This window comes from Nonomuraea sp. NPDC049504, from assembly GCF_040676845.1.
GTDB lineage: Bacteria > Actinomycetota > Actinomycetes > Streptosporangiales > Streptosporangiaceae > Nonomuraea > Nonomuraea salmonea.
The window spans coordinates 55,671-140,772 of record NZ_JBFAPT010000017.1 but is presented as its reverse complement, the minus strand read 5'-3'; the positions used below and the strand labels follow the sequence as shown (position 1 = coordinate 140,772).

At 72.0% G+C, this 85,102-nt stretch carries 68 protein-coding genes (1 of these 68 running past the window's edge); 34 read left to right on the top strand and 34 right to left on the bottom strand.

Annotated features, from left to right (window positions below):
• Positions 1 to 30: 30 nt before the first annotated feature.
• The 6 genes from AB0K28_RS29995 to AB0K28_RS29970 form a co-directional block, all read right to left on the bottom strand.
• Positions 31 to 978 (bottom strand): DNA polymerase ligase N-terminal domain-containing protein, encoded by a 948-nt coding sequence (locus AB0K28_RS29995; RefSeq protein ID WP_364376657.1) that lies wholly within the window; start codon positions 976 to 978, stop codon positions 31 to 33.
• Positions 979 to 1,033: 55 nt separating this feature from the next.
• The gene (locus AB0K28_RS29990; RefSeq protein ID WP_364376654.1) at positions 1,034 to 1,714 is read right to left on the bottom strand and encodes a FadR/GntR family transcriptional regulator; all 681 of its coding nucleotides are present in this window, start codon (positions 1,712 to 1,714) and stop codon (positions 1,034 to 1,036) included.
• A 25-nt stretch (positions 1,715 to 1,739) separates the two neighbouring features.
• A complete protein-coding gene (locus AB0K28_RS29985) occupies positions 1,740 to 2,774 on the bottom strand; it encodes an MBL fold metallo-hydrolase (RefSeq protein WP_364376651.1) in 1,035 nt (344 codons plus the stop codon).
• Between the two features lie 61 nt (positions 2,775 to 2,835).
• On the bottom strand, positions 2,836 to 3,951 hold the full coding sequence (locus AB0K28_RS29980) for a steroid 3-ketoacyl-CoA thiolase (protein ID WP_364376648.1): 1,116 nt from the start codon (positions 3,949 to 3,951) through the stop codon (positions 2,836 to 2,838).
• A 42-nt stretch (positions 3,952 to 3,993) separates the two neighbouring features.
• The gene (locus AB0K28_RS29975; RefSeq protein WP_364376645.1) at positions 3,994 to 4,983 is read right to left on the bottom strand and encodes a sigma-70 family RNA polymerase sigma factor; all 990 of its coding nucleotides are present in this window, start codon (positions 4,981 to 4,983) and stop codon (positions 3,994 to 3,996) included.
• 61 nt (positions 4,984 to 5,044) lie between these two features.
• Positions 5,045 to 5,641 (bottom strand): TetR family transcriptional regulator, encoded by a 597-nt coding sequence (locus AB0K28_RS29970; protein ID WP_364376837.1) that lies wholly within the window; start codon positions 5,639 to 5,641, stop codon positions 5,045 to 5,047.
• A 241-nt stretch (positions 5,642 to 5,882) separates the two neighbouring features.
• On the opposite strand from AB0K28_RS29970, the gene AB0K28_RS29965 reads away from it, so the two are divergent.
• Genes AB0K28_RS29965 through AB0K28_RS29940 form a run of 6 tightly spaced genes read left to right on the top strand, consistent with a single transcriptional unit; the run spans position 5,883 to position 12,156 of the window.
• A complete protein-coding gene (locus AB0K28_RS29965) occupies positions 5,883 to 7,559 on the top strand; it encodes an AMP-binding protein (protein ID WP_364376642.1) in 1,677 nt (558 codons plus the stop codon).
• A 2-nt stretch (positions 7,560 to 7,561) separates the two neighbouring features.
• Complete coding sequence (locus AB0K28_RS29960; RefSeq protein WP_364376639.1) at positions 7,562 to 8,563, top strand: acyl-CoA dehydrogenase family protein; 1,002 nt, start codon at positions 7,562 to 7,564, stop codon at positions 8,561 to 8,563.
• The gene (locus AB0K28_RS29955) at positions 8,563 to 9,717 is read left to right on the top strand and encodes an acyl-CoA dehydrogenase family protein (RefSeq protein WP_364376636.1); all 1,155 of its coding nucleotides are present in this window, start codon (positions 8,563 to 8,565) and stop codon (positions 9,715 to 9,717) included. The genes AB0K28_RS29960 and AB0K28_RS29955 overlap by 1 nt, the downstream gene beginning before the upstream one ends.
• Entirely contained in the window at positions 9,714 to 10,619 is a 906-nt protein-coding gene (locus AB0K28_RS29950) for an OB-fold domain-containing protein (protein ID WP_364376633.1), read from the top strand. Before AB0K28_RS29955 ends, AB0K28_RS29950 begins: the two co-directional genes overlap by 4 nt.
• Positions 10,616 to 11,002, top strand: a complete 387-nt coding sequence (locus AB0K28_RS29945) for a MaoC/PaaZ C-terminal domain-containing protein (RefSeq protein WP_364376630.1) — start codon at positions 10,616 to 10,618, stop codon at positions 11,000 to 11,002. The genes AB0K28_RS29950 and AB0K28_RS29945 overlap by 4 nt, the downstream gene beginning before the upstream one ends.
• Entirely contained in the window at positions 10,999 to 12,156 is a 1,158-nt protein-coding gene (locus AB0K28_RS29940) for a lipid-transfer protein (RefSeq protein WP_364376627.1), read from the top strand. Before AB0K28_RS29945 ends, AB0K28_RS29940 begins: the two co-directional genes overlap by 4 nt.
• A gap of 24 nt (positions 12,157 to 12,180) precedes the next feature.
• Here the strand turns inward: AB0K28_RS29940 and AB0K28_RS29935 are convergent, their stop codons facing one another.
• Positions 12,181 to 14,013, bottom strand: a complete 1,833-nt coding sequence (locus AB0K28_RS29935) for a hypothetical protein (protein WP_364376624.1) — start codon at positions 14,011 to 14,013, stop codon at positions 12,181 to 12,183.
• Positions 14,014 to 14,326: 313 nt separating this feature from the next.
• On the opposite strand from AB0K28_RS29935, the gene AB0K28_RS29930 reads away from it, so the two are divergent.
• The 5 genes from AB0K28_RS29930 (at position 14,327) to AB0K28_RS29910 (ending at position 18,268) form a co-directional block, all read left to right on the top strand.
• Entirely contained in the window at positions 14,327 to 15,385 is a 1,059-nt protein-coding gene (locus AB0K28_RS29930) for an ATP-binding cassette domain-containing protein (protein ID WP_345389380.1), read from the top strand.
• A complete protein-coding gene (locus AB0K28_RS29925; protein ID WP_345389378.1) occupies positions 15,378 to 16,058 on the top strand; it encodes an ABC transporter permease subunit in 681 nt (226 codons plus the stop codon). Before AB0K28_RS29930 ends, AB0K28_RS29925 begins: the two co-directional genes overlap by 8 nt.
• Positions 16,055 to 16,747: an ABC transporter permease gene (locus tag AB0K28_RS29920; protein WP_364376620.1), complete on the top strand. Its 693-nt coding sequence runs from the start codon at positions 16,055 to 16,057 to the stop codon at positions 16,745 to 16,747. Before AB0K28_RS29925 ends, AB0K28_RS29920 begins: the two co-directional genes overlap by 4 nt.
• Positions 16,748 to 16,785: 38 nt before the next feature.
• Positions 16,786 to 17,712, top strand: coding sequence for an ABC transporter substrate-binding protein (locus AB0K28_RS29915; protein WP_364376617.1), 927 nt, complete (start codon positions 16,786 to 16,788; stop codon positions 17,710 to 17,712).
• 97 nt (positions 17,713 to 17,809) lie between these two features.
• A complete protein-coding gene (locus AB0K28_RS29910; protein ID WP_345409381.1) occupies positions 17,810 to 18,268 on the top strand; it encodes a flavin reductase family protein in 459 nt (152 codons plus the stop codon).
• Between the two features lie 22 nt (positions 18,269 to 18,290).
• Here the strand turns inward: AB0K28_RS29910 and sppA are convergent, their stop codons facing one another.
• On the bottom strand, positions 18,291 to 19,988 hold the full coding sequence (gene sppA / locus AB0K28_RS29905) for a signal peptide peptidase SppA (RefSeq protein WP_364376614.1): 1,698 nt from the start codon (positions 19,986 to 19,988) through the stop codon (positions 18,291 to 18,293).
• A 61-nt stretch (positions 19,989 to 20,049) separates the two neighbouring features.
• Positions 20,050 to 21,033: an NAD(P)-dependent alcohol dehydrogenase gene (locus AB0K28_RS29900; RefSeq protein ID WP_364376611.1), complete on the bottom strand. Its 984-nt coding sequence runs from the start codon at positions 21,031 to 21,033 to the stop codon at positions 20,050 to 20,052.
• Positions 21,034 to 21,222: 189 nt separating this feature from the next.
• Between AB0K28_RS29900 and AB0K28_RS29895 the strand changes: the two genes are divergently transcribed.
• The gene (locus AB0K28_RS29895; RefSeq protein WP_345389372.1) at positions 21,223 to 21,912 is read left to right on the top strand and encodes a DUF2306 domain-containing protein; all 690 of its coding nucleotides are present in this window, start codon (positions 21,223 to 21,225) and stop codon (positions 21,910 to 21,912) included.
• On the opposite strand, the gene AB0K28_RS29890 is transcribed toward AB0K28_RS29895, so the two are convergent.
• From AB0K28_RS29890 to AB0K28_RS29865, 6 genes are all read right to left on the bottom strand, one after another.
• On the bottom strand, positions 21,802 to 22,464 hold the full coding sequence (locus AB0K28_RS29890) for a response regulator transcription factor (RefSeq protein WP_345389370.1): 663 nt from the start codon (positions 22,462 to 22,464) through the stop codon (positions 21,802 to 21,804). The two genes, AB0K28_RS29895 and AB0K28_RS29890, sit on opposite strands and share 111 nt — an antisense overlap.
• Positions 22,461 to 23,660, bottom strand: coding sequence for a histidine kinase (locus AB0K28_RS29885; protein WP_364376607.1), 1,200 nt, complete (start codon positions 23,658 to 23,660; stop codon positions 22,461 to 22,463). Before AB0K28_RS29885 ends, AB0K28_RS29890 begins: the two co-directional genes overlap by 4 nt.
• Positions 23,661 to 23,771: 111 nt before the next feature.
• Complete coding sequence (locus AB0K28_RS29880) at positions 23,772 to 25,163, bottom strand: S8 family serine peptidase (RefSeq protein ID WP_364376604.1); 1,392 nt, start codon at positions 25,161 to 25,163, stop codon at positions 23,772 to 23,774.
• Between the two features lie 194 nt (positions 25,164 to 25,357).
• On the bottom strand, positions 25,358 to 27,370 hold the full coding sequence (locus AB0K28_RS29875; RefSeq protein ID WP_364376601.1) for a S8 family serine peptidase: 2,013 nt from the start codon (positions 27,368 to 27,370) through the stop codon (positions 25,358 to 25,360).
• 99 nt (positions 27,371 to 27,469) lie between these two features.
• Positions 27,470 to 29,632, bottom strand: coding sequence for a 1,4-alpha-glucan branching protein GlgB (glgB, locus tag AB0K28_RS29870; RefSeq protein ID WP_364376598.1), 2,163 nt, complete (start codon positions 29,630 to 29,632; stop codon positions 27,470 to 27,472).
• 105 nt (positions 29,633 to 29,737) lie between these two features.
• A complete protein-coding gene (locus tag AB0K28_RS29865) occupies positions 29,738 to 32,902 on the bottom strand; it encodes a BTAD domain-containing putative transcriptional regulator (RefSeq protein WP_364376595.1) in 3,165 nt (1,054 codons plus the stop codon).
• Between the two features lie 96 nt (positions 32,903 to 32,998).
• Between AB0K28_RS29865 and AB0K28_RS29860 the strand changes: the two genes are divergently transcribed.
• Positions 32,999 to 33,859, top strand: a complete 861-nt coding sequence (locus AB0K28_RS29860; RefSeq protein ID WP_364376592.1) for an NAD(P)-binding domain-containing protein — start codon at positions 32,999 to 33,001, stop codon at positions 33,857 to 33,859.
• A gap of 71 nt (positions 33,860 to 33,930) precedes the next feature.
• Here the strand turns inward: AB0K28_RS29860 and AB0K28_RS29855 are convergent, their stop codons facing one another.
• The 3 genes from AB0K28_RS29855 to AB0K28_RS29845 form a co-directional block, all read right to left on the bottom strand.
• Positions 33,931 to 35,262 carry an aminoglycoside phosphotransferase gene (locus AB0K28_RS29855; protein ID WP_364376589.1) on the bottom strand — a complete coding sequence of 444 codons (1,332 nt, stop codon included), beginning with the start codon at positions 35,260 to 35,262 and terminating at the stop codon, positions 33,931 to 33,933.
• A 3-nt stretch (positions 35,263 to 35,265) separates the two neighbouring features.
• The gene (gene treS, locus AB0K28_RS29850; RefSeq protein ID WP_364376586.1) at positions 35,266 to 36,966 is read right to left on the bottom strand and encodes a maltose alpha-D-glucosyltransferase; all 1,701 of its coding nucleotides are present in this window, start codon (positions 36,964 to 36,966) and stop codon (positions 35,266 to 35,268) included.
• 73 nt (positions 36,967 to 37,039) lie between these two features.
• Complete coding sequence (locus AB0K28_RS29845; RefSeq protein ID WP_364376583.1) at positions 37,040 to 39,118, bottom strand: alpha-1,4-glucan--maltose-1-phosphate maltosyltransferase; 2,079 nt, start codon at positions 39,116 to 39,118, stop codon at positions 37,040 to 37,042.
• Positions 39,119 to 39,362: 244 nt separating this feature from the next.
• Here AB0K28_RS29845 and glgP point away from each other — a divergent pair, with 244 nt between their 5' ends.
• A complete protein-coding gene (gene glgP / locus AB0K28_RS29840; RefSeq protein WP_364376580.1) occupies positions 39,363 to 41,945 on the top strand; it encodes an alpha-glucan family phosphorylase in 2,583 nt (860 codons plus the stop codon).
• Between the two features lie 48 nt (positions 41,946 to 41,993).
• Positions 41,994 to 42,890, top strand: coding sequence for a MurR/RpiR family transcriptional regulator (locus AB0K28_RS29835; protein ID WP_355414562.1), 897 nt, complete (start codon positions 41,994 to 41,996; stop codon positions 42,888 to 42,890).
• Here AB0K28_RS29835 and AB0K28_RS29830 read toward each other — a convergent pair.
• The 8 genes from AB0K28_RS29830 to AB0K28_RS29795 form a co-directional block, all read right to left on the bottom strand.
• The gene (locus tag AB0K28_RS29830; protein ID WP_364376577.1) at positions 42,853 to 44,769 is read right to left on the bottom strand and encodes an N-acetylmuramoyl-L-alanine amidase; all 1,917 of its coding nucleotides are present in this window, start codon (positions 44,767 to 44,769) and stop codon (positions 42,853 to 42,855) included. The two genes, AB0K28_RS29835 and AB0K28_RS29830, sit on opposite strands and share 38 nt — an antisense overlap.
• Positions 44,770 to 44,857: 88 nt before the next feature.
• Positions 44,858 to 46,669, bottom strand: coding sequence for an ABC transporter ATP-binding protein (locus tag AB0K28_RS29825; RefSeq protein WP_364376574.1), 1,812 nt, complete (start codon positions 46,667 to 46,669; stop codon positions 44,858 to 44,860).
• Entirely contained in the window at positions 46,666 to 48,435 is a 1,770-nt protein-coding gene (locus AB0K28_RS29820; RefSeq protein ID WP_364376571.1) for an ABC transporter ATP-binding protein, read from the bottom strand. The genes AB0K28_RS29825 and AB0K28_RS29820 overlap by 4 nt, the downstream gene beginning before the upstream one ends.
• 44 nt (positions 48,436 to 48,479) lie before the next feature.
• Positions 48,480 to 49,457 (bottom strand): zinc-binding dehydrogenase, encoded by a 978-nt coding sequence (locus AB0K28_RS29815; protein ID WP_364376568.1) that lies wholly within the window; start codon positions 49,455 to 49,457, stop codon positions 48,480 to 48,482.
• 105 nt (positions 49,458 to 49,562) lie between these two features.
• The gene (locus AB0K28_RS29810) at positions 49,563 to 50,705 is read right to left on the bottom strand and encodes an XRE family transcriptional regulator (protein WP_364376565.1); all 1,143 of its coding nucleotides are present in this window, start codon (positions 50,703 to 50,705) and stop codon (positions 49,563 to 49,565) included.
• The gene (locus AB0K28_RS29805; RefSeq protein WP_364376562.1) at positions 50,698 to 51,432 is read right to left on the bottom strand and encodes a hypothetical protein; all 735 of its coding nucleotides are present in this window, start codon (positions 51,430 to 51,432) and stop codon (positions 50,698 to 50,700) included. Before AB0K28_RS29805 ends, AB0K28_RS29810 begins: the two co-directional genes overlap by 8 nt.
• A 153-nt stretch (positions 51,433 to 51,585) precedes the next feature.
• Positions 51,586 to 53,601 (bottom strand): CehA/McbA family metallohydrolase, encoded by a 2,016-nt coding sequence (locus tag AB0K28_RS29800; RefSeq protein WP_364376559.1) that lies wholly within the window; start codon positions 53,599 to 53,601, stop codon positions 51,586 to 51,588.
• A 77-nt stretch (positions 53,602 to 53,678) separates the two neighbouring features.
• Entirely contained in the window at positions 53,679 to 53,963 is a 285-nt protein-coding gene (locus AB0K28_RS29795) for a Fe-S cluster assembly protein HesB (RefSeq protein WP_345389333.1), read from the bottom strand.
• Positions 53,964 to 54,056: 93 nt separating this feature from the next.
• Here AB0K28_RS29795 and AB0K28_RS29790 point away from each other — a divergent pair, with 93 nt between their 5' ends.
• The 12 genes from AB0K28_RS29790 (at position 54,057) to AB0K28_RS29735 (ending at position 67,405) form a co-directional block, all read left to right on the top strand.
• On the top strand, positions 54,057 to 54,713 hold the full coding sequence (locus tag AB0K28_RS29790; RefSeq protein ID WP_364376556.1) for an endonuclease: 657 nt from the start codon (positions 54,057 to 54,059) through the stop codon (positions 54,711 to 54,713).
• Positions 54,714 to 54,737: 24 nt separating this feature from the next.
• Positions 54,738 to 55,511, top strand: coding sequence for an enoyl-CoA hydratase-related protein (locus tag AB0K28_RS29785; RefSeq protein ID WP_345389329.1), 774 nt, complete (start codon positions 54,738 to 54,740; stop codon positions 55,509 to 55,511).
• Positions 55,512 to 55,587: 76 nt separating this feature from the next.
• Positions 55,588 to 55,929, top strand: coding sequence for a hypothetical protein (locus tag AB0K28_RS29780; protein ID WP_345389327.1), 342 nt, complete (start codon positions 55,588 to 55,590; stop codon positions 55,927 to 55,929).
• A complete protein-coding gene (locus tag AB0K28_RS29775; RefSeq protein WP_364376552.1) occupies positions 55,920 to 57,140 on the top strand; it encodes a DUF6395 domain-containing protein in 1,221 nt (406 codons plus the stop codon). The genes AB0K28_RS29780 and AB0K28_RS29775 overlap by 10 nt, the downstream gene beginning before the upstream one ends.
• Positions 57,137 to 57,979, top strand: a complete 843-nt coding sequence (locus tag AB0K28_RS29770) for a M55 family metallopeptidase (RefSeq protein WP_364376549.1) — start codon at positions 57,137 to 57,139, stop codon at positions 57,977 to 57,979. The genes AB0K28_RS29775 and AB0K28_RS29770 overlap by 4 nt, the downstream gene beginning before the upstream one ends.
• The gene (locus AB0K28_RS29765; protein WP_364376546.1) at positions 57,972 to 59,531 is read left to right on the top strand and encodes a flavin monoamine oxidase family protein; all 1,560 of its coding nucleotides are present in this window, start codon (positions 57,972 to 57,974) and stop codon (positions 59,529 to 59,531) included. The genes AB0K28_RS29770 and AB0K28_RS29765 overlap by 8 nt, the downstream gene beginning before the upstream one ends.
• Positions 59,532 to 59,594: 63 nt before the next feature.
• Positions 59,595 to 60,107: a YbaK/EbsC family protein gene (locus tag AB0K28_RS29760; RefSeq protein WP_364376543.1), complete on the top strand. Its 513-nt coding sequence runs from the start codon at positions 59,595 to 59,597 to the stop codon at positions 60,105 to 60,107.
• A gap of 133 nt (positions 60,108 to 60,240) precedes the next feature.
• Entirely contained in the window at positions 60,241 to 62,379 is a 2,139-nt protein-coding gene (locus AB0K28_RS29755; RefSeq protein ID WP_364376540.1) for a protein kinase, read from the top strand.
• Positions 62,380 to 62,395: 16 nt separating this feature from the next.
• Positions 62,396 to 64,177: a serine/threonine-protein kinase gene (locus AB0K28_RS29750; protein ID WP_364376537.1), complete on the top strand. Its 1,782-nt coding sequence runs from the start codon at positions 62,396 to 62,398 to the stop codon at positions 64,175 to 64,177.
• Between the two features lie 35 nt (positions 64,178 to 64,212).
• On the top strand, positions 64,213 to 65,433 hold the full coding sequence (locus tag AB0K28_RS29745; RefSeq protein WP_364376534.1) for a serine/threonine-protein kinase: 1,221 nt from the start codon (positions 64,213 to 64,215) through the stop codon (positions 65,431 to 65,433).
• 219 nt (positions 65,434 to 65,652) lie between these two features.
• The gene (locus AB0K28_RS29740) at positions 65,653 to 66,432 is read left to right on the top strand and encodes an electron transfer flavoprotein subunit beta/FixA family protein (RefSeq protein WP_345389311.1); all 780 of its coding nucleotides are present in this window, start codon (positions 65,653 to 65,655) and stop codon (positions 66,430 to 66,432) included.
• 19 nt (positions 66,433 to 66,451) lie between these two features.
• Positions 66,452 to 67,405: an electron transfer flavoprotein subunit alpha/FixB family protein gene (locus AB0K28_RS29735; RefSeq protein WP_364376531.1), complete on the top strand. Its 954-nt coding sequence runs from the start codon at positions 66,452 to 66,454 to the stop codon at positions 67,403 to 67,405.
• A 340-nt stretch (positions 67,406 to 67,745) separates the two neighbouring features.
• Here the strand turns inward: AB0K28_RS29735 and AB0K28_RS29730 are convergent, their stop codons facing one another.
• From AB0K28_RS29730 to AB0K28_RS29705, 6 genes are all read right to left on the bottom strand, one after another.
• Complete coding sequence (locus AB0K28_RS29730; RefSeq protein ID WP_364376528.1) at positions 67,746 to 69,200, bottom strand: HAMP domain-containing sensor histidine kinase; 1,455 nt, start codon at positions 69,198 to 69,200, stop codon at positions 67,746 to 67,748.
• Positions 69,197 to 69,889: a response regulator transcription factor gene (locus tag AB0K28_RS29725; protein WP_345389305.1), complete on the bottom strand. Its 693-nt coding sequence runs from the start codon at positions 69,887 to 69,889 to the stop codon at positions 69,197 to 69,199. Before AB0K28_RS29725 ends, AB0K28_RS29730 begins: the two co-directional genes overlap by 4 nt.
• 28 nt (positions 69,890 to 69,917) lie before the next feature.
• A complete protein-coding gene (locus AB0K28_RS29720; protein ID WP_364376525.1) occupies positions 69,918 to 70,682 on the bottom strand; it encodes a hypothetical protein in 765 nt (254 codons plus the stop codon).
• Complete coding sequence (locus AB0K28_RS29715) at positions 70,679 to 71,578, bottom strand: ATP-binding cassette domain-containing protein (protein WP_364376522.1); 900 nt, start codon at positions 71,576 to 71,578, stop codon at positions 70,679 to 70,681. The genes AB0K28_RS29720 and AB0K28_RS29715 overlap by 4 nt, the downstream gene beginning before the upstream one ends.
• Positions 71,579 to 71,698: 120 nt before the next feature.
• Positions 71,699 to 72,898 (bottom strand): MFS transporter, encoded by a 1,200-nt coding sequence (locus AB0K28_RS29710; protein WP_364376519.1) that lies wholly within the window; start codon positions 72,896 to 72,898, stop codon positions 71,699 to 71,701.
• 169 nt (positions 72,899 to 73,067) lie between these two features.
• A complete protein-coding gene (locus AB0K28_RS29705) occupies positions 73,068 to 73,577 on the bottom strand; it encodes a TetR/AcrR family transcriptional regulator (RefSeq protein WP_345389297.1) in 510 nt (169 codons plus the stop codon).
• Positions 73,578 to 73,630: 53 nt separating this feature from the next.
• On the opposite strand from AB0K28_RS29705, the gene AB0K28_RS29700 reads away from it, so the two are divergent.
• Positions 73,631 to 74,794, top strand: a complete 1,164-nt coding sequence (locus AB0K28_RS29700; protein ID WP_364376516.1) for a cysteine desulfurase family protein — start codon at positions 73,631 to 73,633, stop codon at positions 74,792 to 74,794.
• Between the two features lie 147 nt (positions 74,795 to 74,941).
• Here the strand turns inward: AB0K28_RS29700 and AB0K28_RS29695 are convergent, their stop codons facing one another.
• On the bottom strand, positions 74,942 to 76,012 hold the full coding sequence (locus AB0K28_RS29695; protein WP_364376513.1) for a DUF695 domain-containing protein: 1,071 nt from the start codon (positions 76,010 to 76,012) through the stop codon (positions 74,942 to 74,944).
• A gap of 66 nt (positions 76,013 to 76,078) precedes the next feature.
• Here AB0K28_RS29695 and mnmA point away from each other — a divergent pair, with 66 nt between their 5' ends.
• A complete protein-coding gene (gene mnmA, locus AB0K28_RS29690; RefSeq protein WP_345389291.1) occupies positions 76,079 to 77,137 on the top strand; it encodes a tRNA 2-thiouridine(34) synthase MnmA in 1,059 nt (352 codons plus the stop codon).
• On the opposite strand, the gene AB0K28_RS29685 is transcribed toward mnmA, so the two are convergent.
• Positions 77,130 to 77,762 (bottom strand): MBL fold metallo-hydrolase, encoded by a 633-nt coding sequence (locus AB0K28_RS29685; RefSeq protein WP_345389289.1) that lies wholly within the window; start codon positions 77,760 to 77,762, stop codon positions 77,130 to 77,132. The two genes, mnmA and AB0K28_RS29685, sit on opposite strands and share 8 nt — an antisense overlap.
• Before the next feature lie 24 nt (positions 77,763 to 77,786).
• On the opposite strand from AB0K28_RS29685, the gene AB0K28_RS29680 reads away from it, so the two are divergent.
• From AB0K28_RS29680 to gatA, 5 genes are all read left to right on the top strand, one after another.
• Positions 77,787 to 78,788, top strand: coding sequence for a methionine synthase (locus AB0K28_RS29680; protein ID WP_364376508.1), 1,002 nt, complete (start codon positions 77,787 to 77,789; stop codon positions 78,786 to 78,788).
• A gap of 65 nt (positions 78,789 to 78,853) precedes the next feature.
• A complete protein-coding gene (gene ligA, locus AB0K28_RS29675; protein ID WP_364376505.1) occupies positions 78,854 to 81,043 on the top strand; it encodes an NAD-dependent DNA ligase LigA in 2,190 nt (729 codons plus the stop codon).
• A gap of 487 nt (positions 81,044 to 81,530) precedes the next feature.
• Positions 81,531 to 83,594 carry an EAL domain-containing protein gene (locus AB0K28_RS29670; protein WP_364376502.1) on the top strand — a complete coding sequence of 688 codons (2,064 nt, stop codon included), beginning with the start codon at positions 81,531 to 81,533 and terminating at the stop codon, positions 83,592 to 83,594.
• A gap of 87 nt (positions 83,595 to 83,681) precedes the next feature.
• Positions 83,682 to 83,981 carry an Asp-tRNA(Asn)/Glu-tRNA(Gln) amidotransferase subunit GatC gene (gatC, locus tag AB0K28_RS29665; protein ID WP_101787882.1) on the top strand — a complete coding sequence of 100 codons (300 nt, stop codon included), beginning with the start codon at positions 83,682 to 83,684 and terminating at the stop codon, positions 83,979 to 83,981.
• Positions 83,978 to 85,102 carry the 5' portion of an Asp-tRNA(Asn)/Glu-tRNA(Gln) amidotransferase subunit GatA gene (gene gatA, locus AB0K28_RS29660; protein WP_345389279.1) on the top strand. It continues 369 nt past the right edge of the window, so only the first 1,125 of its 1,494 coding nucleotides appear in the window; its start codon is at positions 83,978 to 83,980; the stop codon falls past the right edge of the window. Before gatC ends, gatA begins: the two co-directional genes overlap by 4 nt.

Below are 85,102 nucleotides of genomic sequence, written 5' to 3'. Positions count from 1 at the left end.
TTCCGGCCAGGGCAAGGCGCGGGCTCTCGGTCAGGACTTCAGGAAGAGCCAGTGTTTCGACGGGCCCGGTTCGTACGGGGAGTCGAGGCGTTTGGCCACCACGCCTGGCAGGCCCTGGTCGCGGGCGGCCTGGCGGACCGGGGCCAGGTCGCCGGGCCACGATGGGGCGGTCTGCCAGTGGGCGCCGGTCAGATCGAGCGCCTCCAAAGCGGCGCGCCGCACGGTGTAGGGCTCGCCGGTGAGCGTGTGGCCGTCGTCGTACAGGAGGTCGTAGAAGACGAGCAGCTCCGCGCCGCCGAGCGTGACCAGCTCGCCGTCCAGCACCGCCGTGCGGCTGCCGAACGACTCGGCCAGCCCCCGCAGCCAGGGGTGCTCGCCGGCCGCCTCGGTACGCCCGCCGTCGATCGGCACGAGCAGCCGCCGCCCGCCCCAGGCGAACTCGAAGGCGTACGCCGAGACGTCCCTGGGCGGCCGGGAACGCGGGGTCGGCTCCATGGGGGCGAGGCCGGGGAACGGGTCGCGGACGGCCGAGCCCATCCGGTGGATCATCCAGTTCTTGCCCCGGGTACGGAACAGCACGAACCGGCCGGAGGCCCGCTCGCCGTTCAGCACGACCTTGACCTCGCGGTCCGACCACTTCTCGGTCTCGTACGTGCCGGTGTCCCAGACGGTCATGGAGCCGCCGCCGTACTCGCCCTTGGGGATCTCGCCGTGGAAGGTGAGGTACTCCATGGGATGGTCCTCGGTGTGCACGGCGAGATGGTTGGTGTCCGGGTCGGCGGGCAGCCCCTTGGGCACCGCCCACGAGACGAGCACGCCGTCGCGTTCGAGCCGCAGGTCCCAGTGCAGGGACCGGGCGTGGTGCTCCTGGATGACGAACGCGTTGCCGCCGGGGGTGCCGGAGGGGGCATCGGGGATGGGCTCAGGCGTGCGGCCGGGGGCGCGTTTGCTCCGATACTGCGTCAGTTTGTCGGGCACAGAACCGGTACTACCCGCTGCCACGCAGCCTGATCGCGGCTAATCCTCCGATGTGTCAGTCCATGTCCAGAGCTCGCCGCAGCCACGCCTCGACCCCCGCGACGTGCACGGTCGCCCACGAGCGTGCCACGTCGGCCTGACGGGAGGCGATGGCCTCGTAGATCGCGCTGTGCTGCTCGCGGGTCTTGTCCATCGCGCCCTCCTGGGTGAGGCCGCGCCAGATCCTGGCCCGGGTGGTCGGCCCCGACAGGCTCTCGATGAACGAGCACAGCACGCTGTTGCCCGAGCCCTGCGCGATGCGGTGGTGGAACTCGAGGTCGTTGGCCACCAGCTCCTCGACCGTCGGCCGCTCGGGCAGCTTGTCGAGGATCACCCGCAGCTCCGCGACGTCGGCGTCGGTCATCTGTTCTGCGGCCATCGCGGTGGCGGCCGGCTCGAGGATGCGCCGGACCTCGAAGAACTGCAGCACGGTGTCGTCGCGGTGCAGGTCGAGCACGAACGACATGGTGTCGAGCAGCAGCCGCGGCTCGAGGCTGGTGACGTACGTGCCGTCGCCCTGGCGTACGTCGAGGACGTTGATGAGCGACAGCGCCCTGACGGCCTCGCGCAGCGAGTTGCGTGAGAGGCCGAGCCGTTCGGCCAGGTCGGCCTCCTTGGGCAGGCGGTCTCCTGGCGCCAGCTCGCCGGAGACGATCATCTGCTTGATCTTGTCGATGGCCGCGTCGGTGACCGCCACGCTCTTCTCCCTAGACATCGGATGTCTAGGAGTCTAGAGCCTGGAAGCGGACCGGATCGACCCCCGCGTGGCGACGAACCTGACCGCGCGCCTCCAGCGTACGCAGATGGGCCGCGGCCTCACCGGCCGCCATGCCCCTCAGGACCGGGGGCAGTTCGTCCCACGGCCGCTTCCACGTCATCATCGCGGCGACCTCCCAGATGGTCAGCGGCTGCGCCTGCCTGGCCAGGAGGGCGCGCAGCCGTTCGAGTTTCTCCTCGTGATGGTGGCGGATCTCGGCAGCACGCGCCGCAACATCCGGAAATATCCACTCATGGGCGGGGAGAGCGTCGAGTGGGCCACTGGCCGCCGAGAGATCGCCGATCCGGTCCAGCGAGTTCAGGAAGTCGCTGAGCGGATCGACGTCGTCGCGATCGTACGGATAGATCCCGACGTGCGGGGTGATGTCGGGCAGGACGTGGTCACCGGTGAACAGCCGGTCCGCGTCCTCCAGATGCAGGCAGATGTGTCCTGGTGTGTGGCCGGGCGTGTGGAACGCCCGCAGCTTGCGGCCCGGCAGGTCCACCAGGTCGCCGTCCCGCAGCTCGCGGTCGGGCAGGGCGGGCGGCGCGGGCCTGGTGCCCATGACCTGCCGGGCCTCGCCGGGGTCGGCTCCCGCGCGGCGCAGCATGTCGCTCTGGAAGTCGTCGTGCTCGCCGGCCGCGTACTCGGTCATGAGCCTGACCAGCGCCGCGTCGTCCTCATGCATGGCGATCCAGCCGCCGGACGCCTCGCGCACCTGCCCGGCGAGCCCGGCGTGGTCGGGATGGAAATGGGTGACGACCACCCCGCTCACCGTGCTCACGTCGATGCCGAGCGCGGCCAGGCCGCCGGTGAGCGCGTCCCACGCGTCGGGGTGGTTCCAGCCGGCGTCGATCAGCACCGGGCCCCTGGGCGACTCGACCGCGTAGACGAGCGTGTAGCCGAGCGGGTTGCCGGGAATCGGCACCGGCACGCTCCACACGCCGCCGCCGAGATCCTGCGGACGCTGCTCAGCGTACGGTCTGCGCCTGGTCTTCATGTGCCCCCGATTCGTGGTGGTTCGTGGGTAAGAGCGCCTGCTGCGAGGCCCGGATACCCGTTCAGCCGATGCGTTCCAGGATGGTGGCGGTGGCCAGCGCGCCGCCCGCGCACATCGAGACGAGTGCGGTGCTGGAATCGGAGCGTTCGAGCTCGTGCAGCGCCGTGGTGATGAGCCGGGCGCCCGTCGCGCCCACGGGGTGGCCGAGCGCGATCGCGCCGCCGTTGACGTTGACCCGGTCGAAGTCGGGCTCGTGCACGCTCGCCCACGACAGCACAACCGACGCGAACGCCTCGTTCACCTCGAACCTGTCGATGTCGCCGGTCGTCATCCCGGCCGACGCGAGCGCCTTGGCCGTCGCCGCCACCGGCCCGTCGAGGTGGAAGTACGGCTCCGCCCCCACCAGCGCCTGCGCCAGGATACGGGCCCTGGGCTGCAGGCCGTGCCGCCGCGCCGCCGTCTCGCTCATCACCAGCACGGCCGCCGCGCCGTCGGAGATCTGCGAGGACGTGCCGGCCGTGTGCAGGCCGCCCTCCACCACCGGCCTCAGCGCGGCCAGCCCCTCGACGGTGGTCTCGCGCAGGCCCTGGTCCCTGCGGACGTCGCCGACCGGCACGATCTCCCGCTCGAACCGCCCGTCGGCCCACGCCTTGGCCGCCAGCCGCTGCGAACGCGCCCCGAACCAGTCGAGCCGCTCACGCGTCAGCCCGCGCCTTTCGGCGATGCGCTCGGCCGCCGTGAACTGGTCGGGCAGGTCGATGGTCCAGTCGTCGGGGCGCGGCTTGGCGGGGCGCACGTTGCTGCCCAGCGGCGCCCGGCTCATGACCTCGACGCCGCAGCCGACGCCCGCCTCGATCACGCCCGCGCCGATCAGCGCCGCCGCGAGGTGCACCGCCTGCTGCGACGAGCCGCACTGGGCGTCGACGGTGGTGACACCCGTCTGGTACGGCAGCCCGGCATAGAGCCAGGCGTGCCGCCCGACGTGGCCGCCCTGCTCGCCCGCCTGCGTCACGCAGCCGGTGAACACCTGCTCGACGATCGCCGGGTCGATGCCCGCCCGATCGACGAGCCCGTTCAGCGCCGTGGCCAGAACCTGTTGCGGTTTCAGCTCCGCCAGCCAGCCGGCCCGCTTGCCGATCGGTGTGCGTACGGCCTCGACGATCACGGGTGTGCCCATAGCCGCCTCCAGAATTAAGCTCTGGCGCGACTGTAACTGGTTCTACTTGGTTGCGGAACCCTCCCACTTCGGCGGCAGGCCGAACGTCTCGAACAGCTGCTCCTCGAAGAACATGCCGACGTGGCTGACCCGGTCGCCCGACAAGGTGAGCACCATGATGGCGAACTGGCCGTAGACGCCGTCCTTGCGGTGATAGACGGCGAACGCCGGCTGGCCGTTCGCCGCGACCGGGACCAGCCGCAGATCACCCGCGCGCTCTGCCGGGCACTGCGTCCTGGTGAGCTCGGCGATCGACTCGGGCCCTTGGTACCAGCCGGTGAACGGCGGCATCTCCCACACCGCGTCCTCGGTGAACAGGTGGACCAGGCCGTCGACGTCGTAGTTCTCGAACGCGGCGACGTAGCGGTCGAGCAGGTCGCGCTGCTCGGACGTCAGCGGCTCGACCGGGTCGTCGATGCTCGGCGCCACCTCGTCGAGCTGGGCGCGGGCCCGCTGCAGCAGGCTGTTGACCGCCGCCGTCGAGACCCCGACCGCCTCGGCCACCTCGGCGGCCTTCCACCTGAGCACGTCGCGCAGGACCAGCACCGCGCGCTGGCGGGGCGGGAGGTGCTGCAGCGCGGCGATCAGCGCGAGCCTGATGCTCTCGCGCGAGGTCACGATCGCGGCCGGGTCGTCGGCGCCGGCGCCCGTCAGGGCGTCGGGCGCGGGCTCCAGCCAGGGCACCTCGTCGTCGCGGGCGAGCGGCGCGGCGGCCTCTTGGCTGGGAGCGCCGAGCCCGGTCGGCAGGGGGCGCCTGGAACGGCTGTCGAGCGCCGTCAGGCACGTGGTGGTCGCGATGCGGTAGAGCCACGTGCGCAGGGACGAACGCCCCTCGAAGCCCTCGTACGCCTTCCACGCGCGCAGGTAGGTCTCCTGCACGAGATCTTCGGCGTCGTGCACCGAACCCATCATGCGATAGCAGTGCGCGAGCAGCTCGCGCCGCATGGGATCAGCCTGGCGGAGGAAGTCCTCGCTCGTCGGCTTGTCGGTCATACCCCCTTGTATAGCCCCCGCCACCGACAGAATCCCGCGAACACCTTTCCGGGGGTGCGGGTCAGATGTCGGCGAGGAGGCGGGTGGCGGCCGTTTCGATGCGGCGTTGGATCTGGTCGTACGTGCGGCGGCCGCGCAGCATCTCCAGCAGTTCCTGGACCCAGACGCTGGCCAGGGAGCCGGCCAGGTCGATCTGTTCCTCGCTCGCCTCCTGCAGGGTCAGGCCGTCGGCGGAGACGCGCAGCAGCAGGCCGGTCATGCGGTCGCCGAAGGGGGTCTGGACCTCGGCCATGATGAGGGAGCGGATGAGCGCGTCGGCCAGCTCGGGCTCGCGCATGAGCCCCCTGGTGGCCCGCATCAGCACGTCGACCGCGCGGCTGGCGGGGGTCGCGGCACCCGGCGGGCGCCGCTCGATGCTGCTCTCCAGCAGGTCGATCTCCTCGCCGACGACGGCGACGACGAGGTCCATCTTGGACGGAAAGTAGCGATAGAGCGTGCCAAGCGCCACGCCCGCGCGCTCGGCCACCGTCCGCATCTGCATGGCCTCGACACCGCCGCGTGAGGCCAGCGCCGCCGCGGCCTGGACGATGCGCTTGCGGCGTTGGTGCTGGCTGCGGGTGCGGACGCTGTGCCCGCCCGGGGTGGAACCGTTTTCCATGGTGCCCTCGGAGTCGCTGGGGGGCGCCGCGGGGGTGGCGTGCGTGGAACGCATGAGAACACGTTATCTGATTTCTTCTTGACGCGGCTTGTTACTCGCGGGTCACAAACCAGCCCTATAGGCCCATGTCTCCGGCGTTACACGGATATATCCGGCCTTATGTAGATAGGTGGCCGCTGGACAGACATTAGAATCTGTTCTAGTTTGCGAATCGGCTTACCTAGCGCTTGCTGGAGGAGCGATGACCGCGGACACGCTCGCCTCCCTGCTGACCGCACGCGCCCACGACGACCGCCCCGGGCTCGTGTTCGAGGACAGGGTGTGGACGTGGCGCGAGCACGTCATCGCCTGTCAGGAGGCCGCCGCCCGCCTGTCCGCGCACGGTCCCGGCACGCACGCCGGTGTGCTGAGTGAGAACGTTCCCGACCTGGTTTTCCTCATCGGCGGCGCGGCGCTGGCCGGCCACGTGGTGGTGGCGCTCAACCCCACCCGCCCGGCCCCGGAGCTGATCCGCGACGCCCGCGCCACCGACGTCACCTTGGTCCTGGCCGACACCCCCTTCACCAACCTGGCCACCGAGGTCTCCAGGGAACTGGGGGTGGAGTCCCGCCCGCTCGCCACGGGCGCGCATACGGGCTCGCCCTTCGCCCAGGGCTCGCCGCTCGCCCAGAACACGCCTCCGCACCCGCCCTCTGCCGACCATGAGCGGCCCGCCAGGCACGAGCGTGCTGACCCGCAGGGTGGCGAGCTGGTGATGCTGATCTTCACCTCGGGGACGTCGGGGCGGCCACGCGCTGTCCGGGTCACGCAGCGGAAGCTGGCTGTGCCCGGGGTCAGTCTGGCGGCCATGCTCGGCCCCGACGACGCCGTCTACTGCTCGATGCCGCTGTTCCACTCGGGGGCGCTCATGGCCGCTTACGCCCCGGCCGTCGCGTCGGGGGCGAGGCTGGTGTTGCGGCGGCGGTTCTCGGCGACGGGGCTGCTGCCCGACGTCAGACGGTACGGCGCCACGTACCTGCACTACGTCGGCAAGGCGCTCTCCTATGTGCTGGCCACCGAGGAGCGCCCCGACGACGCCGACAACCCGCTGCGGATCGCGTTCGGCAACGAGGGCAGCGCGGTGGCGACCAGGCGGTTCGGGGAGCGGTTCGGGTGCCGGGTCATCGACGCGTTCGGATCGACGGAGACGGCCATCTCGCTCACCCCCGACCCCACGGGCCCGCCGGGCTGCCTCGGCCGGTTGCCCGACGGCGTCCACATCCTCGACCCGTTCACCGGCCGCCCCTGCCCGCCCGCCAGGATCGAGGACGGCCGCCTGCTCAACGCGGAGGAAGCGGTCGGCGAGCTGGTGAACACGGCAGGGCTCGGGTTGTTCGACGGCTACTACAACGACCAGGAGGCGGACGCGGAACGGGTCAGGGACGGCGCGTTCTGGTCCGGCGACCTGGCCTACGCCGACGCGGACGGCCACGTCTTCTTCGCGGGAAGAGGCACGGAACGGCTGCGCGTGGACGGCGAGAACCTCGCGGTCGCGCCCATCGAGGCGGTGTTACGCGAGTTCGCCGGGGTGGTGGAGGCGGCGGTCTACCCGGTGCCCGACGCGGCGGCCGGGGATCAGGTGATGGCGGCGCTGGTGCTGGCGGGCGGCTTCGACCCGGAGGCGTTCGCGGCCTTCCTGGCCGGACGCGGTGACCTGGGCGTCAAGGCGCTGCCCCGCTACGTCCGCATCGCCCGCGAGCTGCCGCAGACGCCCTCGCACAAGGTCATCAAGCGGCACCTCGCCCGCGAGGCGTGGCGCACGGCCGACCCCGTCTGGTGGCGCACGCGGCACGGCTTCCGTCCGCTCACCGACGCGGACGTGGAGGGCATCGAGGACGACTTCGTACGGCACGGCAGGCGACACCTCTTGGAGACGTAGACGTGGATTTCAACCTGGACGAAACCCAGCGGGAGCTGAAGCAGCTGGCGGCCGATGTCCTGTCGATGGAGAGGTCGAAGGAAGGGTCGAAGGAAGGGGACGAGGAGCGGTTGTGGCAGGCCGGGCTGCTCAGCGTGTGCGTGCCCGAGGCGGCGGGCGGCGCGGGGCTCGGCCCGGTGGAGATGGCCGTGGTGCTGCGCGAGGTCGGCGCCCGCGCGGCCCCGGTGCCCGCCCTGCCGGTGCTCGCGGGCCAACTGCTGATGGCCCGGCACGCGGCCCCCGGCCGGCAGCCGCCGCCCGGCGCCCGGCTCACCCTCGCCCTGCGCGAGCCCGGCGTCCCCCTGGCCGAGCCGCCCCGCACCACCGCCCGCGAGGTGAGCGGCCGGTGGGAGGTCAGCGGGCGCAAGACGGGAGTGCTCCATCCGGACGGCGCCGGGGTGCTGGTGACGGCGGACGAGGGGCTGTTCCTGCTGGAGAGCCAGGCGGGCACGCCGGAGCACACCTCGACCGGCGAGCCGGCCGCCACGATCGTGCTGGACGCGACTCCGGCCGAGCGCGTGGCAGGGCCCGAGGGGGCGCGGGACGCCGTCCAGGTGTTCATGGCCGCCGTCGCCGCCCAGGCGAGCGGGGTGCTGGCGGGGGCGCTGGAGCTGACGACCGGCTACATCAAGCAGCGCAGGCAGTTCGGGCGGGCGCTGGCCGAGTTCCAGGCCGTGACGATGCAGATCGCCGACGTCTACATCGCGGGCCGGGCGCTCGACGTCGCGATGTGGTCGGCGGCCTGGCGGCTGGCCGAGGGGCTGCCGGCCGAGCAGGACCTGGCGCTGGCGGCGTACCAGGTGGGGGAGGCGGTCGAGGCGCTCTACACCTGCCAGCACCTGCACGGCGGGCTCGGACTCGACGTCACCTACCCGCTGCACCGCTACTTCGCCCAGGCCAAGCACCTGTCCCACCTGCTCGGCGGCGCCGACGCCCAGCTCGACCTGATCGGAGCGCTCGTCTGATGCTCATCGACCTGACCCCCGAGCAGCGCAGGCTCCGCGACGAGCTGCGCGAGTACTTCGGTTCCTGCCTGACCGCCGAGGACCGGGCCAAGATCGCCGATGATCCGTTCGGCGAGGCGTACATGGAGCACTGCCGCCTGCTCGGCAGGGACGGCAAGCTCGGCCTCGGCTGGCCCAAGGAGTACGGAGGAGGCGGCTACGGCCCCCTGGAGCAGCAGATCTTCGCCAACGAGATCGCCCGCGCGGGAGTGCCGTACCCGATCATCACCGTGCAGACGGTGGGCCCCACGCTCATGCAGTACGGCACCCAGCGGCAGAGGGAGTTCTTCCTGCCCCGCATCCTGGCCGGCGAGTGCCACTTCGCGATCGGCTACAGCGAGCCCGAGGCGGGCACCGACCTGGCCGCGCTGCGGACGACGGCGGTGCTGGACGGCGACCACTACGTCGTCAACGGCCAGAAGATCTTCACCAGCGGCGCGCACTACGCCCAGTACATCTGGCTCGCCGCCCGCACGAACCCGACGGCCAAGCGGCACAAGGGCATCACGATGATGATCGCCGCCACCGACGACCCCGGCTTCTCGTGGACGCCGATCGTCACCATGGACGGCCGCCACCACACCAACGCCACCTATTACTCCGACGTGCGCGTGCCGGTGGACATGGTGGTGGGCGAGGTGGACCGCGGCTGGGACCTCATCGTCAACCAGCTCAACCACGAGCGGGTCACGCTCGGCCCGGCGGGCAACATCGGGCAGACCTACGACAGGTTCCTGGCCTGGGCGCGGCGCACGGGGCTGGACGCCGAGCCGGGCGTGCGGCGGGCGCTGGCCGCGGTGTGGGCCGCGTTCCGTACGAACGAGCTGCTCAACTGGCAGGTCGCGGCCAACATGGACCTCGGCTGGCTGGGCGCGCCGGACGCGTCCGCGACCAAGATCTACGCCTCCGAGCGCATGCAGGAGGTCGGCAGGATCGTGGGGGACGTGCTGGCGAGGTACGGCGACCCGGCCGACCCCGAGACGGCCGAGCTGATCGAGCGCACCGACCACGCGACCAAGGGGGCGGTGGTGCTGACCTTCGGCGGCGGGGTGAACGAGGTGCAGCGGGAGCTGATCGCCATGCTCGGCCTGAGCCTGCCGAGGCCGCCTCGATGAGCGCGGTACTCGGCGACGAGGAGCTGCACGAGCTGGCCGCCAAGCAGGCGGCGCTCGGCGAGGTGCGCGGCACGCCGGCCGACGACCCCGTCAACGTCCCCATGATCCGGCACTGGCTGACCGCCATGGGCGACACGAACCCCGTCTACCTCGACCGCGGCCTGGCCCCGCCCGCGATGGCGCAGGTGTGGACCATGCGCGGGCCGGGCGGCAGGGACCGCTCGCCGGTCGACGACCTGCTGGCCGCGCTCGACCGCGCCGGCTACACGGGCGTGGTGGCGACGAACTGCGAGCAGACCTACCACCGCTACGTACGGGTGGGCGAGCGGCTCACCCCCACCACCCGGCTGTCGGGGCTCGCCGGGCCGAAGCGCACGGCACTGGGCACCGGCTACTTCACCACCTGGAACGTCACCTGGTACACCGACGAGGACGAGCCGGTCGCCACGATGATGTTCCGCGTACTCAAGTTCCGCCCCCCGGACAGGGAACAGGCCGAGGAGCGCAAGCCGTACCCGCTGCGGCCGGCCGTGAACGAGGACACCGCGTTCTTCTGGGAGGGCGCGAAGCAGGGCGAGCTGCGCATTCAGGCGTGCGCCGACTGTGGGGAGCGGCGCCACCCGCCGGGCCCGCTCTGCCCGCGCTGCCGCTCCGCCAACCGGGGCCACACGGTGGCGAGCGGTGAGGGCGTGCTGTTCAGCTACGTCGTGCACCACCATCCGCCGGTGCCGGGACGGGAGACGCCGTTCGTGGTGGGGGTGGTGGAGCTGCCGGAGGGCGTACGGGTCGTGGGCGACGTCGTGGGCTGCCCGCCCGGGGACGTGGAGGTCGGGATGCGGTTACGGGTGCGGTTCGACGCGATGGACGCCGAGCTGGTGCTGCCGAGATGGGAGCCCGCATGATCGGGACGACGCTGCCCGAGCTGACGATCGAGCTCACGCCGACCATGGTGATCTCGACGGCGCTCGCCACGATGGACTTCACACCCGTCCACCACGACACGGCGCTGGCCCGCGCCCAGGGCTCGAAGGACATCTTCCTCAACATCCTGACCACGATGGGCCTGGTCGAGCGGTACGTCACCGACTGGGCGGGACCCGGAGCGGTGATCAAGGCCATCGACGTACGGCTCGGCGTGCCGGCGTACGCGGGGGACCGGCTGACCTTCAGCGGCACGGTCGTCGAGGGCGCGGACGGCGCGCCGGCCGTGCGGGTGCGCGGCCGGGTGAGCCTCGGCGACCACGCCACCGCGACCGTCACGTTCCTCCAGGGGGAGAGCCAGTGAACACCGCCATCGCGGGCATCGGCGCCACCGAGTTCAGCAAGCGGTCGGGACGTTCCGAGCTGCGCCTGGCCGCCGAGGCCGTGCTGGCGGCGCTGGACGACGCGGGCCTGTCGCCCTCCGACGTGGACGGCCTGGTCACCTTCACCCAGGACAGCAACCAGGAGATCGCCGTGGCCAGGGAGACCGGCATCGGCGAGCTGACCTTCTTCTCCCGCGTCGAGTACGGCGGTGGCGCGGCCTGCGGCACGGTCGCGCACGCGGCCATGGCGGTGGCGACGGGCATGGCGAGCACGGTGGTCTGCTACCGGGCCTTCAACGAGCGTTCAGGACGCCGGTTCGGGCAGCCCAACTCGGGGCTGAGCGGGCAGCCCACCTCGCAAGGGCTGGAGATGAGCTGGCACGTGCCGTACGGGCTGATGACGCCCGCCGCCTGGGTCGCCATGTTCGCCCGCCGCTACCAGCACGTGTACGGCGCCACCTCCGAGGACTTCGGCCGGGTGGCGGTGGCCATGCGCCGGCACGCCGCCACGAACCCGGCCGCCTGGTTCCACGGCCGGCCGATCACCTTGGAGGAGCACCAGGCGTCCCGGTGGATCGTGGAGCCGCTGCACCTGCTCGACTGCTGCCAGGAGAGCGACGGCGCGGTGGCCCTGGTCGTCACCTCGGCCGAGCGGGCCCGCGACCTGCGCAGGTCGCCCGTCCTGATCGCGGCCGCCGCGCAGGGGGCCGGGGCCGAGCAGATGATGATGACCAGCTACTACCGCGATGACATGACCGGGCTGCCCGAGATGTCCGTCGTCGGGCGCCAGTTGTGGGCGAAGTCGGGGCTGTCGCCGGCCGACGTCCAGACGGCCATCCTGTACGACCACTTCACCCCGTTCGTGCTGACCCAGCTGGAGGAGCTGGGCTTCTGCGGGCGCGGCGAGGCGGCGGGCTTCGTGCGGGACGAGGGCATCGAGCTGGACGGGCGGCTGCCGGTCAACCCGCATGGAGGGCAGCTCGGGGAGGCGTACATCCACGGCATGAACGGCATCGCCGAGGCCGTCCGCCAGATCAGGGGGACGGCCGCCAACCAGGTGCCGAACGTCGCCAACGTCCTCGTCACCGCCGGGACAGGGGTGCCGACGAGCGGGCTGATCCTGTCCGGCGGCTGACCGCCCCTGACCGTCCTGGGGCGGTCAGGGGTTGACGAAGACCGGCATGGAGAAGAAGACGATCATCGCGATCGCCACGCACAGCAGGAAGCCGACCACTTCCCACACCCAGTCGTAGTGGCGGTTCTTGCGGCGGCGCTGCTTCTGCGGGCGCGGGGTCACCTCGGGCCGGCGCTTGGTGACGGGACGGGCGCGTACGGGACGCGGCGCGATCAGCGACGCCTCCTGCCACCCCGCCTCCAGCCCGACCTCCCGCCCGGCCCGCTGCCCGGCCTCCCAGCCGGTCTCCCGCGCGGCCTGCCGCCCGCCCCGCCGCTCGGCCCCGCGAAGAGCGTCCTGCCCGAGTTCCCGCGCGGATTCCTGCCCGAGTTCCTGCGCGGATTCCTGCGCGGATTCCTGCGCGGTCCTGGTCTTCTGGCCGCTGCTCCACGGGGTCTCGCGGGCGGGCTGGGCCGAGGGCTCAGGGGTGGCGGGGCGCTCGGGCAGGCGGTAGACGGGCTCGCTCGCGGGCTTGCCCTTGGCCGGCCTGTCCGGGGCCTTGCCGCCGGTCGCGCGGTGGCCCGGCTTGCCCGTCCCGCCGGACTTCTGGGGCCGTTCGGACGGGCGGGAGCGCGGCTTGAACAGCGGCGCGGCGGGCTCGCGGAGCGGCTCGTCCGTCAGAGCCGCCCCTGAAGGCATCTCGGGCAGGCGGCGGAACTCCTCCGGCGTGGGCTGCGGCTCCAGCGACGGCTGGCGCCGGTCGCCCCGAGGCGGCGGGACCGGCCGGGCAGGACCCTTGTGGAGGAGGACGTCACCCGTCATGTACGGATCGGGCGCGTCCTTCGGCAGGATCACGTCACCCGTCGCGAACGGGTCGGCCGCGTGGGGCTCGGGCTCGGCCAGGTAGAACGGCCGCTCGACCGGCTGCCCGCCCGACGTACCGGACCAGGCGAGGACGTCGCCGGCGTCGCGCGGATCACGCGCGGACCCGCCGAGCGGACCTCGGCCGGCCCGCGGGTCCTTGAAGGCGCGGGTCGAGCCGAGCGGGTCGCGCAGCGGCACGCCGGGATCGAGCACGTCGCCCGGCGGCCTGAGCGGATCGCGCAGCTTCGGCATCGGCGCCGTGGTGGCGTCGTGCTCGGGCCGGTGCGATGTCGCGGGCGGCGTCAGCAGCTCGGCCGGGAAGATCACCGTGCTGGTGGCCGGGTCGGCGTCGGCCAGCGGCTGCGGCCAGACGGGCGGGCTCGGCCAGCGCGGCTTGGTGAACAGCGGGCCGGGCGCGGCGGGGCGCGAGCCGGCGAAGTGGATGCGCAGCGCACCTGGCGGCTGCGGCCACGGCAGGCGGCCCAGCACGTCGGGCAGCGGCGCGACCCGCAGGGCGCCGTACACGTCGGCGATCGGCTTGGGCAGCCGTGCCCCGGTGGAGGCGAGCGCGGTGCCCAATGCCTGCCTGAGCTGGTGTCCCGCTCCGACCGCCAGCTCTTCGGCGGTGTCGGGCGCGACGTCGAGCACCCAGGCCAGCTCGGCCTTGCTGAGCCCGCACACCGCGCACAGCACGAGCACCTCGCGCTGGTGCGGGCGCAGCTCGCGCAGGGAACGCTCGACGAGCGCGGTGGCCGGGTCGATGAGCGGGTCGACGGTGGGGGGAGAGTAGACGATGTCCCTGCGGTGGATCTCGCGGCGCGCGAACGCGTAGAGCGCGGCACGCGGCGGAGCGGTGGCCGGGACGCCGTTGAGCACGGACGCCAGGACGTCGGACGCCGCGCCGAGATCCCCGAGCTGGTCGGCGCAGTACGCGAACAGCCCGGCGGCGTGGCGGTCGTAGAGCTCTGCGATCAGTTCGGCGCGCTGGCGCTGATCGGTGAGCGGCTGAGACACGTGGCCGGTCCCTTGCTGGATGCGGACGCTGGGGGGTGAGAGGCGCGTCAGGAGGTTGTGAGCTGATGCGTCAGGATGCGTGAGGGTAATCATGCCAACTGGCGTGGTCCGGCGCACTACCAGATGCGGAATTGCCAGGAATATCCGGTCTTTACGCAGGTTTTCTGTGATGCGGCAAGTGAAGCGTTTCAGGAAAACCCGGGAGGACAGGCCGGTCAGAGTCACCGTAGTCTGTGGGTCCAGCAGATCATGCGGCGGTCGTGGCACGGGGGCTGCGGCGCTGCCTCCCGAAGCCCGAAGCGAGAGTTCGCGCGTGATCACATTCGAATCCGTCACCAAACGCTATGCCGATGGCACGGTAGCCGTCGATCACCTCGACCTAGAGGCGCCCACGGGCGAGATCACCGTGCTCGTCGGCCCGTCTGGCTGCGGAAAGACGACGTCCCTGCGCATGATCAACCGGATGATCGACGCCTCGGAGGGCCGCATCCTCCTCGACGGCGTCCCGGTGCAGGGCATCGACCCGCCGACGCTGCGGCGCGGCATCGGCTACGTCATCCAGCAGGCCGGTCTCTTCCCCCACCGCAAGATCGTGGACAACGTCGCGACCGTCCCCTACCTGCTCGGCTGGGACCGCAAGAAGGCCCGCTCCCGGGCCATGGAACTGCTCGAACGCGTCGGGCTCGACCCCGCGCTGAGCCAGCGCTACCCGTTCCAGCTCTCCGGCGGGCAGCAGCAGCGCGTGGGCGTGGCGCGGGCGCTGGCCGCCGACCCGCCGGTGCTGCTCATGGACGAGCCGTTCAGCGCGGTCGACCCCATCGTCCGTACGAGCCTGCAGGACGAGCTGCTGCGGCTGCAGAGCGAGCTGAACAAGACGATCGTGTTCGTCACCCACGACATCGACGAGGCCATCAAGCTCGGCGACCGGGTGGCGGTGCTGCGGGTGGGCGGCAAGCTGGCCCAGCTCGCCGACCCCAAGACGCTGCTCGCCGCGCCGGCCGACGACTTCGTCCAGGAGTTCCTCGGCCACGACAGGGGCATCAGGCGGCTGCAGTTCGTCTCCACCGAAGGGCTGCGGCTGCGTACGGACCTGACCGTGCCCGAAGACTCGACGGCGGCGTCACCCGAGCCCTGGCTGCTGGTCGTGACCGGCGACGGCTCGCCGGTGGGCTGGCGCACCGGCGAGCCGGGCGGCGAGCTGGAGCCGTTCGGCACCTTCCGGCACGGCCACGACAGCATGCGCACCGCGCTCGACGCCGCGCTGCTGTCGCCGTCCGGCTACGCGGTGGCGCTCGACGCCGACGGCAAGGTGGCCGGCGTGGCCACCCGGCAGGCGCTCGACGAGGCGCTGGCGGAGGCCGCAGATGGGTGACGGTCCTCCCTCCCTGTGGGAGTGGATCGGGCGCAACTGGGACACCGGCCGGGTCGACAGCATCAGCAACCTGCTCACCGACCACCTCGTGATGTCGTTCATGCCGATCCTGCTCGCGCTGGTCGTGGCGCTGCCGCTGGGCCTGGCCTGCGCGCGCTGGCGCTGGCTCTACCAGCCCACCTCCGGGCTGATGAACGTCGTCTACGCGCTGCCTTCGCTGCCGGTCTTCATGCTGCTGATCTCGGTGACCGGGCTGTCGCAGACCACGGTGATCATCCCGCTGGCCTTCTACGGCACGGCGGTGCTCATCCCCGCCGTGGTCGACGGCCTCGACTCGGTGCCCGACCACGTCCGCCAGTCGGCCGTGGCCATGGGCTTCACGCCGCTGCGCCGGCTGCTGGCGGTCGAGCTGCCCATCGCGGTGCCCGTGGTGCTGGCCGGCCTGCGGGTGGTCGCGGTCTCCAGCATCAGCCTGGTCAGCGTGGGCGCGCTCATCGGGCAGGGCGGGCTCGGGGGCCTGTTCACCCGGGCCTACCAGAACCCGTTCATGCCGCCGGTCATCACCGGCATCGTGCTCATCGTCGCGCTGGCGCTGGTCGCCGACGGCCTGCTGGTCCTCGCCCAGCGACTGCTGACCCCCTGGGTGCGCGCACGGAAGGGGACCGCGTCGTGACCTGGCTGACCTCCTTCTTCGGCTGGCTCGGCGACTTCTTCGGCGACCCGGCCAACTGGTCGGGCACCGGCGGCATCCCCGCCCGCCTGCTCGAACACCTGGAGTTCTCGGCGCTCGCGCTGCTGCTCGCGGCGGTGATCGCGGTGCCGCTCGGCCTGCTGATCGGCCACACCGGGCGGGGCGAGGTGCTCGTCGTCGTCACCGCGAACCTGGCCAGGGCGCTGCCCACGCTGGGGCTGCTGGTGATGTTCGTGCTGCTGCTGGGCACCGCCTCCATCTGGCCGGTGATCATCCCGCTGGTCCTGCTGTCGGTGCCGCCGATCCTGGTCAACACCTTCGAGGGGATCAAGGGGGTCGATCCCGAGCTGCGCGACGCCGCGTACGGGATGGGGCTGCGCGGCGGGCAGGTGCTCGGGCGGGTGCTGGTGCCGGTGGCGCTGCCGCTGATCCTGCTGGGCTGCCGGTTGTCGGCCATCCAGGTCGTGGCCACCACGACGGTCGCGGCGTACACCGGGCTCGGGGGACTCGGCCGTTATGTCATCGACGGTTTCGCGACCAAGGATTACGCGAGCGTCGTCGGTGGTTCCGTACTGATTGTGCTGTTCGCGCTCGTTGTGCAGGTGCTGTTCGCTCTCGCCCAGAGAGTGGCGGTCTCTCCGGGGGTGAGCCGGCGCCTGAAGGTTCGCTAGGTTTTGCTGTATAACCTCCCGCTAAGAAGGGAAAAGTCATGAGACGCACGTACGGCATCGCGGGGGTGCTCCTGTCGGCGATGCTCGCGCTGACCGCCTGCGGTGGGGGTGGCTCCACCGGGGGCAACCCGCTCGACACGACGAGCGCGGCCCCCTCCGGCTCGGCTTCCGGCGGGGGAGGCAAGGCGATCGTCGGCTCCTTCGACTTCGACGAGAGCGTGCTGCTCGCCTCCATCTACGCCCAGGCGCTTGAGGCCAAGGGCGTGCAGGTGGAGGAGAAGCCGCGCATCGGCAGCCGCGAGGTCGTCTACGACCAGGTCAAGAGCGGCGGCCTGACGATCGTCCCCGAGTACAACGGCAACCTGCTCGCCTTCGTCGACATCAAGGACACCTCGGTGACCACCGACGAGGTGAACGCGGCGCTCAAGCAGAAGCTGCCGGCCGAGCTCGAAGTGCTCGACTCCTCGCCCGCCGAGGACAAGGACAGCCTCTCGGTCACCAAGGACACCCAGGCCAAGCAGTCGCTCACCACCATCGAAGACCTCGCCAAGGTCTCGAAGGACATGGTGCTGGGGGCTCCGCCCGAGTTCAAGAAGCGCTGGGAGTCGCGCTTCAAGGAGGTCTACGGGCTGGAGTTCAAGGAGTGGAAGCCGACCGGCCCCACCACGGCCGACGCGCTCAAGGACGGCTCCATCCAGGTCGGCAACGTCTTCACCACCGACCCCAAGATGACGACGAACGACCTGGTGCCGCTCGAGGACACCAAGAACATCTTCGCCGCCCAGAACGTGACCCCGCTGCTGCACAAGGCGTCCGCCGACGACACGATCAAGACCACCCTGAACGGCATCTCGGCCAAGCTGACCACCGACTCGCTGCTGCAGATGATGCAGAAGATCTCGGTCAACAAGGACGAGCCCGCTACGGTGGCCAAGGAATGGCTGACCGGCAACGGCCTCGCCTGAGCGCCGTCACTCACGTCAGGGGCCTCCGCACGCGCGGAGGCCCGGCCAGTTGCTCGCCGGGGCGGGCGGCGCGGTGAGCGAGCTGTTCACGGAGGCGATGGCGCAGCTCGCGGCCGGCGTGGCGGTGGTGACCGCGCGCGACGGGCGCGACGACATCGGCACGACCGTGTCGGCGCTGATGTCGGTCTCGCTGGAGCCGCCGCTGGTGCTGGTGAGCCTGGCCAGCCGCGGCTACCTCAACGAGGTGCTGCTGCGGCAGGACCGCTGGGCCGCCTCGCTGCTGTCGTCCGGGCAGGCGGCCGTCGCCAGCCGCTTCGCCACCGCGGGCCGGCCGAGCGCCCGCCTGCTCGTCGCCGGCACCCCGCACCACCGGGGACCGCACACCGAGGCGCTGGTCGTCGAGGGCGGGGTGGCCGCCGTCGAGGCCGAGACCACCAAGGTCGTCGCGGCCGGCGACCACACGATCTTCATCGCCGCCGTCCTCGCCGTCGACTACGTCGACGCCGCCAAGCAGCCGCTGGTACGCCTGCGCGGCCGCTACCGCTCCACCGGCTGAGAGCCTGCCTTGAGGGACCGCATCAGCTGATCCGGTACCACGAGGGCAGGAGGAGCGGGCCGCCGGCGGGCAGGCCCAGCTCGGCCGAGAGGCGCGCGAGCGGCCCCCACGCGTCGAGCCGGATCCTGGCCAGGGCCGCCGACTTGTCCTCGCTGGACTCGGGCCCGCGCAGCCGTTCGAGCGGGTTGAGCCGGGGATAGGTGCGTACGGGAGCGTCGTCGGCCAGCCCCGTGCGCTTCCTGGCCAGCGCCAGCGCGTCCTCGAGGCCGCCCAGCTCGTCCACCAGCCCGTTGGCGTGCGCGTCGGCGCCCGTCCAGACGCGGCCCTTGGCCAGCTCGTGCGCCCGCTCGGGGCTGAGGTCGCGGCTGCGCGCCACCTTGCCCACGAAGTCGTCGTAGATGCGGTCGAGCCAGGCGTTCACCCGCTCCCACTGCTCGGGCGAGAAGCCGCGCGAGGAGGAGAACATCCCGGCGTTGGCCCCCTCGGCCAGCAGCTCGGAGTTGACCCCGATCTTCTCCAGCAGCTCGGCCAGCACCGCCTTGCCGCCGTAGACGCCGATCGAGCCGGTCAGCGTGCCCGGCTGCGCCACGATCACGTCGGCGGCCATCGACACGAAGTAGCCGCCCGAGGCCGCCACGTCGCCCATCGACACGATCACCGGCTTGACCTTGCTCGTCAGCGTGACCTCGCGCCAGACGGTGTCGCTGGCCACGTAGGAGCCGCCGGGGCTGTCGACCCGGAACACCACGGCCTTGACGTGCTCGTCCCGCCGGGCGGCGCGCAGCGAGGCGCTGATCGTGTCGGAGCCCATCGCGCCGCCGCCGCCGAGCGGGCTGCGTCCGCTGCGGCCGCTCTTGATCATGCCGGTGCCGTGGACGAGCGCGATGCCGTCGGCCATGGGCTGGGGCAGCTTGCGTACGGAGGCGCCCTTGGCGTAGCGGGAGACGTACAGGAGGTGGGCGTCCTCGCCGGCGGCGCGCTTGAGCTCGTCGTAGACCTCGTCGCGGTAGGCCAGCCCGTCGACCAGCCCCGCCTCCTTCGCCTCGGCGGAGGTGAACGGCCCGCGGTCGATCAGCTCGCGCACCTTGCCGGGGTCGAGCCGGCGGCCGTCGGCGATGCCCGCGACGACCGTCTCGGTCACCGACTCCAGGATGCGGGCCGCCGACTCGCGGTGGGCCTCGGTCATGTGGTCCTGGGTGAAGGTGTTGACCGCCGTCTTGTACTCGTGCCGCTGGCCGGCCTCGTAGCCGATGCCGAGCTTGGTCAGCGCGCCCTTGACGAACCGCTGCTCCATGGCGAGGCCGGTCAGCCCGACGTCGCCGCTCGGCTGCAGGTAGAGGCGCTCGAACGCGGTGGCGAGGTAGTAGGGGACGGTGCCGCCGCCGAACTCGCCGAACGTCTCCGCGTACGCGACCGTCAGCTTGCCCGACGCCCGGAACCTGATCACCGCCTGGCGCAGCTCCTGCACCATGGCGAGGCCCAGCGGGTTGCCGCCGACCTTCACGACCAGCGCCCTGACCTTCGGATCCTGGCGGGCCCGCTTGAGCCCGGACAGGATGTCGGCCAGGCGCGGCTTGCGCATCGACAGCACCGCGGCGAGCGGATCGGACGGCGGGCCCTCGGTGAGGCCCTCGGTCAGATCGAGCTCCAGCACCAGCGGGGCCGTACGCCGCTGGCGGAGCTTGCCGACGGTTTCGAAGATCGCCTTGCCTGCGTCCATAGAAGCCACCCTAAGCGACACAATTCGAAATGCGGCCTTGCCGGACGAGGGGTTCCCCGGCTCACATCGTGAGGACGACCTTGCCGGTCGCGTGCCCCTCCTCCTGGTAGCGCATCGCGGGCCGCAGCTCGTCGAACGCGTACGTGCTGTCGATCACCGGCCGCACCTTGCCGTCCTCCATGAGCCCGGCCAGCTCGTCCAGGTTGCGGCGGATGTCGGGGCAGCCGACGACGTTCGCCACGACGGCCCGCTGCGAGACCAAGGCCGACGCCGCGATCGTCCCGATGAGCTGCCCCATCGGCTGCACCCACCGCCCCGGCGAGCCGCCGATGAGCACGCACACGCCCTTGGGCCGCAGCACCCGCCGGCACTCGCGGAACTTCCTGTTGCCCGCGATGAAGAGCAGGGAGTCGTACGGCCGGCCGCCCCTGGTGAAGTCCTCCTTGGCGTAGTCGATCACCTCGTCGGCGCCGAGCGTGCGCATCAGGTCCGCGTTCCTGCCGCCGCACACGGCCGTGACGTGCGCCCCGTACGCCTTGGCGAGCTGCACCGCGAACGTGCCCACCCCGCCCGACGCGCCGTTCACCAGCATCCGGTGCCCTGGCCTGACCTTGGCGTGGTCGCGGATCGCGAGCAGTGCCGTCATGGCGGCCAGCGGCACGGCCGCCGCCTCCGCGAACGACAGGTGGTGCGGCTTGCGCGCGACCTTGTCCGCGGAGATGGTGACGTACTCGGCGAACCCGCCGCCTTCGGGCATCGACCACACCTCGTCGCCCGGCGCGAACTCCGTCACCCCCTCGCCGGCCGCGACCACGACGCCGGAGACGTCCGCGCCCAGGACGCTGAGATGCGGCCGGCGCAGGCCGAGCGGGCCCACCAGGCGGGCCATCAGCGGCTCGCCGCGCATCAGGTGCCAGTCCCAGGGCTGGACGGACGCGGCCTTGACCTGGACCAGGACCTCGCCCGGGCCGGGGGCTGGGCGGTCGAGGTCGGTGAGATCGAGCACGTCGGGGGAGCCGTACCGGCGGAGGACCCAGGCCTTCATCGCGCATCTCCTTCTGCTGGTTCGCTGCGCTGACGGCCTCAGTGTGAGCGCGGGAGCAGGGGCGGCGTAACGGCCGTAAGCGGGACCGTCCGGCAGCCGAAAGTACGACGTGCGAGCCCGCCGGACGGCCCCAGGGAACGGACCCCTGGACCGATGCCCCGGTGTGGTCCGCGCGGTCACCATCGCAGCATGAGAACTCCAGGTGGATGGGCGGTGCCCGCCGGGCTGATCGCGTTGGGGCTCGTGCCCGTGGTGGCCGGGGTGCTGCGGGTGGGCGACCTGCCGGGGGAGGCGGCGCACGGGGTGCCGCTCGCGCTGCACGTCACGGCCTCGCCGCTCTACACCGTGCTCGGCGCCTTCCAGTTCGCGTCGGGGTTCCGCCGGCGCAGGCGCGGGTGGCATCGGGCGGCCGGGCGGGTGCTGGTCGTGGCGGGGCTCGTGGCAGCGCTGTCGGCGGTGTGGATGACGCTGTTCGCGCCGCTCCCGCCGCGCGACGCGGGCCTGCTCACCGCGTTCCGGCTGGTGTTCGGGACGCTCATGGCGGTCGCGCTCGTCCGCGGCTTCGCCGCCGTCCGGCGCAGGGACGTCCGCCGGCACCGCGCCTGGATGACCCGCGCGTACGCGATCGGCCTCGGCGCCGGCACGCAGGCGTTCACCCTGGGGATCTGGGAGGCGGCGGCGGGCCCGCCGGACGCCTTCGCCCGCGCCCTGCTCCAGGCCGCCGGCTGGGTGATCAACCTGGCCGTCGCCGAGTGGGGGATCCGCAGGTCAGCGCCGCACCCGGCGGGTCTCGTACGCCCACATGGCGATCTCCACCCGGTTGCGGAGCCCGAGCTTGGTCATCAGGCTGGCGACGTGACTCTTGACCGTGCTGAGTGAGATGTGCAGCTCGTCGGCGATCTCGCTGTTCGTCCGCCCGCGTGCCACGGTGAGCAGGATCTCCTCCTCCCGCTCGGTCAGCGGCTCGACCGGCTGCGCGAGCGGCTGGGCGGGCCCCGTGCCGGCGAACGCGGACAGCAGCCTCGCCGTGACGTTCGGGGCGATGAGCGCGTCGCCGGCCGCGGCCGCGCGTACGGCCTGGGCCAGCAGGTCGGGCCCGGCGTCCTTGAGCAGGAATCCGCGGGCGCCGGCCCTGAGCGCCGCGTAGACGTACTCGTCCAGGTCGAACGTCGTGATGACGACCACCGCGAGGGGGTCGGCCACGTCGGGCCCGGCCAGCCGCGCCGTCGCCTCGATGCCGTCGCAGCTCGGCATGCGGATGTCGAACAGGCACACCTCCGGCCGCAGCCGCCTGGCCAGCTCGACCGCCCGCGCGCCGTCCCCGGCCTCGGCGATCACCTCGATGCCGGGCTGCGCGTCGAGGATCATCCGCAGCCCCGTACGCGCGATCTCCTGGTCGTCCGCGACGATCACCCGAATGGGCTCGCTCACGCCTGTCCTCCCGCCCACCGCTCCGTCCGGCTCGCGGCCGGTCGCCTGCCGAGCTCCGCCTGAGGTCCTGAGCGCGGCAGCACGGCGGTGACCGTCCAGCCGCGGCCCGGGTTGGGTCCCGCCTCGCAGGTGCCGCCCAGCAGGTCGGCGCGCTCCGCCATGCCGAGCAGGCCGTACCCGGACGAGATCACGGGACGGCCGGCGGTGCTGTCGCCGTCGTCGCTGACCTTCACCCGCACCGACGTGTCGTCCACCGTCACCCGCACGTCGATCCTGGTGGCGTGCCTGGCGTGGCGGCGGGCGTTCGTGACGGACTCCTGGGCGATCCGGTAGACCGCCGCGCCCACCGACGGCGGCACGCCGCCGAGGTCGCCGTCGATCTCCAGCACCACGACGGGCCCGGTGCCGGACGGCCGTCCCGCGAGCTGTTCGAGGTCGGCGAGGCGCGCGTTGGGCGTCCGCTCGGCGACCTGGTCCCTGCGCAGCACCCGCACCATGGCGCGCATCTCGGCGAGCGTGCGCGACGCCTCGGCCTCGATCACCCGCAGCGCGTCAACGGCCGCTCCCGGATCAGTGGTGGCGGTCGCGATGCCCGCCTGCGCCCTGATCGCCATCGCCGAGACGTGGTGGGCCACGGTGTCGTGCAGGTCGCGGGCCAGTTGCTCGCGTTCGAGCAGCTTGACCTGGTCGAGCTCGCGCATCCTGGCCCGGGTGAGGAAGCGGAAGGTCGCGCCCAGCGCGAACACCGCGAACACGGCGCTGAACGCCCCGAGCACGTCGCCCGGCGCGATGACCCCGGAGACGGTGGCGGTGAGCACCGCGAGCACCATCAGCCCGAGCGCGGCCAGGGCCTCACGCCCGCTGCCCCAGCGGGCGGGCGCGTGGAGCAGGAGCAGCACGTACGCCGACGCGGTCAGCTCCGACAGGTCGGCCCCGGTGGTGAGCTGGATCAGGCCCGTCAGCACGATGGGCACGGCCAGGGCGAGCAGCGGATGGGTGCGCCGCATCAGCAGGGTGGGCAGCAGCGCCAGCGCGAAGATCATGGACAGCGGGCGGTGCTGCAGGTCGTCCCTGAGCAGGCCCTCCAGCACGATGGCCGGCACGAGCAGGCCCACCAGCACCCAGTCGTGCCACACCCGGCACGGGGGATCGGGCGGGCGGGGCTCGCTCCAGATGGAGCGTAAGAAGCCGGGCACGTGCACATCGTACGTTCCCGCGCGCCGCCGGGGGGTCTCAGCCCCCGGCGGCGAGGTGACGGCGCCGGTCGTCGCCGGCGCGCTTGAGCGCCTGGGGCAGCTGCTCCGGGCTCAGAGCCGGGGGTCCATGCTGGCCTGGGCCGTGGTGGTGGCGCGTTCCAGGTCGATCCTGGAGGTGACCACCGGCGTGCCGGAGGCGTCGAACTGGATCGCCGTCCCGGTGTCCCGCAGCCGCTGCAGGCTCTGCGCGACCGTGAAGTCCGGGTTGGCCTGCCGCAGCAGCGCGAACGCCCCCGCGACGTGCGGCGCGGCCATCGAGGTGCCGCTCTTGTCCCCGTACGCGTCGTCCGGCACCGCCGAGTTGATGGTCACGCCCGGCGCGAACAGGTCCAGCAGCGGCCCCCTGTTCGTGAACGAGGCCAGCCGGTCACCGTCGTCGGTCGCCCCCACGGCGATGGCCGTGGAGATGCAGGCCGGCGAGGCCACCGCGTTGGCGAACCCGCTGTTGCCCGCCGCGACCACGGGCGCCACGCCCAGGTTCACCAGCGCGTCGAACTCCGGCTTGACGGCCGCGGCGGTCGGGTCGCCGTCGCACGCCTCCGAGTACGGCGTCCCGCCGCCCAGGCTCATGTTCACCGCGGCGACGTTGTGCCTCCTGACCACCCGCGAGACGTACTCGAGCGCCAGCTTCTGGTCGGAGGTGTAGCTGAGGAAGCAGGGTGCGGTGCTGCCCCGCAGCGCGCAGGTCAGGGCGTTGTCCACCCGGCTGAACACCTGGATGGGCAGCAGCCGGGCCTCGGGGGCGACGCCGTTGGCGGGCGCGCCGTCGGTCATCTTGCCCGCCGCGATGCCCGCCACGTGGCTGCCGTGGGAGCACGCGTTCTGCGCGTTGACCAGGCACTGCGCGGTCTCGGCGTCGGCCGCGCCAGGCCCGGTCTGGCTGGGCTGGTTGTTGGGGCAGAGCGAGACCGTGCCGTCGGTGGCGCTGGCGGAGGAGAAGCAGGCTTCGTCCACGATGCGCCCGGTGAAGAATGGATGGTCCCGGTCGATCCCGGTGTCGAGCACGGCGATGGTGGTGCCGGTGCCGTTCCAGCCCGCCGCGTTCGCCCGGTTCGAGCGGATCAGGGCGGTGCTGACGTCGAGAAAGGGCATGCTCAGCTCGTCCTTGTAGACCGAGTGCACGCGATCGTCCTGCTTGAGCTTGTCGAGCGTGCGCCGGTCCACCTCGGCGACGAAGAAGTGCGGCGAGCCCGTCCCCTCGACGATGCGGCTGCCGTCGGACGCCTGCTCCAGGTCGGCGGCCACCGCCTGCACGCTCTGACCTGGTTTGAGCTGGATGATGGAGCGGACCCGGCTCTTCGCCTGCACCTCCGAGGCCAGTGCCGGGCTGATGATGGGATCGCCCGTGTCGGCGGCGTCGGCGTGGAATGCGGGGGCCGCGTACAGCACGGCTGATGTCAGGGCCAGCGTCGCCGCGCCGGCCAGCAGAGACCGTAGCCTCACTTGTTCCTCCCGGAGGCTGGAGCCGTGAAGCGCCTCCGGCTCCCGGCTGATTACAGCCGCTACCTCCCCGCCTGTGACAACTGTGATGTCAGTGGCCTATGTGAGGCAGAGAAACGATGAAGGGTTCTTTACGGGGAATCGGGAGAAGAGAAGAAGGCCGGTCCACATTCGACCGGCCTTCTCGCTACATGTGGCTATTTGACGGTTTTGAGGATGTTCGTGGTGGCTTTCTTCAGCGCCTTAGCGGACGGCTTGCTCGACAGGCGCACCTTCTCCGCCGCCGTCAGCGCCTTGGTGCCGTTCGTGCCGTGCGCCCAGTTGAGCCAGGCCGTCAGCAGCGCGCCGTCCAGCTTCGCCTTGCCGCTGCTCGTCCCCTTGATCACCCGGTACGCCTTGCCCAGCGACGACGCCTTGGTCAGCTCGGGGAACACCTTGCTCGACTTCGCGATCAGCTTCAGGTAGCAGGTCAGCGTCTCGTCGGACAGCTTGCCGCTGCTGCGGTGCAGCTCCACGGCCCACTTCTTGGCGCTGAGCTTCTTGGCCCCGTTGTGGGCCGCGGTGCCCCGCGTGCACACGGCCGCCGCCGGCGCCGCGGGCGTCGCCGTCTGCGTCACGGTCACCGTGACCGTCACCGTCGGCAGTGGTACGGGACTGGGCGGCGTCGAGGGCTGGTCACCCGGCTCCTCCGGCTGCGGCGTGGGGCCGCTGCTGTCGGTCGGGTTCGGCTCCAGCTCGCCGGGCGGAGGCTCGGGCGCCGGGCTCTGCGAGACGGGCGGCTGCGTGGTGGCCCCCGTGATGGCCGCCGCCAGGTCCAGGCGCGGCGTGCTGACCTGGGCGCCGGCGGCCTCGTACACGTACGGGCGGCCGGTGGTCTTCAGCTTCTCGATCAGCTCGGTCATCGGCGTGCCGGGGTTGGCCTCGCGCATCAGCGCCAGCGCGCCCGCCACGTGCGGGGTGGACATCGAGGTGCCGCTGTAGGCGGTCGTCGCGTCGTCCGGCACCGCCGAGGTGATGTCCACGCCCGGCGCGAACAGGTCGAGCAGCGGCCCCCGGTTCGAGAAGTCGGCGATGCGGTCCTCGTTGTCGTTCGCGCCGACCGCCACCGCCGTCGAGACGCAGGCCGGGTGTGCCACGCCCTCGTAGTACTCGTTGCCCGCCGCCACCACGGTCGCGATGTTCTTGGCCAGCAGGGCGTCGATCGTCTCCTTGAAGACGGCGCCCTCCGGCTCGGTGTCGCAGCTCGTGTCGTACAGCCAGCCGCCCAGGCTCAGGTTCACCGCGGCGATGGGCCTGGCGACGTTCAGATCCCGTACGTACTCAAGAGCCCGGCGCAGCGACGACTCGTACGCCATGAGGCAGGCCGCCTCGCCGCACAGGTCCTCGTCGTTGATCCGGCTGAACACCTGCACCGCCACGATGCCCGCGCCCGGTGCGACGCCGCCGGTGCCGGCCGCGATGCCCGCGACGTGCGAGCCGTGGTCGCACATGTTCACCGAGCCCAGCAGGCACTTCGGCGTGGTCGCCGAGGCCGCGTCGCCGTCGAGCTGCTCCGTCGCGCCACTCGGGCAGAGCGACTCGACGCCCGCGTCCTCGGTCGCCGAGAAGCACGCCTGCGCCAGGATCCGGCCCTGGAACCAGGGGTGGTCCACGTCGATGCCGGTGTCGATGACCGCCACGGCCTGGTTCGCGCCGGTGTTGCTGCCCTGGTGCACCTGGTCGGCGCCGATCAGCGAGAGGTTCGGGGTGACCTCGGCCGGGCTGTAGAGGCGGTCGCGGTGGATGGAGGAGACTCGCGGGTCCGCGGCCAGCTTGGCCAGCTCCGCGGCGGTGCCCTCGACCACCATGAACGACTGGTCCTGCGGCTGGAGCAGCACGTCCACGCTCTCGGCTGCGGCCTGCGTGGCCACGGGGGCGTGCTGGGCCGGGTCGGTCAGCTCGACGATGGCCCGCTCGGTGCCGCCGTCGACGCCTAAGCCCTCCTCGACCTTCTCCTCAGGAGTCCTGGGCGTCTCCTGCGGCGGCGCAGGCGTCTCCTCAGGGGCCGGCTGCTGCTCCGGGGGCGGCTGGGTGGCCGGCGGGGTGCCGGGCGGGGTGACCGGCTGGGTGACGCCCGGGGTGGGCGCCGGCGTCGGATCGGCGTACGCCGGGCCCGCGAGCGGCAGCAGGGCCAGCGCGATCGAGGTCACGAACAAGGGGCGGAATCGCACGCGTCCTCCGAGAGGGGATGATCTCGGAGTTTAGGGTGAATTTCCGGGCAGGCACAGGCCCCCGCCCCGCTTTCTCACCGAACTTTCAGCAGCTGCCCCTCAATCGTCCAGCCGACTGCCCGGGTGCGTGAGCCAGACCGCGCCGAGCGGCGGCACCCGCAGCGTCGTCGAGTACGGCAGCCCGTGCCACGGCTCGTCCCCGGCCTCGACCAGCCCCATGTTGCCCACGCCGCTGCCCCAGTAGTCGTAGGCGTCGGTGTTGACCATCTCCGTCCACTGCCCCGCGTACGGGAGCCCCAGCCGGTAGTTCTCGTGCGGCCCGCCACTGAAGTTGACCACGCACGCCACCGCCGACCCGTCGTTCGCATAGCGGACGAACGAGAACGTGTTGCCCAAGGCGTCGTCGGCGTCGATCCACCGGAACCCCTCCGGCCTGGAGTCCTGCTCCCACAGCGCGGGGGTCTCGCGGTAGATCCTGTTGAGGTCGCGGACCAGCCGCTGCACGCCCTGGTGCCCGTCGAACTCCAGCACCCACCAGTCGAGCCCGCGGCTCTCCGACCACTCCGAGCCCTGACCGAACTCGCCGCCCATGAACAGCAGCTGCTTGCCCGGATGCGCCCACATGAACGCCAGCAGCGCCCGCAGCTGCGCGAACCGCTGCCACTCGTCGCCGGGCATCTTCCCCAGCAGGGAGCCCTTGCCGTGCACGACCTCGTCGTGGGAGAGCGGCAGCACGTAGTTCTCGGAGTAGGCGTACAGCAGCGAGAACGTCATCTTGTGGTGGTGGTACTGGCGGAAGATCGGCTCGTGGCGCAGGTATTCGAGCGTGTCGTGCATCCAGCCCATGTTCCACTTGAAGCCGAAGCCCAGCCCGCCCAGGTGCACCGGCCGCGAAACCCCCGGCCAGGCCGTCGACTCCTCCGCCACGGTGGAGATGCCGGGCGCCTCGCGGTAGCAGACCGCGTTCATCTCCTTGAGGAACTCGACCGCGTCTAGGTTCTCCCTGCCGCCGTAGACGTTCGGCGTCCACTCGCCCTCGCGGCGCGAGTAGTCGAGGTAGAGCATCGAGGCCACCGCGTCCACCCGCAGGCCGTCGATGTGGAACTCCTTCAGCCAGAACAGCGCGTTGGCCACCAGGAAGTTGCGCACCTCCCTGCGGCCGAAGTCGAAGACGTACGTGCCCCAGTCGGGGTGCTCGCCCCTGGCCGGGTCGGCGTGCTCGTACAGCGGGGTGCCGTCGAAGCGGGCCAGCGCCCAGTCGTCCATCGGGAAGTGCGCGGGCACCCAGTCGAGCAGCACGCCGATGCCGCGCTGGTGCATGCGGTCCACGAAGTGGCGGAACTCGTCGGGCGTGCCGAACCTGGCCGTCGGAGCGTAGTAGGAGGTCACCTGGTAGCCCCACGAGCCGCCGAACGGGTGCTCGGCCACCGGCAGCAGCTCCACGTGGGTGAAGCCCAGGTCGGCGGCGTACTCGGAGAGCTGGTCGGCCAGCTCCACGTACGACAGTCCGGGCCGCCACGACCCCAGGTGCACCTCGTAGATGCTCATCGGCCCCGTCTGCGGCTGCTGCTCGCGCCGCTCGACCATCCAGGCGTCGTCCTGCCAGCTGTAGTCGGACTTGTCGATCACCGAGGCGGTCATCGGCGGCACCTCGGTGCGCCGCGCCATCGGGTCGGCCTTGTCCCGCCACACGCCGTCGGCGCCCAGGATCTGGTACTTGTACCGCTGCCCGGCCCCGAGCCCCGGCACGAACAGCTCCCAGACCCCTGAACGGCCGAGCGAGCGCATGGGGTAGGCGGTGCCGTCCCAGTGGTTGAAGTCGCCGACCACCCTGATGCCGCGCGCGTTGGGCGCCCAGACGGCGAACGCGGTGCCCTCGACGTCCTCGTGCTCCATCACGCGGGCGCCGAGCGCCTCCCACAGCCGCTCGTGCCGTCCTTCGCCGATGAGGTGCAGGTCCACCTCGCCGAGCGTCGGCCAGTGCCGGTAGGGGTCGAGCATCTCGATCGGCTCGCAGCCCTGATACTTCACGCTCAACGTGTACGCGGGCACTTTGTCCAGCCCCGGCACGGTGACCTCGAACACGCCGTGGGCCTGGTGTTTCATGTCGTGGGCAGAGCCGTCCTCGAACACCACGCGCACCCGCTCGGCGAGTGGACGCAGCGCACGGAACACCACCCCGCCGCTGACGGGGTGCGCTCCGAGCACGGAGTGCGGGTCGTGGTGCGCGCCGCCCGCGAGGCGGTCGAGCTCTGTCCTCATCGGCATGCTCCCAACACTGCCCTATGATGACCGTTCCTCCCAGGCACTGCCCGCTTTCACCCTGACAATCACTGCAAGTGCGAAAAACAGGGGTTGTTCTTGGGTTTAGACAAAAGGTGCATCAGGGACGCTTTCCGGCGTTGCTCGCTTAACGGTGTCTTCCAGGGGGAGAGCGGCGCCCGCCGCCAGGGCGGTCGCGAACGCCTCCCGCCCCAGCGCCGTACGGACGGCCGCCGTGATCCGGTCCACGTCACCGCGCTCGCCCTTCGGCAGCGGCGCGCCCACCGACTCCCTGAGCGCGGCGGCCCGGCCGAGCAGCCGCGCCGCCTCCTCAGGACGGCCGCCGAGTGCCCGCGCGCCCGCCAGCCCCTCCAGTGCGAGCGCCGCCGCCCTCGGGTCGCCGACCTTGCGGGCCATCGCCAGGCCCTGGAGCTGCAGGTCGAGGGCGGCCGCCGGATCGCCGCGCTGCTCGGCCACGAAACCCAGCTCGGCCAGGATCAGCGCCGCCCCAGGATCACCCGCCACGTCCGCGACCCAGCCCAGCCAGGCACGCAACCGCCGCTCCGCCTCGTCCAGCCGGCCCTGCCTGCGCGCGCTCAACGCCAGCCCCAGCTCGGCGAACTCCTCGGCGGGCCGGTTCGACTGCGCCACCGCCAGCCGCCTGGCCCGCTCGTGGTGGTCGTCCGCCCGCGCGTGGTCGCCGGTCAGCAGCGCGACCCGGCCCAGCCTGGACAGCGCGTCCGGCACCGTGCTCCACAGGCCCAGCTCCTCCGCCAGCCCCAGCACCTCGGTACGCAGCGCCGCCGCCCGCTCGTAGTCGCCGGTGATCTCGGCCAGCGTCCCCAGGTTCTCCGCCGCCCGCAGCTCACCCCACCGGTCCCCGGCCGCCCTGAACATCGCCAGCCCGCGCTCGGCGTGATCACGTGCGGTGCCGAGCTCGCCCAGCAGGCCGGCGTGCCGCCCGAGCACCGTCAGCGCGGCAGCGGTGCCCCACTCGTCGCCCAGCTCGCCGAACTCCGCCAGCGCCGCCCGCATGAGGCCCACGCTCGCCGACAGATCGTCGTACCCGTACAGGGCGTGCCCGACGAACCACCGCACCCGCGCCCGCCGCCCCCGATCGGCGATCTCCTCGAACCGCAGGCGATCCACCGGCACGAGCCTGCCCGCCAGCAGCGTCACCCCCGCCAGCCACGCTCCGGCCTCCGCCGCGCCGGAGCCGTCCGTGCCCAGGGACGTGCCCAGGGACGTGCCCAGGGACAGGGCCGACTCCAGGGCGCGCCTTGCCTCGCCGAGCCGGCCGCGCAGCACCCAGTACCAGGCCAGGGAGTTGACCAGGCGCAGCGCCTCGGCCGCCGCCCGCGTCCTGACCGCCGTCTCCAGCGCCGCCCGCAGGTTCGCGCCCTCGGCGTCGAGGCGGGCCAGCGCCTCCCGCTGGCCGTGGCCGCGCAGGTGCGGCTCCAGCCGTTCGGCCAGGGCGGCGTAATGGCGTACGTGCCGCAGCCGCACCTCCTCCAGCTCCCCGGCCGCCTCCAGCCGCTCCACGCAGTACGCCGCCACCGACTCCAGCAGCCGGTACCGCGCCTCGTGAGGCGCAGTCCTGACCACGAGCGAGCGGTCCACCAGGCGGGCCAGGAGGTCGAGCACGTCGAGGCCGGGTTCGGCGCAGACGTCCTCGGCCGCCTCCAGCGTGCAGCCGTCGGCGTGCACGGCCAGGCGGCGCAGCACCACCCGCTCCGCGTCCGTCAGCAGCTCCCAGCTCCAGTCGATCATCGCCCGCAGCGTGCGCTGCCTGGCCGGCGCGTCGCGCATCCCGGAGGCGAGCACCCTGAACCGGTCATCGAGCCGCTCCACGAGCTGCCTGGGCGTCAGCGTGCGCATCCGCGTGGCGGCCAGCTCCAGCGCGAGCGGGATCCCGTCCAGCCGCGCACAGATCTCCATCACGTGGGGATCGGGGGCGACCGAGGCGCGGGCGGTGAAGAGGGCGACCGCCGCGTCCAGGTCCAGCGGGGGCACGGCGTAGATCGCCTCGCCCTCGATGCGCAGCGGCTCCTGACCGGTGGCCAGCACCCGTAGGCCGGGCGCGGCCCGCAGCAGGCGGGCGCTCAGCTCGGCGACCTGCTCGATCACGTGCTCACAGTTGTCCAGCACCAGCAGCGCGCGCCGCCCGGCGAGGGCAGCGGGCAGCCGGTCCGGAAGCCTGCCTGGGGTGTCGTCGCGTAGGCCGAGGACGTCGGCGACGGCCTCCGCCACCTCGATCACCCGTGCTCCCGGGCGGAGTGCGGCCAGTTCGACGAGCCAGACGCCGTCGAAGGCGGTTTCGTGCTGAGCGGCGGCCAGGGCGAGGCGGGTCTTGCCGACGCCTCCGGGGCCGGTGAGGGTGACGAGCCGGTGAGCGCGGAGGAGAGCGCGCACCTCGGACACCGCCGTGTCCCGTCCGACCAGGGGAGTGAGGGGAGCGGGGAGGTTCGTCCTGGGCCGCGCCTCGGGTGGCGGCGCGCCCGGTCGCACGGCGGTCGCACCTCGGGCGGGCGCGTTCGTGAGTGTCGGGTCCTGGCGGAGGACGGCTTGGTGGAGGGCCGCCAGGTCAGGGCTGGGGTCCAGGCCCAGTTCGTCCTTGAGCCGACGGCGGAGGTCCTGGTAGGCGTCCAGCGCCTCGGTGGGGCGGCCGGCGCCGTAGAGGGCGCGCATGTGCGCGGCGCGCAGACGTTCGCGCAGCGGATGGGCGGTGATGAGGTCGGGGAGATCGGCGGCGACCAGCGCGTGCTCGCCCAGCCCGAGACGGGTCTCGGCCAGCTCCTCGTACGCCACCAGCCGCTGCTCGTCGAGCCTGGCCACGGCGGCGACGGCGAAGGGCGCGTCGGCGAACTCGGCGTAGGCCGGGCCCCGCCACAACCCGAGCGCCTCACGGAGCACGGCGGCGCGCTCGTCCAGGGCGGCGGTGTGCCGGGCGCGCCGCAGCAGCGACTCGAACAGGGCGGCGTCCACGGACGCGGGCTCGACGCGCAGCGCGTACCCGGGCGGCCGGTACGCCACCACCTCCCGATCACCCAGTGCCCGGCGCAGCTGGGACACCTTGACCCGCAGCGCGGCGGACGCGTCGGCGGGCGGCCGCTCGCCCCAGAGGTCCTCGACGAGCCGGCCGGCGGAGACGGTACGCCCAGGGTCGACCAGCAGCCTGGCCAGCAGCGCGCGGACCTTGACCTCGGGCACCCGCACCGCACGCCCGTCCGCCGACCACACCGCGAGCGGCCCCAGCACCCCGAACCGCATCCGAAGAACCCCCATAACCAACTCAGAACCCGACCATAACCGCCCACCAGCAGCCTGGATCCCGACGCAACATCCTCATTCAGAAGGAACACCGAAATGTCGGAAAATATCTCCGTCCTGGGCCTCGGCCTCATGGGAACCGCGCTCGCCAAGAGCCTGCTCGCCGCCGGCCACCAGGTCACGGTCTGGAACCGTACGCCCGCCAAGGCCGACCCCCTCGTGGCCGAGGGCGCGAAGCAGGCGGCCACCCCGGCGGCGGCGGTGGCGGCGAGCGAGCTGGTCATAGCCTGCCTGCTCGACAGCCGGTCCGTCACCGCCACGCTGGAGGGCGCCGAGCTGCGGGGCCGGGTCATCGCGAACCTCACCACCAGCCGCCCCGTCGAGGCCCGCGAGATCGCCGCCCTGGTGAGCGAGCGCGGCGGCGACCACCTGGCCGGCGGCATCATGGCCATCCCTCAGATGATCGCCACGCCGGGCGCCCTCATCCTCTACAGCGGCTCCAAGGCCGCCTATGACCGCTACGAGCAGGCGCTGTCCGCCATGGCCCGCCCCCAGTACACGGGCGCGGACCCCGCGATGGCGCCGCTGCTCGACCTCGCGATGCTGACCGGCATGTACGGCCAGATGGCCGGCTTCCTGGAGGCCGCCGCCCTGGTGCGCTCGGCGGGCTACCCGCTGCGGGACTTCACCTCCGGCCTGCTGGTCCCGTGGCTGAACGCGATGGCCGCCCAGCAACCGGCGTGGGCGGAGAAGATGGAGTCGGGCGACCACGGCACCGACGTCTCCAACCTGGAGATCAACAGGTCAGGCGTGGCGAACCTGGTGCGCGCGTTCCACGAGCAGGGCGTGCGGCCCGACCTGCTGCTGCCGATGCAGGAGATCCTGGAGCGCCGCGTGGCGCGCGGCCTGGCGCACGAGGGCCTGTCGGGGCTGGTCGAGGAGCTGGTCGCGGACTGACGGCGGTTTCGGACTGACGGCGGTCTCGGATTACGGCGGTCTCGGGCTACGGCGGTCTCGGGCTACGGCGGTCACGCCGCGCGCGGGCGGAAGGCGGCCAGGGGGATCGGCATCCAGGCGGGGCGGTTGCGGGCCTCGTACACGACCTCGTACACCGCCTTGGACAGCTCGAACGCCCGCAGCAGCGCCGCGTCGGCGGCGTTGATGACGCCGCCGCCCTCGGTGTAGCCGTCGAGGAAGGCGGCGCGGTTGCGGTCGGCCCACTCCTGCGCCCGGGGCTCCAGCCGCTCGGCCTCGGAGTGGCCGAGCAGCAGGTGCCGGGCAGCGTAGTCGAACGAGCGCAGCATGCCGGCCACGTCCCGCAGCGGCGAGGAGAGGGCGCGGCGCTCGGCGAGCGGCTGTCCTGGTTCGCCCTCGAAGTCAAGGATCACCCAGTCCGTCGGGGTGCGCATGACCTGTCCGAGATGGAAGTCTCCGTGAACCCGTTGCACGGGCACCTCGGTGGTGAGTAGTTCCACCTGATGGTAGGCGGCCTCAATGGCACTCACATGCGGCCGCAGCTCGGGCACCTCGGCCACGGCCCGCCCGAGCCGCCGCCTGAGCCCCTCGGCCATGCGCTTGACCTCGTGGATCTCGACGATGCTCGTGGGGAAGGCGGCGGCCAGCTCGTGGTGGACGCGCGCGGTGGCGATCCCCAGCCGCAGCGCCTCGGCCGCGAAGTCGCCGCCCGCCTCGCCGGCCGGCACCTCGGGCAGTGAGGCGTACAGGTCGCGCACGCTGGCCAGGGCGAGGTCCCAGCCGTCGTTGGCGGGGGTGAGGAACTCCTGCATGATCGCGAGCGTGGTGTCCGTGCCGTCGAGGTCGGCCTCGATCCACCCGTACGGCTGCGCGATGTGCGGCGCGTTCCTGTCCGCGAGCGCGGTGATGATCTCCAGCTCGGGGTTGACGCCGGGGATGAGCCGCCGGAAGAGCTTGCAGATGTACGCGTCCCCGAACACCAGCGAGGTGTTGGACTGCTCGGCCCCCAGCACGAGGCTGCGCGGCGAGGTGTCCACGGTGTGCCCGGGCACGTGCCGCATGCGCAGGCCGTTGCGGGTCCCGTCGGCCGCCATGCCTTCGAGCAGCACGTGCATCAGGTCGCTGTCGTGGACCGCGTCATAGAGGTAGGTGGCGTCCTGGGTGCCGATGAGGGCGTGGGAGAGCCGCTCCGGCAGGTCGTCACGCTCGCCCAGCAGCAGCTGGTAGCGGTCGCGCGAGCCGTCCTGCCAGACGGCCACGATGAGGTGCCGCAGCCCGGCGGCGAGCTCGACGTCCGCGTCGATCGACAGGTCGTCGATCGGGCGCCCCTTGCCGCCGAACCAACGCTGACGGCTGATCCATGCGGCAAGGAGCTCATCAAGCACGCTCTACTCCTCCTGGGTGACGGCCGGCGGGAGTGTGAACCAATAGAACCCATGCCCGGGAAGCGTCAAAAGATACGGAAGCTCGCCAATTGCCGGGAATGGAACGCCGCCCATGGTCTCCACGGGCGACACGCCGACGAACCTGCGCAGGTCGAGCTCCACCGGCTGCGGGAAGCGTGACAGGTTGTTCACGCACAGCATCCGGTCGTCGCCCAGCTCCCGGACGAACGCCAGCACGCTGGGGTTGGAGGAGTTGAGCTCGGCGTAGCCGCCCAGCCCGAAGACCGGATGGCGCTTGCGGATCTCGATCATGCGGCGGGTCCAGTGCAGCAGCGAGCCCGCGTTCTTCTGCTGGGCCTCGACGTTGATGGCCTGGTAGCCGTAGATCGGGTCCATGATGACCGGCAGGTAGAGCCGGCCGGGGTCGCAGTCGGAGAAGCCGGCGTTGCGGTCGGGGTCCCACTGCATGGGGGTGCGCACGCCGTCGCGGTCGCCGAGCCAGATGTTGTCGCCCATGCCGATCTCGTCGCCGTAGTAGAGCACGGGGGAGCCGGGCAGCGACAGCAGCAGCGCGGTGAACAGCTCGATCTGGTTGCGGTCGTTCTCCAGCAGAGGGGCCAGGCGGCGGCGGATGCCGACGTTCGCCCGCATGCGGGGGTCTTTGGCGTACTCGGTGTACATGTAGTCGCGTTCTTCGTCCGTGACCATTTCGAGGGTGAGCTCGTCGTGGTTGCGGAGGAAGATCCCCCATTGGCAGTTTTCCGGAATTTTCGGCGTTTGGGCCAAAATTTCGGAAATGGGGAAGCGGGATTCCCTGCGGACGGCCATGAAGATTCGGGGCATCAGCGGGAAATGGAAGGCCATGTGGCATTCGTCCCCGCCGCCGACCGGGTCGCCGAAGTACTCCACCACGTCCGACGGCCACTGGTTGGCCTCGGCGAGCAGCACGCGGTCGGGGTAGATGCGGTCCACCTCGGCCCGCACCTGCTTGAGGTACTGGTGGGTCTTCGGCAGGTTCTCGCAGTTGGTGCCCTCCTCCTCGAAGAGGTACGGCACCGCGTCCAGCCGGAACCCGTCGATGCCCAGGTCCAGCCAGAAGCGCAGAACCTCCAGCATCGCCTTCTGCACGTCCGGGTTGTCGTAGTTGAGGTCGGGCTGGTGGTGGAAGAACCGGTGCCAGTAGTACTGGCCGCGTACGGGGTCGTACGTCCAGTTCGACGTCTCGGTGTCGATGAAGATGATCCGGGCGTCCTGGTACTTCTCATCCGTGTCGGACCAGACGTAGAAGTCCCCGTACGGCCCCTCGGGGTCGTGCCGGGACGCCTGGAACCAGGGATGGGCGTCGCTGGTGTGGTTCATGACCAGGTCGGCGATGACCCGCATGCCGCGTTTGTGCGCCTCATCAACCAGTCGTACGAAGTCCCCGAGATCGCCGAACTCGGGCAGGATCTTCATGAAGTCCGAGATGTCGTAACCGCCGTCACGCAGCGGCGAGTCGTAGAGCGGCAGCAGCCAGAGGCAGTCGACGCCCAGCCATTGCAGGTAGTCGAGCTTGCTGATGAGGCCCCTGATGTCGCCGGTCCCGTCGCCGTTGGAGTCGGAGAAACCCCGGATCAGGACCTCGTAGAAGACCGCGCGCTTGTACCAATGGGGATCGCGCGGTTTTTCCTCGTCAAAGGTGTTGGGAATGGGTGTGGAGCTCATGAGCCGCCTCGCAGAGGGCTCATGAGGGAGGCGCTTTCACACACGTCGAAGACTCCCCGCTGAATTCAGTTTCTTACCGTGGCGCGGCTCGTACGGTCAGAATGTGGGCAGGCTGGATGTGGGGGTCGAGGCGTACATAGTTGCTCTGCCGCCAGCGGTACGACTCGCCTGACAACTCGTCGTCGACGACGAACTCGGCGTTCCAGTCGAGCCCGAGTGCAGGCAGGTCGAGTTCTACAGTCGCCTCGTGGGTGTGATGTGGATCGAGGTTGATGACCGCCAGAACGACGTCGCCCAGCCCGTGCCTTCGTGTGGCCGTGTCATAGGCGCCCGGGAGCCGTTTGGAGAAGCAAACGATGTCCGGTTGGTCGACCCTGTGGAACCGTAGATTACGCAATTCCTGCAGTGCCGGATGCGCTCTTCGGAACAAATTCAGGTGAGTGATGAAGGGGGCGAGGGTCCGTCCTTCGCGTTCGGCCGCAGCCCAATCGCGCGGTTTGTACTGATATTTTTCGCTATCCAGGTATTCCTCGCTACCGGGCCGAACCGGCACGTTTTCGAAGAGTTCGTAACCGGAGTAGACGCCCCAGGTCGGCGATGCCAGCGCGGCCAGCACCGCCCTGATCTTGAATGCGGGGACACCGCCGTGTTGCAGGTATTCGTGCAGGATGTCGGGAGTGTTGACGAACAGGTTCGGACGCAGGTAGGCCGAGGTCTCCTTGGCCAGCTCGGTCAGGTAGGTCTCAACATCCCACTTGCTGTTCTTCCAGGTGTAATAGGTATAGGACTGGTGGTAACCGGTCTTCGCCAGCGTACGCATCATCGCCGGCCGCGTGAACGCCTCAGAGAGGAAGATCACATCGGGGTCGGTGCGATGCACGTCGGCCAGCAGCCGCTCCCAGAACGCCACCGGCTTGGTGTGCGGGTTGTCCACCCGGAAGATCCGCACCCCGTGGTCCATCCAGTGCCGCAGCACCCGCTTGACCTCGTTGTAGATCCCCTCGGGGTCCTTGTCGAAGTTGATCGGGTAGATGTCCTGGTATTTCTTGGGCGGGTTCTCGGCGTACGCGATCGACCCGTCGGCCCTGATCGTGAACCACTCCGGGTGCTCCTTGACCCAGGGATGGTCGGGCGAGCACTGCAGCGCGAAGTCCAGCGCCACCTCCATGCCCAGGGCCCTCGTCCGCTCCACGAACTCCTCGAAGTCCTCGATCGTGCCCAGGTCGGGGTGGATCGCGTCGTGGCCGCCGTCCTCGGAGCCGATCGCCCACGGCGAGCCAGGCTCGTCGGGCTCGGGGCTCAGCGTGTTGTTGCGCCCTTTGCGGAACGTGGTGCCGATCGGGTGGATGGGCGGCAGATAGACGACGTCGAAGCCCATCTTGGCGATCGCGGGCAGCCGCTTGGCGGCCGTCTGGAACGTGCCGGACTTCGACACGCCGTTCTGGTCGACCACCGCCCCCTCTGACCTGGGGAAGAACTCGTACCAGGAGCCGTAGAGCGCGCGGCGGCGATCCACTCTCACCTTGTGCGACTTCGACCTGGTCACCAGCTCGCGGAGCGGATGCGCCTCCAGCAGCGCGGCCGTCTCGGGGAGCTGGGCGATGGACAGCCTGGCCCGCGGGTCGAGGTTGTCGTCACGCAGCGTGGCGGAGATCGACAGCAGGGCGGCGCGGTGGCCGCACGCGCTGTCGCCGTTGCCGTTCCCGTTCTGGCGCTGCCTGGTGGTCCTGGTGCCCTCGGCGTTGGGGCAGTCGGCCGGGCGTACGGCCTTGGCCGCCCGCTCGAACAGCCGGGCGCCCTCCTCGCACATCAGGTCGACGTCCATGCCGCGCGGGATCTTGATCTCCGCGTCGTGCAGCCAGGTCGTGATCGGGTCGCTCCACGCCTCCACGCGGAACAGCCAGTCGCCCTCGGCGGGCAGGCACACCTCGACGGCCCAGCGGTCGGTGCCGGGCGCCAGCTCGCGCATCGGTCTCAGGCGCCCGCGCTGTCCGTCGGGCGCGGTGAGCACCACGCCCGCCGCGACGGCGTCGTGGCCCTCTCTGAACACGGTCGCCGAGACCTCGAAGGTCTCGCCGGCGACCGCCTTGGCGGGCCACTGCCCGCAGTCGACGACGGGGGAGATGTCCGTGATGGGAATTCGTCCGATCATCGCATTCAAGGGTTTGCGGCGGTACTCCCGGTACCGCCGGAGGCTTTCCCTGGCAGGAACGATCCTTGCATGTAAATTGTGGACAGCAGCGGATAGACCTCCCCGGACTGTGTGCGGGAAGGCCCAACAACCTGGAAAGTTGCCCCAATAGTCCCTCTTCATGCTTGTTCCCGGAAGGGGTTTGAACGGCCTTGATGAGGGTGAAGGACTCAGAGGTCCCTCCTAGCCCGTAGGGTGCAGAAACGTGAGAGCTATCCGCCGGTTTACCGTCCGCACCGTCCTGCCCGCGGAGCTGGCCGCCCTCGGCGAGCTCGTCCAGAATCTCCGCTGGTCATGGCACCCGGAGACGATGGACCTCTTCGCGGAGGTCGACGCCGAGCTGTGGGAACAGGTCGGCCACGACCCCGTGGCCCTGCTCGGCGCCGTCACCCCGGCCCGGCTCACCGAGCTGGCCGCCGACCGCCGGTTCCTGCGCCGCCTCGCCGACGCGGCCGACGACCTGCGCGAATACATGACCTCTCCGCGCTGGTACCAGACGCTGCCCGACAGCGCCAGGGCCATCGCCTACTTCTCGCCCGAGTACGGCATCGCCGGCGCGCTGCCGCAATACTCCGGCGGCCTCGGCATCCTCGCGGGTGACCACCTGAAGGCGGCCAGCGACCTGGGCGTGCCCATCCTCGCGGTGGGCCTGCTCTACCGCCACGGCTACTTCACGCAGTCCCTGTCACCCGAGGGCTGGCAGCTGGAGCACTATCCGTCGCTCGACGCCGGCGGGCTGCCGCTCAGCCTGCTCAAGGAGCCCGACGGCACGCCCGTCAAGATCCGCCTGTCGCTGCCCGACGAGCGGGTCCTGCACGCCCAGGTGTGGGTGGCGCAGGTGGGCCGGGTACCGCTGCTGCTGCTCGACTCCGACGTGGCCGAGAACGACAACGCGGCCAGAGACGTCACCGACCGCCTCTACGGCGGCGGCACCGACCACAGACTCATGCAGGAGCTGCTGCTCGGCGTGGGCGGCGTACGCGCGATCAGGGCCTACTGCCGCATCACCGGGCACGCCGACCCCGAGGTCTTCCACACCAACGAGGGCCACGCCGGCTTCCTCGGCCTCGAGCGCATCCGCGAGCTGACCGAGGCCCGCATGTCGTTCGACGAGGCGCTGGAGGCCGTACGCGCCGGCACCGTGTTCACCACCCACACGCCCGTGCCCGCCGGCATCGACCGCTTCCCGCGCGACATGATCGAGCGGCACTTCGGCGGCCCCAACTCCTGGCCGACCGTGCCGGTCGAGCGCATTCTCGCGCTGGGCGCCGAGGCCGACCCGAGCCGGTTCAACATGGCCGTGATGGGCATGCGGCTGGCCCAGAGGGTCAACGGGGTGTCCCAATTGCATGGAGAAGTCAGCCGGGAGATGTTCAAAGATCTCTGGCCCGGTTTTGACCTGGACGAGGTGCCGATCGGCTCGATCACCAACGGCGTCCACGCGCCCACCTGGGTCGGCCGCGAGTTCATGGAGCTGGCCGGACGCGAGCTGCCCACGCTGCTGGAGCGGGCCCGCGGGTGGGAGGGCATCCAGAAGATCTCCGACGCCGACATCTGGCACATCCGCGGCACGCTGCGCAAGCGGCTGGTCGAGGGGGCCCGCGTGCGCCTGCGCCGGTCGTGGCGCGAGCGCGGGGCCTCCGACGCCGAGCTGGGCTGGATCGACGACGCGCTCGACCCCGACGTGCTGACCATCGGGTTCGCGCGGCGGGTGCCGTCGTACAAGCGGCTCACCCTCATGCTGCGCGACCCCGAGCGGCTCACCGAGCTGCTGCTCGACCCTGACAAGCCGGTGCAGATCGTGATCGCCGGCAAGGCGCACCCGGCCGATGAGGGCGGGAAGAAGCTGATCCAGCAGATCGTCAAGTTCGCCGACCAGCAGCAGGTCCGCCACCGGATCGTGTTCCTGCCCGACTACGACATGGCGCTCGGGCAGCTCATGGTGCAGGGCTGCGACGTCTGGCTGAACAACCCGCTGCGCCCGCTGGAGGCGTCCGGCACGTCGGGCATGAAGTCCGCGCTCAACGGCGGACTGAACCTGTCCATCCGCGACGGCTGGTGGGACGAGTGGTACGACGGCACCAACGGCTGGGCCATCCCGACCGCCGACGGCGTGAGCAACTCCGACCGGCGCGACGAGCTGGAGGCCGCCGCCCTCTATGACCTGATCGAGCATGAGGTGTCCGACCGCTTCTACGACCGGGCGTTCGACGGCCTGCCGCGGCGCTGGATCGAGATGGTCAAGCACACCCTGGCCTCGCTCGGGCCGAAGGTGCTGGCCGGGCGCATGCTCCGCGACTACGTGCTGACCCTCTACAACCCGGCCGCCGCTTCGGCCCGCGGGTTGTCCGCCGAGTCCTACGCTCCCGCCAAGGCGTTCGCCGCCTGGCGGGTGCGGGTGGCCAGGGCCTGGCCCGGGGTGCGGGTCGAGCACGTCGAGGCGACCGGCGTCGGCGACACGCCTGAGGTGGGGGCCGCGATCGAGCTGCACGCCACGATCGCGCTCGGCGACCTCGACCCTGACGACGTCCAGGTGCAGGCCGCGTACGGGAAGGTCGGGCCGCACGACGAGCTGGTGCACCCGGCGTACGCGACGCTGTCGGTGCAGTCGGTGGACGACGACCGGCGCGCCCACTACACCGGGAAGGTGCCGCTCGACCGCACCGGCGCGTTCGGCTACACCGTGCGCGTCGTCCCGCACCACCCGCTGCTCGTCACCCCGGCCGAGCTGGGGCTCGTCACCGTTCCAGAAGAGCCGGCCGGCATGACCAACGGGACGTTGCGGTAGCACTGCGGGCCGGGGCCAGCAATGCGGTCAACGCGGCATAATCAGGGGGTGGACGACAACGGGAACGGCCTGCGCGCCGACACACTGGTGGCCACGGTTCGCGGTGTGCTGCCGTCGTTGACGCCTGCCGCCCAGACCGTCGCCCGCCTCATACTCGAAGACCCCGCGACGGTGGCCAGGAGCACCATCACCGAGCTCTCGGCCGCCTCGGGCACCAGCGAGGCCACGATCGTGCGCACCGCGCGGCTGCTCGGCTTCGCCGGATATCCGCAGCTCAGGCTGGCGTTAGCCGCGGCGGCCGCGCAGCCCGACCGGCTGGTGCCCGGTGACCTCGCCCCCGACGACCCGCTGTCGGAGGTCATCCACAAGGTGGCGCGGGCCGAGTCGGAGGCGATCAACGACACCGTCGCCCAGCTCACCTCCGAGCGGCTCGGCCTGGTGGTCGACGCCATCGTCGGCGCCCGCAGGATCGACGCCTACGGCGTCAGCGCCTCCGGCCTGGTCGCCGAGGACGTCGCCCAGAAGCTGATGCGCATCGGCCTGTCCTCCCACGCCTTCCAGGACGCCCATCTCGCGCTGACCAGCGCGGTGCTGCTGCGCGAAGGCGACGTCGCCATCGGCATCAGCACCTCGGGTGAGACCCCCGACGTGATCGAGCCGCTGACCCGCGCCAAGGAGGCGGGGGCCACCACGGTCGCCATCACCAACAACCCCCGCTCCTCGATCGCGGAGCTGGCCGAACACGTGCTGATCTCGGCCGGGCGCGAGACGGAGTTCCGTCCCGGCGCCCTGGCCAGCCGCATCAGCCAGCTCCTCGTCGTCGACTGCGTCTTCGTCGGCGTCGCCCAGCGCACGTTCGACTCCTCTCAGGAGGCGCTCGAGAGCACCAGGCGCGCCGTCACGGAGTTCACCCGGAGAACGTCACCCGCACGTCGTCAGCCTTGACGAACATCACGCGGTGGCCGAACTGGATCTGCAGATACTTCGTCCTGCCGCGCACGACCGTGTGGTCCTCCAGGTTGAAGGTGACCGCCCGGTAATACTCGGCCGGCGCCACGCCCGCGAGCGTGTACTTCTCGCCCGCCGAGAACGTGTACTGCAGCGGGGTCACCGCCTGGTACGGGATGCCCTCCGGGTACGCCTCCTCCTCGGGGTAGGCCCTGCCGTAGACCGGCACGGTCGCCTTGCCCGGCTTCGGCGTGACCAGCAGGCCCATCGACGGCACGGCGGTCGGGTTCGAGGCCGGGTTGTGGAACCACGCCTTCTGCCCGAGGTACCAGATGGCCGTCCAGTCGCCGCTGCGCTCGGCCACGGCGTAGCGCTGGCCGGTGCTGGCGCGGGCGCTGTGGTCGTAGACGCTGTAGAGGGACTCGCCGGTCGGATGCTTGCCGATGTCCTTGACCAGCGGCGCGTCCTCGCGCGGCTCCGTGCGCAGCCACACGGTGTGGGCGGGCAGCGGCGGGCAGTCGGCCTCGGGGTTCTGGCGGTCACAGCCGTAGAAGTGCGGCTTGTTCGTCGCGAAGTCGGGTCTGATCATGACCGCGCCGGAGCGGGGGCCGCCCAGCCCGTGCAGCGGCGCGCCCATCAGCTTGAAGTAGTGCGCCCAGTCCCAGAACGGCCCCGGGTCCTCGTGCATGCCGCGCACGGTGGTCGGCAGGGTGCCGGGGACGTTGTCGTGGCCCAGGATGTGGGCCCGGTCGAGCGGCACGCCGTGGCGCAGCGCCAGGTAGCGGACCAGGCGGGCGGACGAGCGGTACATCGCCTCGGTGAACCAGGTGCCGCCCTCCGCCAGGAAGCCCTCGTGCTCGATGCCGATGGACTTGGCGTTGATGTACCAGTTGCCGGCCTGCCAGCCGACGTCCTTGGTCTTGATGTGCTGGGCGATGTGGCCGTCGGTGGAGCGGACGGAGTAGTGCCAGCTCGCGCCGTAGGCGGGGTCCTGGTTGAGGCGGATGGAGGGCAGGAAATATCCCTCCATGTCGTGAATGATGATGTAGTCGACCTTCTGGCTGGCCGGGCGGTTCGCCAGGTCGTAGTGGCCGTAGTCGTCGTTCGGGAGCTGCGCGTACGCGGCCGGGATCCACTCGCAGGAGATCGACGCCGGGCACTCGATGCCGTCGGGACGCACCGGCGGGCGCAGGCCGAGCTTCTCCAGCCACTTCTCGATCGCGTCGAGGCGCGGCACGGCGGGCAGCCGGACCCGGTGGCCGTCGTCGGTCGTCCGCTCGGCCCCCTCCTTGATGATCGAGAAGACCTCGTCGGCGAAGAACTTGGCCGCGCCCGACTCCTCGGCGCCCGAGTACTTCGCGACCGCGCCGTACCACTGGCCGGGATCGTCGCTCAGCGGCGCGCCGAGCGCCTTCTGGTACTCGGCCAGCAGTGCCGCGCCGCCGCGGATGTTGGCGGCGGCATCGGAACGCAGCCGCTCGCGGCTCTCGCCGGTCAGCTGCGCGGCCCGCTCCATGGTCCGCAGCGAGGCCGGCAGCTCGGCCGGCGCCGGGCGGGCCTCGGGGGCGGGCAGCGGACGGCCGTCGTCGCCGCGCGCGTCCTCCTCGCCCGCGTCGTGATGGTTGCCCGCGCTGAACGCGGCGGCGTCGGTGAGGTGCATCGGGCCGAAGCCGGCGTCGCTCGACGGCTGCCCGGCGTGGGCGTCCCAGCGGGACTCCAGGTAGGAGACACCCAGCAACACGCTCTCGGGGACGCCGAACTCCTCCGCGGCGGACGCGAACGCCTGCTGCCGGTCCGCCGGCGGCGCTGCCTGGGCGGGGCTCGCCGGGATTAACGGCAGCAGGGCGACGAGCGAGGTCGCCAGTAGTCTGCGCATGAACCACTCCTCGGGGCTGGGGGGCGCATAGTGCGATTCAGCGTCTCAACATTTTCCTTCTCAGGCGAGATCTTTGCGAAGATATTTTTCAGCTCTTAACGGCCGGTCCTGGAGGGGGTGCCGGCGGCCCTGAGGTGGGGTCGCCGTGCCAGGAGTGCCAGAGGGCCGCGTAGGCGCCGCCCGCCGCCACCAGCTCCTCGTGCGTGCCCAGCTCGGTGAGCCGGCCGTCACGCATGACCGCCACCCGGTCGGCGTCGCGGGCCGTCTGCAGCCGGTGCGCGATCGCGATCACCGTACGGCCCGCGAGCACGGCGGCCAGCGCGCGCTCGGTGTGCCGGGCCGTCCTCGGGTCGAGCAGGGCGGTGGCCTCGTCCAGGATCAGCGTGTGCGGGTCGGCCAGCACCACCCTGGCCAGCGCGAGCTGCTGCGCCTGCGCGCCGTCCGGGCGGTGACCACCGGGGCCGAGGTGCGTGTCGAGGTCCACCGCCCAGTCGGCGCCGACCGCGTCCAGTGCCGCGCGCAGCTGGGCGTCGGTCGCGTCGGGGGCGGCGATGGCCAGGTTGTCGCGTACGGTGCCGAGGAACACGTGGTGCTCCTGGGTGACGAGCATGACGCGCTCGCGCAGCCGGTCAGGGTCTAGCCCGGCCACAGGGACGCCGCCCACCGTGACCTCGCCCGTACGCGGGGCGTCCATGCCAGCCAGCAGCCGGCCCAGCGTGGTCTTGCCCGCTCCTGAGGGGCCGACGATCGCGAGCCGCTCGCCCGGACGTACCCGCAGATCCACGCCGTGCAGGACGTCGGGGCCCGCGTCGTAGGCGTAGGACGCGCCGCGCACCTCGATCCGGTCGTCCACCGGCTCGGGGGCCGCACCCGCGGGCCCGCCGCGCGGCGCCTGGGCCAGGCCCTCCACCCGGGCGAACGACGCGCTGCTGCTCTGCAGCAGCTCCAGGTTCTCGAGGATCGTGTTCAGCGGCGCGGACAGCTGCCGCAGGTAGAGCGCCGCCGCGACCACCGTGCCCAGCGTCACCGTGCCCTGCGCCATGAGCACGCCGCCCAGCAGCAGCACGGCGGCCACCGGGATCGCGTACGAGACGTCCACCACCGGGAACAGCACACTGCGCAGGAACAACGTCCTGACCCGGGTGCGCCGGCACTCCTCGATGGCGCGGCGGCACGCCGACAGGCGGCGGTGCTCCAGCCGCAGCGCCGCCACCGTGCGGGCGCCGCTCGTGGTGGCCGCCAGCTCCTCGGCCAGCGCCGCGTTCGCCCTGCCCTCCGCCAGGTACGCCGTCACCGCCCTGCGCAGGTACCACCGCGTCGCGAACCAGATCCCGGCCAGCCCGGCCACCCCGCACGCGCCCAGCAGCGGGCTCAGCACGAACACGGCGGCCAGCACGAACGTGGCCTGCACGGCGGCGATCGCCATCGTGGGGCCCGCGTCGCGCAATGTCGCCCCGACCGCCGCCACGTCGGTGGTGCCCCTGGTGATCAGGTCGCCCGTGCCCGCCCGCTCGACCGTGGTGGCGGGCAGGGCGAGCGCGCGATCGGCGAACTCCTCGCGGATGCGGGCCAGCGTGCGCTCCCCGAACCGGTGGCCGGCCAGGCCCGCGTACCGTGACAGCACGATCTGGGCCAGCGCGCACACCAGGATGGCCAGCGCCAGCCGGTCCACCGTCGCGAGGCCCGCGCCGGCGCGCACCTCGTCCACGATCCGGCCGAGCAGCCACGGCGCGGCCAGCCCCGCAGCCGCGGCGAGCCCGTTGAGCGCCAGCACCCCGGCGAACGCCCGCCCGTCCATCCGAACGAGCCGCACCCACGCCCGCCGCACCTGGGCGGACCGGGCCACCGGCAAGCGATCCACCGCCTCTGCCGCCTCGCCGCCTCGCGCCGCCGCGATCACGATCGGCCTCCTGTCCCGGCCCCGATGGGGTCGCTGTCGAGGTCGCCGGGGGATTCGTCCCCTTCGCCGTTCCCGTCGGGTTCGCCGCGCGAGACGAGGGCGCGGTAGCCGGGGGAGTCGCGGAGCAGGGTGCGGTGGTCGCCGGAGGCCGCGACCGTGCCGTCGACCAGGTAGTAGACGGTGTCGGCGTGCTCCAGGACGAGCGGCGAGGTGGTGGTGACGGCGGTCGTGCGGCCCGCACGTACGGCACGCAGGCGCGCGGCGACCACGGCCTCGGTGTGGGCGTCCAGGGCAGAGGTGGGCTCGGCAGCCAGGAGCACGTCGGGGGCGGCGAGCAGGGCGCGGGCCAGCCGGACCCGCTGGCGCTGCCCGCCGGACAGGTTGCGGCCCTGGGCGGTGACGGGCGCGTCCAGGCCGTACCTGGCGACGTCCTCGGCCCCGGCGGCGTGCAGGGCGAGCTCCAGCTCCGCGTCCGAGGGGTCGGCACGACCGGCCACGACCTCACGCAGCGTGCCCGCGAACAGGTCCGCCTCGTTGTCGGCCACCAGGACGCGCTCCCGCACCCACGCGGGGTCGAGGTCACGCAGACTCACCCCGTCCCAGGTAGCGGCCGGTTCGGCGAACCCGCCCAGCCGGTCGAGCACCGCCGCCCCCTCCGCGGCCCGCGCGCCGGCCAGCGCCGTCAGCCGCCCCGGCGCCAGCTCGACCCCGGACACGCCGTCCCGCAGCACGCCATCGGTCGGCGCGGGCGGCGCGGCGCCCGGCGTCCCGAGGTCCTCGGGTTCGAGCGACAGGAACCGTACGGTCCTGCGAGCCGCCACCAGACCCCTGCTGATGTCGTAACCGCCCTCCACGAAGAACGTCACCGGCACCACCAGCACGGCGGCGTACCCGTACACCGCGACCAGCTCCCCCGCCGTGATGTCGCCCTGCACCGCCATCCTGGCCGCCAGCCACGTCACCGCCCCCAGGAAGAGCGTGGGCAGCCCGACCCCCAGCGCGTGGATCCAGCTCGTCACCGCCCCCACCCGGTAGCCGCGCTCGCGCAGCTCCTGGGAGCCGCGCCGGTAGCGGGCGGCGTAGACGTCCTTGCCGCCGATGCCGTTCAGCACCCGCAGCCCGCCCACGATGTCGGCGAACCGGGCGGCCAGCTCGCCCTGCCCGGCCCGGTACGCGGTCTCCGCCCCGCGCAGCCGTCCGAGCAGCGGCCCCAGCAGCACGACGAGCAGCGGCACGCCCAGCAGCACCACGGCGGCCAGCACCGGCGAGACCGCCAGCAGCAGCACGGCCACGACGATGTAGGCCAGCACCGCGCCGACGCCCGGCCCGGTGACGGTGAGCGTGGCGGACATCATGGCCGCGTCCCCGAACCCGATCGTGACCACCTCACCGGCCGTCACCTTGCGCGGCAGCGCCGCACCCAGCCGGGCCGCCTGCAGAGCCACCACGTGGGCGGTGCGGAAGGCGGCGTCCATGCGTACGCGCGTCATCGTCCTGTGCCGCATGATGGCCAGCCAGGCGTTCAGCACGCCGGTGCCGAGCACCGCCGCCACCCAGCCGGTCAGCACGGCCAGGTCCCCCGTGGCGAGCCCGTCGTCGATGGCGCGGGAGAGCAGGTACGGCGGCAGCGTCAGGCACACCATCCACGCCGTCCCTAAGCACGCCCCCAGCGACACCCGCCCAGGCTGCCGGACGACCAGCCACCACAGGTAGCGAGCCGCACCGCGACGGTCGGGCGTTCCCGGGTCGGCAAGGGGATCAGCCATGCCAAGCACCCTAGAACCCGCCCCCGCCGGCTTGCGCGGGCGGGTCAGGGGACGAGGACGACCTTGCCCGTGGTACGGCGGGACTCCATGGCGGCGTGGGCTTCGGCGGCCTGCTCCAGGGGGAACGTCTGGACGGCAGGCACGAGTGTCCCGTCGGCCGCCGCGGCGAGGGCCTTGGCCTCGTACGCGGGTCGCGTCTCCGGGTGCTCCAGCAGGAGCAGCAGCGCGTTGGTCGCGGTCTGGCCCCGGGCGGCGAGGGTGTCGTCGTCGGGCCAGAAGTCCTGCTGGGAGGCGCTGCCGATGGTGAGGAACCGGCCACCGTCGGCCAGCAGCCCGAACGCGGCCCGCGCCTTGTCGCCGCCCACCCCGTCGAGCACCGCCGTGACCTTGCGGCCCCCGAGGTGCCCGGCGACCTCCTCGTCCCAGGAGGGCAGGTCGTAGTCCACGGCGAGGTCGGCCCCCAGCTCGCGGACGGCCGCCACCTTGGCGGGGCCGCCCGCCGCGCCGATCACGGTGGCGCCGAGGCGGCGGGCGTACTGGATGACCAGCCGCCCGATCCCGCCGGCCGCCGACGTCACCAGCACCACGTCGCCCGGCGTCAGCGCGGCGACGTCCAGGTAGTGCAGGGTGGTGCCGCCGGTGACGATCATGGCGACGGCCGTCACGTGGTCGAGGCCCTCGGGCATCGGGTGCAGGGTCGTCACGTCGGCCACGGCCAGCTCGGCGTACCCGCCGGGCCGCCCGCCCGACGTCACCACGTCACGGCCGATCCAGGACGGATCGACGCCGGGCCCCACGGCGTCCACCCGGCCCGCGACCTCTCCTCCCATGATCGCCGGCAGCTCGGGCAGCGGCGGCGTGAAGCCTGCGGTCGGCCCCGACCGCAGGACGGCCTCGATGAAGTGCACCCCGGCCGCCTTGACGGCGACGCGCACCTGCCCGGGGCCGGGCTCGGGGTCGGGGACTTCCTCGTAGCGAAGGTTCTCGGCGGGACCGAAGGCGTGCAGAACGACGGCGTGCATGACGTGCTCCAAGAAAGACGAACAGCTTCGTCCTCCGAGCCTGCAACCCCAAGCCCACTTGAGGTCAAACCCCGCATCCCAGACCCCACACGCCGACCGGCGCGGTCAGGGGACGAGCCGGAGCGACGGGCGGCGGTCGGGGAGGCCGATGAGCTCGCGGACGCGGGCGATCGGCCAGGCCAGCTCCTGGGCCAGCGCCGCCGCGCTCAGCGAGCCCTCGCGGCAGGCCAGCTCGAACGCCTCGGCCAGCAGCACCGGCTGCTCGCCCGGGTAGCCGGACACGGGCTCGTTGGTGAAGCCCGGCTGGCCGCGCAGGGCGTTGAGCCGCTGGTAGGCGCGGCCGGCCGCCGAGTCGGACAGCAGCCCGGTCTCGCGGCACCGGTAGAGCAGCGAGTCGACCGACACCCCCCACGTCAGCCGCAGCTCGGCCAGCTTGCGCAGGTCGGCGCGGGAGGGGAGGCGGGGCAGGATGCTCTCGCGCGGCGTCAGGAACTCGGCGGCGAAGGCGTCGGCCTCGCGTTCCTGCTGGGAGTCGCCCGCCGCGGTGTCGCCGTGAAGCACCAGGTGGCCCAGCTCGTGGGCGGCGGTGAAGCGGTGGCGGTAGATGTCGTCGAAGCGGTTGGGCGTCAGCACCACGATGGGCCTGGGCAGGCTGGAGGTGGAGAAGGCGTCGACGGTGACGGCGTCGGGGTCGTGGCGGGGGAAGGCGACGACGATGCCGTGGGACTCCATGCGGCGTACGAGGTGGCTGATCGGGCCCGTGCCGAGCCCCCAGTGGGCCCGCAGCGCGCGGGCGGCGCCGGCCGGGTCGCGCGGCAGCGCGGAGTGCATCTCGCCGCCCGCGAACCCCGGCAGGTCGACGGCGGGCAGCTGGACGCGTTTCTCCAGCGCGTACGTCAGCTCCCACACCTGCTCGACGAAGGCCACGGCCTTGGCCCGCTGGTAGGCCCGGGTGGAGCGCAGGCTGCGGAAGTGGGCCATGGACCCGTCGAGCTTGCCGTGGGGCCGCCCGGACAGGAAGAACGCCGCCGGCACCGACAGCACCTCGGCCAGCAGCGGGATCAGGTCGGGCCGCGGCCGGGTGACGCCCGCTTCGTACTGCCCCACGGCGGCGGGCGAGACGCCGAGCCGCTCGGCGACCTCCTTCTTGGTGAGCGCGGCCAGATGACGGGCCTGCGTGAGCCGCGTCGCGTCGAACGCGTCCGCCACCGCCTGTGGCGTCGGCCCGGGGGTGCCGGGGTCACGCACCGCCGGCGGCTTCCGGCCAGAGAGGGATGAGGGCGGGGGCGGCCGAGCGCGGGTTGAGCTCGGGGGAGGGGAGCGCGCCCTGGTCGAACGCCGCCGCGGTGTCGCCCTGGGCGAGCGCGGCGGCCTCCTGGGTGAGCGGGATCTCCTCGCAGTGGTGCCAGCGCAGGCTGCCGAGGCGGTCGAGCAGCTCGGCCTCGCCCCACCAGGCGTCGAGCAGCCCGGCGTGGGCGTTGGCCGCGTACGCGATCAGCACCAGGCGGGTGTCGTCGGGCAGGTCGCCGAGAGCCTCGGCCACCGGCACCGCGTGCGGGGCGACGTCGTGCAGCGCGAGCTGCCGCATGCGCGGCTCCGGCCCGAACCGGTTGAACAGCGCCTGCACCAGCGCCGACGGCCGCCCGTCGCCGATGCGGGCGCTCATGACGCTGCCCGAGCGGTCTTTGGCGTAGCGGAACGGGAACAGCAGCGTGCCGTCGAGCACCACCAGCTCGTGCTGGGAGCCGCCTGGCTTGACGATGCGCACGTCACCGAGGTCCTGGAACGCCTCGGCCAGCGCCTCGAACTTGCGCGACATGAGCGTGAACCCGAACGGGTGCAGATGATCGGTGCGCGCGACCTCCTGGGCCTCGCGCGCGTTGTCGGCGGCCACCGACAACGCCTCGGCCACGCACTCCCTGACCAGGGACGCCCGCTGCCCGAACATGTCGTGAGCCCACTGCGACATCCGCACGCCCGACCTCCCACCCGCTTTACTTTCCAACATCATAGACCCGCTGCGGCTTCACCTTGCCCCGCGCCACGCCGGTGCTCGCGGTGTGTCACGATGCCATCTCGAGCAGGGCCAGAAAAGGACCCGGCCCGACCGGAGAAGGCTCGCGCGGGGTCAGGGGAGGCGGGAGGTGTAGACGGCGCGGGCGCGATCGTACAGCCGGAGGTGGTCGTCGAGCTGGGCGGGGGAGTCGAAGACGCCGAACCGCCGCACCAGCCCGGCCAGCCGGTCGAGCCACGCCAGGCACCACCGCACGTCGGCCTCCCTGGCGACCGGCCGGCCGCCGACGTCCAGGTGGACGGGGCTGGTGTGCGCGTACGCGCCGTCGCCGCGCATCGCGCGCGGATGCGGCCCGCCGGTGGCGACGGCCACCACGTACGTCGGCTCCGTCACCTCAAGGGTGGCCGCGAGCCGTCCAGGAGGCCCCTGGGCGAGGACGCCGTCGGCGGTGCGGATCTCCAGCTCTGTCACCTCGGGCCCGATGGAGGTCACCTCGATCTCCACCCGAGCCCCGGGCGCGAGGTCGAGCCGGTCGCCTGGCCCGTGCCCGTTCACGGTGAGCTCCAGCCACGGCCCGGTGGTCGCGAAGGTCCGCCCGAGCCTGACCGCCTCCGCGTACGACCCGGCCGTCAGCGGGCCGTCGACCCTGGCGTAGACGCGTTCCCAGCCGGGCGGTCCCGAGGCGGTGCCGCGGCGGCAGAAGGACAGCACCGCGTCGGTTCCCGCGGTGACGGCGAGCCGGTTGCCCGCGCCGACGAGCCGCCGGTAGACCGCGGCCGTGGCGCTGATCGAGGAGTGGTTGAGCACGTCGAGGGTGTCGATCAGCCCGAGCGCCGCGTCGGCCACGATCTCCCTGGCCGAGCAGTTGCGCGCCCGGCCGAGCACGACGTCCGGCGGGTCGTCGTCGGTGAACGGGAAGTGGAAGGGGTGCCCGTAACCGGTGAGTCCGCCGAGCGAGCGCAGCTCCTCAAGCGCGACCGCGTTCGGGGGCCAGTCGACGGCGCCCGCGAAGCCGGTGTGGTAGCGGGCGGGAGGACGGCTGATCCCGAACGCGGTGAAGTGGCCCAGGAGGTCGCTGCGGTACTCGACGCCCAGCCTGGCCAGGTGTCCCGCGTCCGACCACGGCAGGTCCCGGCCCGCCCAGTGTTCGAGCGCCTCCCGGTCGTAGACCCGCTCACTGGCCACGTTGCCCGCGACGAGGTTGAGCACGTGCAGGTCCTCGCCGTGCTGCGCGGCGGCGGCGAGGGCGGGCGCGGCCGGCTCCTCACCCATCCAGTTGAGGTGGACGTGCAGGTCGCCGCCGTACCAGCCGCGGGCGGCGGCGTCGTACAGGCGCGAGGGGGCCAGCTCGACCAGCGTCTCCCCGCCGGCCTCGGGGGTCACGACGACGGAGGCGGTGTCGTACTCCATGCCTCGGGTGACGGTCACGGTGATCGGCTCGGCCGGGACGTCGAGCACGAGGTCGTCCCCGTGGAAGTACGGCCGGCGCAGCCCGTCGAGCTTGGGCGGCGCGCCCTCCGGGTACCAGCCCTGCCCGTTGCGCCCGGTGACGCCCCACCGGCACGGGAACCCGGCCCGCACCCGCAGCATGGCCGCCGGCACCCGCCTGACCAGCGGCGACAGGTCCACGGGTTGCCCGTCCACGCTGACGGACCCGGTCACCTCGACGACCCTGGCCCCGCCTGGCTCGACCACGTAAGAGGTGCCGTCCACGACGACCGTGACCGGCTTGTCGCGGCTGGAGTCCAGCAGCAGCGCCGTACGTAAGGGGCGCTCGTCCAGCACCACCCGGGGCTCGGCCGCCACGGCGCAGCCGTCGGGCGTGAGCCGCAGCGCGGGCAGCCGGATGGGGGTCTCGCCCTTCATGGCGTCGCGGACGAGCCGGCCGAGGTCGGCCTGGTCGAGGTGATCCTCCAGCTCGGCCTCGGGCACGTCGGGCAGCCGTGCGGCCATCTGCCGCAGGCCCGTGCCCCAGAAGTCGTCGTCGTCGCGGAGGTAGAGGGTGGTCCACGCCTGGACCACGTACGAGAGGGGCGGTTCGCCCCAGCGGACGTCGTGCGCGTCACGTAACGACCGGTAGTCGGTGAGCGCGGCGGCCACGGACGGAGGAAGCAGCGGATCGTGACACATTGGACACTCCCTGGATAGGACGCGCCGTCATCGTGACACGAAACGTCCGCTGCGTCCCCCCTCTCACAGCGTCCGCGTCAGCCGCGCCGGTCGAGCCGGAACGAGGGTTGTCCCGGCCTGCCCGGCTGGGCGTCCAGCGACTTGTCGTCGAGGATCCGTACGGCGTCCTCGGCGACGAACACCCGTACGTCCTCCTTCTCGACGACCTGGTCACCGGCGTGCGGCGTGCTCGCCAGCGTGACCTCCAGTGTTCCTGCCTCGTCTGCCTTCGGGGCGATGCGCAGGCCCGCGTCGGCGGGCACGTTCTCCCCGACCAAGAGGTCGCGGATGGCGACCACGGCGTTATCGGTCAATGTCAGCACGACCTGCTCCTTTGTCCTCTTGGAACCCTCCGACTCCCCCCACCTCGGAGCAGCAAACACATGCGCCGGGCGGCGCCGGGTAGCGGGGACGGCATGGCGAAGACCGATGAAGCCGTCCTGGAGGCGCTGCTCGACCGTTACGGCCGCACGTACGCGGGCGAGGCCGGCATCAAGCTCGCCGATCGCCCCAAACCGCTCTACGAGCTGCTGGTGCTCGCGACGCTGCTGAGCGCCCGCATCTCGGCCGACGTGGCGGTGGCGGCGGCCAGGGAGCTGTTCGCCGCCGGGTACGGCACGCCCAAGGGCATGTGCGAGGCGAGCTGGCAGGACCGGGTGGACGCGCTGGGCCGCGGCCACTACCGCCGCTACGACGAGCGAACGGCCACGATGCTCGGCGACGGCGCGGAGCTGCTGCTCGACCGGTGGAAGGGCGACCTGCGGCGGCTGCGCGACGAGGCGGGCGGCGACGAGCGGCGGATCGGGGAGCTGCTGACCGAGTTCCCCGGCATCGGCCCGACGGGGGCCGACATCTTCCTGCGCGAGGTCCAGGCGGTCTGGCCGCAGGTCGCGCCGCACCTGGACCGGCGGGTGCTGGACGGCGCGGGCAAGCTGGGCCTGCCGCGCCAGGCGGGGCCGCTCGCCGAGCTCGCCGGGTCCGGCGGCGAGCTGGCGCGCCTGTCGGCCGCGCTCGTCAGGGTGGCGCGGAGCAAGAAGTCCGTGGACGAGGTCAAGGCGGCGGCCGCGCGGTGATCGGCGGCTGTTAGGTTCTGGGTCATGGGTGAGTTCGTAAGCGTCGAGGTGGCCGACCACATCGCCACGATCCGTCTGGACCGTCCGAAGATGAACGCGCTCAACGCTCAGGTGCAGCGTGAGCTCGCCGAGGCGGCCGCGCTGATCGACGCCGACCCGCAGGTGCATGCGGTCATCCTGTACGGCGGCGCGCGGGTGTTCGCCGCCGGCGCGGACATCAAGGAGATGTCCGCCATGTCGTACGTCGAGATGTCCGCCCACTCCGTCACCCTCCAGGGCGCGCTGACCGCGATCGCCCGCATCGGCAAGCCGGTCATCGCCGCCATCACGGGTTACGCCCTCGGCGGCGGCTGCGAGCTGGCGCTGTGCGCCGACTTCCGGGTGGCGGGCGAGTCGGCCAAGCTGGGCCAGCCCGAGGTGCAGCTCGGCCTCATCCCCGGCGCGGGCGGCACCCAGCGCCTGCCCCGGCTGATCGGCCCCGCGCGGGCGAAGGACCTCATCTTCTCCGGCCGCCACGTCGACGCCGCGGAGGCGCTCGCCATCGGGCTGGTCGATCGCGTGGTGCCGGACGAGCAGGTCTACACCGCCGCGCTCGAATGGGCGGCCACGTTCGTCGGCGGGCCTGCCGTGGCCCTGCGCGCCGCCAAGCAGGCCATCGACCAGGGCCTGGAGACCGACCTGGAGACGGGCCTGGAGATCGAGCGGCTGCAGTTCTCCGGCATGTTCGCCACCGAGGACGCGAAGGCCGGCATGCGCGCCTTCACCGAGCGATCCAAGCCGACGTTCAAGGGCCGCTGAGCGATTCCCCCCGAAGCCATCACATTCGGTTACGCCCGTCCATAGCGGGATTCGTTTACCACTATGGTGGCCTTCCATGAAGCGCGTCCTGGTCCCCGCACGGCTCAGAAAGGCCGTGCGCACGTGGTTCGACTCCCGCTACATCTCGATCGCCGATCACCGTCAGGACATCAGGGACGCACTCTGGGAGGTGCAGACGCTGCGGCGGGAGATGCAGACCCTCCAGGAGGAGGTCGAGCGGCTGCGCAAGGCCCGCCCGCCCGTGATCGACAAGAAGAAGGTCGACGAGACCCACCGGCTCGCCCAGGAGACCGCCAAGGCGCTGGACGGCGTGCTGCAGAACGAGGTCCTCGTCTGGCAGGCCATCGACCAGCTGCGTGACGAGCGGGGCCGCGCCGAGGAGCAGCCGTGCGCGTGACCTGGACGGGCGCCGCGCAGCTGAGCTTCCGTCTCGACCCCGAGGACGAGATCACCGGCAGGGCCTCCGACGACTACCCGATCAAGCTGGCCATCAACTCCTGCTCGATCACCGGGGTCCCCGAGGACGCACACCCCGACCTGTACGCCGTCGCCGCCTGGACGGTCGTGGCCCCGTGGACGCGCCGGCGCGTCACGTTCGACCGGGCGATCTCCGCCGAGCTGGCCGAGGCGCTGCACGACGGCTTCGGGGTCGAGGCGGGCCCGGTGGGCGCGGAGCGGCGGCGGCCGGGGGCGCGGCTGGCCATCTCCTACAGCGGCGGCGCCGACTCGGTCGCGGCGGCCACGATGTACCCCGACGCCCCCTTCGTCCACTTCCAGCGGGTGCCGCATCCGCGCGTACCGAACCGCTGGCCCCACTACCGCTCCGACGTGCTGGCCAAGCTGGCCGCCAAGACCGGCCGCGAGCTGACCACGGTCAGCTCCGACCTCGAATACACCCTGGCCGAGCCCCGCCCCGGCTACCCCGAGCACCACGCGGTCGCCGCCGGCGCGCTGCTGCTGGCCGACCAGCTCGACCTGGGCGGCCTCGGCTTCGGCTACGAGCTGGGCTCGCGCTGGCTCGGCGGCGACCGCTACCTGGGCCGCTTCACCCCCGACAACCCCATGTGGGCGCCGCACGGCCGCTGGGGGCGCTTATTCGCGGCGGCGGGCCTGCACATCGTGCTGCCCGTCGGCGGCGTCAGCGAGGCGGTCACCATGCGTCTCGCGCTCGGCTCGCCGCTGCGCGAGCAGGTCCGCTGGTGCCTGCAGGGCGTGGACGGCCCCTGCCGCAAGTGCGGCAAGTGCTTCTACAAGGAGCTCATCCAGGCCGCCGTCGAACGCCGCCCGCTGGACTCGCCGATGAAGGCCGAGCACCCGTCGGTCAGGAAATACCTCAAGAAACCGCCGTACGGCGGCCAGGAGATGATCCAGTACGGGCTCTCCCGCGTCCCCGGCATCGAGAAGACCGTCCTCGCGCCCGCGCTCGACTACTTCGACGTCGGCGAGGAGGCGACGAGCTGGCTCGACCACTGCTACCCGCCGGCCCTGGAGGAGATCCCTGAGCCGTGGCGCGCGGAGGCGGCCGCGTTCGTCGAGGCGAACGTCGGGTTGATGACGGAGTCGGAAGTGCGCCAGGTGGAGACCTGGGGGAGTGGAGCAGGGGCGTGAAGGTTTACCTGTCGGTGGACATGGAGGGCGTGACCGGGCTGACCGACCCGGAGGAGATGCACGCCGGCAAGCGCGGCTACGAGCGCGGCTGCGAGCTGATGACGGCCGACGCGAACGCGGCGGTCGAGGGCGCGTTCGCGGCCGGTGCGGACAGCGTGCTGGTCAACGACGCCCACGGCTCCACCAAGAACCTCAGGATCGACCTGCTCGACCCGCGGGCCAGCCTCATCAGGGGGCCGGGCAAGGCGCAGCGGATGGCCCAGGGCCTCGACGGGACGTTCCAGGCGGCCTGCTTCGTCGGCTACCACGCCCGCGCCGGGGTGCCCGACGGCGTGCTCAACCACACCTGGATGGGCAAGGAGATCCAGAACGTCTACCTCAACGGCGACCTGTGCGGCGAGACCCGGCTGGTGGCGGCGTGCGCCGGGTTCCACGGCGTGCCGGTCGTCCTGGTGACCGGGGACGAGGCGGTCGGCGATGAGGCCCGCGAGCTGCTCGGCGACGTCGAGACCGTGGCGGTCAAGAAGGGCATCGACAAGTTCTCGGCCGAGCTGCTGCCGCCGAGCGTGGCCCAGGGCAGGATCCGTGAGGCCACCGAGCGGGCGCTGGGCCGGTTGAGCGACTTCACGCCGTACGTGGTGCCGGCGCCGTACACGCTGGGCGTGGAGTGGAACTCGACCGCCATCGCCGCCGCCGTGTCGCTGGTGCCGGGCGTCAAGCAGGTGGGCACCCGCCACACCGAGTTCACCACCGACGACTTCGCCCAGATCATGGCCCTGTTCGGGATCTTCGCCACGATCGGCGGCCAGGTCGCGTGCGGCAGCGGGCCCTATGGCTGACGGCAAGGGGGCCGCGCTCACCCGGCGCGGCCTGCTCGTCGGGATCGGCGCGGCGGGCGGCGCGGGCGCCATGTACGCCGCCATGGGCGCGCTCGGCCTCGCCCCCACCGGGCAGGACAAGGAGTTCACGCCGCCGCGCGCGGGCGACTTCACGCTGCGCGGAAAGGCGTCGGCCAGCGTGGTCATCCTGGGGGCCGGGGTGGCGGGGCTGACGGCGGCGTACGAGCTGGGCAAGGCCGGCTACGACTGCACGCTGCTCGAAGCGCGGCCCAAGGCCGGCGGCAGGAACCTCACGCTGCGCGGCGGCGACCGCCTGACCGAGCTGAACGGCCCTGCTCAGGAGGTCACGTTCGGCGAGGGCGTCTACTTCAACGCCGGGCCGGGCCGCATCGCGCCGTGGATGGTCACCCTCGACTACTGCCGCGAGCTGGGCATCCCGATCGAGACGTTCGTCAACTCGAACGCTGCCGCGTACGTGCACGTCGACAACAGGACGGTCAGAGCCCGCACCGCCCGAGCCGACATGTACGGATATGTCGCCGAACTCCTCGCGAAAGTCACCGACTCCGGCGCCCTGAACAGGACCCTCACCAGGGACGACAGGGAACGCCTGCTGGAGTTCCTCAGGCGATTCGGCGACCTCGGACCCAAGCACGAGTACGAGGGCTCGCCCCGGCGCGGCTTCGAGAAGTTCCCCGGCGTCGACGGCGGCACCCCGCTCGACGCCCCCGGCACCCTCCGCCAGGTGCTGGCCGCCGGCACCGGCCGCGCGATCACCAACGACTTCGGCTACGAGCAGGCCACCCCCATGTTCCAGCCGGTCGGCGGCATGGACGCGATCGTCACCAGGCTGCAGGAGGCCGTCGGCACGGACCGGATCAAGACCGGCGCCAAGGTCACCAAGATCACCACGATGGACGACGGCGTCGAGGTCGCCCACACCGGTGGCGTGCTCAAGGCCGACTACTGCATCGCCGCGCTCCCGCCGCACGTCCTCGCCAAGATCCCGCACAACCTCGGCGCCCAGGTGACCAGCGCCCTGGCCACCCCCGTCCCGGTCGCCGCCGGCAAGATCGGCCTGGAGTACGGCATCCGCTGGTGGGAGCGCGAGGACCGCATCTACGGCGGCGTCACCGAGACCGACCTCGACATCACCCACATCTGGTACCCCTCGCACGACTACCACGCCGAGCGCGGCCTGCTCGTCGGCTACTACAACACCGGCCCCGAGGCCGAGCTGTACGGCGCGCTCACCCCTGAGGACCGCAGGCGCAGGGCGCTCACTCAGGGCAAGAAGATCCACGGCGAGAAATACCGCCAGAACGTCCTGGGCAGCGCCTCCATCGCCTGGCACCGGCAGGAGCACATCCTGGGCGGCTGGGTGCGGTGGCCCTCCTTTGATCCGTCGTTCACTCTTCTGCAACGCCCGGCAGGAAGGGTCTACTTCGCGGGCGACTGGCTCACCCACCTCATCGCCTGGCAGGCGGGGGCCATGGAGTCGGCCCGCGCCGTCGTCACCGGGCTGCACCAGCGCGTGTTGCGGTCTCCGTGACGTCGCACGCTGCTCCGGCGGCCGCAATAGGCTCGTCAGGAGAAGCGAGACGAGGAGTGGGAGATGACGTTGCAGTGGGTGCCCGCGACCGGACGGCCCGACCTCCTGGCCGGCCCGGTGACGCGCGCCGTCGCTGACCTGGAGGGCGTCGAGGTGGCCGAGATCGACCCCGAGCTGGCCGACACGGCGGCGTTCTGCGAGCGCTACGGCGTGTCACTCGACGAGTCCGCCAACTGCGTCGTGGTGGCGGCCAAGCGGGGCGGCGAGACGCGCTACGCCGCCTGCATGGTGCTCGCGACGATGCGGGTCGACGTCAACGGCGTCGTGCGCAGGCATCTCGACGCCCGCAAGACGAGCTTCGCGCCGATGGCCGACGCGGTCGAGCGCACCGGCATGGAATACGGCGGCATCACCCCCCTCGGCCTGCCCGAGGAGTGGCCCGTCCTGGTCGACACCAGGGTCGCCGAGCATCCGCGCGTGGTGATCGGCAGCGGCGTGCGCAGGTCGAAGCTCGCGGTCCCGGGCGCCACCCTGGCCGGGCTGAAGAAGGCGGAGGTGCTCTCCCTGGCCGGCTGACGGCGGAATCGAGGCCATTTCGAGACCGTCGTTGGGGAAACCGGAGGGGGCTTCTTGGACGTTGTACGAGTGGGAATGTGGCCTCATGGTTCATCTCGTGGGCGGGGATTAAGCCGGTATGGTGCTTCATGCCATGAACGATGACCGACTAGGCCCTTACCGGCTGCTCAGGCGGCTCGGTGAAGGCGGGATGGGCGTTGTCCACCTCGCTGTCGACCCCCAGGGTCGGCAGGTGGCGGTCAAGGTCCTGCGCGCGGAGGTCGCCGGCGACGAGGTCGCCAGGCGGCGGCTCTCGCGCGAGGTCGAGACCATGCGCAGGGTGCGCAGCACATACATCGCCGAGGTGCTCGACGCCGACGTCACCGGTCATCGCCCCTACATCGTCACCCGCTACGTGCCGGGCCGGCCGCTCGACGAGATCGTCAAGGACGACGGCCCGCTCGACCTGCCCGCGCTGGTCAAGGTCGCGCACGGGGTGGCCACCGCGCTGGCCGCCGTCCACTCGGTCGGCGTGATCCACCGCGACCTCAAGCCGGGCAACGTGCTCATCCTCGACGGCGAGCCCGTGCTGATCGACTTCGGCATCGCCCAGGCGGTCGACGCCACCCGGCTGACGCAGACCGGCATGTTCATCGGCACGCCCGGCTACCTCGCGCCCGAGATCATCGAGGGCCAGGAGGCCGGCCCCGAGGTCGACATCCACGCGTGGGCCGGCACCCTGCTCTACGCCGGCACCGGCCAGCCGCCCTTCGGCAAGGGCACGCTGGAAATGATCTTCTACAACATCACCGCGGGCAAGGCCGACATCAGCGCCGCGCCGGCCGAGCTGCAGCCGCTGCTCAAGGCCGCGTTCTCGCGCAACCCCGCCAAGCGGCCCAAGGCCGCCGAGCTGGCCGAGCAGACCGCCCGCATGCTGCCCAAGCCGCCGCCGGGCGACGCGCCCGACGAGATCTCCACGCTGCCGCGCACCGACGGCTCGCGCGCGGTCCCGCCGCGGGTGAGCGACAAGCCGTCGTACGACGTCTCCACCCCGCCGGTGACCCCGCGGCGGCTGCTGGAGGGCCAGGACCACCAGGCGAGCCCGCCGGTGCCGCCGCCCGCGCAGCCCGAACAGCAATACGTCTCGCTGCTGCCCGACCAGCCCGACCCGTGGCCGACCCGCCGGGTCTCACCCGAGGAGCTGCGGCGCATCCAGCGCGAGGCCGGTCTCGGCAACCCGCCGCAGAGCCAGAGCCTGCCCCAGCAGGGGCTTCCCGTGCCGCCGCCGGCCGGCGAGGGCGACGTGCCCACCCGGCGCGTACGCCCCGACTCGCCCGAGTTCCGGCGCCTCGCCCAGCCGCCGGTGCCCAACCTCAGCCAGCCCAACGCGAGCCAGCCCAACGCGAGCCAGCCCAACGCGAGCCAGCCGCACCCGGGCCTGCCGCACGCGGGTCACCCCAACGCGGGGCACCCCCATGTGAGCCGTCCCCACACCGGCCATCCCAACGCCGGTCATCCCAACGCCGGCCATCCCAACGCAGGCCGGTCCGACTACGCGCGGCCCAACCCGATGCCGCTGCAGCCGCCGCCGTACATCCCGGCGCAGCAGCAGCCCTACCCGCAGCAGCAGGCCGCCCCGAGCACCATGCGCGAGCCGTACATCCCGAGCGTGCCGCCCGGCCGGGTGCTGCAGCGCTCCCGCGCGTACGGCGTCTCCGCGGCCATGCTGCTGGTCCTGATGATCGTGGCGGCCGTGCGGGCGCCCGTCATCGTGGCCGTCCTGGCGCTGCCCGCGGTCATCCTGCTGCGCGCCGCCGACCTGGCGCAGCCGCAGCTGACGGCCCGCAGGGCGGCCGGAGCGGCGGCGCTCGACGTGGTCAGGGTCTTCGCCTACCCCGCCGTGCTCGCCAAATCGGTGGGCATCACGCTGGCGCTCACGCTCTACGCGCTCATCCTCGGACTGCCGGTGACGCTGCTGCTCACCGTCGTCGTGAACATGAGCCCTTATTACGCTCTGGCCTGGGGGGCATCCATCGCCCTGTGGACGGTCTGCGCCGGCCCAGGAGTGGAAGGCCCGGGCAAACAGATGCGCAGAACGCTCTCGTCGCTCGTACCCTCGAGAACAGCGGCAATGGTGATGGCGGGAGTCCTGGTGGCCGCGGCCGCGCTCTCGCTGATCCTCGCTTACGGCACGTTCGGGGACAAGCCAAGGGGGGCCGGTGTATGGACTCCGCTGAACGTCGACGCAGTGGTGGAGCAGTTGGAAGGGTTGAGGGGGAATTCCGGGGGATGACGCGGGGAAGGTGGCGATGAACACCCAAGCACCAGAACGCCTCGGGCCCTACCGCCTGGTCAGGAAGATCGGCGAAGGTGGCATGGGGGTCGTCCACCTCGGCCTCGACGGCGCGGGCAGGGAAGTCGCCATCAAGGTCCTGCATCCCCACGTCGCCGCCGACCTCAAGGCGCGCGACCGGCTCACCCGCGAGGTCGAGACCATGCGCAGGGTGCGCAGCCCCTACGTCGCGGAGGTCATCGACGCCGAGCTCGTGGGCGGCCAGCCCTACGTCGTGACCAGATTCGCGCCGGGCCGCACGCTCGAGGACACCGTGCTGACCGAGGGGCCGCTGGAGGCCCGCCAGGTCATCAGGCTCGCCCAGGGGCTCTGCCAGGCGCTGGTGGCCATCCACGCGGCCGACGTGATCCACCGCGACTTCAAGCCGTCCAACGTCATGCTGGTCGACGGCGAGCCGCTGGTCATCGACTTCGGCATCGCCCACCTGGTCAACGCCACCCGGCTGACCCAGACCGGCATGTTCGTCGGCACGCCCGGCTATCTCGCGCCCGAGATCATCCGCGACTCCGAGATCACCCAGGCCGCCGACGTGCACGCGATGGCCTCCACGGTGTTCTTCGCCGCCACCGGGGCGCCGCCGTTCGGCACGGGGACGTTCGAGTCGGTCTGCTTCAACATCATGGAAGGGCGGGCCCAGCTCGACAAGGCGCCCGCCTGGCTGCGCGGCTGGCTGAGCAGGGCGCTCCACGTCGACGCCGAGGCCCGGCCGAGCGCGCCCGAGCTGCTGCGCATGGCCAGGGCGCTCGACCCGTCGGTGACGACGTTCAACGAGGCGTCCTTCGACGGGCCGACCGGCACCAAGCGGCTGGCCGACCGCACCCGCACCATGGACACCTTCTCCGACCTGCTGCCGCCGGTCGAGTACGGCAAGGCCGCCCCGCCGCCGCCCGCGCCCTCACCGACGCCCACCAGGCGTGAGGAGCGCCCGCCCCCTTACGTGCCCGCGCCGATGGCCGCCAGGCCGCCCGCGCCGCGCCCCGACCAGCGCGTGGCCGGTTATCCCGCGCCACAGCCACAGCCACAGGCCAGGCCCTACGAGCCGCCACCGCCGCAGTACACCCCGCCCGCCGAGCGCAAGCGCTACCTGTTCGGCAGCCAGGTCGTGGGCCTGCTGCTGCTGGTCACGCTGGTGGCGCTGAGCGTGGTGATGCCGGTCATGGCGGGCGCGATCGCCGTCGCGCTCGCGCTCGTCCTGCGCATCGGCGAATACCTGTTCGGCGACATGGTCAAGCGGCGGCAGGTGCGCGGCAGCAGCGCCGCCGACCCGCTGCTCGTCCTGGTCGGCACGCCGTGGGCGCTGATCAAGTCCGCGCTCGTCACGGTGGTGCACGTGCCGCTGGCCCTGCTGTTCGGCGTGTGCGTCTGGGGCGTGCTGCACTTCGCCGGGCCGTTCACCCTCAACGAGGCGGCCGCGTACGCGGCGGGCGCCTTCACCGCCGGCCTGTTCGTGCTGCCCGGCGGCGGCGCCCCGCGCAAGGCCGTCACCCGCACGCTCACCGGCGTGCTGCGCAGTCCTGGCGCGGCGCTGATCGCGGTGCTGCTGGTGGGCACCGCGGCGCTGTTCGCCGTCATGTTCGCGATGGGGCAGGCCACCGACTGGTATCCGTGGCGGGCTCCGGAATCGGTGATCGACGGCCTCGCCAACGAGGCAAGACAGAGCACGATCGGCCTGATCACCGGCCTGATCGGCAGCCTGATGGACGGTCTGGGGCTGAGCTTCCTGAATCCCTGGTCCTGAGTGTCCGCCTGGTCCTGCGGGGGGAGAGATGAAGTATGAGCGAGCACCTCGGCCCGTACGAGCTTCTCTCCCGTCTCGGGTCCGGCGGCTTCGGCGAGGTGCACCTGGCGCTCGACGCCGAGGGGCGTACGGTCGCGGTCAAGGTGCTCCATCCCCATGTCGCCGCCGACGGCGGGGCACTCGCCAGGCTGGCCCGCGAGGTCGAGACCATGCGCATCGTCGGCGGCCCGCACATCGCCGAGGTGCTCGACGCCTCGCTCGACGGTGACCGCCCCTACCTCGTCACCCGCTACGTCCAGGGCCGCCCGCTGAGCGCCGTGCCCGTGCCGGTCGCCGACCTGCGGCGGCTGGCCGCCGGGCTGGCCGACGCGCTGCTCGCCATGCACGAGTCGGGGGTCGTCCACCGCGATCTCAAGCCGGCCAACGTGATGATGACCGAGGGCGAGCCCGTCGTGATCGACTTCGGCATCGCCAGCGCGCTCGACTCGCTGTCCGTCACCGCCTCGGGGGCGGTCGTCGGAACGCCCGGCTATCTGGCGCCCGAGGTGCTGGAGGGGCGGCCCGCCGGGGTGGAGGCCGACGTGTTCTCGTTCGGGGCGACGCTCGCGTACGCGGCAACCGGGCGGCAGCCGTACGGGCAGGGTCCCGCCTCCGCCGTGGCCTACCGGGTCGTGCACCACCCGCCCGACCTGGAGGGCGCGCCGGCTTGGCTGGAGCCGCTGTTACGCGAGTGCCTGTCCACCGACCCGGCACGGCGGCCCACGGCCGCCCAGATCTGCGACCGGCTCGGCGTGGCGCCCGTCGCCCACGTGCCGCCTCCGCGCCTCGGGCCCGTACGTCCCCGGGTCGCCGAGCACGACGAGATGAGCACCAGGGAGATCCGGCCGCCGGCCAAGGAGCAGCACCGGCGCTCTGTGGAGGAGTCCAGGGCGCGGCACCGGGAGAAGGTGCGCAGGCGGTGGCTGATCGGGTCGGCGCTGTTCGTGGCGCTGCTGGCGGCGGCCGCACGTGAGCCGCTGCCCGAGGTGTCGCTGTTCCTGCTGGCGGCGTACGCGCTGGGCGTGGTGAGCGACGCGGGGGTGGCGCTGTTCTCGAAGGGCCCCTACCGGCGCAGCCGGATGATCGCGGACCTGCTCGGCGTGGCGGGGACGGTGGGGCTCTGCTTCGGGCTGGCGACGTGGTTCAGCGCGTTCACGCTGGCTCTGTTCGCGGGTACGGCGCTGGTGGTGGGGGTCGTGTTCCTGCTGTCGGCGTAAGAGATGTCACAGGTGCTGACCGAATAAAGTTCGGTATGGTAGGGGCAAGCCGCCGTGCTCGGTTTGCGCGGAAGCTACCCATGGGTAACATAACGGCGAAACCTCGGCAGACCCTCTGTCGGATGCCCCCGGGGCACCTGGCAGTCTGGACAGATGGATTCGGCGCCCACCGCAACGAGGCGGGGGCGCAGGCGAACTACGGGAGGTCGGCCACCGGCCATGAACATCGTCGTCTGCGTGAAGCAGGTCCCCGACACGGCGACCGAGCGCAAGCTGCGGTCCGATGACAACACGCTCGACCGGGACGCCGCCGACGGCGTGGTCAACGAGCTTGACGAGTACGCGGTCGAGGAGGCACTGAAGCTCAAGGAGGCCCACGGCGGTGAGGTCACCGTCCTGACCATGGGCCCCGGCAAGGCCACCGAGACCATCCGCAAGGCTCTGGCCATGGGCGCCGACAAGGCCGTCCACCTGAGCGACGACGCGCTCCACGGCTCCGACGCGCTGTCCACCTCGTACGCGATGGCGCAGGTGCTCAAGAAGATCGGGTTCGACCTGGTCATCCTGGGCTCCGAGTCCACCGACGCCCGCACCGGCATGCTGCCGGCCATGCTGGCGGAGCGGCTCGGCACCCCGCAGCTCACGCTGGCCAACAAGGTCGAGGTCGACGGCGGCACGATCGCCGTGCAGCGGCTGGCCGACTACGGCTACGACCGCGTCGAGGCCACGCTGCCCGCCGTCGTCTCCGTGGTCGAGAAGATCAACGAGCCGCGCTACCCGTCGTTCAAGGGCATCATGGCGGCCAAGAAGAAGCCGGTCGAGACGCTCGCCATCGGCGACGCCTCCATCGACGCCGACCAGGTCGGCCTGGGCGCCGCCTGGTCCGAGGTGGTCGACTTCGCCCCGGCCCCGCCGCGCGCGGCCGGCACGATCGTCAAGGACGAGGGCGACGGCGGCGCGAACGCGGCCGACTTCCTGGCTTCCAAGAAGTTCATCTGAGAACGGGGGATTCACTGATATGTCGGACATTCTCGTTCTCGTCGAGCAGGTCGACGGTGAGGTCAAGAAGGTCACGCTCGAGCTGCTGACCCTGGCCCGCACCCTCGGCACGCCCGCCGCCGTCTGGGCCGGCCCCGGCATCACGCCCGAGGCCAAGGCCCGCCTCGCCGAGTACGGCGCCGACAAGATCTACGTCGCCGCCTCAGGCGACCTGGTCGAGCACGTCGTCGCGCCCAAGGCCGAGCTGCTCGCCCAGCTCGTCACCGAGAAGTCGGCGGCCGGCGTGCTCATCGCCGCCACCGCCGAGGGCAAGGAGATCGCCGGGCGGCTGGCCATCAAGACCGACTCCGGCGTCATCACCGACGCCGTCGGGGTCGGTGAGGGCTTCGTCGCCGACCAGTCCATCTTCGGCGGCGGCATCAACGTGCACGCGCGGGTCCGCAAGGGCACCCCCATCATCGCCGTACGCCCCAACTCCACCGCCCCCGTGCCGGCCGCCGGCGCGGGCACGGAGGAGGAGGTCACGGTCGCCCTGTCCGACGCCGCCAAGGCCGCCCGCGTGGTGGAGCGCGTCAAGCAGGAGAAGGGCGCCCGCCCCGAGCTGACCGAGGCCGCCATCGTCGTCTCCGGCGGTCGTGGCGTGGGCTCCGCCGAGAACTTCTCGGTCATCGAGGAGCTCGCCGACTCCCTGGGCGCCGCGGTGGGCGCCTCGCGCGCCGCCACGGACGCCGGCTGGTACCCGCACCAGTTCCAGGTGGGCCAGACCGGCAAGACCGTCTCGCCGCAGCTCTACATCGCGGCCGGCATCTCCGGCGCCATCCAGCACCGGGCCGGCATGCAGACGGCGAAGACGATCATCGCCATCAACAAGGACCCGGAGGCCCCGATCTTCGAGCTCGCCGACTACGGCGTAGTGGGCGACCTCCACCAGGTCGTCCCCCAGCTCACCGAAGAAATCAAGAAGCGCAAGTAAGCGACCCACCGAAGGGGCCGGCACGACTTCCGGCCCCTTCCGCTTACCCGGAGAAAGGGGTACCGCGCCCCGCGCCTGACCACGATCAAGCCCGCGTGCCGCCCCCTCCGCGCCCCCACGCTCCGTCGCCCTTCCGCCTCCGCGCGGCCGCGCTCCCGCGCCCCCTCCGGGCCTCCGCGCTTCTGCGCTTCTGCGCTTCCGTGCGGATTCCGGGTGTCTGCGCGCCTTGGGGTTCCTGCGTCTTCCGACCCCGTCCCACGCGCCTGCGCGTCCCGGCCGCTGCGTGGCGGCGCGGGTGTCAGGCGGTCTTGTGGTGGCTCAGCGGGTTGGTGGGGTGCGGTCAGGGTGAGGGGTCTTCGTGGGTGGGGAGGCGGATGCGGAAGGTCGCGCCTTGGGCGGGGGCCGTGTGCAGGTCCACGTGGCCGCCGTGGGCGGTGATGATCGAGCGGACGATCGCCAGGCCCAGGCCGGCGCCGCCCGTTGCGCGGGCACGGGAGGCGTCGGCGCGGTAGAAGCGGTCGAAGGCCCGGGCGGCCTCCTCCGGGGTGAGGCCGGGTCCCTCGTCCTCGATGACCAGCACCGACTCGCCGCCCTCGGTGCCGACGCCGATTCTGATCGGGGTGCCGGCGGGGGTGTGGGTGATGGCGTTGCCGACGAGGTTGCTGACGACCTGGCGCAGGCGGGCCTCGTCGCCCAGGACCGGTGCGGTGCCGGCGGGGCCGCCGGACGGGCCGGTGAAGGTGATGGGCCGGGTGGGGTCGAGGGCGGTGACGTCGTGGCGGGCGTCGGCGGCCAGCGTACGCAGATCCATGGGCGTCAGCTCCAGCCCGGGCCCGTCGTCCTCGTCGAGCCCGGCGAGCAGCAGCAGGTCGTCCACCAGCTTGGCGAGCCGCCCTGACTCGCTCTCGATGCGGGCCAGCGCGGGCCCGGCCTCGGTGCCGCCCATGCGGTACAGCTCGGAGAAGCCCTTGATGCCGAACAGCGGCGTACGCAGCTCATGGCTGACGTCCGCGACGAACCGCCGCATCCGCGCCTCGGAGTCGACCCTGGCGGTGACGCCCTGCTCGATCTGGGCGAGCATCGCGTTGATCGAGCGGGCCAGCCGCCCGACCTCGGTGCTGGCGGGCCCTGGCGAGGGCACCCGCCTGGACAGGTCGCCCCCGGCGATGGCCGCCGCCGTCTCCTCCACGCGCCGCAGCGGGGCCAGCCCGGCCCGGATGGCCAGCCCGCCGACCAGGGCGAGCACGGCGAGCAGGATCCCTCCGGCGACGTAACAGACGACCCACATGCGATCGACGGTGGAGTGCAGCCCGTCCAGCGACACCGCCGCCACCACGCCCGTGTGCCCCACCTCGGCACTGGTACGCCGGGCCGGCAGCGCCACCGCCCGCCACTCGGTGCCGTCCGCGTCCCGCACGGTGAACGGCCGCCCGCCCCGTTCGGCGATGGCCGCCGTGTCGAGCCGGGGCAGGTCGATGCCGCTCTCGCCGAACGCGCGCAGCACCCGGCCGTCGGGCGCCAGGTAGGCCGCGTGGATCCGGCTGACGAGGTCGAGATCGGTGAGGACCATCGGAGTGTCGCCTGCCCGGGTGCTGAGCGCGGTGGCCAGCTCCGGCGGCACCGCCGACATCGCCACGCCCATGGGGGCGAGCTGGGCGTCCACGCGGGCCATGAGCTGCGTTTCGAGCTGGCGTACGAGCACCGACCCGATCACCGCCAGCCCCACGACGAGCAGCAGGACCGTGATGGCCAGCAGCCGCGCGCGCAGCGAGAGCCCGCGCAGCCGGGCGATCACGGCTTCGGGCGGCGCAGGACGTAGCCGACGCCGTGCACGGTGTGGATCAGCTTGGGCGAGTCGCCGGAGTCGAGCTTGCGGCGCAGGTAGCTGATGTAGGTGTCGACGATGCTGGTGTCGCCCGCGAAGTCGTAACGCCAGACGTGGTCGAGGATGCTCGCCTTGGGCAGGACGCGGCCCGCGTTGAGCACGAGGTGGTGAAGGAGCCTGAACTCGGTGGGCGACAGGCGTACCGGCCGCCCGGCTCTGGTGACCTGGTGGCCGTCGGGATCGACCTCCAGGTCGCCGACCACCAGCGTGTGGTCGCCGGCGCCGGTGCGCCGCAGGATGGCCCGGATCCGCGCCAGCAGCTCCTCCAGGTCGAACGGCTTGGTGACGTAGTCGTCGCCGCCCAGCCGCAACCCGTTGATCTTGTCGGTCTTGGCGTCGCGGGCGGTCAGGAAGAGCACCGGCACCGGCCGGCCGTCGGCCCTGGGCAGGGCGCGCAGCCGGCGCAGCACCTCGAACCCGTCGAGGTCGGGCAGCATGACGTCGAGCAGCACCAGGTCGGGCGGCTCGCGCCGGGCCTCCTCCAGCGCCTGGACGCCGTCGGCCGCCGAGCCCACCTCGAAGCCCGCGAAGCGCAGCGTCGCCGACAGCAGCTCTCTGACGGTGGGCTCGTCGTCGACCACCAGCAGCCGCTCGGCCAAGTGAGCCACCTCCCGAGGTCCAGGGTATTCAGGCGTCCCGGTTCCTGAACCGGGCGAAGGCCACGGCCACCATGACCGCGACGAAGGTCACGACGATCCCGTACGCCACCGGATCCGGCAGCACCGACGACCCGTAGATCGCCTTGAAGGGCGCAGCGTTGGGCCAGAACGATTCGACGAAGCCCCCCACGGCGGCGGGCATCACGTCCGACAGCGCGGGCAGCAGCAGGAAGGCGACGGCGATGTTGACCGCGGCGGCGGTGCCGCGCAGCAGGAAGCCGAGCGCCAGGCCGAACAGCGCGATCAGCGTCAGCACGACCGGCCCGATGAGCAGGAAGCGCATCGCGGCCGGCTCGCCCGGCATCGCGGCCGGCACGCCGTTCGACGCCAGTGTGCTCTGCCCGACCGTGAACATCAGCACGACCGACGCCACGCTCACCGGCAGGGCGGTCAGCACCGTCATGCCCGCCTTGGCGGCCAGCAGCCGGCTGCGCCTGCCGACCGCGGCCATGCTCGCCGCCATGGTGCCGGAGCCGTACTCGGAGGAGACCACCAGCACCCCGATGCCGGCGATGAGCAGCTGGACCAGGAACACCCCCCGCATGCCGCTCTCGACGGGGGAGAAGTCGAGCTGCTCCTGCGGGGTGGAGGTGACGTAGTCGGTGACACCGGCGTTGCCGAACATCCAGCCCAGGAACGCCGACATGGCGACCGCCGCCACCGCCAGCACCATGGTGGCCCGGACGCTGCTGAACTTGGTCCACTCGGCCTTGAGCACCGGGGTCTCAATCATCGGGCCGCTCCGTACTCGACGGCGTCGCGGGTCAGCTCCATGAACGTCTCCTCCAACGAGGGGCCGCGGGCGCTCAGCTCGTGCAGGGTGACGTTCTCGGCGGCGGCCAGCCGGCCGACGTCGGGCGCGGTCATGCCGGTGACCAGCAGCTCCCCGGAAAGGCCCGGATCGACGCGGGCGCCCGACAGCTCCAGCCGCCGGGCGAAGGAGCCGGCGTCCGGCGTGCGGACCACCACCAGCTGGTCCGACCCGGTGAAGTCAGCGATGTCGCCCTCGGCGAGCAGCCGTCCCTTGCCGACCACCACCAGCCGGTCGGCGGTCATCGCCATCTCGCTCATCAGGTGGCTGGAGACCAGCACCGTACGCCCCTCGGCCGCCCACCCCCGCATCAGCGTGCGCGCCCACCGCACGCCCTCCGGGTCGAGCCCGTTGACCGGCTCGTCGAGCAGCAGCACCGGCGGGTCGCCCAGCAGCGCGGCGGCGATGCCCAGCCGCTGGCCCATGCCCAGCGAGAACCGGCCCGCCCGCCGGTCCGCCGCGTCCGCCAGCCCGACCAGGTCGAGCACCTCGCGCACGCGGGTGTCCGGGATGCCGTTCGTCTGGGCGAGGAAGAGCAGGTGCTTGTACGCGGACCTGTTCGGGTGCACGGCGGAGGCGTCCAGCAGCGAGCCGATCGTGTGCAGCGGGTGCCGCAGCTCGCGGTACGGCCTGCCCATGACCGTGGCAGAACCGGACGTGGGCAGGTCGAGGCCCAGGATCATGCGCATGGTCGTGCTCTTGCCGGCGCCGTTGGGGCCGAGGAAGCCGGTGACGAGGCCCGGCCGTACGGTGAAGGTGAGATCATCTACGGCGGCGTGCTCGCCGTAGCGTTTGGTCAGTCCATTGAGCTGGATCATGCGACCCAGCCTGCGGCGGCCGTCTGGGGGCGTTCTGAACGGTTCTGTGAGTTCTCTGTGAGCGCGGACGGCCCCACATGGTGACGTGGTGACCGCCCGCGCGGAACCCACAGAGAATTCTCAGGCGGCGGCCCTGACCGGCTGGGGCTCGGGCTCGGGCTCCGGCAGGTGGGTCACCGTGGCCGGCTCGCGGCCCGGGAGCAGCCGCGACGACAGCGCGATCAGCAGCCCCAGGAGGACGCCGATGCCCAGCGCCGTACGCAGCCCCGCGGCGTCCGACAGGAACCCGATCACCACGGGGCCGAGCAGCAGCCCGGCGTACCCCATGGCGCCGGCCTGCGCGATCGCAGGACCAGGCGTGCCGGTCGCGGTGCCCGCGAGCGACAGCGTCAGCGGCGAGATCGTCGCCACGCCGAGCCCGACGAAGAACATCGCCGCCACGGCCACCACCGCCGCGGGAGCCAGCAGCACGACCGCGAAGAACCCGGCCGTCGCCACCCCCGACACGGTCAGCATGCCGCGCACCCCGAACCTGACCCGCAGCCGGTCACCGGTCAGCCGGGCGATGAGCATGCCCACCTCGAACACCGGGTAGCCGAGCGCCGCCACGGCCTCGGGCGCGCCCAGCTCGTCGCGCAGGTAGAGGCCGTTCCAGTCGGCCACCGTGCCCTCGACCATGAACGCGAAGAACATGATCGCGCCCAGCAGGTAGACGACCGGCGGCAGGCGGCGCCGCCCTTGCGCGGGGGTCTCGACGGCCGGCGGCTCAGGCAGGTACGTGCGGCCGAGCAGCACCATGACCGGCAGCGAGAGCAGGCCGATCAGCGTGACGTGCACGGTGAACGGCAGCCCGGCGGCGATGGCCAGGGCGCCCAGCGCGCCCGCCGAGATGGCGCCCACGCACCAGCCGGCGTGCATGCCGTTCATCAGCGGCCGCCGGTACGCCTGCTCGACGGCCGAGCCCTGGGCGTTCATGGCGACGTCCATGACGCCGAAGGCCATGCCGAACAGCACCACGGCCGTCAGCAGCAGCGGCAGGTCGGGGGCGAGGCCCACGCCGAACAGGCTCAGCGCCGTCAGAGGACCACCTGCCCGCAACACCGCCCTGCTGCCCACGCGCGCCATGACGCGGCGCATGGACTGCATCGTCACCAGGGCGCCCAGGCCCCATGCCAGCAGGATCGTCCCGACCATGGCCTCGGACAGGCCGAGTTTGTCGGTCAGGGCGGGGATGCGCACGGTCATCGTGCCCACCATCAGGCCGGCAAGGACAAAGGTGAGGACCGCCCCGTGACGGGCACTCCTCAGCTCGCGGGTCATAAGGCCACACCTCACTGAAGTCGTACGTGTTCTTGGTCATGCGTCAGAGCGCGCCGGATCGTTCCGGCACGCCGAGCGCCGCACCGGGAGCCGGTGCGGCGCACGTCAAAGGGGCGCCGTCAAGGCGCCCTGCGGGGGGAGGGGGAAGGTGCCCGGAAGGGGCGTCGGCTCAGCCGGGGGTGAGCAGCGCGGACAGGCGGCGTTCGAGAGCCTGGAGGTCCTCTTCGCTGTTGAGCTCGGGGTCGTGGCTCGCGACGTCCCACAGCCCTTCACAGGCCAGCCGGACGATCTGCGCGGCCAGCGGATCGGGCTCGTCGCTCAACCCCTCGCGGTGCCATCGGGCCATCGCCTCGCGCAGCGGAGCGAGCAGGAACAGGTTGCCCGACGCCCCCGTGACGACGGCCCACCGTCGCAGGCGGCCGGAACGTACGGCGGCCAGCGTCGCGCCCAGATAGCGCTCGGTGTAGGTGGCACCCGGCTGGGCGGCCACGAGCTCGTCGAAGTCGTCGATCAGCCGCTCCACCATGCCCCTGATCAGGTCATCCTTGGAGCCATAGTGATAGAGCAGGCCGCCTTTGCTCACGCCCGCCCGTTCGGCCACCGCGGCCAGGGTGAGCGCGGTCGAGCCCTGGTCGCAGAGGAGCTCCTCCGCCGCGTCCAACAGCTCGTCCCTTCGCATGCCTTAACTGTACCGTCCGGACGGTACAGTCGCAAACGAGATACCCTGGGCGGGTGACCAGACCGTCGGCCTATCTTGATCATGCAGCCACCACCCCCATGCTGCCCGAGGCGATCGAGGCCATGACGGATCAACTCAAACGCGTCGGAAATGCTTCCTCGCTGCACGCGGCGGGTCGCCAGGCGCGCAGGGTGGTCGAAGAGGCCCGGGAGACGATAGCCGACGCGCTCGGCGCCCGGCCCAGCGAGGTCGTCTTCACCTCCGGCGGCACCGAGGCCGACAACCTCGCCATCAAGGGCCTCTACTGGGCGCGCCGCCCGCGCCGCCGGGTGCTCATCAGCTCCGTCGAGCACCACGCCGCGCTCGACCCCGCCCACTGGCTGGCCGACAGCCAGGGCGCCGAGCTGGAGCTGCTCGAGGTCGACGAGCTCGGCCGGGTCCACCCCGAGACGCTGCGCGCCGCCATCGAGCGCGACCCCGACGACGTCGCCATGGTCAGCATCATGTGGGCCAACAACGAGGTCGGCACCGTCCAGCCGGTCCACGTGCTGGCCGCCATCGCCCACGACCACGGCATCCCGTTCCACAGCGACGCCGTGCAGGCCGTCGGGCAGCTGCCGGTGTCGTTCTCCGGCTCGGGCGCCGACGCGGTCACCATCAGCGGCCACAAGGTCGGCGGGCCCATCGGGGTCGGGGCGCTGCTGCTGGCCAGGGGGGTCACCCCGGTGTCGGTGCTGCACGGCGGCGGCCAGGAGCGCGACGTGCGCTCAGGCACGCTCGACGCGCCCGCCATCGCCGGGCTCGCCGCCGCCGTCTCCGTCGCCGTACGCGAGCAGGAGACCCTCGCCCGCCGTCTGTCGGCGCTGCGCGACGAGCTCATCCTGCGCGTCCGCGACGCCGTGCCCGACGTGGTGCTCAACGGCGACCCCGACGACCGGCTGCCCGGCAACGCCCACTTCTCCTTCCCCGGCTGCGAGGGCGACGCGCTGCTCATGCTGCTCGACGCCAAGGGCGTCGAGTGCTCCACCGGGTCGGCCTGCTCGGCCGGGGTGGCGCAGCCGTCCCACGTGCTGCTGGCCATGGGCGCCGACGCGGCCACCGCCCGCGGCTCGCTCCGCTTCACCCTCGGCCACACCTCCACCCGCGAAGACGTGGACCGCCTGATCGAGGTGCTGCCCGCCGCCGTCGAACGCGCCCGCCGCGCCGGCCTCAGCTGACTTCCCCGCCTCAACCGGTCCCGCGCCGGCCTCGGCCGACCCCGCGCCGGCCTCAGCCGGCCCCGCCTCAATCAGCCCCGCGCCTGCCTCGGCCGACCCGGTCTCAACCGCTCCCGCGCCTGCCTCGGCCGGCCTCCCGCCCCAGGCTCAGGTCAGGAAGGGGGCGATGGCCGTCCAGGCCGGGTCGTGGGCGACGTCGACCCGCGGCTTGCCCTCGTCCCAGCCGGCGGCCAGCTCCTCGGCGTGGGTGACGGCGTCGCCCGCAGGGTCGGCGTAGACGTGGACGACGCGATGCCCCTCGGCGCTCAGGTGCACCGCGATCACCGCCTCGTCGCGCCGCTTGGCCAGCCGCGCGGCCAGGCGCTCCTCGAAGTCGCGCAGCGCGGTCACCGAGTCGCCCGCGGGCAGGCCGTTGTCGTCGCGGTGCGCGTACGGGAGCGTGATCGCGATGTGCCGGTCGCAGAGCGGATGATCGACGGGACGCAAGGGATAGCGGACGGTGGCCACCAGCGCGGCGCCGCCGCCGGTCTGACCCTCCATCAGCACCCACTCGTCCTCGCCGGCCCCGCCGGCCCCGCCGGCCCCGCCGGCCACGTCGGCGACGACGGCGGGCAGGTGGACGGCCGCGACGGCGTCGATCGGCTCGAACGTGACCGCCGTGATCTCGCCCACCCACCGGGCGACGTCGTCCTCGCCGAGCAGCCAGTCGAGGGCGAGCAGCGCGCTCTCCAGCCGGGTGTCCTCGTCGAGCTCGCCGAAGATCGGGTGGTAGGCGGCGACGTCGACCCGGGCCTGGTTGCGCGGCACCCGCAGCCCCAGCGTCAGCTTGTCGAGCCCGAACGTCAGCCCGCCCACGTCGAGGGCCAGCTCGCCGGCGCGCGGATTGGCCTGGCGCGACGGGTGGAACTCCCACAGCAGGTCGGCGGGCGGCGCCCCCTTGACCCAGCGGTGGGCCAGCGAGCGCAGCTCGGCGTCGCCGGCCGCGGTCACCACGAGGGCGTGCGCGGCCTCCTTGCCGGGCGCCACCTCCCAGACCAGCCCCGGATCGATCGCGGAGACCGCGGGAGCCAGCAGCTCCTCGAGGTCGCCGGTCTCGCCGGATGCCACCAGTGAGTCGAGCCGCGGCCTGGTCTCCTGCCACCACGTCCAGAATCCGGCGATGGCCTCGCCCTGCCGGCCCGCCCCTTCGTCTGCGTCTTTGCGCCCGAACAGTCGCATGGCCGAATCCTTCCAGACCGAGCCCATGGTCGCGCACTCCCGGCCGGACAGTACGCTGGAAGCGTCATGGGACTGCGAGTGCTTGCCGCCATGTCGGGCGGCGTCGATTCAGCGGTGGCCGCTGCCCGCATCGCGGAGGCAGGTCACGACGTCACGGGTGTGCATCTCGCGTTGTCGGCCAACCCCCAATCCCATCGCACGGGGGCCAGGGGCTGCTGCACGATCGAGGACTCCCGTGACGCGCGCCGCGCGGCCGACGTCATCGGCATCCCGTTCTACATCTGGGACATGGCCGAGCGTTTCCAGCGCGACGTGGTGGAGGACTTCGTCGCCGAATACGCAGCGGGCCGCACGCCCAACCCGTGCCTGCGGTGCAACGAGAAGATCAAGTTCTCGGCGGTCCTCGACCGCGCGCTGGCGCTGGGCTTCGACGCGGTCGCCACGGGCCACCACGCCAGACTGGTCGACGGCGTGCTGTCGCGCAGCGTCGACGAGGGCAAGGACCAGTCCTACGTGCTGGGCGTGCTCACCCGCGAGCAGCTCGGCCACGCGATCTTCCCGCTGGGCGACTCCACCAAGGCCGAGGTGCGCGAAGAGGCCGCCCGGCGCGGCCTGACCGTGGCCGACAAGCCCGACAGTCACGACATCTGCTTCATCGCCGACGGCGACACCCGCGGCTTCCTCGCCGAGCGGCTCGGCTCGGCCGAGGGCCCGATCGTCGACCAGAGCGGCGAGGTGGTGGGCAGCCACCAGGGCGCCCACGGGTTCACCGTCGGCCAGCGCAAGGGCCTGCGCATCGACCGCCCGGCGCCCGACGGCCGGCCCCGCTACGTGCTGTCCATCGAGCCGGTCTCCAACACGGTCACGGTGGGCCCGCGCTCGGCGCTGCAGGTCACCACGATCGTCTGCGGCCGCCCGGTGTGGAACGGCCCGTCCCGCTTCGACGATCTGACCGTGCAGCTCAGGGCGCACGGCGAGGTCTATCCCTGCCGGCTCGACGAGACCGGCGGCGGGCTGACCATCGAGCTCGACCGGCCCGCCACGGGCGTCGCCGCCGGGCAGGCCGCCGTGCTCTACTCCGGGCCGACGGTCATCGGGTCGGCCACGATCATGTCGGCTAGCTGATCGTCACCGACTCGCCGACCGGGATGCGGCGGATGTCGGCCTGCTGCTTGTCGGCCTCCATGCGCAGCCAGTTGTCCACGAGGCCGAGGCCGATCTCGCCGTAGAGGGCGTCGTGCGTCGAGTACGCCCGCGCCGGCCGGAGCTTGCGCAGATATTCCACCACCTCGCCGAGCTTGAGCCACGGAGCACTCGTCGGCACCAGCAGCGTGGGCACCTCGACGCCGGGGTCGGTCAGCGCGTCACCCGGGTAGAACACCTCGTCGTCCAGCAAAAAACCGACATTCTGGACGATCGCCATGTCGGGGTGGTTGAAGGCGTGCCACTCGCCGAACACCTCGACCCTGAACCCGGCCGCCTCGAAGCCGTCACCCGCGCGGACGACCTGGACCTTCCCCGGCACCTCGGTCAGCCCGGCCGCGACGGCCTCGCACGTGTAGATCTCCAGGCCGGGCGATGCCGCCTTGAGCTTGTCGACGTCCACGTGGTCGGCGTGCTCGTGCGTGATGAGCACCGCGTCGGCGCCGTCGAGCACCGGGCCCTTCGTGAACGCGCCCGGGTCGATGACCAGCACCTTGCCGTTCTTCTCCACGCGTACGCAGGCGTGGTCATGTTTCGTGAGCTTCATGCGACAGAGCCTACGCTTGTGCCCATGTCTACTGAGCCCGTGTCCACATGGGAAGCCTCAGGGGTCGGCTCGCACCCCGGCACTGATCATCTCGAGGCTGTCAGGGTCGTGTTCGGAGAGGTGCCAGGGCTGCCGTACCTCCCCGAACTGCCCGCCAGGGGCGTCGGCGCCGACATGGTCGGACGGACGGCGGCGCTGCTCGTCGACCTGCCCGTCGAGGTGCAGCCGTCGGGCTGGCGGCTGACCGACCGGCCGGGGCGCGACCACCAGCGGGCCGTCGATCATCTGCGGCGTGACCTCGACGGGCTGGAGGAGGTCGGCCACGACTACGCGGGGCCGCTGAAGCTGCAGGTCTGCGGGCCGTGGACGCTGGCGGCGACGATCGAGCTCAAGCACGGCGACAAGATGCTCTCCGACGCGGGCGCCGTACGCGACCTGACGGCCTCGCTGGCCCAGGGGGTGGCCGAGCACTGCGCGGAGGTGCGCAGGCGGCTGCCCGGGGTGACGGACATCGTGCTGCAGCTCGACGAGCCGGGGCTGCCTGGGGTGCTGGCCGGCACGGTGCCGACGGCGTCCGGGTTCGGGCGGCTCGCGGCGGTCGAGGAGTGGCGGGTGGAGGAGTCGCTGCGCTCGTTCGAAGCCGCGGTGGTGCACTGCTGCGCGCCCGGGGTGCCGTACGCGCTGCTGCGGCGGGCCGGGGTGCGCGGCGTGTCGGTGGACGCGTCGCTCATGCGGCGGCGCGATGAGGACGAGCTGGGCGAGCTGTTCGAGGCGGGGATGACGCTGTTCATGGGCGTCGTGCCCGGCAGGGACACCCGGCTGCCCGACGTGGGCGTGGTCGCCAAGCCGGCCGTCGAGCTGTGGCGGCGGCTCGGGTTCGCCGCCGACCGGCTGGCCGGGCAGGTCGTGCTGACCCCGGCGTGCGGGCTCGCGGGCGCGTCTCCCGCGTACGCGCGGGCGGCGCTGGCGGCGTGCAGGAGGGCGGCTCAGGTGCTGCGTGACGATCCCGCGAACCAGGGCGGCTGAGCCATGGTTTTGTCGGTGGTCGGCGGTAGCGTTTGCTCAGGTCGTCGTACGGAAGGAGACGCTGCGTGAGTGAGCCAGGCGCCGAGGTCGAGGGCGTGCCGGTGGCCGCGCTCAAGCGGCATGCCGAGCTGAGTGATCTGGTCGAGGACGCGCGCTGGCGCTACTACGTGCTCGACCAGCCCACGGTGAGCGACGCCCAGTTCGACGAGTGGTTCAGAGAGCTGCTGGCGCTGGAGGAGGCGCACCCCTCGCTGCAGACGCCCAAGTCGCCCACCCAGAAGGTGGGCGCGCCGGTGTCGGGCGACTTCGCGAAGGTCCAGCACCTCAACCGCATGGAGAGCCTCGACAACGCCTTCAACGCCGACGACATGCTCGCCTGGATGCAGCGGGCCGAGCGCCTGGCCGAGGGCGACCCTGGCCCCTATCTCTGCGAGCTCAAGATCGACGGGCTGGCCATCGCGCTGGTCTACCGCGACGGCAAGCTGGAGCGCGGCGCCACCCGCGGCGACGGCCGCACCGGCGACGACGTCACGGCCAACGTCCGCACGATCAAGGGCATCCCCCACCGGCTCAAGGGCGACGACGTGCCGAGCCTGGTCGAGGTGCGCGGCGAGGTCTACATCCCGGTCGAAGACTTCCAGAAGCTCAACGAGCAGCTCGTCGAGCAGGGCAAGCCGCCGTTCGCCAACCCGCGCAACTCCGCGGCCGGCACGCTGCGGCAGAAGGACCCGCGCATCACCGCCCAGCGGCCGCTGCGCATGCTGGTCCACGGCATCGGCGTGTGGGAGGGCGCGGCGGAGCCGCGCGCCCAGTCCGAGGTCTACGACCGGCTGCGCGAGTTCGGGCTGCCGGTCAGCGACCTCTACAAGGTCGTGCCGGGGCTCGACGAGGTCAACGAGTTCATCGAGCACTACCGCGTGCACCGCCACGACCCGCCCTACGAGATCGACGGCGTCGTGGTCAAGGTCGACGACTTCCGCACCCAGCGGGAGCTGGGCTCCACCTCGCGGGCGCCGCGCTGGGCGATGGCGTACAAATATCCGCCCGAAGAGGTCAACACCAAGCTGCGCGACATCCAGGTCGGGGTCGGGCGCACGGGGCGGGTGACGCCGTTCGGGGTGATGGAGCCGGTGTCGGTGTCCGGCTCGACGGTCGAGCGGGCCACGCTCCACAACGCCGCGATCGTGAAGAAGAAGGGCGTGCTCATCGGCGACACGGTGGTGCTGCGCAAGGCCGGTGACGTCATCCCCGAGATCGTCGGCCCCGTTGTGCCGCTGCGCGACGGGTCGGAGCGCGAGTTCGTGATGCCGACCCACTGTCCCGAGTGCGGCACGCTGCTGGCCTACGAGAAGGAGGGCGACGCCGACCTGCGCTGCCCCAACGCGCGCGGCTGCCCCGCGCAGATCCGCGAGCGGCTGTTCTTCGCCGCCGGGCGGCGCGCCCTCGACATCGACGGGCTCGGCTACGTCGCGGCCACCGCGCTCTCCCAGCCGCTGCCGCCGCAGGAGCCGGTGGTGCGCACCGAGGCCGACCTGTTCGACCTGACCCTCGATCGGCTCATCCCGATCAGGTCGGTGGTGCGCGACCAGGAGACCGGGCTGCCCAAGATCGACCCGAAGACGGGCCAGGAGAAGGTCGTCACGTTCTTCTCCAACATCAACGGCGAGCCCAGCCAGAACGCGCTGCGGCTGATGGAGGAGCTCGAGCGGGCCAAGCAGTCCTCGCTCGCGCAGGTGCTGGTGGCCCTGTCGATCCGGCACATCGGCCCGCCCACCGCCCGCGCGCTGGCCGACGCCATGCGCTCGATCGACGCGATCATGAACGCCTCCGAGGAGGAACTGGCCGCCGTCGAGGGCATCGGGCCCAGGGTGGCGGCCACGATCAAGGAGTGGTTCGAGGTCGACTGGCATCGCGAGATCATCGAGCGGTGGCGGGCGGCCGGGGTCCGCATGGAGGACGAGCCCGCGCCCGAGAAGGGGCCGCAGACCTTGGAGGGCCTGACCTTCGTGGTGACCGGCACTCTCGAGGGCTACACCCGCGACACCGCGGCCGACGAGCTGACCAGCAGGGGCGGCAAGGTGTCCAGCTCGGTGTCGAAGAAGACCTCGTTCCTGATCGCGGGGGAGAACGCGGGCTCGAAATACGACAAGGCGGTCGATCTCGGGGTCCCCATCCTCGACGGCGCCGGCTTCGAGGTGCTGCTGAAGGACGGCCCCGAGGCAGCGGCCGAGGCCGCCACCAAACCCGAGTCCTGACGGAGGTAGTGGGAGGGGGTTCGTTCGCGGGCGCGGGCGGGCCCCCTTTCGCTTGCTGGACCCCCTTTCGGCGCGCCGTCTACAAGACCGACCCCGACACGCGCGTCACCCACGCCGCTCAGGGGGAGTGGGAGGGGGGTTGCTCGCGTCCGCGGGCGACCCCCTTTCGCTTGGCTGATCCCTTGCGGCACGCCCTCTACAAGACAAACCCAGACCTGTGTGTCGCGCCCACGCCGCTAGCAGGGCTAGGGGAGCGCGTCCCGAGCGGGTTTTCGGGTTGCTGGGTTGTGCGGTTGGCGGTCTTTTTCGGGGGTGTGGGGTGCCGGGTCGGGTCCGGCTGGTCGTCGTAGTGTGCTCGGCTTGCTACAGAGGGTGCTTTTTGGGTATATGTCGGAAAGGAGAAGTGACGGAACGTACGCGCTTGGTTTCGCGAAGTGGGGTGAAGGTCGTACCCTCCCATAGTGACCTAATGGGGGTTCTGTTACCGATGACTGACCCAACCGACACCCGCGACACCGGACCACGCGTCGGCACGCCGCTGTGGGGCTATCTCGCGGGCGTCACCGTGATCGGCTTCACCGGCCTCGTGGTGGCCATGCTCCGGCTCGACCCGTCCGGCCTGGTGGAGCTCGCCCGCACCCCGCTGTTCTGGGTGCTGGCGGTGCTGGTGATCCTGGGCGAGCTGCGGCCCGTCATGGTGTCGTCAGCGACCGCCGTGGGCGGCACGTACCCGTCCACCATGTTCACCTTCGCGGTGCTGCTGCACCTCGGGCTGCCCGTGGCGGTCCTCATGCAGGCCGTGGCGGTCACCATCAACGGCGTGGTGACGCGCAAGTCGTGGCATCGGGTCATGTTCAACATCGCGCAGTCCTCCCTGGCGCTGATCGCGGCGGCCGTGGTGCTGGGGACGTTCGGCATCGTGCCGAGCCCGGCCGTGCCGTGGGTGCCGAGGGGCGGTGACCTGCTCGCGATCGCCCTGTCCGGGCTCGCGTACTTCCTGGTCAGAGGCGCCCTCGTGTGCAGTGCCGTCGCGCTGCACGAGCGGCGCTCGCTCGTCCGCGTGCTCAGGGCCAGCGTCGGCCCGCAGGGCCTGGTCTACATCGGCCTGCTGGGCCTGGCGCCGCTGGTGGTGGTCGTGATGAGCCATTCGCCGGGGCTCGTCCCGTTGTTCGTGGCGCCGCTGGCCGCCGTCTACTTCACCGCCACGCTGTCCCTGCGCCGCGACCACCAGGCCATGCACGACGAGCTGACCGGCCTGCCCAACCGCAAGATGCTCGTGGTCAGCACCGAGGAGGCGCTGGCCGAGGTGCGCCACGACGAGCGCGTGGGGCTGTTCCTCCTCGACCTCGACCGGTTCAAGGAGGTCAACGACACGATGGGCCACCCGGTCGGCGACCGGCTGCTGCAGCTCGTCGCGCATCGGCTCACCCATTCGGTACGCCCTGGCGACGTCGTGGCCAGGCTGGGCGGCGACGAGTTCGCCGTGCTGCTGCCCTCGATCAGGGACGCCCACGCGGCCAGGGAGGTCGCGGCCCGGCTGCGCGCCGCCCTGACCGAGCCGGTACGCCTGGAGGGCATGACGTTCGACCTCGACGCCTCGGTCGGCATCGCGCTCTATCCCGACCACGCGCCCGACTTCGAGCTGCTGCTGCAGCGGGCCGACGTGGCGATGTACCTGGCCAAGGAGGGACGTACGGGCGTCGAGCTCTACCAGCCCGACAAAGACCGCAACTCACCCGAACGCCTGACCCTGCTCGGCGACCTGCGCCGCGCCATCGACAACCACGAGCTGCGCCTGCACTACCAGCCCAAGGTGGCGCTCGGCACCGGCGACGTGCAGGGGGTCGAGGCGCTGCTGCGCTGGCGGCACCCCGTGCACGGGCCCGTGTCGCCGGCCGACTTCGTGCCGCTGGCCGAGCAGTCGTACCTGATGCGGCAGCTCACGGCGTACGTCATCGAGGAGGCCCTGCGGCAGGCCGCGGCCTGGTGGCACACCGGGCTGCGGGTGCAGATCTCGGTCAACATCTCGGCCCGCGACCTGCTCGGCTCGGCGCTGCCCGAGCAGCTCGAGGTGGGCCTGGCGAAATACGCGCTGCCGCCGGCCGCCATCCAGCTGGAGGTCACCGAGCGCATCCTGACCGGCGACCAGGCGTACACGCAGGAGACCATCAAGGCGCTGGCGGCGCTCGGCGTGCCGCTGGCGCTCGACGACTTCGGCACCGGCTACTCCTCGCTCATCCGGCTGCAGCGGCTGGCCGTCTCCGAGGTGAAGATCGACGCCTCGTTCGTCCGCCGGATCGCCGAGTCGGAGGACGACTACCGGATCGTCCGCTCGATCGTCGACCTCGTCCGCTCGCTGGGGCTGCGCTCGGTGGCCGAGGGCGTCGAGTCGGACGACGTCGCGATGCGGCTGGTCGAGCTGGGCTGCGACGTGGGGCAGGGCTGGCTGTTCTGCCAGCCGATGCCGGCCGACGAGACCGCCGTCTGGCTGCGCGACAGGACCGGGGGATCGGTGGAGTACGAGTACCAGCCGGAGGTCAGCTCCGCCTGACCGGATAATGCGTTCAGGGCTGCTACGTCAAGACCCCTAGGATGGCAGTGTCCAAAGACTCCATCCACGAAACGGGTTCAACGACTCATGTCCGCCATAACCCGCGACGAGGTCGCACACCTGGCCCGGTTGTCCAGGCTGGCGCTCACCGACGACGAGCTCGATCACTACGCCACCCAGCTCGATGCGATCATCGAGTCGGTCGCGAAGGTGGCCGAGGTCGCCGCCGAGGATGTGCCGCCTTCGTCGCACGCGCTTCCGCTGACCAATGTCTTCCGTGCCGACGAGGTGCGACAGTCCCTCACGCCCGAGCAGGCGCTCTCCGGCGCGCCCGCCGTCGAGGACGACCGCTTCCGGGTGCCGCGCATCCTCGGGGAGGAGGCATGAGTTTGATCCGCAAGACCGCCGCCGAGCTGGGCTCGATGATCGCCGCCGGTGAGGTGTCGGCCGCCGAGGTGGCCGAGGCGCACCTCGACCGCATGGCCGCGGTCGAGCCCAAGGTCCAGGCGTTCCTCCATGTCGATCGGGAGACGACGCTGGAGCAGGCGCGGGCCGTGGACGCCCGGCTGCGCGCGGGCGAGAAGCTGGGGCCGCTGGCCGGCGTGCCGATCGCCCACAAGGACATCTTCACCACGCGCGACATGCCGACGACGGCCGCGTCCAAGATCCTTGAGGGCTGGCAGCCGCCCTACGACGCCACCGTCACCGCCCGCCTGCGCGAGGCCGGCCTGGTCATCCTGGGCAAGACCAACCTCGACGAGTTCGCCATGGGCTCCTCGACGGAGAACTCCGCCTACCAGGTCACCCGCAATCCGTGGGACCTGTCCAAGGTGCCCGGCGGGTCGTCGGGCGGGTCGAGCGCCGCCGTGGCCGCGTACGAGGCGCCGCTGTCCACCGGCACCGACACCGGCGGCTCCATCCGGCAGCCCGCCTCGGTCACCGGCATCGTCGGCATGAAGCCCACCTACGGCGGATCGTCGCGTTACGGCCTGATCGCCTTCGCCAGCTCGCTCGACACGCCGGGCCCGTTCGCCCGTAACGTGCTCGACGCGGCGCTGCTGCACGAGGCGTTCTCCGGCTACGACCCGATGGACTCCACCTCCATCGACGCGCCCGTGCCCTCCGTGGTCGAGGCCGCCAAGCACCCCGACGTCGCGGGCATGCGCATCGGCGTGGTGAAGGAGTTCTCCGGCGAGGGCTACCAGGCGGGCGTGCTGGCCCGCTACCACGAGGCCGTCCAGCTGCTGGAGTCGCTCGGGGCCAAGGTCGTCGAGGTGTCCTGCCCGTCGTTCACGACCGCGCTGCCGGCCTACTATCTGATCGCGCCGTCCGAGTGCTCGTCCAACCTGGCCCGCTTCGACGCCATGCGCTACGGCCTGCGGGTCGGCGACGACGGCACCCGCAGCGCCGAGGAGGTCATGGCGCTGACCAGGGCCGCCGGTTTCGGTCCCGAGGTCAAGCGGCGCATCATGCTCGGCACGTACGCGCTGTCGAGCGGCTACTACGAC

Bases quoted from the DNA above. Each gene is read 5' to 3' on its own strand.
- AB0K28_RS29945 (WP_364376630.1), top strand. From the start codon at position 10,616: ATGATCGGGACGACGCTGCCCGAGCTGACGATCGAGCTCACGCCGACC.
- AB0K28_RS29715 (WP_364376522.1), bottom strand. From the start codon at position 71,578: ATGATCCAGCTCAATGGACTGACCAAACGCTACGGCGAGCACGCCGCC.
- AB0K28_RS29695 (WP_364376513.1), bottom strand. From the start codon at position 76,012: ATGCGACTGTTCGGGCGCAAAGACGCAGACGAAGGGGCGGGCCGGCAG.
- AB0K28_RS29750 (WP_364376537.1), top strand. From the start codon at position 62,396: ATGAACACCCAAGCACCAGAACGCCTCGGGCCCTACCGCCTGGTCAGG.
- AB0K28_RS29785 (WP_345389329.1), top strand. From the start codon at position 54,738: ATGGGTGAGTTCGTAAGCGTCGAGGTGGCCGACCACATCGCCACGATC.
- AB0K28_RS29985 (WP_364376651.1), bottom strand. From the start codon at position 2,774: ATGAAGACCAGGCGCAGACCGTACGCTGAGCAGCGTCCGCAGGATCTC.
- AB0K28_RS29680 (WP_364376508.1), top strand. From the start codon at position 77,787: ATGTCTACTGAGCCCGTGTCCACATGGGAAGCCTCAGGGGTCGGCTCG.
- AB0K28_RS29820 (WP_364376571.1), bottom strand. From the start codon at position 48,435: ATGGCTGATCCCCTTGCCGACCCGGGAACGCCCGACCGTCGCGGTGCG.
- AB0K28_RS29745 (WP_364376534.1), top strand. From the start codon at position 64,213: ATGAGCGAGCACCTCGGCCCGTACGAGCTTCTCTCCCGTCTCGGGTCC.
- AB0K28_RS29800 (WP_364376559.1), bottom strand. From the start codon at position 53,601: ATGTGTCACGATCCGCTGCTTCCTCCGTCCGTGGCCGCCGCGCTCACC.
- AB0K28_RS29815 (WP_364376568.1), bottom strand. From the start codon at position 49,457: ATGCACGCCGTCGTTCTGCACGCCTTCGGTCCCGCCGAGAACCTTCGC.
- treS (WP_364376586.1), bottom strand. From the start codon at position 36,966: ATGAGCTCCACACCCATTCCCAACACCTTTGACGAGGAAAAACCGCGC.
- AB0K28_RS29760 (WP_364376543.1), top strand. From the start codon at position 59,595: ATGACGTTGCAGTGGGTGCCCGCGACCGGACGGCCCGACCTCCTGGCC.
- AB0K28_RS29950 (WP_364376633.1), top strand. From the start codon at position 9,714: ATGAGCGCGGTACTCGGCGACGAGGAGCTGCACGAGCTGGCCGCCAAG.
- AB0K28_RS29975 (WP_364376645.1), bottom strand. From the start codon at position 4,983: ATGACCGACAAGCCGACGAGCGAGGACTTCCTCCGCCAGGCTGATCCC.
- AB0K28_RS29845 (WP_364376583.1), bottom strand. From the start codon at position 39,118: ATGATCGGACGAATTCCCATCACGGACATCTCCCCCGTCGTCGACTGC.
- AB0K28_RS29925 (WP_345389378.1), top strand. From the start codon at position 15,378: ATGGGTGACGGTCCTCCCTCCCTGTGGGAGTGGATCGGGCGCAACTGG.
- AB0K28_RS29915 (WP_364376617.1), top strand. From the start codon at position 16,786: ATGAGACGCACGTACGGCATCGCGGGGGTGCTCCTGTCGGCGATGCTC.
- AB0K28_RS29895 (WP_345389372.1), top strand. From the start codon at position 21,223: ATGAGAACTCCAGGTGGATGGGCGGTGCCCGCCGGGCTGATCGCGTTG.
- AB0K28_RS29685 (WP_345389289.1), bottom strand. From the start codon at position 77,762: ATGAAGCTCACGAAACATGACCACGCCTGCGTACGCGTGGAGAAGAAC.
- AB0K28_RS29865 (WP_364376595.1), bottom strand. From the start codon at position 32,902: ATGCGGTTCGGGGTGCTGGGGCCGCTCGCGGTGTGGTCGGCGGACGGG.
- AB0K28_RS29670 (WP_364376502.1), top strand. From the start codon at position 81,531: ATGACTGACCCAACCGACACCCGCGACACCGGACCACGCGTCGGCACG.
- AB0K28_RS29720 (WP_364376525.1), bottom strand. From the start codon at position 70,682: ATGATTGAGACCCCGGTGCTCAAGGCCGAGTGGACCAAGTTCAGCAGC.
- AB0K28_RS29860 (WP_364376592.1), top strand. From the start codon at position 32,999: ATGTCGGAAAATATCTCCGTCCTGGGCCTCGGCCTCATGGGAACCGCG.
- AB0K28_RS29970 (WP_364376837.1), bottom strand. From the start codon at position 5,641: ATGGAAAACGGTTCCACCCCGGGCGGGCACAGCGTCCGCACCCGCAGC.
- AB0K28_RS29910 (WP_345409381.1), top strand. From the start codon at position 17,810: ATGGCGCAGCTCGCGGCCGGCGTGGCGGTGGTGACCGCGCGCGACGGG.
- sppA (WP_364376614.1), bottom strand. From the start codon at position 19,988: ATGGACGCAGGCAAGGCGATCTTCGAAACCGTCGGCAAGCTCCGCCAG.
- AB0K28_RS29735 (WP_364376531.1), top strand. From the start codon at position 66,452: ATGTCGGACATTCTCGTTCTCGTCGAGCAGGTCGACGGTGAGGTCAAG.
- gatC (WP_101787882.1), top strand. From the start codon at position 83,682: ATGTCCGCCATAACCCGCGACGAGGTCGCACACCTGGCCCGGTTGTCC.
- glgB (WP_364376598.1), bottom strand. From the start codon at position 29,632: ATGAGGACAGAGCTCGACCGCCTCGCGGGCGGCGCGCACCACGACCCG.
- AB0K28_RS29980 (WP_364376648.1), bottom strand. From the start codon at position 3,951: ATGGGCACACCCGTGATCGTCGAGGCCGTACGCACACCGATCGGCAAG.
- AB0K28_RS29705 (WP_345389297.1), bottom strand. From the start codon at position 73,577: ATGCGAAGGGACGAGCTGTTGGACGCGGCGGAGGAGCTCCTCTGCGAC.
- AB0K28_RS29790 (WP_364376556.1), top strand. From the start codon at position 54,057: ATGGCGAAGACCGATGAAGCCGTCCTGGAGGCGCTGCTCGACCGTTAC.
- AB0K28_RS29710 (WP_364376519.1), bottom strand. From the start codon at position 72,898: ATGACCCGCGAGCTGAGGAGTGCCCGTCACGGGGCGGTCCTCACCTTT.
- AB0K28_RS29900 (WP_364376611.1), bottom strand. From the start codon at position 21,033: ATGAAGGCCTGGGTCCTCCGCCGGTACGGCTCCCCCGACGTGCTCGAT.
- AB0K28_RS29955 (WP_364376636.1), top strand. From the start codon at position 8,563: ATGCTCATCGACCTGACCCCCGAGCAGCGCAGGCTCCGCGACGAGCTG.
- AB0K28_RS29830 (WP_364376577.1), bottom strand. From the start codon at position 44,769: ATGCGCAGACTACTGGCGACCTCGCTCGTCGCCCTGCTGCCGTTAATC.
- AB0K28_RS29740 (WP_345389311.1), top strand. From the start codon at position 65,653: ATGAACATCGTCGTCTGCGTGAAGCAGGTCCCCGACACGGCGACCGAG.
- mnmA (WP_345389291.1), top strand. From the start codon at position 76,079: ATGGGACTGCGAGTGCTTGCCGCCATGTCGGGCGGCGTCGATTCAGCG.
- AB0K28_RS29780 (WP_345389327.1), top strand. From the start codon at position 55,588: ATGAAGCGCGTCCTGGTCCCCGCACGGCTCAGAAAGGCCGTGCGCACG.
- AB0K28_RS29965 (WP_364376642.1), top strand. From the start codon at position 5,883: ATGACCGCGGACACGCTCGCCTCCCTGCTGACCGCACGCGCCCACGAC.
- AB0K28_RS29755 (WP_364376540.1), top strand. From the start codon at position 60,241: ATGAACGATGACCGACTAGGCCCTTACCGGCTGCTCAGGCGGCTCGGT.
- AB0K28_RS29765 (WP_364376546.1), top strand. From the start codon at position 57,972: ATGGCTGACGGCAAGGGGGCCGCGCTCACCCGGCGCGGCCTGCTCGTC.